The 113473-nt window shown below is 61.5% G+C and carries 100 protein-coding genes and 6 pseudogenes (2 of these 106 cut by a window edge); 49 read left to right on the top strand and 57 right to left on the bottom strand.

From position 1 onward, the window contains the following. The 6 genes and pseudogenes from lexA to JFV30_RS16270 form a co-directional block, all read left to right on the top strand. A protein-coding gene (gene lexA, locus JFV30_RS16295) for a transcriptional repressor LexA (protein ID WP_169388935.1) crosses the window boundary here: on the top strand, positions 1-249 show its final stretch. It extends 369 nt beyond the left edge of the window; the window shows 249 of its 618 coding nt (coding positions 370-618); the start codon falls outside the window, past its left edge; the stop codon is at positions 247-249. Beyond that, positions 249-860, top strand: coding sequence for a translesion DNA synthesis-associated protein ImuA (gene imuA / locus JFV30_RS16290; protein WP_017475309.1), 612 nt, complete (start codon positions 249-251; stop codon positions 858-860). Before lexA ends, imuA begins: the two co-directional genes overlap by 1 nt. Positions 861-867: 7 nt before the next feature. Continuing rightward, positions 868-2283: a Y-family DNA polymerase gene (locus JFV30_RS16285; RefSeq protein ID WP_201124616.1), complete on the top strand. Its 1416-nt coding sequence runs from the start codon at positions 868-870 to the stop codon at positions 2281-2283. After that, entirely contained in the window at positions 2259-5348 is a 3090-nt protein-coding gene (locus tag JFV30_RS16280) for an error-prone DNA polymerase (protein ID WP_201124615.1), read from the top strand. The genes JFV30_RS16285 and JFV30_RS16280 overlap by 25 nt, the downstream gene beginning before the upstream one ends. A gap of 114 nt (positions 5349-5462) precedes the next feature. Continuing rightward, a pseudogene (locus tag JFV30_RS16275) lies at positions 5463-7165 on the top strand (ATP-binding protein). Between the two features lie 87 nt (positions 7166-7252). Beyond that, positions 7253-9780 (top strand): annotated as a pseudogene (locus tag JFV30_RS16270) (excinuclease ABC subunit A). A gap of 64 nt (positions 9781-9844) precedes the next feature. Here JFV30_RS16270 and JFV30_RS16265 read toward each other — a convergent pair. The 5 genes from JFV30_RS16265 to JFV30_RS16245 form a co-directional block, all read right to left on the bottom strand. Next, positions 9845-10243 carry a hypothetical protein gene (locus tag JFV30_RS16265; RefSeq protein WP_201124614.1) on the bottom strand — a complete coding sequence of 133 codons (399 nt, stop codon included), beginning with the start codon at positions 10241-10243 and terminating at the stop codon, positions 9845-9847. Between the two features lie 169 nt (positions 10244-10412). Beyond that, positions 10413-11426 (bottom strand): AraC family transcriptional regulator, encoded by a 1014-nt coding sequence (locus JFV30_RS16260; RefSeq protein ID WP_010172174.1) that lies wholly within the window; start codon positions 11424-11426, stop codon positions 10413-10415. 29 nt (positions 11427-11455) lie between these two features. Then, positions 11456-12523: an NAD-dependent epimerase/dehydratase family protein gene (locus JFV30_RS16255; RefSeq protein WP_242487099.1), complete on the bottom strand. Its 1068-nt coding sequence runs from the start codon at positions 12521-12523 to the stop codon at positions 11456-11458. A gap of 335 nt (positions 12524-12858) precedes the next feature. After that, positions 12859-13659 carry a GNAT family N-acetyltransferase gene (locus JFV30_RS16250; RefSeq protein WP_201124612.1) on the bottom strand — a complete coding sequence of 267 codons (801 nt, stop codon included), beginning with the start codon at positions 13657-13659 and terminating at the stop codon, positions 12859-12861. 44 nt (positions 13660-13703) lie between these two features. Beyond that, the gene (locus tag JFV30_RS16245; RefSeq protein ID WP_201124611.1) at positions 13704-14915 is read right to left on the bottom strand and encodes an MFS transporter; all 1212 of its coding nucleotides are present in this window, start codon (positions 14913-14915) and stop codon (positions 13704-13706) included. A 283-nt stretch (positions 14916-15198) separates the two neighbouring features. On the opposite strand from JFV30_RS16245, the gene JFV30_RS16240 reads away from it, so the two are divergent. Beyond that, positions 15199-15462 carry a hypothetical protein gene (locus JFV30_RS16240; protein ID WP_201124610.1) on the top strand — a complete coding sequence of 88 codons (264 nt, stop codon included), beginning with the start codon at positions 15199-15201 and terminating at the stop codon, positions 15460-15462. Positions 15463-15504: 42 nt separating this feature from the next. Beyond that, positions 15505-15978 carry a hypothetical protein gene (locus JFV30_RS16235; protein WP_201124609.1) on the top strand — a complete coding sequence of 158 codons (474 nt, stop codon included), beginning with the start codon at positions 15505-15507 and terminating at the stop codon, positions 15976-15978. An 18-nt stretch (positions 15979-15996) separates the two neighbouring features. On the opposite strand, the gene JFV30_RS16230 is transcribed toward JFV30_RS16235, so the two are convergent. Next, positions 15997-16743: a BPL-N domain-containing protein gene (locus tag JFV30_RS16230; RefSeq protein ID WP_201124608.1), complete on the bottom strand. Its 747-nt coding sequence runs from the start codon at positions 16741-16743 to the stop codon at positions 15997-15999. A 134-nt stretch (positions 16744-16877) separates the two neighbouring features. Beyond that, positions 16878-18374 carry a methyl-accepting chemotaxis protein gene (locus tag JFV30_RS16225; protein WP_201124607.1) on the bottom strand — a complete coding sequence of 499 codons (1497 nt, stop codon included), beginning with the start codon at positions 18372-18374 and terminating at the stop codon, positions 16878-16880. A 361-nt stretch (positions 18375-18735) separates the two neighbouring features. On the opposite strand from JFV30_RS16225, the gene JFV30_RS16220 reads away from it, so the two are divergent. The 3 genes from JFV30_RS16220 to JFV30_RS16210 all read left to right on the top strand — a co-directional run bounded on the left by JFV30_RS16220 (position 18736) and on the right by JFV30_RS16210 (position 20449). Further along, complete coding sequence (locus JFV30_RS16220) at positions 18736-19374, top strand: EcsC family protein (RefSeq protein ID WP_201124606.1); 639 nt, start codon at positions 18736-18738, stop codon at positions 19372-19374. Continuing rightward, positions 19344-19631 carry an EcsC family protein gene (locus tag JFV30_RS16215; protein ID WP_201124605.1) on the top strand — a complete coding sequence of 96 codons (288 nt, stop codon included), beginning with the start codon at positions 19344-19346 and terminating at the stop codon, positions 19629-19631. The genes JFV30_RS16220 and JFV30_RS16215 overlap by 31 nt, the downstream gene beginning before the upstream one ends. Before the next feature lie 95 nt (positions 19632-19726). Further along, positions 19727-20449, top strand: a complete 723-nt coding sequence (locus JFV30_RS16210; protein WP_242487098.1) for a hypothetical protein — start codon at positions 19727-19729, stop codon at positions 20447-20449. Here JFV30_RS16210 and JFV30_RS16205 read toward each other — a convergent pair. Then, positions 20385-21535 (bottom strand): IS3 family transposase gene (locus tag JFV30_RS16205; RefSeq protein ID WP_201124604.1). Its coding sequence is split into 2 segments (ribosomal slippage): positions 20385-21301 and positions 21301-21535, totalling 1152 coding nucleotides; the frame shifts between segments, so codons are not numbered across the junction. The genes JFV30_RS16210 and JFV30_RS16205 overlap by 65 nt on opposite strands. Positions 21536-22071: 536 nt before the next feature. Between JFV30_RS16205 and JFV30_RS16200 the strand changes: the two genes are divergently transcribed. From JFV30_RS16200 to JFV30_RS16190, 3 genes and pseudogenes are all read left to right on the top strand, one after another. Beyond that, positions 22072-22650: a hypothetical protein gene (locus JFV30_RS16200; RefSeq protein ID WP_201124603.1), complete on the top strand. Its 579-nt coding sequence runs from the start codon at positions 22072-22074 to the stop codon at positions 22648-22650. A 277-nt stretch (positions 22651-22927) separates the two neighbouring features. Further along, a complete protein-coding gene (locus tag JFV30_RS16195; RefSeq protein WP_201124602.1) occupies positions 22928-23491 on the top strand; it encodes a DUF6990 domain-containing protein in 564 nt (187 codons plus the stop codon). 69 nt (positions 23492-23560) lie between these two features. After that, positions 23561-24933: pseudogene (locus JFV30_RS16190) on the top strand (transposase). A gap of 339 nt (positions 24934-25272) precedes the next feature. Here JFV30_RS16190 and JFV30_RS16185 read toward each other — a convergent pair. Both JFV30_RS16185 and JFV30_RS16180 read right to left on the bottom strand, forming a co-directional pair. Continuing rightward, a complete protein-coding gene (locus JFV30_RS16185) occupies positions 25273-25602 on the bottom strand; it encodes a DUF6124 family protein (RefSeq protein ID WP_201124601.1) in 330 nt (109 codons plus the stop codon). Positions 25603-25960: 358 nt separating this feature from the next. Continuing rightward, positions 25961-27187, bottom strand: coding sequence for an MFS transporter (locus JFV30_RS16180; protein WP_201124600.1), 1227 nt, complete (start codon positions 27185-27187; stop codon positions 25961-25963). A 319-nt stretch (positions 27188-27506) separates the two neighbouring features. Here JFV30_RS16180 and JFV30_RS16175 point away from each other — a divergent pair, with 319 nt between their 5' ends. Both JFV30_RS16175 and JFV30_RS16170 read left to right on the top strand, forming a co-directional pair. Then, the gene (locus JFV30_RS16175; protein ID WP_201124599.1) at positions 27507-28766 is read left to right on the top strand and encodes a serine hydrolase domain-containing protein; all 1260 of its coding nucleotides are present in this window, start codon (positions 27507-27509) and stop codon (positions 28764-28766) included. A 219-nt stretch (positions 28767-28985) separates the two neighbouring features. Then, positions 28986-29276 (top strand): hypothetical protein, encoded by a 291-nt coding sequence (locus tag JFV30_RS16170; RefSeq protein WP_169388925.1) that lies wholly within the window; start codon positions 28986-28988, stop codon positions 29274-29276. Positions 29277-29307: 31 nt separating this feature from the next. Here JFV30_RS16170 and JFV30_RS16165 read toward each other — a convergent pair whose 3' ends face one another. The 3 genes from JFV30_RS16165 to JFV30_RS16155 all read right to left on the bottom strand — a co-directional run bounded on the left by JFV30_RS16165 (position 29308) and on the right by JFV30_RS16155 (position 31627). Continuing rightward, positions 29308-30117, bottom strand: coding sequence for a helix-turn-helix transcriptional regulator (locus JFV30_RS16165; protein ID WP_201124598.1), 810 nt, complete (start codon positions 30115-30117; stop codon positions 29308-29310). Positions 30118-30122: 5 nt separating this feature from the next. After that, entirely contained in the window at positions 30123-30662 is a 540-nt protein-coding gene (locus tag JFV30_RS16160) for a kinase inhibitor (protein WP_201124597.1), read from the bottom strand. Between the two features lie 101 nt (positions 30663-30763). Continuing rightward, positions 30764-31627 (bottom strand): LysR family transcriptional regulator, encoded by an 864-nt coding sequence (locus tag JFV30_RS16155; protein ID WP_201124596.1) that lies wholly within the window; start codon positions 31625-31627, stop codon positions 30764-30766. Between the two features lie 113 nt (positions 31628-31740). On the opposite strand from JFV30_RS16155, the gene JFV30_RS16150 reads away from it, so the two are divergent. Both JFV30_RS16150 and JFV30_RS16145 read left to right on the top strand, forming a co-directional pair. Beyond that, entirely contained in the window at positions 31741-32349 is a 609-nt protein-coding gene (locus JFV30_RS16150) for a LysE family translocator (RefSeq protein WP_201124595.1), read from the top strand. 79 nt (positions 32350-32428) lie between these two features. Next, the gene (locus tag JFV30_RS16145) at positions 32429-33292 is read left to right on the top strand and encodes a sensor domain-containing diguanylate cyclase (protein ID WP_201124594.1); all 864 of its coding nucleotides are present in this window, start codon (positions 32429-32431) and stop codon (positions 33290-33292) included. A 75-nt stretch (positions 33293-33367) separates the two neighbouring features. Here JFV30_RS16145 and JFV30_RS16140 read toward each other — a convergent pair whose 3' ends face one another. Then, positions 33368-35545 (bottom strand): TonB-dependent siderophore receptor, encoded by a 2178-nt coding sequence (locus JFV30_RS16140; protein WP_201124593.1) that lies wholly within the window; start codon positions 35543-35545, stop codon positions 33368-33370. Between the two features lie 188 nt (positions 35546-35733). Here JFV30_RS16140 and JFV30_RS16135 point away from each other — a divergent pair, with 188 nt between their 5' ends. Further along, complete coding sequence (locus tag JFV30_RS16135) at positions 35734-36177, top strand: GNAT family N-acetyltransferase (RefSeq protein ID WP_201124592.1); 444 nt, start codon at positions 35734-35736, stop codon at positions 36175-36177. A gap of 30 nt (positions 36178-36207) precedes the next feature. On the opposite strand, the gene JFV30_RS16130 is transcribed toward JFV30_RS16135, so the two are convergent. The 3 genes from JFV30_RS16130 to JFV30_RS16120 all read right to left on the bottom strand — a co-directional run bounded on the left by JFV30_RS16130 (position 36208) and on the right by JFV30_RS16120 (position 38044). Continuing rightward, the gene (locus tag JFV30_RS16130; RefSeq protein ID WP_201124591.1) at positions 36208-36834 is read right to left on the bottom strand and encodes a LysE family translocator; all 627 of its coding nucleotides are present in this window, start codon (positions 36832-36834) and stop codon (positions 36208-36210) included. A gap of 62 nt (positions 36835-36896) precedes the next feature. Further along, complete coding sequence (locus JFV30_RS16125; protein WP_201124590.1) at positions 36897-37412, bottom strand: SUKH-4 family immunity protein; 516 nt, start codon at positions 37410-37412, stop codon at positions 36897-36899. A 5-nt stretch (positions 37413-37417) separates the two neighbouring features. Next, a complete protein-coding gene (locus JFV30_RS16120) occupies positions 37418-38044 on the bottom strand; it encodes a glutathione S-transferase family protein (RefSeq protein ID WP_201124589.1) in 627 nt (208 codons plus the stop codon). 145 nt (positions 38045-38189) lie between these two features. Between JFV30_RS16120 and JFV30_RS16115 the strand changes: the two genes are divergently transcribed. Then, entirely contained in the window at positions 38190-38351 is a 162-nt protein-coding gene (locus JFV30_RS16115; protein ID WP_010172128.1) for a DUF2986 domain-containing protein, read from the top strand. Between the two features lie 46 nt (positions 38352-38397). Next, entirely contained in the window at positions 38398-38931 is a 534-nt protein-coding gene (locus JFV30_RS16110) for a hypothetical protein (RefSeq protein ID WP_201124588.1), read from the top strand. Here the strand turns inward: JFV30_RS16110 and JFV30_RS16105 are convergent. Then, positions 38926-39366, bottom strand: coding sequence for a winged helix-turn-helix transcriptional regulator (locus tag JFV30_RS16105; protein ID WP_003215603.1), 441 nt, complete (start codon positions 39364-39366; stop codon positions 38926-38928). The genes JFV30_RS16110 and JFV30_RS16105 overlap by 6 nt on opposite strands. A 109-nt stretch (positions 39367-39475) precedes the next feature. Here JFV30_RS16105 and JFV30_RS16100 point away from each other — a divergent pair, with 109 nt between their 5' ends. Beyond that, the gene (locus JFV30_RS16100) at positions 39476-40255 is read left to right on the top strand and encodes an SDR family oxidoreductase (RefSeq protein WP_201124587.1); all 780 of its coding nucleotides are present in this window, start codon (positions 39476-39478) and stop codon (positions 40253-40255) included. A gap of 9 nt (positions 40256-40264) precedes the next feature. Here the strand turns inward: JFV30_RS16100 and JFV30_RS16095 are convergent, their stop codons facing one another. The 5 genes from JFV30_RS16095 to JFV30_RS16075 form a co-directional block, all read right to left on the bottom strand. After that, positions 40265-41830 carry a DHA2 family efflux MFS transporter permease subunit gene (locus JFV30_RS16095; RefSeq protein WP_201124586.1) on the bottom strand — a complete coding sequence of 522 codons (1566 nt, stop codon included), beginning with the start codon at positions 41828-41830 and terminating at the stop codon, positions 40265-40267. Next, positions 41827-42936 carry an HlyD family secretion protein gene (locus tag JFV30_RS16090; RefSeq protein ID WP_201124585.1) on the bottom strand — a complete coding sequence of 370 codons (1110 nt, stop codon included), beginning with the start codon at positions 42934-42936 and terminating at the stop codon, positions 41827-41829. Before JFV30_RS16090 ends, JFV30_RS16095 begins: the two co-directional genes overlap by 4 nt. Before the next feature lie 22 nt (positions 42937-42958). Next, entirely contained in the window at positions 42959-43480 is a 522-nt protein-coding gene (locus JFV30_RS16085) for a winged helix-turn-helix transcriptional regulator (RefSeq protein ID WP_201124584.1), read from the bottom strand. 151 nt (positions 43481-43631) lie between these two features. Further along, on the bottom strand, positions 43632-45062 hold the full coding sequence (locus JFV30_RS16080; protein WP_201124583.1) for an MFS transporter: 1431 nt from the start codon (positions 45060-45062) through the stop codon (positions 43632-43634). A 150-nt stretch (positions 45063-45212) separates the two neighbouring features. Continuing rightward, positions 45213-46397: an MFS transporter gene (locus JFV30_RS16075; protein ID WP_169388911.1), complete on the bottom strand. Its 1185-nt coding sequence runs from the start codon at positions 46395-46397 to the stop codon at positions 45213-45215. Positions 46398-46491: 94 nt separating this feature from the next. On the opposite strand from JFV30_RS16075, the gene JFV30_RS16070 reads away from it, so the two are divergent. Next, positions 46492-47385 carry a LysR substrate-binding domain-containing protein gene (locus JFV30_RS16070; RefSeq protein ID WP_201124582.1) on the top strand — a complete coding sequence of 298 codons (894 nt, stop codon included), beginning with the start codon at positions 46492-46494 and terminating at the stop codon, positions 47383-47385. Between the two features lie 9 nt (positions 47386-47394). Here JFV30_RS16070 and JFV30_RS16065 read toward each other — a convergent pair whose 3' ends face one another. From JFV30_RS16065 to JFV30_RS16040, 6 genes are all read right to left on the bottom strand, one after another. Next, positions 47395-47865, bottom strand: coding sequence for an Lrp/AsnC family transcriptional regulator (locus JFV30_RS16065; protein ID WP_010172103.1), 471 nt, complete (start codon positions 47863-47865; stop codon positions 47395-47397). A 26-nt stretch (positions 47866-47891) separates the two neighbouring features. Next, positions 47892-49199, bottom strand: coding sequence for an NAD(P)/FAD-dependent oxidoreductase (locus JFV30_RS16060; protein ID WP_201124581.1), 1308 nt, complete (start codon positions 49197-49199; stop codon positions 47892-47894). Positions 49200-49279: 80 nt separating this feature from the next. Continuing rightward, the gene (locus JFV30_RS16055) at positions 49280-50119 is read right to left on the bottom strand and encodes a transporter substrate-binding domain-containing protein (RefSeq protein ID WP_201124580.1); all 840 of its coding nucleotides are present in this window, start codon (positions 50117-50119) and stop codon (positions 49280-49282) included. A gap of 65 nt (positions 50120-50184) precedes the next feature. After that, positions 50185-50949, bottom strand: coding sequence for an amino acid ABC transporter ATP-binding protein (locus JFV30_RS16050; protein WP_201124579.1), 765 nt, complete (start codon positions 50947-50949; stop codon positions 50185-50187). A gap of 15 nt (positions 50950-50964) precedes the next feature. After that, on the bottom strand, positions 50965-51930 hold the full coding sequence (locus JFV30_RS16045) for an amino acid ABC transporter permease (protein WP_201124578.1): 966 nt from the start codon (positions 51928-51930) through the stop codon (positions 50965-50967). Positions 51931-52184: 254 nt separating this feature from the next. Beyond that, positions 52185-52805: a hypothetical protein gene (locus JFV30_RS16040; RefSeq protein ID WP_010172092.1), complete on the bottom strand. Its 621-nt coding sequence runs from the start codon at positions 52803-52805 to the stop codon at positions 52185-52187. 475 nt (positions 52806-53280) lie between these two features. On the opposite strand from JFV30_RS16040, the gene JFV30_RS16035 reads away from it, so the two are divergent. Beyond that, entirely contained in the window at positions 53281-53937 is a 657-nt protein-coding gene (locus tag JFV30_RS16035) for a peroxiredoxin-like family protein (protein ID WP_201124577.1), read from the top strand. Here JFV30_RS16035 and JFV30_RS16030 read toward each other — a convergent pair. From JFV30_RS16030 to JFV30_RS16015, 4 genes are all read right to left on the bottom strand, one after another. Continuing rightward, positions 53934-54821, bottom strand: a complete 888-nt coding sequence (locus tag JFV30_RS16030) for a LysR family transcriptional regulator (protein ID WP_201124576.1) — start codon at positions 54819-54821, stop codon at positions 53934-53936. The genes JFV30_RS16035 and JFV30_RS16030 overlap by 4 nt on opposite strands. A gap of 71 nt (positions 54822-54892) precedes the next feature. After that, positions 54893-56143, bottom strand: a complete 1251-nt coding sequence (locus tag JFV30_RS16025) for a flavin-containing monooxygenase (RefSeq protein ID WP_169388904.1) — start codon at positions 56141-56143, stop codon at positions 54893-54895. Positions 56144-56251: 108 nt separating this feature from the next. Continuing rightward, on the bottom strand, positions 56252-56695 hold the full coding sequence (locus JFV30_RS16020; protein WP_201124575.1) for a type II 3-dehydroquinate dehydratase: 444 nt from the start codon (positions 56693-56695) through the stop codon (positions 56252-56254). A 16-nt stretch (positions 56696-56711) separates the two neighbouring features. Continuing rightward, positions 56712-57146, bottom strand: a complete 435-nt coding sequence (locus JFV30_RS16015; RefSeq protein ID WP_010172082.1) for a RidA family protein — start codon at positions 57144-57146, stop codon at positions 56712-56714. 217 nt (positions 57147-57363) lie between these two features. Here JFV30_RS16015 and JFV30_RS16010 point away from each other — a divergent pair, with 217 nt between their 5' ends. The 12 genes from JFV30_RS16010 (at position 57364) to JFV30_RS15955 (ending at position 70287) form a co-directional block, all read left to right on the top strand. After that, a complete protein-coding gene (locus JFV30_RS16010) occupies positions 57364-58338 on the top strand; it encodes a LysR family transcriptional regulator (protein WP_010172080.1) in 975 nt (324 codons plus the stop codon). 381 nt (positions 58339-58719) lie between these two features. Beyond that, entirely contained in the window at positions 58720-60237 is a 1518-nt protein-coding gene (locus tag JFV30_RS16005; RefSeq protein ID WP_201124574.1) for an amino acid ABC transporter permease/ATP-binding protein, read from the top strand. Between the two features lie 35 nt (positions 60238-60272). Further along, positions 60273-61145, top strand: a complete 873-nt coding sequence (locus JFV30_RS16000) for a phytanoyl-CoA dioxygenase family protein (RefSeq protein WP_201126208.1) — start codon at positions 60273-60275, stop codon at positions 61143-61145. Positions 61146-61173: 28 nt separating this feature from the next. Next, positions 61174-62007, top strand: coding sequence for an ABC transporter substrate-binding protein (locus tag JFV30_RS15995; RefSeq protein ID WP_201124573.1), 834 nt, complete (start codon positions 61174-61176; stop codon positions 62005-62007). Between the two features lie 117 nt (positions 62008-62124). Then, positions 62125-62856, top strand: coding sequence for a class II aldolase and adducin N-terminal domain-containing protein (locus tag JFV30_RS15990; RefSeq protein ID WP_201124572.1), 732 nt, complete (start codon positions 62125-62127; stop codon positions 62854-62856). A gap of 27 nt (positions 62857-62883) precedes the next feature. Further along, positions 62884-63561 carry a DUF1028 domain-containing protein gene (locus tag JFV30_RS15985; protein WP_201124571.1) on the top strand — a complete coding sequence of 226 codons (678 nt, stop codon included), beginning with the start codon at positions 62884-62886 and terminating at the stop codon, positions 63559-63561. After that, a complete protein-coding gene (gene argE / locus JFV30_RS15980; RefSeq protein ID WP_201124570.1) occupies positions 63558-64709 on the top strand; it encodes an acetylornithine deacetylase in 1152 nt (383 codons plus the stop codon). Before JFV30_RS15985 ends, argE begins: the two co-directional genes overlap by 4 nt. 385 nt (positions 64710-65094) lie before the next feature. After that, positions 65095-67152 (top strand): methyl-accepting chemotaxis protein, encoded by a 2058-nt coding sequence (locus JFV30_RS15975; RefSeq protein WP_201124569.1) that lies wholly within the window; start codon positions 65095-65097, stop codon positions 67150-67152. 66 nt (positions 67153-67218) lie between these two features. After that, complete coding sequence (locus JFV30_RS15970; RefSeq protein ID WP_201124568.1) at positions 67219-67587, top strand: SMI1/KNR4 family protein; 369 nt, start codon at positions 67219-67221, stop codon at positions 67585-67587. A gap of 87 nt (positions 67588-67674) precedes the next feature. Further along, positions 67675-68580, top strand: coding sequence for a transcriptional regulator GcvA (gcvA, locus tag JFV30_RS15965; protein WP_010172063.1), 906 nt, complete (start codon positions 67675-67677; stop codon positions 68578-68580). A 75-nt stretch (positions 68581-68655) separates the two neighbouring features. Further along, positions 68656-69483: a DMT family transporter gene (locus JFV30_RS15960; protein ID WP_010172061.1), complete on the top strand. Its 828-nt coding sequence runs from the start codon at positions 68656-68658 to the stop codon at positions 69481-69483. Between the two features lie 42 nt (positions 69484-69525). Further along, complete coding sequence (locus tag JFV30_RS15955) at positions 69526-70287, top strand: SDR family oxidoreductase (protein ID WP_169388895.1); 762 nt, start codon at positions 69526-69528, stop codon at positions 70285-70287. On the opposite strand, the gene JFV30_RS15950 is transcribed toward JFV30_RS15955, so the two are convergent. The 3 genes from JFV30_RS15950 to tkt all read right to left on the bottom strand — a co-directional run bounded on the left by JFV30_RS15950 (position 70288) and on the right by tkt (position 73701). Then, positions 70288-71268: a hypothetical protein gene (locus tag JFV30_RS15950; protein ID WP_242487097.1), complete on the bottom strand. Its 981-nt coding sequence runs from the start codon at positions 71266-71268 to the stop codon at positions 70288-70290. Continuing rightward, a complete protein-coding gene (locus tag JFV30_RS33245) occupies positions 71265-71528 on the bottom strand; it encodes a hypothetical protein (RefSeq protein WP_242487096.1) in 264 nt (87 codons plus the stop codon). The genes JFV30_RS15950 and JFV30_RS33245 overlap by 4 nt, the downstream gene beginning before the upstream one ends. 106 nt (positions 71529-71634) lie before the next feature. Beyond that, positions 71635-73701 (bottom strand): transketolase, encoded by a 2067-nt coding sequence (gene tkt / locus JFV30_RS15945; protein WP_201124567.1) that lies wholly within the window; start codon positions 73699-73701, stop codon positions 71635-71637. Between the two features lie 189 nt (positions 73702-73890). Between tkt and JFV30_RS15940 the strand changes: the two genes are divergently transcribed. Then, positions 73891-74130: a DUF465 domain-containing protein gene (locus JFV30_RS15940; RefSeq protein ID WP_201124566.1), complete on the top strand. Its 240-nt coding sequence runs from the start codon at positions 73891-73893 to the stop codon at positions 74128-74130. A gap of 125 nt (positions 74131-74255) precedes the next feature. On the opposite strand, the gene hglS is transcribed toward JFV30_RS15940, so the two are convergent. Beyond that, a complete protein-coding gene (gene hglS / locus JFV30_RS15935) occupies positions 74256-75623 on the bottom strand; it encodes a 2-oxoadipate dioxygenase/decarboxylase HglS (protein WP_201124565.1) in 1368 nt (455 codons plus the stop codon). A gap of 195 nt (positions 75624-75818) precedes the next feature. On the opposite strand from hglS, the pseudogene JFV30_RS15930 reads away from it, so the two are divergent. Next, positions 75819-78455, top strand: a pseudogene (locus tag JFV30_RS15930) (MGH1-like glycoside hydrolase domain-containing protein). A gap of 149 nt (positions 78456-78604) precedes the next feature. On the opposite strand, the gene JFV30_RS15925 reads toward JFV30_RS15930, so the two are convergent. From JFV30_RS15925 to JFV30_RS15910, 4 genes are all read right to left on the bottom strand, one after another. Further along, entirely contained in the window at positions 78605-78919 is a 315-nt protein-coding gene (locus JFV30_RS15925; protein WP_010210990.1) for an SCP2 sterol-binding domain-containing protein, read from the bottom strand. 56 nt (positions 78920-78975) lie between these two features. Then, positions 78976-79686 carry a histidine phosphatase family protein gene (locus JFV30_RS15920; protein ID WP_201124564.1) on the bottom strand — a complete coding sequence of 237 codons (711 nt, stop codon included), beginning with the start codon at positions 79684-79686 and terminating at the stop codon, positions 78976-78978. 139 nt (positions 79687-79825) lie between these two features. Beyond that, entirely contained in the window at positions 79826-84559 is a 4734-nt protein-coding gene (locus JFV30_RS15915) for a hemagglutinin repeat-containing protein (protein WP_201124563.1), read from the bottom strand. 111 nt (positions 84560-84670) lie between these two features. Beyond that, positions 84671-86362: a ShlB/FhaC/HecB family hemolysin secretion/activation protein gene (locus JFV30_RS15910; RefSeq protein WP_242487095.1), complete on the bottom strand. Its 1692-nt coding sequence runs from the start codon at positions 86360-86362 to the stop codon at positions 84671-84673. Positions 86363-86572: 210 nt separating this feature from the next. On the opposite strand from JFV30_RS15910, the gene sohB reads away from it, so the two are divergent. Beyond that, positions 86573-87598 (top strand): protease SohB, encoded by a 1026-nt coding sequence (gene sohB, locus JFV30_RS15905; RefSeq protein WP_201124562.1) that lies wholly within the window; start codon positions 86573-86575, stop codon positions 87596-87598. Between the two features lie 71 nt (positions 87599-87669). Here sohB and JFV30_RS15900 read toward each other — a convergent pair whose 3' ends face one another. Next, positions 87670-89199 (bottom strand): MFS transporter, encoded by a 1530-nt coding sequence (locus JFV30_RS15900; RefSeq protein WP_201124561.1) that lies wholly within the window; start codon positions 89197-89199, stop codon positions 87670-87672. Continuing rightward, positions 89196-89681: a GlcG/HbpS family heme-binding protein gene (locus JFV30_RS15895; RefSeq protein WP_201124560.1), complete on the bottom strand. Its 486-nt coding sequence runs from the start codon at positions 89679-89681 to the stop codon at positions 89196-89198. The genes JFV30_RS15900 and JFV30_RS15895 overlap by 4 nt, the downstream gene beginning before the upstream one ends. A gap of 103 nt (positions 89682-89784) precedes the next feature. Here JFV30_RS15895 and JFV30_RS15890 point away from each other — a divergent pair, with 103 nt between their 5' ends. Next, positions 89785-90675, top strand: a complete 891-nt coding sequence (locus tag JFV30_RS15890; protein WP_010172034.1) for a LysR family transcriptional regulator — start codon at positions 89785-89787, stop codon at positions 90673-90675. A 112-nt stretch (positions 90676-90787) separates the two neighbouring features. Here the strand turns inward: JFV30_RS15890 and dhaL are convergent, their stop codons facing one another. From dhaL to JFV30_RS15855, 7 genes and pseudogenes are all read right to left on the bottom strand, one after another. Next, positions 90788-91432: a dihydroxyacetone kinase subunit DhaL gene (gene dhaL, locus JFV30_RS15885; protein WP_169388885.1), complete on the bottom strand. Its 645-nt coding sequence runs from the start codon at positions 91430-91432 to the stop codon at positions 90788-90790. Positions 91433-91435: 3 nt separating this feature from the next. Next, positions 91436-92437 (bottom strand): dihydroxyacetone kinase subunit DhaK, encoded by a 1002-nt coding sequence (locus tag JFV30_RS15880; protein ID WP_201124559.1) that lies wholly within the window; start codon positions 92435-92437, stop codon positions 91436-91438. Between the two features lie 174 nt (positions 92438-92611). Continuing rightward, positions 92612-93727, bottom strand: coding sequence for an MDR/zinc-dependent alcohol dehydrogenase-like family protein (locus JFV30_RS15875; protein ID WP_169388883.1), 1116 nt, complete (start codon positions 93725-93727; stop codon positions 92612-92614). A gap of 28 nt (positions 93728-93755) precedes the next feature. Then, positions 93756-94511 (bottom strand): SDR family oxidoreductase, encoded by a 756-nt coding sequence (locus JFV30_RS15870; protein ID WP_201124558.1) that lies wholly within the window; start codon positions 94509-94511, stop codon positions 93756-93758. 152 nt (positions 94512-94663) lie between these two features. Beyond that, positions 94664-95671, bottom strand: a complete 1008-nt coding sequence (locus JFV30_RS15865) for a substrate-binding domain-containing protein (RefSeq protein ID WP_010172023.1) — start codon at positions 95669-95671, stop codon at positions 94664-94666. A 57-nt stretch (positions 95672-95728) separates the two neighbouring features. Beyond that, entirely contained in the window at positions 95729-96718 is a 990-nt protein-coding gene (locus JFV30_RS15860; protein ID WP_010172022.1) for an ABC transporter permease, read from the bottom strand. Beyond that, a pseudogene (locus JFV30_RS15855) lies at positions 96715-98201 on the bottom strand (sugar ABC transporter ATP-binding protein). The gene JFV30_RS15860 and the pseudogene JFV30_RS15855 overlap by 4 nt, the downstream one beginning before the upstream one ends. 284 nt (positions 98202-98485) lie before the next feature. Between JFV30_RS15855 and rpiB the strand changes: the two are divergent. Beyond that, the gene (rpiB, locus tag JFV30_RS15850; protein ID WP_010172018.1) at positions 98486-98947 is read left to right on the top strand and encodes a ribose 5-phosphate isomerase B; all 462 of its coding nucleotides are present in this window, start codon (positions 98486-98488) and stop codon (positions 98945-98947) included. A gap of 63 nt (positions 98948-99010) precedes the next feature. Beyond that, positions 99011-99991 carry a sugar-binding transcriptional regulator gene (locus JFV30_RS15845; RefSeq protein ID WP_003215718.1) on the top strand — a complete coding sequence of 327 codons (981 nt, stop codon included), beginning with the start codon at positions 99011-99013 and terminating at the stop codon, positions 99989-99991. Positions 99992-100887: 896 nt separating this feature from the next. Here the strand turns inward: JFV30_RS15845 and JFV30_RS15840 are convergent. Beyond that, complete coding sequence (locus JFV30_RS15840; protein ID WP_201124557.1) at positions 100888-101841, bottom strand: aliphatic sulfonate ABC transporter substrate-binding protein; 954 nt, start codon at positions 101839-101841, stop codon at positions 100888-100890. A gap of 138 nt (positions 101842-101979) precedes the next feature. Between JFV30_RS15840 and JFV30_RS15835 the strand changes: the two genes are divergently transcribed. Further along, positions 101980-102585 (top strand): histidine phosphatase family protein, encoded by a 606-nt coding sequence (locus JFV30_RS15835; protein WP_201124556.1) that lies wholly within the window; start codon positions 101980-101982, stop codon positions 102583-102585. Between the two features lie 33 nt (positions 102586-102618). On the opposite strand, the gene JFV30_RS15830 is transcribed toward JFV30_RS15835, so the two are convergent. Continuing rightward, entirely contained in the window at positions 102619-103116 is a 498-nt protein-coding gene (locus JFV30_RS15830) for a GFA family protein (protein ID WP_201124555.1), read from the bottom strand. A gap of 117 nt (positions 103117-103233) precedes the next feature. Between JFV30_RS15830 and JFV30_RS15825 the strand changes: the two genes are divergently transcribed. Beyond that, positions 103234-104127 carry a LysR family transcriptional regulator gene (locus JFV30_RS15825; protein ID WP_201124554.1) on the top strand — a complete coding sequence of 298 codons (894 nt, stop codon included), beginning with the start codon at positions 103234-103236 and terminating at the stop codon, positions 104125-104127. On the opposite strand, the gene JFV30_RS15820 is transcribed toward JFV30_RS15825, so the two are convergent. Beyond that, positions 104115-105008, bottom strand: a complete 894-nt coding sequence (locus JFV30_RS15820) for a LysR family transcriptional regulator (RefSeq protein WP_169388876.1) — start codon at positions 105006-105008, stop codon at positions 104115-104117. The genes JFV30_RS15825 and JFV30_RS15820 overlap by 13 nt on opposite strands. A 99-nt stretch (positions 105009-105107) precedes the next feature. On the opposite strand from JFV30_RS15820, the gene JFV30_RS15815 reads away from it, so the two are divergent. Both JFV30_RS15815 and JFV30_RS15810 read left to right on the top strand, forming a co-directional pair. Beyond that, positions 105108-106103 carry an aldo/keto reductase gene (locus JFV30_RS15815; RefSeq protein ID WP_201124553.1) on the top strand — a complete coding sequence of 332 codons (996 nt, stop codon included), beginning with the start codon at positions 105108-105110 and terminating at the stop codon, positions 106101-106103. Positions 106104-106174: 71 nt separating this feature from the next. Then, positions 106175-106576 (top strand): (R)-mandelonitrile lyase, encoded by a 402-nt coding sequence (locus JFV30_RS15810; protein WP_242487094.1) that lies wholly within the window; start codon positions 106175-106177, stop codon positions 106574-106576. Positions 106577-106582: 6 nt separating this feature from the next. Here JFV30_RS15810 and JFV30_RS15805 read toward each other — a convergent pair whose 3' ends face one another. Next, complete coding sequence (locus JFV30_RS15805) at positions 106583-107446, bottom strand: LysR family transcriptional regulator (RefSeq protein WP_169388873.1); 864 nt, start codon at positions 107444-107446, stop codon at positions 106583-106585. Between the two features lie 102 nt (positions 107447-107548). On the opposite strand from JFV30_RS15805, the gene JFV30_RS15800 reads away from it, so the two are divergent. Beyond that, a complete protein-coding gene (locus JFV30_RS15800) occupies positions 107549-108547 on the top strand; it encodes a quinone oxidoreductase family protein (protein WP_201124551.1) in 999 nt (332 codons plus the stop codon). A 272-nt stretch (positions 108548-108819) separates the two neighbouring features. Here the strand turns inward: JFV30_RS15800 and JFV30_RS15795 are convergent, their stop codons facing one another. Together JFV30_RS15795 and JFV30_RS15790 are read right to left on the bottom strand one after the other, a co-directional pair. Then, positions 108820-109206, bottom strand: coding sequence for a phage infection protein (locus JFV30_RS15795; RefSeq protein WP_201124550.1), 387 nt, complete (start codon positions 109204-109206; stop codon positions 108820-108822). A gap of 136 nt (positions 109207-109342) precedes the next feature. Further along, positions 109343-110065: a pirin family protein gene (locus tag JFV30_RS15790; protein WP_010171992.1), complete on the bottom strand. Its 723-nt coding sequence runs from the start codon at positions 110063-110065 to the stop codon at positions 109343-109345. A 181-nt stretch (positions 110066-110246) separates the two neighbouring features. Here JFV30_RS15790 and JFV30_RS15785 point away from each other — a divergent pair, with 181 nt between their 5' ends. Continuing rightward, a complete protein-coding gene (locus JFV30_RS15785; protein WP_201124549.1) occupies positions 110247-111197 on the top strand; it encodes a GlxA family transcriptional regulator in 951 nt (316 codons plus the stop codon). Positions 111198-111285: 88 nt separating this feature from the next. Beyond that, a complete protein-coding gene (locus JFV30_RS15780; RefSeq protein ID WP_201124548.1) occupies positions 111286-112833 on the top strand; it encodes an ATP-binding protein in 1548 nt (515 codons plus the stop codon). Here JFV30_RS15780 and JFV30_RS15775 read toward each other — a convergent pair. Then, positions 112780-113473 (bottom strand): annotated as a pseudogene (locus JFV30_RS15775) (ATP-binding protein) (it continues 2096 nt past the right edge of the window). The gene JFV30_RS15780 and the pseudogene JFV30_RS15775 overlap by 54 nt on opposite strands.

The raw sequence follows: 113473 nt of genomic DNA, 5'->3' as shown, positions 1-113473 counted from the left end.
GGCGATTCGATGATCGAAGACGGCATCCTCGATGGCGACCTGGTGGGCGTGCGCCGCAGTGCCGAGGCCTTGAACGGGCAGATCGTGGTGGCGCGCCTGGACGGTGAAGTCACCATCAAGCGTTTCGAACACGTGGGCGAGCGTGTGCGCCTGCTGCCGCGCAACCCCGCCTATCAACCCATCGTGGTGCGTCCCGATCAGGACCTGGCCATCGAAGGGGTGTTTTGCGGTTTGGTGAGGCAAGGCTGATGGGCGCCGTCGTTGCACTGGACTCGCTGTTCAATGGCGGCCGGGTCTGGAAAGGCCGGCCCGCGGCGCCGCCTGCCAGCGTGCATCCCACCGGGCTTGCGGCCCTGGACGCGGTGCTGCCCAGCGGTGGCTGGCCGGAAGCGGCGTTGAGCGAAATCCTGATGGCGAAGGAGGGCGTGGGTGAGTTGCAACTGGTGTGGCCGACCCTGGCGCGCTTGTCGGCGGCCGGCGAGCGCATCGTGCTGGTGGCGCCGCCTTACACGCCGTACCCCCACGCCTGGCAAAACGCCGGGGTGGATGTGCGCCAGCTTTCGGTGATCCAGGCCGATGAGCGCGACGCCCTGTGGGCGGTGGAGCAATGCCTGCGCTCCGGCAGTTGTGGCGCGGTGCTGTGCTGGCCGCGCAAGGCCGATGACCGGGCCTTGCGCCGCTTGCAGGTGGCGGCGGAAACCGGCCAGACCCTGGCCTTTGCCTGGCGCTCCTTGAACGAGGCCATCAACCCGTCACCGGCCGCCTTGCGCCTGGCGGTGGAGGCCAGCCCGGCGCAGGTGCGGGTGCTCAAGTGCCGGGGCGGCCTGGCCCATCCCGCGCCCATTGCGCTTGGGCACTGAGGTTGGCATGCGCTGGGTGTGTATTGTCTTCCCGCAATTGGCGCTGGACGGGGTGCTGCGTTCGCGCCCCGAGCCGGATCAGCCGTTGGCCCTGCTGGCCGGCACGCCGCAGCGGCGGGTGCTGCAAACCGTCAATGACGCCGCACGCAAACTCGGCCTGCGCCCCGGCCAATCCCTGACGGCAGCCCATGCCTTGACCAAGGCGTTTGCCTGCGCCGAATACGACCCGGCGCAGATCGAATACTGGCAGCAGTTTCTGGCCGCCTGGGCCTACCGTTTCAGTTCCCAGGTCAGCGTGTATTACCCACGGGCGTTGCTGTTCGAGATCGAATCGAGCCTGGGCCTGTTCGGTCCGTGGCCGCAGCTTGAGGCACGCTTGCGCAAGGAACTGGCCGAGCTGGGGTTTCGTCACCGCATCGTCGCCGCACCGAACCCGGCGGCGGCGCGGATATTGGCGAATGCCTACGACGGCCTGGCCGTGGCCGATGACCCATGCCTGCAACGCGCCCTGGCACCCATCCCCATCGACCGCGCCGGCCTCGACCCGCACGCCGCCACCGCGTTGTCGCGCATGGGCTTGCGCACCCTGGCCCAGGTGCAGGCGTTGCCCCGGCACACCCTGGCCCGGCGCTTTGATGCGGCGCTGCTCAAGCACCTCGATGCACTGAGCGGGCAACGGCCCCTGGCCCTGGCGTTCTACCAACCGCCGGACCGCTTCGATGTGCGCATCGAGCTGAATTTTGATGTGTCGTCCCACCAGGCCTTGCTGTTTCCGTTGCGCCGTTTGACCGGCGACCTGTCGGCTTTTTTGTGTGGCCGCGACAGTGGCGTGCAGCGCTTTGACCTGCACCTGGAACACGCCGCAGACCCCGACACCCTCATCAAGGTTGGCCTGCTCAGCGCCGAGCGCGACGCAGCGATGCTGTTCGAACTGGCCCGTGGCCGCCTGGAGCAGGTGCAAGTCACCTCGCCGGTGCGTGGCTTTCGCCTGGTGGCCCAGGACCTGCCGGTGTTTGTGCCCCAGCGCCAGGACCTGTTCGACGAGCGCCCGCAACAAACCCTGCCGTGGGAACAACTGCGCGAACGCCTGCGGGCGCGGCTGGGGGACGAGGCGGTGCAAGGCCTGCGCTTTCACGCCGACCACCGCCCCGAATGCGCCTGGCAACCCGGTGCTGACCTTCGCCCGTGCGTGCCCTCAAACACTGTGCAGCGCCCCGGCTGGTTGCTGCCTGAGCCGACGCCCCTGGCCGAGCAGGGCCTGCAAATTTTAATGGGTCCGGAGCGCATCGAATCCGGCTGGTGGGATGGCGCCGATGTGCGCCGCGATTACTACCTGGTGCGCACCCGCGCCGGCCAGCAGGGCTGGGCTTATCGCACTGTGGGCGAAAGCGGCGCGCTGTGGCTGCAAGGCTGGTTTGCATGAAGTACGCGGAGCTGCATTGCCTGTCCAACTTCAGTTTCCAGCGTGGCGCCTCCAGCGCCCGGGAACTGTTTGAGCGGGCCAAACAGCAAGGCTACGAGGCCCTGGCGATCACCGATGAATGCACCTTGTCGGGCATCGTCCGCGCCTGGCAGGCGGCCAAGGCGGTCGAGTTGCCGCTGATTATCGGCAGCGAGATGCGCCTCGAAAACGGCCCAAAGCTGGTGCTGCTGGTGGAGAACCTGGAGGGCTACCAGCACCTGTGCCGGCTGATCACCATCGCCCGCCGCCGTGCGGAAAAAGGTCACTACCGACTACTGCCGGAAGACTTCACCTGCGTGCAAGGCCTGTTGGCGTTATGGATGGCCGAAGACACCGACACCCAGGCCCATATCCAATGGCTGCGCAGCACCTTCACCGACCGCCTGTGGCTGGCGGTGGAGTTGCACTGCGGCCAGAACGATGCCCGCCACCTTGAACAACGCCTGAACCTGGCCGCCAGCCTGCACTTGCCGGCGGTGGCCTGCGGCGATGTGCACATGCATGTGCGTGGCCGCCGTGCGCTGCAAGACACCATGACCGCGATCCGTCATTACGTCCCGGTGGCCGAGGCCGGCACGCGCCTGCACCCCAATGGCGAGCGGCACTTGCGCACACTCGACGCATTGGCCGTGCTGTACCCGGCGCACTTGCTGGAAGAGTCCCTGAACATCGCCCGGCGTTGCACCTTTGACCTGGGCCAGTTGCGCTATCAATACCCGCGAGAACTGGTGCCCGAAGGGCAAACCCCGGAAACCTGGCTGCGCACCCTGACCGAAGAGGGCATCGCCCAGCGTTGGCCGCACGGCGTCGACGCCAAGACCCTTGGGCAGATCAACGATGAGCTGAAGTTGATCAGCGAGCTGGGCTACGAAAGCTACTTCCTCACTGTGCACGACATTGTGCGCTTCGCCCGCAGCCGTTCGATCCTGTGCCAGGGCCGCGGCTCGGCGGCCAACTCGGCGGTGTGTTTTGCCCTGGGCATCACCGAGATCGACCCGAGCCTGATGAACATGTTGTTCGAGCGCTTCCTGTCCCGGGAGCGCAACGAGCCGCCCGACATCGACGTGGACTTCGAACACGAACGCCGCGAAGAAGTGCTGCAGTACGTGTTCCAGCGCTACGGCCGCACCCGCGCCGCGTTGACGGCGGTGGTCAGCAGCTACCACGGCGCCGGCGCGGTGCGCGATGTGGCCAAGGCCCTCGGGTTGCCGCCGGATCAGGTCAACGCCCTGGCCGACTGTTGCGGGCGCTGGAGCGATGAAGCGCCGCCCCTGGAGCGCCTGCGCGAAGGCGGCTTCGACCCCGACAGCCCGGTGTTGCGCCGGGTGCTCACACTCACTCAGCAACTGATCGGCTTCCCCCGGCACCTGTCCCAGCACCCCGGCGGTTTCGTGATTTCCGAACACCCGCTGGACACCCTGGTGCCGGTGGAAAATGCCGCCATGGCCGAGCGCACCATCATCCAGTGGGACAAGGACGACCTCGACGCGGTGGGCCTGCTCAAGGTGGATATTCTTGCGCTGGGCATGCTCAGCGCGATTCGCCGCTGCTTCGACCTGTTGCGCCGCCATCGCAATCAAGACCTGAGCCTGGCCTCGGTGCCCAAGGAAGACGCGGCGACCTACGCGATGATCAGCAAGGCCGACACCATCGGCGTGTTCCAGATTGAATCGCGGGCGCAGATGTCGATGTTGCCGCGTTTGCGACCGGAAAAATTCTACGACCTGGTGATCGAGGTCGCTATCGTGCGACCGGGCCCGATCCAGGGCGGCATGGTGCACCCGTACCTGCGGCGGCGGAACAAGGAAGAACCCGAAACCTACCCATCGCCGGAACTGGAAAGCGTGCTCAAGCGCACCCTGGGCATCCCGCTGTTCCAGGAACAGGTCATGCAGATCGCCATGGTCGCCGCCGACTACAGCCCCGGCGAAGCCGACCAGTTGCGCCGTTCCATGGCCGCCTGGAAACGCCACGGCGGCCTCGAACCCCACCAGCAGCGCCTGCGCACCGGCATGCTGAAAAACGGCTACACCGAAGCCTTCGCCGCGCAGATTTTCGAGCAGATCAAGGGCTTTGGCAGCTACGGGTTTCCCGAGTCCCACGCTGCCAGTTTCGCCTTGCTGACCTACGCCAGTTGCTGGCTCAAATGCCACGAACCGGCAGCGTTTGCCTGCGCGCTGATCAACAGCTGGCCCATGGGTTTCTACAGCCCCGACCAGATCCTGCAGGACGCCCGGCGCCATCATTTGCAGATACGCCCGGTGGACGTGCAGGCCAGTGACTGGGACTGCAGCCTTGAACCCATCGACGGCCAGCAACCGGCCATTCGCATGGGCTTGCGGATGATCTCCGGGTTTCGCGAAGAGGATGGCCGGCGCATCGAAACAGCGCGCCAGGCCCAAGCATTTTCCGATATTGCCGACCTCGGCGAACGCGCCCTCCTGGACACCCGTGCCCAGGAACTGCTGGCGGATGCCGGGGCCTTGCGGGGCCTGGCCGGGCATCGGCACCGGGCGCGCTGGGAGGTGGCCGGGGTGCAGAAACAACTTGGCCTGTTTGCCGGGGTGGCCAGCCCCGAAGAGGCGGTGGTGGAGCTGCCGCAACCGACGGTGGGCGAGGATTTGTATGCCGACTACGCCAGCGTCGGCACCACCCTCGGTCCACATCCCCTGGCGTTGTTGCGCGATGAACTGCGGGCGCGGCGTTGTCGCAGTTCCCAAGAGTTGCTGCGGGTCGAGCATGGACGCAATGTCAGCGTCGCCGGTTTGGTCACCGGTCGACAACGCCCGGGCACCGCCAGCGGCGTCACCTTTGTCACCCTGGAAGATGAGTTCGGCAATATCAACGTAGTGGTCTGGCGTGATTTGGCCGAACGCCAACGCCAGGCGCTGGTGGGCTCGCGGCTGCTCAAAGTGGACGGGCGCTGGGAGGCAGTGGGGGAGGTTCGGCACCTGATCGCCGGACGCTTGACCGACCTGACCCCCTTGTTGTCAGGCATCAATGTGCGCAGCCGGGATTTTCGCTGAGCCGGCCCTTGCCCGTTCATCCGCGCATCAGCACTATGCAATGAAACCAACCGCTGCTGTCAGGCTCAAAGTTTTCATTGCCGCCCACCTTTTATCTTTTTGCAGAGCCGACCGATGCAGTTTTTATCGAATACCCACGGCTGTGAAGGCTGGGCTGGGGAAATGGCCCAGAGGATTCGTGCTTTCGACTGGTCCGGCACCGACCTCGGCCCGCTGGACCACTGGCCCGGCAGCCTGGTGAGTGCCGTGCAGATGATGCTGGCCTCGCCGATGCCCATGGTGATGCTGTGGGGGCCGGCGGGTTACATGATCTACAACGACAGCTATTCGGTGTTTGCCGGTGGCCGTCACCCGTATCTGCTGGGGGTGCCGGTGGAACTGGGCTGGCCGGAAGTCGCCGACTTCAACCGCCATGTGGTCGACACCTGCCTGGCTGGCGGCACTTTGTCCTACCGCAATCTGCCCCTGGAACTGCTGCGCGACGGCCGCCCGGAAGAAGTCTGGATGGACCTGTATTACAGCCCTGTAGCCGGCGATGACCAGCGGCCGGGCGGAGTGTTGGCGATTGTGGTGGAGACCACCGAACATATGATCTCCGAGCGCCTGCGCCAGGAACTCACCCACAACCTGGAGCAGCGCGTCGCGGCGGAAGTGCAGGCCCGTTCCACCGCCGAGGAACAGCTGCGCCAGTCGCAGAAGCTGGAAGCCATCGGTGGCCTGACCGGCGGCGTGGCCCATGACTTCAACAACCTGCTGCAAGTGGTCGCCGGTAACCTGCACCTGCTGGCCCGGCATGAGCCGGACAACCCCCAGGTGCAGCGCCGGGTCAGCGCCGCGATTGCGGCGGTGGAGCGCGGGGCCAAGCTGACCTCGCAACTGCTGGCGTTTGCCCGTCGCCAGCCACTCTCGCCAGCGGTGTACAACCCGCTGCGCATCTACGAAGGCCTGGGCGAACTGCTGCAGCGGGCGCTGGGAGAAACCATCCACATTGATGTGCAACTGCCCCAGGATCCGTGGTGCATCAACGTCGACCGCAATCAACTGGAAAACGCCTTGCTCAACCTCGCGATCAACGCCCGGGACGCCATGAAAGGCGAGGGCGTGATTCGGATCACCGGCGAAAACATCATCCTCAACCCCCGGACTGCGCCGGCAAAAGCATCAGCCCTGGCGAGTACGTGCGCCTGGCCGTCTCCGACAGTGGCGCCGGCATGTCGGCGACGATCATGGCGCGCGCCTTCGAACCGTTTTTCACCACCAAGCCGGATGGCCACGGCACCGGGCTGGGGTTGAGCATGGTGTTCGGGTTCGTGCGGCAAAGTGGCGGGCACGTCGAGGTGGAGAGCGAAGTGGGCAGCGGCACCTTGGTGCAGATGTATTTCCCGCGCAGCCTCGAAGAGCCGCAACGCCAAGAAGCGCCCGTCGAGCTCACCCAACACAGCGGTGGCCAGGAGACCATCCTGGTGGTCGAGGACAACGAAGGCGTACGCACCGCCGCGGTGGAACTGCTGGAACAATCCGGCTACACCGTGCTGATCGCCGAAGACGGCGACAAGGCCATGAGGATGCTGCGCGCCGGCCTGCAACCGGACCTGATCTTTACCGACGTAGTGATGCCGGGGCGGGTCAAAAGCACCGACCTGGCTGAGTGGGCGCGTGAGCAAGTGCCGGCGATAGCGGTGCTGTTTACCTCCGGGCACACCCGCGACATTCTTTCCAGCAACCACCTGCTGAGCCAGGACATTCACCTGCTGAGCAAACCCTACAGCCCGGATGAGTTGGCCCAACGAGTGCGCTCGGTGCTGACCTCCGGATGATGTGACGAATGGAGATCCAGCCAGCAACACCAAGCCCGGCTCCCACAATTGATCTTCACTGCCTTGAGCACACCGATAAGGTTACCCATGACTTCCCAGCGCAACCTGCCCCCCGACACGTCACTCTCCAACCAACGCCCAGGCTTCGTCCGGGTGCGGGGCGCCCGGGAACACAACCTGCGCAACGTCGACGTCGACATCCCCCGCGACGCGCTGGTGGTGTTCACCGGCGTGTCAGGCTCCGGCAAGTCCTCGCTGGCATTCTCCACCGTCTACGCCGAAGCCCAGCGCCGCTACTTCGAATCCGTGGCGCCCTATGCCCGCCGCCTGATCGACCAGGTGGGCGTCCCAGACGTCGACTCCATCGAAGGCCTGCCCCCCGCGGTGGCCCTGCAACAACAGCGCGGCACGCCCAGCACGCGCTCCTCGGTGGGCAGTGTCACCACCTTGTCCAGCCTGATCCGCATGCTCTACTCCCGCGCCGGCAGCTACCCGGCGGGGCAGCCGATGCTGTACGCCGAAGACTTTTCCCCCAACCTGCCACAAGGCGCCTGCCCGCAATGCCACGGCCTTGGCCGCGTGTACGAAGTGACCGAAGCCCTGATGGTGCCCGATCCGTCCCTCACCATACGCCAGCGCGCCGTGGCGTCCTGGCCGCTGGCGTGGCAAGGCCAGAACCAGCGCGACATCCTCGTCACCCTCGGCTACGACGTCGACATCCCCTGGCGCGACCTGCCGAAAAAACAGCGCGACTGGATCCTCTTCACCGAAGAAACGCCCACCGTTCCGGTGTACGCCGGCTTCACGCCAGCCCAAACCCGCGACGCTCTCAAACGCAAACTGGAACCCAGCTACCAGGGCACTTTCACTGGCGCGCGGCGCTACATCCTGCACACCTTCACCCACTCCCAAAGCGCCCTGATGAAAAAGCGCGTCTCGCAATTCATGCAGGGCAGCCCATGCCCGTTGTGCGAAGGCAAACGCCTGAACAAGGCCGCGCTGTCAGTGAAATTTGCCGGCGTGGACATTGGTGAACTGTCGCAAATGTCTTTGCTGCAACTCGCCGAACTCCTGCGCCCGGTGGCCGAAGGGCAGGGCGACAAAAAACTCTCCGTGGAAAAACGCCTGGCCGCCCAACGCATTGCCCAGGACCTGCTGGAGCGCGTCAGCACCCTGACCGACCTTGGCCTGGGCTACCTGGCCCTGGAACGCAGCACACCGACCCTGTCCTCCGGCGAACTGCAACGCCTGCGCCTGGCCACCCAGCTGGGCTCGCAACTGTTCGGCGTGATCTACGTGCTCGACGAACCCTCCGCCGGCCTGCACCCGGCCGACGGCGAAGCCCTGTTCGCCGCCCTCGACCGCCTGAAGGCTGCCGGCAACTCCCTGTTCGTGGTGGAACACGACCTGGAAACCATGCGCCGCGCCGACTGGCTGATCGACGTCGGCCCCGCTGCCGGCGAGCACGGCGGCCAGGTCCTGTACAGCGGCCCACCCGCAGGCCTCGCGCAGATCGAAGCGTCGCAAACCCGCGAATACCTGTTCGCCGAAAAACGCCCGGTCAGCCAGCCCCCGCGCCAACCCACCGGCTGGCTGAGCCTGGAAGGCGTGACGCGCAACAACCTCAACGATCTGAGCGTGGACTTCCCCTGGGCTGCTTCACCGCCGTCACCGGCATCTCCGGCTCGGGTAAATCCAGCCTTGTCAGCCAGGCACTGCTGGAACTAGTAGGCGCAGGCCTGGGCCGCGTGGTGGAAAGCGAAGACGAACCCAGCCTGGAAGACGACGCCCCGCAAACCAGCGGCGGGCGCATCAGCGGCGGCCTGGAACACATCCGCCGCCTGGTGCAAGTGGACCAGAAGCCCATTGGCCGCACACCGCGCTCCAACCTCGCGACCTACACCGGCCTGTTCGACAACGTGCGCAAACTGTTCGCCGCTACTCCGGCGGCGAAAAAGCGGAATTACGACGCCGGGCAGTTCTCCTTCAACGTCGCCAAAGGGCGCTGCCCGAACTGCGAAGGCGAGGGGTTTGTCAGCGTTGAATTACTGTTCATGCCCAGCGTGTACGCGCCATGCCCGACGTGCCACGGGGCGCGGTACAACCCCGAAACTCTGGCAATCAAGTGGCAAGGGCTGACCATCGCCCAAGTGCTGGGGCTGACTGTTGAACAGGCGGTCGAGGTATTTGCCGGGCAACCGGGCGTGCTGCGGCCACTCCAAGTACTGCGGGATATTGGCTTGGGCTATTTGCGCCTTGGCCAGCCGGCCACGGAGCTGTCGGGCGGGGAAGCGCAGCGCATCAAGCTGGCGACCGAGTTGCAACGCAATGCCCGGGGCGCAACGTTGTATGTGCTGGATGAGCCGACGACCGGGCTGCATCCGCGGGATGTGGACCGGTTGTTGAGCCAGCTGAATCATCTGGTGGAGGCGGGGCATACGGTGATCGTGGTGGAGCATGAAATGCGCGTGGTGGCGCAGAGTGATTGGGTGATTGATATCGGGCCGGGGGCAGGGGATAGAGGCGGGAAGGTGGTGGTGAGTGGCACGCCGCAGACAGTTGCGAAGAGCAAGAGCAGCCGGACTGCGCCGTTTTTGGGGCGGGAGTTGGGATGAAATTTGGAGGTGTGCGGTGGGTGGAGGGAGTCTTCACGGTTGGCTATCGGCCAAAACCGACCTCTCAAACAGGTTCATGAGGGCAATCGACGAGCGCTTGCATTACGTGGCCGAGTTGCACCAATTTCTCTATGGCGAATGGAACAGTCGTTCCACTGATCGAGAGAGGGGTAAAGGCGAGTATCCGAATGGCGAGCGCTCCCGGCTGATTACTCTCAGAGAAGCTAAGGCGGTACCACGAAAATATTGACGGTTTCCATGTAACAGTCGCCCGGTTAGAAGGCGCAGCAAAGAAAGCTGAAACCCTAGCAATGTGTTCTCGCTTAATCTTGAGAAAGTAATTGCCGGCAGTTCCTTGTTCAAAAGTCAGATAGAGATCCTCTCCCTTTGTCTGGAGGTAGAGATAAATCGAACGCCACTTACCTTCGTGGCAGGCGCTGAACACCGCTGGTGTCCCTAACATTTTGCATTCCTTCATCAAGACGGTCTGATGAGGTTTAGCTCATGCTTGGCGAGTCTGCATTTGGAGGCTATTTCTGACCGATTGCTGCCTTTCGCGAAGAGCAGCTTAGGGTCGATTTCGGTCAGTCGTGACAGGCAGAAATCGGCCACTAGTGGTCAATCGAATGTGTCTACGAAACCCGATGCAAATGACTGCTCAGTCGGTATGCGCCTGGTGTTACTCCCTGCCAGTCCTTGAATGCCCGAATGAAGGAGTTGACGTCCTGGAATCCTAGCAAGAATGCGATCTCTCCCTGCGCGATAGAGGGCTTACGAAGGTAGTGCACAGCCAGTTGCTGGCGAGTGGCGATAAGGATGTCTTTGAAAGATGTCGACTCTTCGCTCAATTGCCGCTGCAAAGTGCGCTTGCTGACGGCCAAGTGCTTCGCGACATCGTTGACAGTGTATTGCCCAGAGGGAAGTCCCTCCAACAACACAGCCTTGACGCGATCACTAATGGTCGCGGTTGAATCCAGAGTCGTTAGGCGTTCACGCAAACCAACTTCGAAGAACTTCCACATGGAATCGTTGGCGGTCAAGAATTGACGGACACCATCTTCTTTCGAGAATGTGAGACGGATGGTCTTCCCCGCTTTTGGCATAACGCCGAAAAAGTCCTCATAGCTCTGGATGTGATCAGGAAGTTCCGGAAGCGTAATCTCCCTAGGCACCACGCGGTGACGCGTGGCGATCCTTACCAGTTGGGTCGCGTAAACGATCTCGGCAGCCGCCATGCTGTGCGGGATGGGACCAGCGTCCGAGTAGCATTCCAATGTCACCGAGGTTTGGTTGGCGCCCACCTCAGCCACCAGCCCCATGGGACCGATCAGCTTCTTGAAGACAGACAAACGCTGAAAGGCGACGTTGAGATTAGGGCTGCACAAGCAAGCAAAGATCGCGGGATCAAAGGCCTCAACAGAGATTGCTTGACCCAATTTGAGCGGCAAGGCCATGTCATCCCCTCCAACCTGCTCGATTGCTTGCCATAATTCGAAGAATTGCGCAGCCGTGATGGTCGCCTCTTGGCGAGAGAACAGGTCTGCCGGAAGGTTCGCATGGCGCAAAACGCGAGCAGAATCTACGCCCATATCTGCAAGCAACAACCGCCAGCCCGATTGAACCACGAAGTTCGTACCTTGTTTCATCAACGCTCCATTTCCCGCCGCTTCATGCCTCAGCGCTTTGGAATTAACCCGTTGTCGATCATTTGTTGGAACATATCCCGAATCGAGGCATCGAGGGGGCGATAAACCATGCCGAGCTCCCGAACGCTCTTGCCGTTGTCAGCACTCCACGGGAGGCCAACGTTTCGCAACACGAACTTGCGAGTGGTGCTCTTATCCGCCATCGGGGCGACCAGCCACACAAGCCACTTAGGCAGAATACGCCGCGGCACTGGGTAAGCGTCGAACTTCGGCAGAAGCGCCTTGGCGATTTCCGGCAGAGAAGTGTTGTGCCCGGAAATGATATTGCGCCCTTGGGCCTTGGGCAAATAGGCGGCTCGCAGGTGTGCTTCCGCTAAATCCCGAACATCGACTGCACCAATTCCGAAATCTGGGACGCCGTCCTTCATGCGGCCATCTCCCATCTGCCGGACTATGTGGAAACTTTCCGAGGTGGCGTGGGGATTGATGCCTGGACCGATGACGAAGCTCGGGTTGAGCACAACCAAACCCCAACGTGATTGTTTCTTGGCGATGTACCACGCCTCGCGCTCAGCGACGGTTTTGGAGTAGGAATATGGCGAGTGATTAAGGGATGAACTGCTATTCCACTCTTCCTCCGTGAAGATGCCGCGCTGTGTTTGTTCCAGGTCTGCATTGTCGCCGTATATAGCCGCGCAACTACTGGTCAGGACGACACGTGCTACTGACGCCGTCCGGTTGGCCGTTTCGAGTACGTTGCACGTGCCCAGTAGGGCCGGATCAATCAGTTCCTTTTGGGGGTCTCGGATGTTCAGCGTGAAGGGAGAGGCCGTATGAAAGACAATGCCGCAACCCGCCATTGCCTCGGTATAGGAGTCTTGATCAAGCAGGTCCGCCTTGAAATAGCGAATAGTGCCCGGCAGCTTTGCCGCCATCTCGTCAAGATGGCGGACTTTTCTTCGGTCAGCCGGATCGCGCACGGCCGCGTGAACAGTGACGCCTTCCTCCAATAGCCGTTTAACGATCCAGCCGGCAACGTAGCCAGTTGCGCCGGTGACTATCACAGGCTTGCTCTTGTCAATTTCAAATTCTTTCATGAACAATTCCTTGCTGATTTGCCGAATGCCTAACACCAATGGAATGATGGGCGGAGGGCACCACAGCCTAAATGGGTTAAGTAGTGACAAGCAGAAGACTATCTGAGTCAAAGTAGTCACGTAACTCGCAAGGAGTGCCATTAAATCTGCAAAGAGCGCCAAAGAATAATTCCACTGGATGTTGGCGAACTGTCCAATCAGAAGTTGTTACTGCACGCGCCGACTCCGCTCTTCCCTAGTTCATTCACCACAGCTCTAAACGATGTTCGTAGGGTTTGGAGGGCACCCGGTAGCATTGAGTCGGGCGCTTTTTGACGCGAACACGCCGGCCTATTTCAACCACCCGCCAAGCGATACAGCGCCTGAGCATGAGATGCCGCCAGCCCAGCACGCTGCAAATTGCGGCGACTCTGCGAACCGGGAAGCGCAGTCGCGGCGGCCACAAGGCTGCCGTGCTTCTTTGCCTGCTCTATCCGGTGAGATATCAGGGCTCCATGGTAGCCCAGGCCTCGTGCATTTTTTCGGGTGGCAGCCGTCCCCAGGTAGGCAACCCCATTGCTGGCCAGGTACATCAACGCGCCAGCAACGACCTGCCCATCAGCTTTAAGGACGTAGATTTTCAGACGATCATTTGCCATGAGCCCTGCAAACGAAGCCTGGCTCAACTGACGATGCTCTGGCTTGGTATGAAAGCCACTCGCATGAACCGCCGCGAACTCCGGAAGAGAGTCTGAAGTGGCCTCTTCGATGTCGAATGATTGGGGAGTCAACACCGCGTCCTCGATAGGGCACGCAAGCTGCAGATGCGTCCAGCCCCTCAAACGCTCCAATCGCTGTTCTCCCGCAAAAGCGTATTGCTCCAGCGCCGAGGCCTTGCCTATAAGCGGCGTTACTGTCGAGTACGCTGCTGATTCCTTGAGCAAGTTCCGCAGTGACTGGGGATTACCGGTGCTATCACCGTAAATGCGATTGAACATCGGACTGGGCGTTGCCTTCACCTGAAAGCACGGAAAAGCCCCGTTGGAAAAAACACGAGCACCAAAAGGATTTCCACTGACCCGCGACAAGCTCTCAACGCGGGAACACAAATACTCGCTTTCTGCGACCTCGATCGCATGGGCCAATTCAACATCCATGTACACAGTCCCTTTACAAGATTTTCAGGGCAGGTAGCGGTAAATCAACCCCCATCACCGCGTCCAGTGTCGTAGCGTTTCGAATAGGAAGCGCCCATCAGATAGAAACACCCGCCCGCCACGATAAACGCCGCGAGCATGTAGAACATGAAATGCGCCGGCTGCGACGCCAGGGCAAACCCGCACAACACCGGCCCCAGGGCACCGCCGAGGCTGGACAGGTTTTGCGCGCCGTAATACATGCCGCGCAAGTGGTCCGGCGCGATGCGGTCGATGAACATGTACTCGGCCGGGAACACGATGATTTCGCCCACGGTGAATATCGCCACGGCCAACGCCCAATGCAACACGGTGGTGGACAACGCAAAACCGACAACCCCCAGCAGAAACAGACTGAAGCCCGCCGTCAGCCATTGATTCAAATGCTCATTGGTAATGCGCTTGCCCACCATGTACTGGAGGCAGATCACCACCGTCGCATTAACCGCCACCACCGAGCTGATGACCTGGTAGGTAAATTCCGGGGTGCTTGTGGTCACCAGGTATTGGGAGATGTAGCCGGTGAACTGGCCGAACGCCACAGCGCTTAAAGCGCCGCCAACCGTGAAGCAGACCAGGCGATAGTCCTTGAGCAAAATGCGCCCCACTGCGACGAATGACACCGGCGCATTCGCCGGGTCGGCGGAGCTGAGGCTCCTGTCACCCCACACCATATAAGTCACGAAGAAGCCCATGCCCAGGATCGCAGAGACCAGGAACGGCAGTTTCATGTCCATGTGCGCGAGCCCGGCGCCAATGAACGGCCCCACCGCGTAACCGACGTTGATCAAGGTGTAGCGCACCGAAAACACTTTGCCGCGTTCGGCTTCTGGCAGCAGTTTGCCAAACGCGGCCTTGACCACAATATCGATAACCGAATAGGCGAAATTGAACGACACCAGAAACAGGAAAAACAGCCACAGGTGCGACGTGACGCACATACCGATGAAGCCCACGGTGAAGAGACCCGTGAAGCTCAGGATCAATCGATAGCTGGAAATCTTGTCAGTCAGGTAGCCGCCGTAAAGGCTTAGCAACGAGCCCACCAGCATCGCACCGCCCACTACCAGACCGATGTCGCTGATGCCCAGCGTGAAGTTGGATGACAGGTAAATCACCATATACGGCAGGGTAATGGCGCGCCCCAGTGTCAGGAACAACGCAGACGACAGCAGCAGATTGACCGAAAACGGGTAGTGTCTGAAGGCGGCGAGCATCCGAGTTGATTCCTGTAATAGGCAGTATCAATGGCTGAGTCACATATCGTTACACATCCGGTTTTTACTTGACAGCGGGATCTGTCAGGTGAGGAAGCAACGCTGGAATTCCCTGCAAACCTCTGTTTTTCCCCGCATCGCGAATAAATGGCCCTATGAGATGCATCGAAAGTGGATCTTTTACTGATCCATTTACCTTCTATAGTCGGCCAATGCCCCAAGCCGTTAACAGCGATCCTTAGTTTGGCTGTGGGGTCAGGGTTTCTCATTTGCGGAAGCTGATATGAATTATAAAAACAGCTCTATCAGTATCGGCGTGTCTGCACTTTTAGTGGTGTCAGTTCTGCGTTTGGCCACTAACCAACCCCCAACCCGGGAAGAATTTGTAAAGTATCCATCTCTCCGACAGAAATGGTTCACGATATGCGACGCACGCAGCAACCTTGCCGAGCTCAATGATGAAGGCTGCAAGCATTTACGCGAATGGCAGGCGGCCAGCAAATTTCCTGTACTGGATAATTTGATGAATCAAAACCTGGGTAAATAGCTAGCTGCCCTATGACTTTTTCAGTGGCCTGGAGCATCCAGTTTGAATCCGCAACTGATCATCTCCCCGCACGACGGATCCATCCGAATTCAGCGAAATGAGTCCTGCATTGTGATCGACAAGACCCTCACCGCAGAGAGGGCAGTGGCGGAGCTGTCACCGTTCTATCTGTCGGAACTGGATCATGGAAATGGCTACGTGTGGAACTCATACAGCGGCATCAACATCAACGGTACTCCCGGCTCTTTTGCGCTGTGTTTTTATGCGGGGCGTTTGATGGAAGTCCATTTAGGCTTGTCCAACCCGAACGAGGCCACCCGTAATGGGTGGCCTTCACAAGCGTCAGTTGAGCGGGACGTCGCCTTACTCCGAAACGCGTTGATGCAACAGCTATCCCGGTCTTTCGAGAGGGGCACAGAGACGTTCCCATGGGGCAGTGCGTGGGCTGTTTTTGATGCAAAGGCATTTTTGCCCAGTGCAGGCGTCAGATACCGACTGCCTGAGACATCCCTTTAAGCGAGGCTTCTGTGCCCCCTACCTGCGCCCCTCAATGCTGCGCACTAACGCCCCAAAAAGCTCACCCCGCGGCATCTCGCTCAAGGGAATATCCGCCTTCTCGAACCACTCCCGATCCGCCTCAGGGTGCGGGCCACTCAGCACCACGACCCCGTTTTCATACGTGTAACGCGCTGCCGCCACATCACCATTCTGGTAGGTCGCAATGGTAGAAGAAGGCACGGTCGCGTCAGGCTTGGGAAAGTAAGGCCCATCCTGATAAAAGACGCTATCGGGTTTCCCATCCCACACCACCTGCACCGCCGCGTCCGCAATGCCCGCGACCTCAAACCCAGGCCGGCCCGCCTCTGAATCAAGGTCGTAGGGTATCAGGCCAAAGTTGCTGTTATCGGCAAGATAAGCGCCCATACACAGCCCCAGGTAGCGCCCACCCTGGGCGACAAAGTTACGAATGGCTTGTACCCGCGCATCCCCCAAACTATCAAGCGCCGCAGGGATGTCCTGACCGCCGCCGGGTTGAACGTAGAGGTCATAATGCGCGAGGCTTTGCGGCGTGATGTCGATCGATTCATCTGCACCTACAAAGTCAATCCGGGCATCCGGGCGGACGCGCAGCAGGGCTGTTTTAACATTCTCTGAACATCCCTCGCAGCCCGCGGGGCCTCGGTAGATAGCCACATGGGTGATGGGTGTTGCGGCGTGCACCGAGTAAGGAAGCAGCGTGAAAAACGCAAACAGCGTCGCGGCGATGGCATGCAGATTCATGGTTGTAGAGTCATCTTGAAGCTGATGGGGTGCGATTCGGACTTTGCGCGTCAAAGCCTAAAGCTAATAGCCGTTTGAAGGCGTTAACATTTGTAAATCGGCTGGGGAAATCAAGCACCGGCCCATGCTCCCACTCACTGATGAAACCGGCGCCCCAGCGCATCCAGCCGCACCGCAATCGGCGGCAAGCGCTCGCTGCTCCTGGCCAGCGTCTCCACATCCTGCGCCGTATTCTGCGCGATGCTCTGCACTGACTGCAGCCGCCCCACAATCTCCACATTCGCCGTGGATTGCTCGCGGGTGGTCGACACAATCCGCCCATTCAACTGATCAATCTGCGAAATATCATTGCCCACCGCCCGCAGCATCTCCACCGCCAGCTGGCTGTCTTCCACGCAGCGCTCCACCCCTTGGCGGCTGTCGTGCATGGCTTCAACCGCGAGCCGGCTGCCGTGTTGCAACCCTTCGATAATCGTCTTGATCTCCTGGGTCGACACCGCCGTGCGCTGCGCCAGGCTGCGCACCTCATCGGCGACCACGGCAAACCCGCGCCCTTGCTCACCCGCGCGGGCGGCTTCGATGGCGGCGTTGAGGGCCAGCAGGTTGGTCTGGTTGGCGATGCTGTTGATGACCTCCAGCACCGAGCCGATCTGTTCGGCCTGCACGGCCAGCCCTTGCACCGTCTCGTTGGTGTCGTGGAGGCGGGTGGCGAGTTGGGTGATTTCCTGCTGGGCGCGGCCGACGCTTTCCTGGCCACGGATGATCTGCTGGCTGGCTTGCCCCGCGTGCTCGACGGCATGCTCAACGTGCACGGCGATATGGCCCATGGCGTCCTCCATGCGCTGCATGGAACCGGTCATCTGCGCGATTTCCGCCAGTTGGTGGCGCGCGCCTGTTTCCAGGGTGCCGCTGGCGTGGGCCAGTTCCTGGCCGAGTTGGCCAAGGCCGTGGGAGTCGCGGGCGACACCGTCGATCAGCCCAGTGATCTGCGTCAGAAAGTGGTCGAAACGGGTGGCCAGGGACACATGGACTTTTTCCGCGTTGCCCTGGGCCGCCTCACCGCTGAACTGAGTGGTGACGGCGAGCATCTTTTCGAGCATTTCCTGGCTTTCTACCGCCTCCGTCTGGCTGTGCACCGCGAGGTAGAGCAGGGCGACCGTCTCCATCACCACGTAGAACGCGTGGACAAAAATCATGCTCCAGCCGCCGTGATGCTCCATCACAAACACCGGGAAACCCTGATGCTGCAAGGCATGGAACACCACGTGATGCACCGCGATAGTGACGGCGGCCACCAGGATAGGCAGCCAGTCACGGTAGAACGTCAGCACCGCCAGCAGCGCGAAGATACCGAAGTGCGATTCGATGACACCCTCGGCCTGATTGATGTGCAACGCCGCCATCACCATCAGGCCAACGCCAAGCGCGCAGCGCATCAGGCGAGTGCCGCCGATGACGCGATAGGCCAGGGTCAGCACCACGCTGGTGCCGCCGCCTATGAAGAGCGCTTGGAGCAGCGTGTCGTGCCAGAACGCCAGGCCCAGGGAGAACAGGGCCATCAGCCAGATCAGGGCGAGCATGATGCGGTCGGCTTTGCGGTAGTGCTCGATGAAACGGGCTTGGGCAGGCATTCACTCGTACTCCATGTGGACGGGCCGGGGTGAGGCAAGCATGCGACGTGCCATACGGGCATGCGGGGAGCGAATCGGGTGTGGGGGAGTGGGGATTGATTGGTGGTACGAGGTTATCGGCATGGCTAGGTGGGGCTTTAGGCTGGGATCAACCAGAAGCGGACAATCATTGGCAAGTGGTCAGCGAACGCGTCTTCTGTGTTCCAGCGTCAGGTGCGATCCGCTGCGTTTCTAAGCGCACGGGATCTCCCTTACTCGGGTAATCGCAACATTTGGAAAATTGGCAACAGAAATTAAATTATTCGCGGCATAATGGCCTTTTGAAATCATTGATGATTGGTTCACAATTCAAGGATCCAGCATGCCGAAGCTGAGCAAATACGAGCAACACGCACTCAAAGAGATTCACAGCTGGAAGGAGCCTGATATTGGCTGGTTCGGCCAGGCACTGAAGGTGATAAATCAACCACTGGACAAAGCAGGTGACCTCTTGTTCAAGGCACCCGGTGTCGGTCCAGCGATCCAGGGCGCAATTGAGGGCTTGACCAGCGTTTGCCATGATGCGGCCCAGTGGAGCGTAAGACCAGAAGCTATTTTTGAAGAGTTTCGTGGCGACGGACACAGCACGGTTAAAGCTCATAAAGACATTCACGATCTGGATCTGGAGCAAATCGATAAGGTCGTTGGCTTCCTCGGCGCTAAATACAAGGGCATTGCTCTGGTAGAAGGCGCAGGGGCGGGAGCCGTGGGCTTACCCGGTCTGGCAGTCGATATCCCGGCGTTGATCACACTTAACCTTCGGGCGATCGGCGAGTACGCTGCCTATTACGGTTTTGATACCTCACGTCAGGAGGAGCGACTGTTCGCGTTCAACGTGCTTGGCCTTGCTTCCTCTCCCACCGACAGTTCGAAAGCACTTGCCATGGCTCAACTGATCAAGATTTCTCAGGATGTCGCAAAGAAAGCGACATGGCAGGAGCTGGAAAAAGTGTTTTCGTAAAGATCATCCAAGAAATAGCCAAAGCTCTGGGCATACGTCTTACAAAAGCAAAGCTCGCACAAGCAATTCCAGCCGTGGGCGCGGCTGTGGGCGGAGGTTTCAACGCCTACTTCACTATGAAAGTCTGCGATGCAGCCTTCTACCTTTATCGGGAACGTTTCCTCGCGCACAAGTATGGCCCAGAGGTGATTGAGGTGACCGTAAAACCCGCCAACGACTATGACCCACACTACACTGAAGCCTCACAAGCTGTGTGAGAGCTCTAGCAACGCTGGAGAATTGGGGCTTGACCCCAATTTCCCCACAATTTTCCCATGGAGCGATTCAGCCCTGTACCTGAAGGATCTAAACAATGGGGTACCTTGTCGTTGCTCACGCGATGAATGTGAAGCCGGAGCTAGAACCACTTTCCACTTTGCCGATGAGTATTGGGTGGTCATTACACCAGGATGAAAGCGCCACGTCGTTCTACTTAGACACGTTTAAGGCTGGCGAAGAACGGAAATGGCCCTTTACATCTATGCCACCTATCAAGGATGTACCGCTTGAGCTCCCTCAAGAATTGGCAGCTCTATCGCGGATATACAAATTGCTTAAGGATGCTCAGCTGGCCGACTACTTCAAGAGAGCTTTCCTGAATGTGAATTTAGCGCTAAGCAAAAGCCTTCAATTACCCGTTTGCAGCTTTTGCACAGATGACGACGGGCTGGATTTTGTGTGCGTATCGTCGAATGGTGAACTGCAAAGGCTGCGTTGCGTTTGCGGTGATCTGGATATCACCTATGAGCTTGGGACGGTCTTGATCCAGCCGCTTCTGATAGATGGCGTGGAAGGCACCGACGCAAGTGGTCTGCATGACCCGGAGAGTGGTATTCACGTCTTGAGTCGGAATATAGCGCCTTCGTCGTTACTGCATGCGTTGGCTTCAGCAGAAACTACTCGCTTTCTACAAGTAGAAAGCCCCCCTCTGGGTCTAGGTAGCTTCGATGGTATGAATCGCCCCGGATTCTCTAGACACCTTGCAAGCTCATTGCGTAACGCTTTTCAAACTCTACCGGTGACAGCTGATTGTTGAAACCATGGCGGCGTTTTACGTTGTAGAACATCTCGATGTAATCAAACACATCACTCAGAGCATCTTCCCTCGTGGTGTAGATTTTTCGCTTGATCCGTTCCCGTTTCAGAAGCTGGAAAAAGCTCTCGGCCACGGCGTTGTCATGACAGTTGCCTCGGCGACTCATGCTGGCAACCAAATTGTTTGCCTTCAAAAAGCTGCGCCAATCGGAGCTGCTGTACTGGCTGCCTTGGTCGGAATGAACCATCACCTCTTGCTTCGGTTTACGCCTCCAAACCGCCATCAACAACGCATCAATAGCCAAATCACTGGTCATCTGCGACTTCATTGACCAGCCAACGACCTGCCGAGAAAACAGATCCAGTACCACCGCCAAATACAACCAGCCTTCATACGTACGAATGTACGTGATGTCGGTTACCCAAACCTTGTTGGGTTCCACAACATCGAACTGGCGCTTCAGCAAATTGGGTGAGACGACCGCTGGCTTACCGCCGTACTTTCCAGGGCGGCGTCGATAACCTGTCTGAGAACGCAGACCTTCAAGACGCATCAGCCTCGCCACACGATGACGACCACAATCCTCACCGACCTCGCGCAGATCGTCGTGGATTTTGCGATAGCCATAAACGCCACCGCTCTCCAGCCAGGAATGCTTGATCAAACCCAGCAGTCGCTGGTCGTCTTTGGCGCGTACAGATTGCGGCTCAGACAGCCAGGCGTAATAACCGCTGGGATGGACTTTCAGCGTCAGGCAAAGCCGTCGAATCGAATAGTCGCCCGCTCGCTGCTTTATAAAGGCGTACTTCAACCGCACTCCTTGGCAAAGTACGCGGCGGCCTTTTTTAAGATGTCTCGCTCTTCGGTGACCCGCTTGAGTTCGGCTCGCAGACGACGCAGTTCAGCGTGCTGATCATCGTCTTGCTTCCGTTCTCCTTGAGGTTTGCTGTAGCGCTTTATCCAGGCATAGAGGCTATGCGACGACACGCCAAGACGCGCCGCCACATCAGCGACAGGCAGCTTCTTTTCGGTCACTTGATTGACCGCTTGGATTTTGAATTCTTCGGGGTAACGCGGGTTGCTCATGGCACCTCCTAATTGACCTCAGTTTAAGGCAAAGAGGTGTCTACGAAACCCGGGGCGATTCAGTATGGAGGTCGCTCCGATAAAGATTGCAGGCTCTAAGATCGCCTCGCTGGCGCCTAAGTTGGTTGCTCAGAAGGCGTGGTGGAGGCGGTAGTAGTTGTATCGACGACTTCGACCCAAGCCAGGAGGTTTTTTTGCGAAAAGTAGTCAAATATCAGCATCGAAAAATTGTGGTCTGAGAATCGGTTCAGGCCACATTTAAAATAATGGTGGTCTGACCCTGGTTTCTCTGATTTCTATTGCTGAATCACCGGTTAGCTGTGCTGCAAAGATTAAAGAGTTTATGACCTCTTGAGGTTTCAGGGGGGGCAGACCCAAGCTTGTCGGAGATCTCAAGGCGCTTGATGTCGATGGCTTCCTAACTTGGCATTTTGTTGATGAGGAGTGAGTTCTGTACACTGTGTCGTGGCTGAAACCGTCGCAGATAAAGCCGGCCCCTTAACCAAACGTTAGCCACTGGAATCGAGACTTCACAGATGAAAAAAGAAAGCCCTCTGGGAAAACTAATTGCCAGTCTTCAGAAGAAGATTTCTGAGGGGGGCTTGGACAAGGCTGCGGTTGAGGAAGCAACGAAAGAACTAGCGAAGCTTGGGTATCAATACGACGAAGGTGGTTTCCCCCCGCTAGTAGATACGGAAGTTTTCTCGAACAATAGTTCGGATTCTCCACAAGATCTTGCAGAGGCTCTATTGTGGAAACTAGGGAAATGGAAGGCATACAAGAAGTTCTGTGAAAACTATGCTGCAGAGCAGCCAGTGCCAACCACGACCGATGTGGTGTTCTATGCCTTTGCAATGCATCTGAAAGACAAGAGTAATCCGATTTATGACCAGCACGCAATCAGGTCGCTTTGGGCTATCCTCAAAGAATTAACTGCCGACGAGAGGCAGGAGTGTAAGTCGCTACTTTTCGATACGAAAAGCAAGTGGAAGGAATCTGGCACAGGAAAGAGTGCAATTGATTGCTACTCAATTTTCGTCAAACACGTTAATGATCTAGTTTCGGCTAGCGGGGAGCAAGCAAGTCTGAACTTGACCGCTTGCTCATGCCTTTAGGTCAGGCAATCAAGAAGTCTACGAAAACGTATATTGAATTTGACGCCCTTTGTGGTTGGCACTAGCAGTGGCTAACAATTCGATGCAGGCGCGACGGCCCTGAAGAGCCGCGGCCTTTGTGCAAACGTTAGTGTCCGCTTTTGGCCGATTCTGTTGAAAAATTAGGTCTCCTGTCGATCTGTAGCGCGCGACCAGCTAAAGCAGGTTGGCTAGAAAGCGCCCCCTTGAGAGCCCAAGAAACCAGTATCATCCGATAGGTGATATCGAGAGCAGAACTATGACAGAGAAAGAGGTATGTGCGATTTTGCAAGCACAAGGTTGGGCCTGTGGAAAGGATGAGGTAAGTGACCGCTTTTGCATCAAGTGTTTGGGCGAGATCCAAGTCCAGATCATTCCGACTATAGGGAAGCGCTCGGATCATTTTAGAGTTTCGTTCATGCCTTCCATCTCCTCGACAGCGTTTTCGGATGCTGTCGCGTTCATCTTTGGGGAGGGAAAATATTTTTCACCTGTCATCGTAAGCAACGAAACGCCCCAGAAGTTAGAGACCATTGGCGCTGACGATGTAGTCGAGCTATCTGACAGGGCGTTATCTTGGGCTCAGAATCAAGATATAGATGCGGGCCTGGCGCTCTACAGGTCTTTACCTACAGACGCCAAAGGAGCAATGCCACTCAGGCATCTAGCTGCACTAGCAATTGCGCAAGATGTCGATCAGTTAGAGGATTACAAAAAAAGCTTTAAAAAGGGCGAAAGGCTGGGGTTCGTCCCATACATCACCGTTGAAATGATTGAGCGCTCGCTGCTGATTGCGCAGGGAAACGCTCCCAAGGTTAACTGATTCCCTGAGTAGCTCCATCGACTGATCTGCGGCAAAATCACTCCATCGGCCAGCGGGAGAGTACGCAGCATGATGGGACAGTTATCGAGTGGGCAGGATCGGCTGTTTTACTCGTTCAACCTTGAAGACCACATCCCAAAAATCATCTTCTGCGCAGCATTGATCGGTGCCTCGATCTGAGCGACCTGCGCCACTACCTCGCCGATTTCTATAGCCCAATTGGGCGTCCTTCGATTGATCCTGAGCTGATGATCCGCATGCTAGTCGTGGGCTATTGCTATGGCATTCGCTCCGAACGGCGCTTGTGTGAAGAGGCTCATTTGAACTTGGCGTATCGCTGGTTCTGCCGGTTGAGCCTTGAGGATGAAGTACCTAATCACTCTACGTTTTCCAAGAATCGACACGGCCGTTTCCGGGACAGCGATCTGTTTCGCTGGTTTTTTAATGAAGTGCTGCATCGCTGCATGGACGCGGGTCTGGTCAAGGGCGAAGGCTTTGCCGTGGACGCCAGCATCATCAAGGCGGACGCGAGTCGGCAACATGGAGCGCCTAGCGATCAAGAGATCAACTGGCGCGACCCGTCTCTGAGCACTCGTGCTGTCCGTGAATACCTCGAAGCACTGGATGAGGAGGCGCTCGCTGAAGCTCTTCCCAAGCGCTTATCGCTGACTGATCCTTTAGTCCGTTGGACGGCCGCCCCGGGTGGCCCAGCGTTTTTCGCCTATTCCACGAACTACCTGATTGATGTCGAGCATGGCGTGATCATGGATGTAGAACCGACACCGGCTCATCGAACGGCTGAGGTCGAGAGTACCAAAACCATGATTGATCGAGTCGAAGGGTTGTTCGACATCAAACCGGATCGCTTAATCGGTGACACCGCATACGGCACAGCACCGATGTTGGCCTGGATGGTGGAAGAGAAAGATATCGAACCGCATGTGCCGGTGTGGGACAAAACCGAGCGCAAGAACGACAGTTTTTCGAGCACCGATTTCCACTGGAATGACGAGGCTGAGGAGTACTCCTGCCCGGCCGGCAACCCATTGCGCAGCGAATGGAGAGCCTTAAAAAATGAGCGCTCACACGTCACCAAAGCCAACACCATCATCTTCCGATCCAGACAGACCGACTGCGCGACGTGTCCGATGAAAACCAAGTGCTGCCCGAACACTGCGTTTCGTAAGATCGCCCGCAGCGTCCATGAAGCTGCTCGGGATACGGCCCGGCGCATTGCAGCAACTCCGGCGTATCAGCGCTCTCGCCACGAACGTAAAAAGGTCGAAATGTTGTTTGCCCACCTCAAGCGCATCCTGAAATTGGATCGCTTGCGACTACGTGGCATGAGTGGCGCGACGGATGAATTCACGCTGGCCGGTGCGGTGCAGAACCTACGACGGCTGGCCAAATTTTCATCTCAAGGGCCACCAGTCACGGGATAGGTGCGCCTGCACCAAGCAAAAAACCTCAAATTAACCCAATAACAGAGCAGCAACGGTCAACGAAGGGCCGAAAAACCACTCAATGTGGTGAGTAGGCTATCTAGTGGCGGTCGTGCCTAAGTTTAGGCGATCTGAAAATCCGACTTTTTCAACAGAATCGGCCGAAAGCAGCCCTTCTGGGGGGACTTTTGGCCAAAAGCCGCTGTTGAACGTGGAATGAGCGACAACTCACTCAGTTGAAGACTGCATCGGCACTCGTCGCTGAGGCGCTGTAGATGCCTTCAGCGCCTCGGCGACTAATCGATTGAGCTATTTGAACAGCGTTGATCTAGTTCGGCTTCAGCTACAAGGCACCTCCCGATCCATCAGCTTCCCCACCAACAACACCCCCAACTCACTCAACTGGTGAATTGCCAGCGCCACATCACGGTCTTTCCCGCTCAGTTCCTCCGACAGGTCAAGCAGCAACGCGCTGACCGAGGCAAAGGTTTCATAGCTATTGGTAATCAGACTTTCACTGCTGGCATCAGATGCAACACTGAACAGCGCACCCGACGGCGGGGTAGTTTTGGCGGAGGAGGGATTGAGGTAGTGATCCAAGGCGCGCTGGGCGGCCTGGTGGAGTTTGAGATCGGGAGTTCCCGGAGGATTCGGCGTTACCTTGAACATCGTTAAGTTCCTTGCTCGGGCTTCCACCCCGTTGCTACTAAACGAGGGGGTGGCAGCTGTACGCAGGTTAGTAGACCGGGGGAACCTAACAAAAACCGGCGCGCCCGAGGGCGCCCTACGCACAGCCACCATCAAGCACAGACAAGAACGTCCGACAGATGAAGCTCATGCACACGTTAGGTTGAACCTCGGGCTACTAAACCCGATCACTGAGGTTTCAGCGACCGAGCAACCTTAGAGACGCCAACCCAGGTGCACAAGCCGGCGGATTCTGACGCAACTGTAGGCAATGGAGCAAGGTGCCGTGCTCACTGCCTCAAGCCACGGGACTGAAATCAATCAGTCCCGTTTTTCATACTCAGGCAGGCTGAGCCGCCAGGCTATTACTCACCTTGCGCCCCAACACCAGCACCGTCACAAACCCAGCGCCCACCAACGCCGTCGCCAGACTCAACAGCACCGAAGTGCCCATCTTGTCGACGATCTGCCCGCCAAAGAACGAGCCCACGGCAATGATCACCTGGAACAACGCCACGAACAGCGGCATACCACGTTCAACATCCTTGGGCGCAACCACGAACATCCAGATACTCGCGCACGCTGGGAAGGCGCCGAAGGCGAAGCCCCACAGGGCGATCAGCATCACGGCGCCGGTCATGCCGGTGGCGAAGTAGGGGAACAGGGCGGTGCTGGCGCCGATCATCAGGGCGACCAGCAGCAGGGTGTGGCGCACGCTGCGGTTGGCGGCGAAGCCGGCGAAGACGTTGCCCATCACGCCGGCCACACCGTAGAGCAGCAGCAGGGAACCAATGGTCGGGCCGTCGAAGCCGGAGCTGTTTTTGAAGAAGGGCGCGACGTAGGTGTAGGCGGCAAAGTGCGCCAGGCCGATCAGCAGTACGGCGATGAGGCCGACCCGGGCTTGTGGGTTGATGAACAGGGCCGGCAGGTCGCTGACGCGGATGGCTTTTTCCGGTTCGAGGCGGGGCAGCAGGAACATCTGTGCCAGCAGTACCGGTATGCCCACCAGTGCGGTGACGAGGAAGGTCATGCGCCAGCCCATCAGGCCGCTCAGCCAGGTGCCCACGGGCACGCCGAGGACGGTGGCCAGGGTCACGCCCATCATGATGATCGAGGTGGCTTTCGCGACGCCCACGCCCTTGGGCGCCAGGCGGCCGCTGAGGGCGATGGCCGTGGCCCAGAAGCCGCCGATGCTGATGCCCAGTAGTACGCGGCCGAACAGCAGCAGGCTGAAGTCGCTGGCGTAGGCCACCACCATGTTGGCGATGATCATGATCAGTGTCAGGCCGATCAGCAGGTAGCGACGGTCCATGGCGCCAATGCCCACCGACAGCAACGGCGCGGCGAGGGCGGCCATGATGCCGGGCAGGGTGACCATCAGGCCGGCGTGGCCGGCGCTGATACCGAGGTCGGCGGCGACGTCGTTGAGTACGCCCACCGGCAGGAATTCGCTGGTGACCAGGGCGAAAGCGCCCACGGCCACTGAGAGAATTGCCAGCCACTGTTGCAGGACGGTTTGTTGATTATGTTCGGGGAGGCCGCTAGGGGCCCGGCTTGCGCTTGGCATGGTGTCGGGTTCCGGGAGGAGATTTCGCCTGCGGACAGGCGGGAGGGAGAAAGTGGAGGCGATTATAGGAAGGGGTTCTATTAAGCCAATAGGCGACCATTTCGATAGTAATCATCAGTCTCATCGATAAGACGCCCTGAGCAGAGCGCTCGCGTGTGTGTAAACCCTCCGGATTTTCCATGGCCCGACTCCGCGCGTAATCCGGCCCGATCCCGCGCGCCAGAAAAAATCCCGCGCTGCATCCTGAACCTCGGCATGTCAGTGGTGCTGATGTGCAGCAGCGTTTCAAGACCTATCAAACAATAATAAAGAGGTGCTTATGCCCTTGCTCCATCGCCCTTCATCCCTGGTTGAACGCCGCGCGCTTAATGTGTTGCTGTGCGCTTCGACGCTCGCCCTGTCGTTGACCGCCAGCGCGGCCACCCCGGATCCCGCAAAGCCTTACCCCCATGCACAGGAACCGATCGGCGACGTGCAGGCCATCTATGACGGCAGGCTCAGCGAGGACTTGGCGGTCACTACCTTCCGTAATACCGACCGATTGTTCCCGACGCGCACGATCAAGGCGGGCGGCCATCCGTTCCCGTTACCCCGCAGCAGCCAATCACTCGGGCCGGTTGCCTTTGACTATAAAGGCAAGCACTACAGCCTCGACGACTATGTGGCGATCAACAAGGTCACCGGGCTGTTGGTGCTCAAGGACGGCAAGATCGTTGATGAGCGTTATGAAAAAGGCAACACCGCCGAGACGCGGTGGATGTCGATGTCGGTGGCCAAATCCATCACCTCGACCCTGGTGGGCGCGGCCCTGCAGGACGGCGCCATCAAGAGCCTGGATGACAAGGTCACCCGCTATTTACCGGCGTTGGCGGGCAGCGGTTATGACCAGGTTACGGTGCGCCAGATCCTGTCCATGCGGTCCGGGATCAAGTGGAACGAGCAATACACCGACCCGACCTCCGACGAACGCCACTTGATCAAACTGCGTAGCGAGCAAGTGCCCGGGTCGCTGCTGAAGTTCATGGCCAGTCTGCAAACCGCCGCGCCACCTGGCACCCGCACCAACTACAGCACCGGTGAAACCCAAGTGTTGGGGCAACTGGTGAGCGCTGCAGTGGGCAAGCCGCTGACGCAATACCTGAGTGAGAAAATCTGGGCGCCCTATGGCATGCAGACCGATGCCAAGTGGTGGCTGGACGGTACCCATGGCAATGAAGTGGGCGGCAGCGGCATCAGTGCGACGCTTGAGGATTACGGACGGTTTGGGCAGTTCGTGCTCAGCGGCGGCAAGGCCGGTGGGCAGCAGGTATTGCCCAAGGACTGGTTGAATTTTGCCAGCGCGACCACGGGTTCAGATGCGGCGTATGGTGACTTTGCGTCCATGTGGTGGCCGGGCTGGACCGACGCTTCCAAGGCGGATAAAGCCTTTACCGCGGCCGGTACGTTCGGGCAGTACGTTTACATCAACCCAACCAAGAATGTGGTGATCGTGGTGTGGCAGGCACAGACCAAACCCACGGGTGGCAAGGTGATCGACGATATGTTTGCCTTTGACGCGGTAGCCAAAGCGCTTCAGTAACCGGTTTGCCCTCGCCATGAAGAGGGCGCTCAACAGGGGACGGGTCTATTTGATTGAAAATAGACCCGTCCCTTTTTTTGTGGGTGTCGGTTCGTGGACAGGGTGATGTCAAAACAGTAGCATTGTTGAGTGTGCGCTCATGGCGGCAGCGCTGAAGCAACGGTTGCTTGTGTCGAGTAACGTCGCGAATTAATCATTGGATATTGACTGGGAGGTCACATGAAGAAGTTACTCTTGAGCGGTTCTGTTGCCTTGCTGTTAACGGGATGTACCTTTACCGGGGCTTATGAAGTGACGCCTGGCGTCTATATGATCACGAGCCATGGCAGCATCTTTAATTCCAGGGAGGGGATGCTGGAGAACATAAACCAGAAAGCGGCCAAGGTGTGTGACGGTAAGCCCTATCATCTGGAAGGTGACACTGGCGCTAATATGGTTGTCAGCACGGCCACTCATATTGGCAGTACACCAACCACCATCCTGGGTCTGAAAGCGATTTGCGAGGGGTAGAGGGGATTCGATAAACCTCGTCCCGACACCCTCACATCGCCGCCCGCAACGACCGCGGCGACAGCCCGTAATGCGACTTGAACCGCACCGCAAACCGCGATGCCGACGCATACCCGCAGGCGTTGGAAATCTCCCCAATGGAATCCCTGGAGGTTTGCAGCTGTTGCAACGCCGCCCCCAGGCGCACGTTTTCCAGGATCGACCTGAAGCTCGCATCCTCATTGGCCAACTGCCGGCGCAGGGTCGACTCCCCCAGATTCAACTGCTGCGCAACGCTGGCCACGGTCCAGTCCCGAGACAGATTGCTGCCAATCAATCGCTGCACGCGCTCGCTCAGCGGGTCGTTGCGGTCCATCAGCAACGGCCCCGCCTGGCCGGCCAGGCACAGGCACAGCAACACAGCTTCGCCATAGTGGGTGCACAAGGTCGCCGGGGCGCCGGTACCCAGTGCGGTCAGCAGTTGGTCCCAGGCTTGTCGGGTCTGTTTGTCCAGGCGCACGCACAGGTCTGTGTTCGTGTTGCCCTTGAACTGTGCGCCATACCGGGCGATGAAGTTACGCAACACCGGTACCGGAAACGACACCACGTCGGCGATGTAGTCACCCTGGGCGCCGGGAAAGTTGGTTACGCCGAGCTCGCGGCCGGCCGGCAGTAAAATCAAATGCTGTGGGCCTGCGCGCATTTCGCGCTCGTCCCACTGCATCTGTTTTTGCCCTTGGCGCACGCGGCACAGGGCCGTCATGAAGATCGGCACGCGTTGCAGGGTGTGGTGTTGCCGGGCCCTGATCACGCAGCTTTCAATGATGCTTTCCCTGTGCCGCACACCTTCGTGAACATCCATCGTGACTAGCGTCCGTAAGGGGCCGTGATTGTGGCCTTGGCCAGGCTGTTGGCATTGAGCATGTAGCCGACCAGGGCGCCGCTGGACTGATTGTCGATCGGCAGCGTGTCGACTTTCAACGCCCAAACGGTGAATTGATAGCGATGGGGTTTATCACCCACGGGCGGGCACGCGCCGCCGAAGCCGGGCTGGCCGTAATCCGTGCGGCCTTGCACGGCACCGGCCGGCAGGTGGGCACCGACATTGCTCGGCAGGCGGGTGACGGTGGTGGGCAGGTTGACCACGGTCCAGTGCCACCAGCCGCTGCCGGTCGGGGCGTCGGGGTCGTAGACGGTGATGGCAAAGCTTTTGGTGCCCGCCGGGGCGTTGCTCCAGGACAGGGCAGGGGACGTGTTGCCGCCGCTGCAGCCGAAACCATTGAATTCCTGCAGGCGCGTCAGCGGGCGCTGGTCGGCGATGTCCGGGCTGCCGAGGGAGAAGCTGGCGGCGTGCCCGCTGGCGGCCATGATCAGGGTGATCGCGGGGGCAAGTGCTTTGAGTTTCATCGCGGTGATATCCAGGCGTGGGTTGAGCCTTGATGCTAAATAACACCTGGACGCGGCACTGCGCCGAAGTGCTCGATGATTGTGCCGAAACGCTCTGTGCACTAAGGCTGAACCCTCAACGTGCGGATGATAAACGCATGCAGGCTGTTGACCGCCTTGGATCCGCGAGACGCCCGGCTGCGCAGGATCGAAACCTCCATGGGCTCAATGCTGCTCAGGCCGTGCTCGTCACCCAGAACCTGCAGCGATTCCTGCACGGTGCACTGGGTGATCGCCGCAATCGCCAGCCCGCCCTCGACGGCAGCCACCAGGCCGGCAAGGCTGGAGCTGTTGTACACCACCTTGAACTCGCGCCCTTGTTGGGTGAGTGCGTTCACCGCATACCGCCGGGCCATGCTGGCGCTATCGTAGACGGCGATGGGGAGCAGGTCGCGTCGCCACAGTTCGAACTGGGGTGAGCCGACCCAGACCATGGGCTCCTTGAACAGGAGGGTGCCGCTCTGGGGCGAGTCTCTGGACACCAGCGCCAGGTCAAGGTCGCCGCTGCGCAACTGCGGGATCAGCGTGGTCGACTGTTCACAGGTCAGTTCAATTTCCACCCCGGCGTAGCGCGGCGAATAGCGCTTGAGCAGCGGCGTGAGGTACCGGGCCGCGTAGTCTTCCGCGACGCCCAGGCGGATGCGCCCGGTCAGTTCTTCACCGTGAAACGCCGCCTGGGTCTCGGCGTGCAGGGCGAGCATACGCCGGGCGTAGCTCAGCAGGGTCTGGCCGTCGGCGGTCAGTTGCAGGTGCCTGGGGCCTCGGCTCAACAACTGCCGCCCAAGGGCCGCCTCGAGTTTCTTCATCTGCATGCTGACGGCGGACTGCGAGCGGTTGACCTCGTGGGCGGCGCCCGACAGCGAGCCGGCGTCCACCACGGCCACAAAGCATTTGAGCCAATCAAGTTGCAAATCACTGGCCGGCATCGCGGTGACCTCTATTCGTTAATCGAATGGCTAAGGCCTGAATTATGCGCTTTTCATGAGGGTTTGTTCACCCGCAAGATTCTGCCCAGAACCAACACCTACTGGATCGGACCATGCCCTTTGATACCTGGCTGCTTTACGTGGTTACCTGCTTCGGCATCGCGGTGGTGCCAGGGCCCAATGCGTTATTGGCGCTGACCCATGGCGCCCTTCATGGCAGCCGCAAAACGCTGTTCACCATCACCGGCGGCGTGCTCGGTTTTGCGTTGGTGCTGGCGCTGTGTGCGTTGGGGTTGGGAGCGCTGATCCAGGCGTCGGCCAGTTTGTTCACTGCCCTGAAGGTGGCGGGCGGGCTGTATCTGATCTGGCTGGGCTTCGGGCTGTGGCGGGCGGCACCGGTCAGCCTTGAGGCGACCGGCACTACCAGCTCGCGGGGCTGGCCGCTGTTCCGCCAGGGGCTGGTGTCGGCCATTTCGAACCCCAAGGCGTTGCTGCTGTTCACCGCGTTCATTCCACCGTTCCTGGACCCGCACCGGAACATCATCGCGCAGACGCTCACCATCGCGCTGACCTACGCCGTGGTGGAGTTCATCGTTGAGTACCTGGTGGCCAGCGCCGCGCACCGGGTTCGGCCCTGGCTGGCCAGAACCGGGCGCCGGTTCAATAAGGTGTGTGGCGGGTTTTTTGTGCTGTTCGGGTTGGCCCTGCCTATCCATGCCTGAGCGTACATCGGATTCCTTTCCGCCAGCCTTCGGGATCGGGCTATGATCGGCCAATCCGAACCAGACGCCCCCAAGACCTATGCCCGTTGACCTGCAAGCCCTCTATCCCAAACTGATCCACCTGATGCTGGATACGGTGTTCGTGGTCGACAGTGAAAACCAGATCGTTTTTGTCAGTGATGCCTGCGAAGCGTTGCTCGGTTATCGCGCTGATGAGTTGACCGGCACCCCGATCACAAACTACATGCACCCTGAAGACCTGGCGCGCACCCGGGCCTCGATCGTGCGGGTCATGAATGGCAAACCCCATGTCGACTTCCGCAACCGTTACATCCGCAAGGATGGCAGCGTCGTGCACATCCTGTGGGCGGCCTTCTGGTCCGAGGAAGTGGGGGCGCGGATCGGTGTTGCGCGGGACGTAACCGCCCTGACGCAGGCGGAGGAAGAGCTGCGTTTCCTCGCCCATCACGACCCGCTGACGGCCCTCACCAACCGCTCGCTGTTCAATGACCGGCTGGACGAGGCGCTGCAAGCCGCCCGTCACCACAAAAGTCCTCTGGCCTTGCTGTTTCTGGACGTCAATGACTTCAAGGGCATCAATGATGTGCACGGGCATGCCGTGGGCGACCGCGTGCTCTGCGTGATTGCACGACGGCTGGAAGGGTGTGTGCGTGAGAGCGACCTGGTGGCCCGGATGGGCGGGGATGAATTCACCGTGCTGCTGACGGATATCCAGTCACCGGAAGCCGTGTCGGCGAAAGTGCAGCAGATACTTGCGGTGATGGCCCAGCCCCTGAGCGCTGAGTTTGGCGCGGTTAAGATGCCGTCCTGCAGTATCGGTGTAGCGTTTTACCCAGCGGATGGGGCAGATGCCGACAGCCTGCTCAGCCACGCGGACGGCGAGATGTACCGGGTTAAGCGGCAGCGGTTTGCAGTGGAGTGATGGGCTAAACCAACGGCAAGTTCGACGCAGGGTCAGAATCACCCAGGCTAAGGCGCATCCCTGCGCCAATGCCACTTAGAAGGTGTACTTCGCCGTCACCATCATGTTGCGCGGGCTGCCGTAGGTATCGCCGCCATACTTTACAGAGTTGGATATAGACGAGTAGTACTTGCGATCAAAGATGTTGTTGGCGTTGAGCTGCAGGTCCAGATGCTGGGTAACCTTGTAGCCCGCCATCAAGTCTGTAACCGCATAGGCGCCTTGTTTAAGCCGGTAGGTGCTGCCATCCGCCAGTGCGATATCGTTATACAGCCGGCTCTGCCAGGCGACGTTGCCGCCCACCCGCAGTTTTTCCAGAGGGCCCTGGAATTGATACTGGGTAGTCAGCTTGAACAGGTGCTCTGGTGTGTCCGAGTCGAATCGCTGGTTCACGTTCTGCGGGTTGGCGGCGTCCTTGAGGATGACCACGTGGGCGTAGGTATAGCCAGCGCCGACCTGCCAGTTCTCGGTCAACGCGCCTTGCAGTTCGAAGTCGATACCCTGGCTGCGAATCTCGCCGGAAGCCGCCGAGCACGAGGCTTGCGGGCAGTTGCTCACCAATGCATCCACGGCGCGGTTTTCCTGGTCGATTCGGAACAGCGCCACGCTCGCATTCAGTGCACCGCCCAGGTATTCACCCTTGATGCCGACCTCGTAGTTCTTGCCAACGATGGGCTTGAGCGGGGTGCCGGAGACATCCTTTTCGCTCTGCGGCGTGAAGATGTCGCTGTAGCTGACGTAGACCGAGTGATGGTCGTCCAGCTCGTAGATCAGACCTGCATAGCGGGTGAGGTTGCGGGTGACTTTATAGTCGCCGTCGCCACTGCGGTTGTCGTAGTCGTACCAGTCCAGGCGGCCGCCGAGGATCAGCTTCAGCGGGTCGGCCAGGCTCAGGCGAGTGGTGACGTAGAAACCGTCCTGAGTGGTGACTTCGTGATCGTTGCCGGTGTGGACAAAGTCCGGCTTGCCTGCATTGAGCGGCCAATTCAAGTCGTACGGCGAGTAGTTGTGGGTGGTCAGGTCGTAGATGCGCTTGCTGGCGCCCACCACCAGTTCATGGGTACGCCCGAAAGCCTCGAAGGGGCCGCTGGCAAAGGCGTCCACGCCGGCCTGGTTTTCATCATAGGAGGCCTGATAGACCGTACGGGCCAGTGTGTTGTTGACCCAGCGCGACTGGTAGGAGCCGGAGAACAGTGCGTTCTGCTCGGCATAGTTGGCGTTGACCTGAAGCTTCCAGTCGTTGGCCAACTGATGACGTACTTCGGCGAAGATCGTGTTGATCTCCTGGTCCTTGTCCTCCCAATCGGTGCCGGGGTTGTAGGAGCGCGACAGGTTCAAGTGATGGCCATCAAGGCCGACCATTGAAGAGCCCCAGAAGTAGTTGGTTTTGTCCTTCTGGTGCGAGAAGCCGAGGGTCAGGGTGGTGTCTTCGCTCAGGTCGGCTTCGGTGACGGCGTAGAACAGGCCGTGATCTTCCTCGGCCCGGTCCACGAAGCTGTTGGCGTCGCGGTACGACGTGATGACCCGGCCACGCAGGGTACCGCTGTCGTTCAACGGGCTGGAGGCGTCGAGCTCGCCACGGTAATCGTCCCAACTGCCGGCGCCGCCGGTGAGGGTGACTTTCTGCTCGTCCAGGGGCCGCTTGCGGATCATATTAATGGCTGCCGAAGGGTTGCCTGCACCGGTCACCAGGCCGGTGGCACCGCGTACTATCTCCACCCTGTCGAACATCGCCAGGTTCGGCTGGGCGCCGATCGACACACCGTTGTAGCCGCTCGGGATGCCGTCGTACATGAGGTTGTCGATGTTGAACCCGCGCGCAGAGTAAGTCTGCCGGCCGGGGCCGCTGGAGAAGTCGAGGAACAGTCCGGGGGTGGCCTTTACCACATCGTTGATGCTGGTCATGGCCTGGTCATCCATGCGCTGGCGCGTAATCACGGTGACCGCCTGGGGCGTTTCGCGCATGGTCAGCGGGAGCTTGGTCGCCGTCGACATGGCGCCCGTGGTGTAGGAGTTGGAGCCTTCGGTAATGCTGCCCAGTTGGGTGCTGGTGATTTCTGTGGCGCCCAGCTCCAGGGTCGATGATGCAGTGTTCTGCGGCGAACTGCTGCTGTCATCGGCGAAGGCGGGTGCGAGGGTGGCCATGCAAATGGCCATGGCCAAAAGGTCACGAGAAGGGTTGAGATAACGCGGCGGGGTGGCACACGACGACATTGCAGACTCCTGTATTGATAATAATTATGAGAATCATTATCAATAAGTATCTCAGGATTTGTCGTAGCGAAAAAGCGTGTTACGCAAAAAGTTAGCGGGCGAAGGAGAATCACGGTGGTTGACCCAGGCCGATTCCTTCGCCTTATCATGTGACGCATCGCCCTGTTCATTACCCAAAAGGCACCAGGATGGCTCTCAGATTAAGGCCTGCATGCGTTACCGATCTTCCTTCGATCTACAGGGGAGAGCAGGACTATATCCGGCGCTGGGAGCCCGGCCACGAAGAGGCGTGGCGGCTGCAGTTGGAGCGGCATCTGACTTGCTGGGTAGAGAACTTTGACCGCCTGACCGTGGCGATCATTGAAGAGCAGTTCGCCGGCTATTGCTTGTGGACACCGGAGCAGGACTGCGCGGAGCTGTGCACGATCAACGTCAGTGAAGCGTACCGGCGAAGGGGGATTGGCCAGGCTTTGGTCGACGCTTATGCCGTCGCGGCAAGGCAGCACGGCTTCACGTGTTTGAGGTTGAGCGTGAGGCCTGATAACCCGGCCCGGCTGCTGTACGAGCGAGCCGGTTTTGTGTGCGTGGGGAGTGGAGCCAATGATTATCTGCGATACGAGTCGCAAGGGTGATCGTGCCTGGCGCCAAGCACAACGACGGTCCTACCGCTGCTGAAACGCTATTTTCAGCCCCAACCCCATGAACAACGTACCAATGATCTTCCCCTCCCAACGGCGCAGCCTTGAAAGCCCCACCATCCATTGGCTCAACGGACGGATCGCCACCGAAATCAGGGTGGTGTACACCGCACTGAGCCCTGAGAAGATCAACCCCAGCACCGCGAATTGAGCCAGGGAAGAACCCGATTCCGGGTGAATGAACTGCGGCAGGAACGCCAGGAAGAAAATTGCGGTTTTCGGGTTCAGCACTTCCGCGCCCACCGCCTGGAAATACGCCTGGGTCGATGTCACCGTGGGCAGGTCTTTGCGCGTGGTCGCACCCGGCTTGGCCATGAAGGCGCGTACGCCCAGGTAGATCAGGTAACAGGCGCCGACGACTTTCACCACGTTAAACGCCACGGCCGAGGTCATCAGGATCGCGGACAGGCCCAGTGCTGCGCACAGCGTGTGGATCAGGTCGCCCGAGGCAACGCCGAGTCCGGTGGCGATCCCGACCTTGCGCCCGCCCTGGAGGGTGCGGGTGATCACCAGCAATACAGCCGGGCCGGGGATCAGGAACAGACCGATGACCACGGCGATATACGTCAGGATGGGGGCGAGGTCGAACATGCTGGGTTATCTCAAAGTTGTATGCGCCCTACAGTTATCCCTATCCAGGGCGTTAAATCAATTCAACAAAGCTCTTCGCTGACCGCGTCGGTCCACATCGCACCCGGCACTGCCGCTGCGGGGTCAACCCGCTCGATTTCAGCCAGGCATCGATCAATCCTGCCGTCACGCAGATGCTCCTGGAAGAGGCACAGGCACTGCGCAAATTGCATCAAGGTCGCATTGATGAAAACACGCTCGTTATCGAAGTCATGGTTGAAGCAAACGACCTCGCGGCTTCGACGATCGATTGCCAAAACGTCCCCCGATCCGTTGTGCCCAAGTGGGAAATAGTCCTCGCTAAGCCCGTACACCGTCAGCCGGTGGGCGATTTGCGATGCGCTGTAGGCTTCAAAACTCAGGAAGGGGGCGGCGTCGCGCGGAAGTCCCTGTTTGAGCAGGAACTGCGAGTCTTGTGGCGCCAGGGCACTCACCTGGCCAGCCTCGTAGACGACAAATTCGCCAAGGCACAGGTCCAGTTCCGGCGGCACGAACGGCAGCGCCGCTATAAATCGTGCCTTGAAGTCAAACCCGGTCATGTTCTTTATTTCGCAAACGCATATTCCCCGCCCTGTTCCAGTGCCTTGCGATACGCAGGCCGTTCCTGGAACCGTTGCACCCACGCCGCCACATTCGGGTACGCCTGCAACTTGCCCTGGGCCCGGGCGATTTCGCCGATGAAGCTCATCTGGATATCCGCGCCGGTCAATTCCTCACCCACCAGGTACGGCGATCGCCCCAACGCGTTGTCCAGGTAACCCAGGTGATTGGCCACCTCGGACTCGATACGCGGATGCAGCGGCGCGCCGGCATCACCCAGGCGTCCGACATACAGGTTGAGCATCAGCGGCAGCATGGCCGAGCCTTCGGCGAAGTGCAGCCATTGCACGTATTTGTCGTACGTGGCGGTGGCAGGGTCGGGTTGCAGGTGACCGTGGCCGTGGCGGCGAATCAGGTAGTCGATGATGGCGCCGGACTCGATGACCACCTGGGCTCCGTCTTCAATCACCGGTGATTTGCCCAGGGCATTGATGGCCTTGAGTTCAGGTGGCGCGAGGTTGGTTTTCGGGTCGCGCTGGTAGCGCTTGATCTCGTAGGGCAGGCCGAGTTCTTCGAGCAGCCACAGGATGCGTTGCGAACGGGAGTTGTTGAGGTGGTGGACGGTGATCATGGTGGCTCCGCTGGGCGAGAATAGGGGCGTATAGGCACAGACCGCTGTGGCGCTGTGGAGTGCCGTGAATTAAATGTGCTTCGATGACGGCATGAAAGATGGATAATCACCACGGCAAGCACTGATTACACACCGGATAGAAACCATGAATCGTCAAAAAAAACTACAGCAGCTGTTCAAGGCCAAGGCCAAAAAGGCCAGTGCCAAACTGGCGCCGGCCCGCAAGGACAAGTACATCAGTAAAGCAGACCGCCTGAAACTGGCGGCTGAATCTGCTGATGAGACGGTTGTTTCTTCTGAGAGCTGATCCAGAAGGCCTAAGCATCATCCGATAGGGAATCGACGGAAAAACCATGAACTCTGCTCAACGCGCGATTCAGCACTACATACTCGCCAAGGACGGCAACCGCCCGCATTTGCTCAGCCGGGCGTTCGTTCCGGACGCGATCCTGGACATGGTGGTGCGCACCGGGTCCATCTCGTTTCCGCCCCACGTCGAAGGGGTGGACGGCATCGGCGATGTGCTGGTGAGGCGGTTCGGGCAGACCTTTGAAAACGTCTATACGTTTTGCCTGGGGGCGCCACCGGAGGCGGGGGCCAAAACCTATCAGTGCCAATGGCTGGTGGGCATGTCCGACAAGAGTTCCGGCGAAGCCCGGGTAGGGTGTGGTGTGTATGAATGGCAGTTCAATGCCGAAGCGGGGCTGGTCGAAAGGCTGACGATCACCATCGAGCATATGAAGACACTGCCGGCGTCAGACCTGGGGAGCGTGATGAGCTGGGTGTCCCGCCTGAGTTACCCATGGTGCAGCCCGCAAGCCGCCGTGAGCGAGGCCCCCGATATTGACGGGATTGGAGAGGTGCTCCAGTACTTTGCGGCCTTATGACTCGGTGTTGCACCGTAGGTCGAAATCCGCCCGTGCCTGTTCAATCTCCTCCAGATTGTTAGCCGCCCAGACCCACACGCCACAAAAGGCGGCACCCAGCGTAAAGCCGAGGGTTGTCAGGCTGTATTCAACCTTCGGCGGCACGACGGGGTAGACCTTGCGCACCACCAGGCCGTCCCTCTCCATTCCTCGCAAGGTCTGCGTCAGCATCTTCTGGCTGATGCCGCCGACTCGCTCACTCAAGCGCGTGAAGCGCAGCGGCGTCGTCTCGATCAAGGCTTCAAGAATCAGCATGGTCCATTTGTCCGCAACGCGGCCTATCAGGTCGGTCACCAGGGGCGCGATCCGTGGGTCCAGGTCCTTCGGGGGCGTTTGCCGGGCATAAAACTGGGCGGCGGCAATCTGCTCATCGGTAAAGCCAGGGTGTTTGTTCATCCGTTGGACACTCTCTTTCAGGTGCGTATAGATCTTTTGGGTGCCTACTTACTTAAGGCCAGTATATCCCTCAAGCTCGTTGCGTGTGACCCACCATTGGAGAGCGTCGATGAAGATGACCGGACGAACAGTGCTAGTGACGGGAGGTTCGAGTGGTATCGGGCTTGAACTTGCCCGCCAGCTTGTGGCACGAGGCAATACCGTGATCGTGACGGGCCGCGATCAGCACAGGCTGGACGAGGCGCGGAAACTACTGCCGAGTCTGCACACGTTTCAAAGCGACGTGCGCGACCCCGCCAGCATCCAAACGCTGTTTGCGGCAGTCACCGGTCAGTTCCCTGGGCTCGATACGCTGGTGAATAACGCGGGCGTGATGCGCAACATCAAGCTGGCCGGGGAGCGGGTGCTGGAGGACGTGACTGAAGAGATCGAGATCAACCTGAATGGCCCGATCCGGATGATCCAGCAGTTTCTTCCCTGGCTGCTCAAACACCCGCGCGGTTTGATTATTAACGTCTCGTCCGGGCTGGCGTTTGTGCCGTTTCCGGCGGCGCCCGTCTACAGTGCGTCCAAGTCGGCATTGCACGCTTACACCCAATGCCTGCGAGCACAGCTTCAGCACAGCGCCGTCACCGTGGTGGAGCTTGCCCCGCCCGGCACCGAAACACCGCTGCTCAGGGCCGAGTTCGCGGAAGAAATGAAGAACGAAAAAGGCATGGACCCGGTGCTGATGGTGCAGCAATGCATTCGGCAAATCGAAGCCGGCCAACTGGAAATAAGCCCGGGCCTGAGCAAGGTGCTGAAGGTGGCCAGCCGGGTTGCGCCTTGCCTGATATTCAAACAGATGACCAAGCTCAGCCGGCTGGCGCCGCTGCGGCCTTCAACATGATCGGACGACTCAATGCGCATCCGCAGACGGCTGCTTCGGCGGCTGCACCTTGCGCATCAACGGCACCAGCAACACGGCGACGATGAAGCACACCATGATCATCAGGAACGCGTCCGCATAGGTCAGCGTTTGCGCCTCGCGCCAGGTCAGCGCCCACAGCTGACTCAGCGCGAACTGGCTGGCGTCCAGGCTGTTTTGCCCAAGCAACTGGGCGTTACCTGAAAGCTGCTCAAGCCAGACGTTCATCGATTCGTTCCGGATGTTCAGGTGCTCAGCCAGGCGCAAGAAGTGCAGGTTGGTGCGGTCGTTGAGCACCGTGGCGCAGGCGGCGATGCCGATGGCGCCGCCGAGGTTGCGCATCAGGTTGAACAGGCCCGAGGCGAGTTTCAGCCGGTCGGGGGCCAGTGCGCCGAGGGTCAGGGTGACCACGGGCGGCACTGCCATTTGTTGGGCAAAACCGCGTATGGCCTGGGGCAGCAGCAGCTCCTTGGCACCCCAGTCGTGGGTGATGGGGGAGAAGTCCCACATCGACAGGGCGAACAGCGATAACCCAAACATCAGGATCCAGCGCAGGTCGAAGCGATTGGCCAGTAGCGCGTACACCGGGATCGCCAGCAACTGGAACACCCCCGTGGAAAACACCGCCAGGCCGATATCCAGCGAGCCGTACCCGCGCACCCGGCCGAGAAACAGCGGCGTGAGGTAGATGGTGGCGAAAATGCCGATGCCGGTGATGAATGAAAACAGGCAGCCCAGGGCGAAGTTTCTGTCCCGCAAGGCGCGTAAATCGACAATCGGCTCCTTGATTTCCAGGCAGCGCCAGATAAACAGCCCGCCGCTGACGGCGGCGATCCAGGCGGTGGTGGAGATGGTGCTGTCACTGAACCAGTTCCAGCGCGGGCCTTCTTCGAGGGTGTACTCCAGGCAGCCGAGAAACACCGCCATCAACGCCATGCCGATATAGTCGGCGCCCTTGAGCAATGACGGGTTGGGGCGGTCGACCTTGACCAGCATCGTCACCGCAAAGGTCACAAACAGGCCGGGCACCAGGTTGATGTAGAACAGCCAGTGCCAGGAGGAAATATCGGTAATCCAGCCGCCCACGGCGGGGCCCAGCGTGGGGGCCAGGGACGCGATGGCGCCGATGGTAGACGCGGCGATCACCCGCTGTTTGCCGTTGAAATACATGAACGCGGTGGTGAACACCAGCGGGATCATCGAGCCCCCCAGAAACCCCTGCAAGGCGCGAAACGCGATCATGCTCTGGATGTTCCAGGCCATCGCGCACAGCAGGCTGGTCAAGGTAAACCCGGCCGCCGAGGCGGCGAACAGCCAGCGCGTGCTCATCACCCGCGAGAGCCAGCCCGACATGGGGATCACGATGATTTCCGCGATCAGGTAGGCGGTCTGTACCCACGCCGTGTCGTCCGCGCCGGCAGACAGCCCGCCGCCGATGTCTTTGAGCGAGGCGGACACGATCTGGATATCGATCAACGCGATGAACATGCCCACGCACATGGTGGCGAAGGCTGCGACCTTTTGCGCCGTGCTGAGGGCGGGCAACGGGCTGTTCATAGCTGGGCCTTGAGTGCGCCGGCCTGGTCGTCGAACGCTTCCTGGGTGTTGACCTTGGCCATGACCGACAAGCCCGGGCGCAGGGCGCCAAAGTCGGCGTCGCGGCTGTCCAGGCGCACGCGTACCGGCACGCGCTGCACGATCTTGGTGAAGTTGCCGGTGGCGTTTTCCGGTGGCAACACACTGAACTGCGCGCCGGTGGCAGGAGCCAGGCTCTCGATGTGCCCGTGGAATTCGCGACCGGGGAGGATATCGGCGCGGATGCTTACGCTTTGCCCAACCTGCAGGCGACCCAATTGGTCTTCCTTGAAGTTGGCGTCCACCCACAGCCCCTTCGCCGGCACCACCGAGATCAGTTGGCTGCCGGCCGCGGCGTAGGCACCGACCCTGGCGCGGCGGTTGCCCACATAGCCGTCCACCGGGGCCCGCAGGTCGGTGTAGCTGAGGTTCAACTGCGCCTGGTCGCGTTCGGCCTGCGCCTGTTGCAGTGCGGCGCGAGCCTGGCCGCGCTGGGTTTCAATCACGTCGATTTGCCGGCGTGCCGCCATTAACCCGGCTTGCGCCCGGGAGTGATCGGCGCGGGCGGTCTTCCACACGGCGTTGACCCGTTGCGCGCTTTCGACCGACACGGCCTGGCTGCGCACCAGGTTCTGGTAACGCGTCTGATCGTCGCCGGCCCGTTGCGCCTCGGCGTCGGTGGCGTCGATCTGCGCCCTGGCCTGGTTGATCACCGCCAGTTGCAGCTGTTCGGTGGCGTCCAGGTTGGCGAGCGCGGCCTGTTGCGCGGCCACGGCGCCGTCGGCTTTGGCCAGGGCGGTGCGGTAGTCGCGCACATCGATGCGGGCCAGCACGTCGCCGGCGTGCACGAACTGGTTGTCCTGCACGGCCACTTCGCTGATATAGCCGGGCACTTTGGCGCTGATGACGGTCACATCCGCCCCCACGTAGGCGTCGTCGGTGTCTTCAACAAACCGGCTGACCAGCCACCAGTGGCTGGCGTACCAGACGCCGCCCGCCACGGCCAGGGTCAGCAGCCCCAGGCGCAGCACCTGTTTGTGCCGGGATGTTTTGGTGGGTTCGGGCACAGCGCTGACTTGAGCGTCCATGGCGAAATGACCTCATTGAGTATTAGTGGGGGAAGGGGCTGACCAGTTGGTCTTTTTCGGCGTAGGCCCGGCCGGTTCGCGCGCGCCACAGGGTCAGGGGTTCGGCGTCGGCGGCGACATGCACCCGGTGGCCCTCGCGGGTGATGGGCTTGCCGGTGTTGGCATCCATCAACGCGAGTTTCACGGGGCGCCCGGTGGCTTCATCGGCGAGAAACACCTTGGTCGAGCCTTCGGCATGCCGTGCACCCCAGGCCATCAGCGTGAGAATGACCTGGCGCAGCTCCCGACCGGCTTCGGTGAGGTGGTACTCGTGGCGCGGCGGGTTGTCCTGGTACGGGCGCCGCTCCAGCAAACCGTGGGTCACCAGGGCGTTCAGGCGGCGGGTCAGGGTGTTCGAGGCGATCCCGAGGCTCTGGAGGAACTCATCGAAACGGCGCAGCCCGTAGAACGCATCCCGCAGGATCAACAGGCTCCAGCCATCACCAATGTGCTCCAGGGCACGGGCGACCGGGCAGGGCATGGGTTGGAAACTGGCTTTTTTCACGATGATCTCCGGGATCTGTTGCTAAATATTACGAGAGTAATATTGCACAGTGGATTTCATAATGAAAGTCACTCGGAGAAAAATTATTGCACGCACAAAAAAGCCCTGACGGGCAGGGCTTTTCAAAGGAGGTGCCAGCGGATTTTCAGGTTCAAGACACCGTTAATGCTTCCCCGGCGCTGGCCTTGGTCCGCGTTGCGCGCAGCGCCATCACCAGGGCCAACACCGGTGCCAGGGTAAACAGGGCGAACAGCCAACGCGCCGCATTGGCGACGCCGGCAGTGCTTGCCACGTCATTGATGCCCGCCATGTTCGAGATCACTCCCGCCAAGGCCGCGCCCATGGCCATGGCGAACAGTTGCAGGGTGGTGATCGACGACGCCGCCGTGTCCTTATCCTGCTCCGACGCCACTTGCAGAATGCGCGTCAGCAGGTGCGGCCAGCCCAGGCCGATACCGAAACCCACCAGGAACAGCCCCAGGCAAATAGGTGCCAGCAGCATCCAGTCCCCATGACCGGCGATGGGTGTGGTGATCGCCAGAATCACCAGGCCCACCACGATAAACAGCGGCCCGGCGAGGATGGCGCGGTGTGGACCACGGCCGGTCCAGCCGGAGCTGAGGATTTCCGCGACAGTCCAGCCGGCCGCCATCAGCGCCGCCATGTAGCCGGCAATCAACGGTGACTGGCCATGCAGGTGCTGCAGAAAGTACGGCATGAAAATCTCGCTGCTCATGCCGATCACCAGCAAACAGGTGGTCGCATACAGCGCGCAGAGCGGGGTGCTGAACTTCAATGCATCCCTGGGCAACAGGCGGACTGTGGCGTTGGACTCCTTGCGGATCAGCAGCCACACCAGCACGGCACAGATCGCGATGCCCAGCAGGTTCCAGCTCGGCAGCGACGAGACGCTGCCCGCACACACCGCCAACACCGCGCCGGCCAACAGCACCAGTTGCGGTACCGGCAAGCGGGCGGTAGCCGTCGCTGCAGTATCGCGTGGGGGCAGGGCGCGACTGGTGAGCACCATGTACGCCAGGCTCACCGGCACCATCGCGCCGAAGGCCAGGCGCCAGGCGTCCATCTCGGCAAACACGCCGCCCACCGCCGGCCCGACCAGCGTCGCCACGCCCCACATGCCCGACACCAGCGCCATTGCCCGCGGCCACAAACGCTCTTCGAATACCCACTGGATCATCGAATAACACAAGGCCAACAAGACCCCGCCGCCCAAGCCCTGGATGAAACGCCCCGCGAGCATCACCGGCATGCTCGGCGCCAGCGCGCAGATCAACACGCCCACCATGAACACCAGCGTCGCCACGGCATACGCCAGCCTTGGGCCGGTGCGTTGCAGCAATTTGGAGGTGAGTGCGGAACCGAGGATCGAGGCCACCACGTACAGCGTGGTACTCCAGGCGTACAGCTCCAGGCCGCCGATTTCGGCGACCACTGACGGCAGGATGGTGGTGGCGATGTAGGTGTTGGTGGCATAGAGCGCTATGCCACCTGAGAGGGCGATGGAACGGGTGGCGTTCTTGCCGCGGAGCAACTCGCCCCAACTGCTGTCTTGGGTGTGCATCAACGATTCCTTGTAATGCATTCGCGGCGCAAGCCGGCGAAAGGCATAAGCATCAGGCTTGGTTTAATTAACCAAGTTTATGCTTGGAATATTGAAGCGAGGCTGATTATTTTGCAAGCGATGACTTGGCGTTTCGTGGAAACCCATCCTTCACGCCTGCGCCACCTCACGACCCGTACGTGAACCCGCACGTCGCGAGCGCCAGCCGAGAACCAGCACCATCAGCAAGCCCAGGCCCGCCATGATTGCGCCAGCCAGGGAAATCGCGGGGTAGCCCAATCCCGCGTTGAGCACCGCCCCACCCAGCGCCGCGCCGATGGCATTGCCGAAGTTGAACGCGCCGATGTTCATGGCGGATGCCAGGTTCGGTGCATCCTTGGCCGCTTCCATCACGCGCATCTGCAACGGTGGCACCAGCGCAAAGCTGGCTGCGCCCCACAACAGGATCGACAAGGCGGCGGGCAATGGCCATTGCATGAGTACCGAGAACGCCAGCAGCACGGCAATCAGCACCACGAGGGATGTGATCAAGGTGCGGTCCACCGAACGGTCCGCCGATTTGCCGCCCCAGACGTTGCCAAGGGTCAGGCCGATGCCGAACAGCACGAGCATCCCGGTGACGAAGTTGGTCGAGGCATGGGTGACATCCCGCAGAATCGGCGCGATGTAGGTGAACACCGTGAACATCGCACTGGAGCCCACAACGGTCAGAGCCAGCGCGGCAAGCACCGGACCACGGCCCAGCACGCGGATCTCGGCCATCAGGCTGCCGCCTTTGGGGGCCGGCGCATTCGGCAGCGCCCACCACAGGGCGGCCATGACCATCGCGCCGAGCCCGCTGATGCCCCAGAACGCGGTACGCCAGCCGAAGTTCTCACCGAACCAGGTGGCCAGGGGCACGCCGCCAATGGTTGCCAGGGTCAGCCCCAGGAACATCGCCGCGACGGCCCCCGCGCGTTTGTCTGGCGCCACCACGCTCGCGGCCACGATCGAACCGATGCCGAAGAATGCACCGTGGTTCAACGAGGTCACCAGTCGCGCCATCATCAGGGTCTGATAGTCGGGCGCCAACGCCGACAGCAGGTTACCCAGGGTGAAGATCGCCATCAGGCCGATCAGCAGGTAACGGCGTGGAACCCTGGCGGTCGCGAGGGTCATGATCGGCGCGCCGATCAGCACGCCCATGGCGTAGGCGCTCACCAGCAACCCGGCGGCGGGAATGGACACATCAAGATCGCTGGCGATCCCGGGCAACATGCCCATGGGGGCAAACTCCGTGACACCGATGCCGAAGGCGCCGATGGACAGTGCTAAAAGCGGTGGGTTGATACGCATGGGTGACTCCTCATCTGTGTGCCAAATGCTACAATCCTGCCTTTTCCAGCAGTAGCCCCAGATGGGCCACGACAGCTTTGCGTGGAGCGCACAAATGGACATAGGCGGGCGGTCAGGGGAGATGGCGGTATTTGCCAGGGTGGCGGAGCAGGGCAGCCTGTCGGGCGCGGCGCGTGCCTTGAGCCTCACGCCGTCGTCGGTCAGTCGGATCATCGCGCGCATCGAGCGGCGAATCGGTACCCGGCTGCTGCTGCGTACCACCCGGGCGATCACGCTCACCGCCGAGGGCGAGGCCTACCTGCGCGGCGCACGGCGCATCCTGGCAGACATGGCGGAAATCGAAGACGCAATCACCGACCAGGGCGTGCCCCGGGGGCGTTTAAGAGTCAGCGCGGCGCTGGCCCACGGGCGGCTGTCGATCGTGCCGCTGATTGCCGCATTCAGCGCGCGCTACCCGGCCATCGTGGTGGATCTGCTGCTGGGGGATGAAGTCGTGGACATCCTGGGTGGGCAAGCGGACGTGGCGATTCGCTTTGGCCTGTTGGCCGACAGCCCGTTGACCGCGCGCCTGATCGGGTCTACCGGGCAGCTCATCGTGGCCTCACCGGACTATCTGCTGCGCAACGGCACACCGTTGGTGCCCCAAGACTTACTCGACCACAACTGCCTGCGTTTCAACTTTCGCCGGGCAGCGCCCGATTGGCCGTTTCGCCAGGACGGGCGCAATTTTTCGCTGAAAGTCGCCGGTACGATCGAGGGCAACAGTGGGGAAGCGTTGTCCCAGTTGGCGAGGCTGGGCGCAGGCATCGCGCGCATTGGCGCGTTCAGCGTGGCCGACGATGTGAAAAGCGGCCATCTGGTGTCGCTGCTTGAAGCCTATAACCCGGGAGACCGGGAGCCGATTCACGCGGTGTTCGTCGGCGGCGCGGCGATGCCGGCGCGGGTGCGGGCGTTTGTCGATTTTTTGGTGGAGCATCATCAGGCGTGACCGGGCACTTCACACCGTCAGTTTTCGACTGAACTTGGTTTCCATCACGATGTGGGAAGCCGTGTGCGCCACCCCCTTGATCATGTTGATGCGGGTGAGCTCGGCGTTGAGTTCACTCAGGGTCGTAGTGGCCAGGTGAATGATGAAGTCGGATTCACCCGAGACCGCATACACGGCCTGCACCGCTTCCATCTTGCGCAGCGAGGTCATGACATCGGTGTAGCTCTTGTTGGTGCAGGAGGTCATGGTGAAGCAATTGATTGTCTGCTGAAGCCGGTCCTGGTCGATGCGCACGCTGTAGCCGGTGATCACCCCGGCCTTTTCCAGGCGGGTGATCCGCTCCTGCACTGAAGAGCGCGACACCCCGAGCTTGCGGGCCAATGACGCGGTGGGTTCGCGTGCGTTGGCCTGCAGCAGGCCAAGCAACTGCCGGTCCTTGTCGGTGAGGTTAAACAGTGGACCGGGATTCTGCGTTTCCATGGACACGTCCTTGACCTCGCTCGGGTTCAGTTCTTGTGAGTTGCCCTGTGTTGCGAACGCCTTTCCTGAAACATGTCCATCATCTTCAGGCCCGCGTACACCGTTTGTGCGGCCGCCGGACCGAGGGGGCCGCCGTTCCATTCCAGGCCGTAGGCATCAAACAGACGGTAGCGATCGGTTTCGCCACAAATCGCCTCGGCGATGACGCGTGCGCCGATCGGCGCGGTGTTCATACCATGGCCACCAAATGATGTACATGTCCACAAGCCTTTCCCGAGCGGGCCAATGTGCGGCATTTTATGCCGCGCATAGCCCATCAGCCCGGACCAGGCTTTTTCGATCTGGAGGCCGCGCAACTGTGGGTAAACGTCGAGGATGTCTTGCGTCAGCAACTGCCCCAGGCGTTTTTCATCTTGCAGGTTGCGGGTGGTGATGCGACCGCCCCACAGCAGGCGATCACCCTCGACGATTCGGTAATAGTCCGAGGCCCGGCGGTTATCGCCCACTGCATCGCTGGTACACACGGCCTCCGCCAGGCGATCGCCCAGATGCTCGGTCAGCACCGCGTAGGTTGCGATGGGCAGGAAGGCGCGGCGCAGTTTGCCGAACTCCGGCCCGCCGTAGCCGCCGCAGCAGTACACCACCTGGGCACAATCGACGCTGCCCTGATCGGTGACGACCCGGTGTCGTCCGTTGCGGCTTTCGACGCGGGTCATGGGCGAGCGTTCATGGATTTTTCCGCCGCTGGCTTCGATAAGCCGGGCCAGGCCGAGGCAGTAATTCAAAGGGTGGAAGTGAAAGCCATGGTTGTCTCGCAGTGCCTGGAAATACCGCTCGGTCTTGAGCTTTTCGCGCACCGCCTGGCGGTCCAGGTAGTCGAGGTGAAAGTCGAAATCCGCGGCCATTTTGTCGCGCATGCGCTGCAGGTTCTCGCCATCCTCGTAGCGAACCACGCTCAGTTTTCCGGGCGTGGGTGTACAGCCCGGGAATTGATGAGCGGCGAGCATGCCCCGAACAATATCGACGCCTTCGAGCGACAGTTTGAACAGCGCGGCGGCTGTCGGTTTGCCGCAGCGCCGTTCGATGGACGACAACCCTTCGGACCAGCCTTGAAGCACAAAACCGCCATTGCGCCCCGACGCTCCCCAGGCCACACGGCCCGCGTCGAGCAGCACCACGGACTGCCCGCGCGAAACCAGCTCCCACGCGGCGCTCAACCCCGCCAGCCCGGCGCCGATGACGCACACATCGGCCTGGACATTGCCTGACAGCGCCGCACGCTCAGTCGTCTCGCGCATCGTGGCGGTGTAGTAATTGTTGTTGTAGGTGTACATGAAGTCCGTCGTCCTTTTTCGCGGCGCAGGCGTACAGCGCGCCGCGTCGAGGACGGGCGCCTGTATGACCTGTGGGGTTTTTATTGCACTTGGGTGAGGTCGGCGCCGTACCATTTTTCAGACAGCTGCTTGAGCGTGCCGTCGGCTTTCATGTCGGCGACGATCTTGGTCAGCGCGCTATTGAACGCGTCATCGCCCTTGTCCACGGCGATGGCCAGGGGTTCGTAGTAGGCCGGTTTGCCTTCGACCCTGACGATGGGATAGCCATTCTTGATGGCCGCGACGATGGTTGGAAGCGCGGACAGGGTAGCGTCCAGGCGGACCCCGTTACCCATGCGCAGGTCATCCAGCGGGCCCATGCTGTCGCCGTACGTGCGAACCTCGCCGGGTGTGACGTCATAGGTAAACGGCGGCACATCGGCGGCGTCGATCTTGAGACGACGATTGATGTAGTCCTCCGAAGTCGTACCGGCCTCGACGCCGATAATCTTGCCGTTCAGGTCCGCCGGTTTGACCCCAGCAGCGTCCTTGTGCACGGCAAATACATACGGCGTGTAGTAGTAGATCGCGGGGAAGTCGAGCACCCGGGTGCGCTCGGTGGTGGGGGTCATGGAGCCCACCGACAAGTCCCAGCGGTTCGACCAGCGGCCTGCGGTGATGATCCCGTACTCGGGCGTCACGAAGTCGACTTTGCTGCCCAGGCGTTTGCCGATCTCGCTGGCGACGTCGATATCAAACCCTTGCAGTTTATTGTCCGGCCCCAGGAACGATTGCGGTGGCCAGTTGGCGGAGGTGGCCACTTTGATCACCTTGGTTTCATGGATACGGTCAAGGGTCGAGCCCGCCCAGGCGGTGCCTGTGAGGCCGGCGAGGGCGGTGGCGACAGTGGCTGCGGCGACGAAGCGGGTGAGCGAGATCATGGGTAAGCCTCCAGATATCGTGAGTGCGGATTTTTGTTGTTTTGGTCGATGTCCGACGATGCTTCTCAGTGGCTGAGAATCTGCGACAGGAATTCCCGGGCACGCTCGTGCTGCGGGTTGTCAAAAAACTCGGTGGGCTTGGCCTGCTCGATGATGCAGCCCTGGTCCATGAAGATGATTCGGTCGGCAACCCGTCGCGCGAACCCCATCTCGTGGGTGACGCAGACCATGGTGATGCCGTCCTGGGCCAGTTCGCCCATCACGTCCAGCACTTCCTTGACCATCTCCGGGTCAAGGGCGGAAGTGGGTTCATCGAACAGCATGATGCGCGGGCGCATGCACAGGGCGCGGGCAATGGCCACGCGTTGCTGCTGGCCGCCCGAGAGCTGGCTGGGGTATTTGTCGGCCTGGTTCCCGATGCGCACTCGGTCAAGGTATTCATACGCCAGTTCCCGCGCCTGCAACTCGCTGAGTTTGCTCACCAGGCGCGGCCCCACCATGAGGTTTTCCAGCACTGTCATGTGCGGGAACAGGTTGAACTGCTGGAACACCATGCCCACCTGGCGCCGTATGCCCGCCACGCAGGCGGCATCACGGGTCAACTCGGTGCCTTCGATAAACACGTGGCCTTTCTGGAAGTCTTCCAGCAGGTTCAGGCAGCGAATCAAGGTGGACTTGCCGGAACCCGACGGCCCGCACACCACCACGATTTCACCGCTGGCAATGTGCAGGTCGATGCCCTTGAGCACATAAAAATCGCCATACCATTTGTGCATGTCTTGAATCGAGATGGCGGGATACGGAGCAGGGGCTACTGAAGGCTGATTCATCGTCATGCTCCTGGTTCAGCGATGGGCGCGGTTGAAGTGTTTTTCCAGGCGGGCCTGAACGGTTTCCAGCACGATCGACAGCAGCCAATACAGCACGGCGGCAGTGATGAGCATCTCCAGGTGGCGGAACTCGGCGCGTCCCTGGGTTCGCGCGAGGAACATGAGCTCCCAGACCCCGATCACCGACACCAGCGAACTGTCCTTGAGCATCGAGATGAACTGGTTGCCTGTTGGCGGAATGATCAGGCGCATGGACTGCGGAAGAATCACCCGGGTCATGGTCTGGAAAGGATTCAGGCCAATCGCCCGCGACGCCTCCCACTGGCCCCGCGAGATACTGCTGATACCGGCACGGAAGATCTCCGTCATGTAGGCGCCATAACACAGCGAGAGTGCCAGGATGCCTGCCGGAACCGCCCCGACGACATAACCGAGTTGAGGAATGCCGAGGTAAATCAGATAGATCTGGATGAGCAGCGGAACGCCGCGGAAAAACGAGGTGTAGAAGCTGGCAATCGCAATTGCGAAGCCGTTGGAAGACAAGCGTGCGGTGGCGCCCAACAAGGCCAGGACGAACGCAATCGCAATCGAAATCGCCGACACATAGACGGTGGTGAACACCCCTTGGGTGATCATGAAACCGATTTTGGTCGCGATAAAACTGTAGGAAAGGTTGAAGGTATCGAAGAACAACAGGAACAGCACCAGCAACTCGCACCACACCGTGATGATCTGCGCGCGCAAGGGAAAGCGGCCGAGGATGAACAGGTTCAGCACCACCGTCAGGGTGAACGTGCCGCCCACCGCAATGTCACGCGCCAGCGGTGCCTTGAGGTCGAGAACGATGGGCCCCATCAAGTGGGAAAGGCGGCCGTCACCCACACCGCAGACCAGTGTGATGATGAAAATCACGACGGCGACTGCACCCATGAAGGCGGCGCTGTCGGTCATGCGGGTCTTGACGATATGGTCTTTGTACATGGCTTACGCGCCCCGGGGTGAGCCCCTGTATTGTTGTCAGTCCATTATGGGTTGGCGAAATGCCGGGCGGCACCCTGCGGATTGTTGGGATTGGCGGTTTTTATGGGCGTATGTGGGGAGGGGAGCCATACATCTGATGGCTGGAGTCATCAGGTTTTGCCGGCATTCATTTTGCGCCAGACTCATGCGCATTCATCGCGGGGAGAAAATAGGGGGTCAGACCACCTTCAGGTGATGGTGGTCTGCCCCCATTCTCACTTGATGAGGTCAGGCCGAGTGGACTTGAGCATCGCTGCACTGACCGTGCCTTGAACCGAGCAGGTGACCATACCTTTGCTGGTCTTGGTCACGTCTTGCGGCGCAGGTTCTACCATCAATATCCGTTCTGCCGTATCGGTGACCAGCTTGCCTGCATTGTCATCGCCGTTTTCCGGTACCCAGGCTGACTGCTTGTGCGACCAGATTTGCGCGCGGGCGTAAATCCCGTTGGCGCTCTCCAGGTTGCTGCCGGGTACTTTATTCAACTGGGCGTAAAGCTCATCGGGTGCCTGCTGGGTGTAGAAGCCCCAGCCAATGATGCGTGAGCCCATCAGGTCCTGGTCTTCCACAAAAAAGCCGGTCAACGCGACACCACTCAGGGTGACCGGCGTATCGAACACCCACCGCTGCCCCATGTCTGTCTTGGTTCCGCCACTGAACGTCATCTTGCCGTTGGCCAGTGCACTGGGAATGCGTTCCTTGAGACCCGGCTGATTGACCACGGCCAGAGAGTTTTCGTCACAGGCGAGAAACGTTTGCAGTGGGGGCGTGGCGGCGAAGCTGCTGGCGCAAGTCACCAGCGCGGCGAAAGGGAAGAGCAGTTGATGCCATTTCATTGAGTGACTCCTGGGGTAGAAATGAAGATTTTCTATGCGACACCTCAGGAACACGCGAGCCCTGGTGAGTGGGTGGGACTGCGTGTAGCCGAGGATGGGTGGGAGCGTTTGTTCTCTGTTAAACGTCCAGTACTTGCAGGCATAGGCCGTTGAGAGTTCCCGTCATAGCCAGTGTGTCGGCAAGGGAGGTGAAGACATGAGTCAGGGTTGGTCAAACCGACTGCGCCAGTAGATTCGTAAAATTGGGTCGCGAAGCGGGCCCGGAAAATGGGACTGCTGCGCAGTCCAGCGCGAGCAAGCTCGCTCACCACAACAAGCTCGCTCACCACAACCAGCGCGCTACCCACAGGGATCGCATTCCGCCGAAGAATAGTTCCTATGCTCTCGGCCTCTCTACTACCGCACCCTGCAAACAGCAATGCTGGTCTGGCGATCAAAACCGGGCGGTCAACCGCCCCCATGCCAGGAACCGAACATGACTCTTCAAGCAAAACTCGATGCCTTCAACGCGGACTTCGTCGCCGGCAAACCACCCTACAATGCGCCGCCCCAGGTGCACGTGGTGATGAAACGCGCCACCGACGAACTGATCGCCACCGGCCAGGCCGAACGCGCGCTGAAGGTCGGCGACAAGGCCCCGGCCTTCAAGCTCAACGACCCCGACGGCAATCCTGTTTCCTCGGTGGATTTGTTGGCCAAGGGCCCGCTGGTGATTACCTTCTACCGTGGTGTGTGGTGCCCGTACTGCAACATGGAGCTGCAAGCGCTGGAGGAGGCTTTGCCGGCATTCCGAGAGCTGGGTGCAAGCCTGGTGGCGATCTCTCCGCAGAACAACGTAAACAGCCGCAAGTCGGTGCGCGAGAACAAACTGAGCTTCCCGATTCTGTCCGACACCCTGAGCGACGTGGCCGATGCCTTCGGCCTGCGCTTCAAGTTGCCCGACTATCTGGTGGACTTGTACAAGTCGTTCGGCAATGACCTGCCGGCCTTCAACAACAACCCGGATTGGGTGTTGCCCATGCCGGCGCGCTTCGTGATCGGCCAGGACGGCGTGATCACCTACGCTGAAGTCAACCCGGACTACACCCGTCGCCCGGACCCTTCCGAGTTGCTGCCCGCGTTGCAGGGTTAACGGTTTTCCATCAACTGTTCGACAAAGTCGACAAACGCCCGGGCCTTGGCGCTTGCCATGCGCCCGGTGGGGAAGATCGCCCACAGGTCCAGCTCCGGCAGCGCCCAGTCTCCAAGCACCGCCACCACCTCGCCACTCGCCAGCTCAGGGGTGAACATCCATTCTGACGAGATGGTGAGGCTGTAGCCCGACAACACCGCCGTGCGCACACCCTCGGCCGCGCTCACCCGTATACGGCCGGAGAGCGTGGCGGGCTGTTCGGTTCCATCTTTCTTGAAGTGCCATGCGGTGCCACCGCCGCCCAGCGTATAGATCACGGCCTCGTGATCGGCCAGTTCGGCGGGGGATTGGGGCACGCCGCAGCGTTGGAAATACGCCGGCGTCGCCATCACCAACCGCCGGCACTGGGCGATTTTTCTCGCGGTCAGATTCGAATCGCTGAGGTTGCCCATGCGCAACGCAACGTCGATCCCTTCTTCAATCAGGTTCATCGAGCGGTCGTCCAGGCGCACGTCGACATCCAGCTGCGGGTGCTGCTCCAGGAACGCGCCAAGGTGGGGAAGAATGTGCAACCGGGCGAAGGTGGTCGCCGCTGAAATCCGCAAGGTGCCGGTCAGCCCGGCCGCCGACCCGCGAGCGGCGAGTTCGGCTTCATCTGCGCCTTCGATCACCTTTTTGGCGTGCTCGAAAAACAGCGTGCCGGCCTCGGTCGGCGTCAATCCGCGCGTCGAGCGGATCAGCAGGCGTACGCCCAGGTGTTCTTCAAGCTGTGCGATGGTTTTTGAAATGGCGGGTTGCCCGACCTCCAGGCGCCTGGCCGCCGCAGAAAACGAACCGGTCTCTACCACGCAGACATAGGTTTCCATTGCCGCCAGCCGATCCATCCTGTTGTTCCCCGCAATGACTCATCTCTTTGCAGGCAGTCTGCCGGGATTGCCTGGGGCACGCCAGTGCCTCACGGCTTGCGATAGGCCTTGTAGTCGTTCTGCAAGACGATATGGTCGGCCACGTACTTCGCATCGTGCCAAACCCCGTAGATGAACGAAGACGCGCGGTTCACCAGGTTCGGTAAACCCAGGAAGTAAATCCCGCTCTCCGCCGAGATCCCGCGCTTATGGAAAGGCTCGCCTTTCTCGTCAAACGCATTCACCTTCAGCCAGCTGAAATCGAAACTGAAACCGGTGGCCCACAGGATCGTGGTCACACCAGCCTCTGCCAGGTCCAGGCTGAGGATCGGGTTCACCAGGCATTGCGGGTCAGCCAGCAGTTCCCACGCTTCAGGCTCCGGCGCAAACTCCAGGCCGTTCTGCTCGATATAGGCGTCGGCGTCCCGCAACACATCAAAGTAGGCACGGTCACCTTCGGCCACGTTGGCCGCGAGCCCCGGCTCAAACTCCATCACGCCTTCATTCCACGCCCGGGTTACGCCCACCAGCGTAATGCCCATGTGCGCCAGGCGGCGGAAGTCGACCGTCTTGCCGCCTTCATAACCACTGACGGCGAAGGCCACATGTTTTTTCTTCGGCTGGATTTTGACCTCGTCCCACAAGCCCAGCGCGCCCAGCCACCAGCAGTAATCGCGGCCACGGTAAGCACGGGGAGGGCGGTAGTGTTCGCCCACCGAGAGGTACACCGTCTTGCCGGCCTTTTGCAGTTCTTCGGCAATCTGCGAGCCCGATGCTCCAGCGCCGACCACCAACACGGCACCTTCAGCCAGTTGGCCGGGATTCTTGTAGGCGGAGGAATGAAGCTGCTGCACCCTGGCGTGTTCCGGCACCAGTTTCGGGATGGACGGCCGTTGGAAAGGCCCCGTCGCGGCGACCACGTTGGTGGCCTCGATCACACCCGCCGAGGTGGTCACCTTGAACCCGGGCCGCCCCACATGACGTTCCACTTGCTGCACTTCAACTCCGGTACGTACCGGCGCCTTCAGCATCTGCACGTACTCTTCAAAGTATGCCGCCATGCGCTCTTTCGGCGGGAAGCTCTCCGGGGAGATACCCTCGAATTTCAGGCCGGGAAACCGGTCGTGCCAGGCTGGGCCGTTGGCGACCAGCGAGTCCCAGCGCTCCGACCGCCAGCGCTCGGCGATGCGGTTGCGCTCCAGCACAATGTGCGGCACGCCCATCAGTGAGAGGTGCTCACTCATGGCGACCCCCGCCTGGCCCGCGCCCACCACCAGGGTGTTGATTGTTTCAACTGACATGTGAGCTTCCTAAAGTGAGCAACCATCGACGGCTGCCAGTGTGATCAAGCGCCAGCCAGCCGCAAATGATGCTTTTCGAACGTAGAGGTTAGGCAAAACCAAAGCGCTTCAATCGGTCTCCAGAAGCTCGGCCACCGCTGTCAGGGCCAGGCGATAGCCGAGCGCGCCGAGGCCTGCGATCACGCCGGTGGCCGCTTTGGACACGTAAGAGTGATGACGGAAAGCCTCGCGCTTCCAGATGTTGCTCATGTGGGCTTCGATGATCGGGCCGTCAAACGCCAGCAGCGCATCCAGGATCGGCACCGAGCTGTAGGTCAGGCCGGCGGCGTTGATGATGATCGCGCGGGCGTTGAGGCGAGCCTCCTGAATCCAGTCCACCAGCACACCCTCATGGTTGCTCTGGCGAAACGCCAGGGTCAGGCCCAGCTCCGTGGCGTGGCGCTGGCAGCGTGCTTCGATGTTGGCGAAGCTTTCGCTGCCGTAGGTGCCGTTTTTGTCCAGCCCGTACAGGTTGGCGTTGGGGCCGTTGAGGAAATACACAGTGCGGGGCATGGGACACTCCAGGTCGTCAGGTTGGCTGGCCCGGGTTCCAGTCATCCGGCACCACGGCGATCACGTCGATTTCCATCAGCCACTCCGGCTGGCCCAACCCCGAAATCACCAGGCCGGTGGAGATCGGGAACACGCCCTTGAGCCATTTGCCGACCTCCCGGTACACCGGCTCGCGGTAGCGCGGGTCGATCAGGTAGGTGGTGGTCTTCACGATGTGCGACAGGTCGGAACCGGCTTCTTCCAGCAGTTGCTTGACGTTTTTCATCGCCTGTTCAGCTTGCGCCCGCGGGTCGCCGAGGCCGACCAGGTTGCCCTCGAAATCGGTGCCGATCTGGCCGCGCACATAAATGGTGTTGCCGGCGCGCACGGCCTGGCACAGGTCGTTGTCCAGCGCCTGGTTGGGGTAGGTCTGCTGGGTGTTGAACATGCGAATACGGGTATGGGTGGGCATTGCTGGCAACTCGTCGGGTACGGAATAAATCCAGCTTCACATTGGCCCCGCTCGCGCGAAACCAGCATTTGCGCGAGGTAATGCTTAGGCAAAACCGAAGCGCTGCACCTGAGCTTCGGCGTAGGGCGAAAGCCGCACCCGGCATGAACCATGCACAGCTGTGGTTCAAGCCGTCGGCGCCAGCCGGGTGTCGGCCTGTTGATGGAGTGGAGGCGTGATGCTCAGTCGTATTACCCAGCGCCAACTGGAATATTTCGTGGCTTCCGGTGAGGCAGGCAGCATCAGTGCCGCGTCTGAACGCATTCATGTGTCGTCGCCGTCGATCTCGGCGGCGATCACCCATATGGAGGCCGAGCTGGGCATCCAGCTGTTTGTTCGGCACCACGCCCAGGGCATTTCCCTCACCGCGGTGGGGCGCCAGGTGATGCAAGAGGCCAAGCTGATCCTGGAGCAGATGACCAACCTCTACACCATCGCTTCCGAGTCGCTGAATACCGTGCGCGGCCCGCTGCGGGTGGGGTGCCTGGAATGGCTGGCGCCGATGATCACCCCCGAGCTGGTGTTCGGTTTTGGCCGGGCGTTTCCGGGCGTGCGCCTCACACAGGTCGAGGGCAACCACGAGGAAATGCTGGAAAAACTACGCAGCGCCGAGATCGATATCGCCCTGACCTACGACCTGGTGACCAGTGAGGACATCGACTTCCAGCCGCTGGCGCAACTGCCGCCGTATGTGATGGTGGGCGAGTACCACCCGCTGGCGAGCCTGTCGGCGGTGAGCATGCTCGACCTTGAGGACTACCCGGTGGTGCTGCTGGACACGCCCTGGAGTCGGGAATATTTCCTCAGCTTCTTTATGCAGGCGGGCACCACCCCGAACATCATCATGCGCTCCAGCAACCTTGAAACCGTGCGTTCCATGGTCGCCAATGGCATCGGTTATTCCTTCGCGAACGCCCGGCCCAAAGCCAACCTTTCCCAGGACGGCAAGCGCTTGATCCGCCTGCGGTTGTCCGGCCCGCACCGGCCGATGCAGCTGGGGTATGCCACGGCGAGCAATACCCAATTGTCCCGGGTGGTGTCGGCGTTTGCCGAGCGTTGCCGCATGTTCGTTTCAGACCAGTACATCCCGGGCATGGCAGCCCCCAGCTTTTTCGATGCCCATGCGGTGCGCAGCCTTAACACGGTGAGCTGAACGGCCTGCTTTCTTGCTTTTCTGTGGGAGCTGGCTTGCCTGCGATGCGGGCACCTCGGCCTTGCAGGTACAGCGCGGCGATGCCATCGCAGGCAAGCCAGCTCCCACAAGGGATTGTGTTTGCAGCGCACCAAAAGGTGGCGCCGGCATGCAGTGCAGGCGCGGTCCTGCACCAATACGAGACAGGCTGTTTCAGCAGCCCCGTCGTCACCCAGGGAACGGTGACGCTGCGTAGGTTCTCCCTACCCAATAGGCCGGCTTTTACGAATTGACCCAAAGTGCCTCCTCCCACGACTCTCAATCCATCGGTGCAGATCAGGGTTCGACCTTCACGTTGAGCATTCGGTGGGCATTTTCATTTTTTTGTCGAGCGCAGTGACGATGACTTTCAACTGGAATTACATGTTTGGTTTGCTGGCCGATGCCGAGTTCTGGCGGGCGACATGGACGGTCATCCAACTCAGTTCGTTGACATGGGTGTTGAGCATCGCGCTGGGCTTCCTGCTGGCTTTGGCCAAGCAATCCAGACATGCACTGATCAGCCTGCCGGCGCGGGGCTACATCTGGTTGTTCCGCAGCCTGCCGCTGCTGGTGCTGCTGATTTTCATCTACAACCTGCCGCAAGCGATTCCTGCCACTTCAGTGGTGCTGGCGGACCCGTTCTGGGCCGGCCTGCTGGCCCTGGTGATCTGCGAAACCGCCTATGTGGCGGAGATTCACCGGGGCGGCCTGCTGTCGATTCCCAAAGGGCAGGGCGAGGCTGCGCGGGCACTGGGGCTGAAGTTTTTCGGGATCCAGTGGCGGGTGGTGATTCCGCAGGCATTGCGGGTGGCGCTGCCGTCGCTGGCCAACGAATACATCTCCATCGTCAAGCTCACGTCATTGGTGTCGGTGATCTCGCTGACCGAAATTCTGATGGTCGGCCAGCGCCTGTATTCGCAGAACTTCCTGGTGATCGAGACGATGGCGGCGGTGGCGTTTTTCTACGTATTCATCGTCACGGTGTTCGACTTCCTGCTCAAGCGCCTGGAGCGTTTTCTCGACGTCAACCAGCGCAACGTTTCCCGGGTGCCCGATGCAGAAGTGCTGGCACTGGCGACCCAACAGCGTGTCGCCCTGCAGCGCCCGGTCAGCACCGAAGGCCCGGCACTCCAGGCTTCCCGGCTGCACAAAGCCTACAACGATGTGGAGGTGTTGGGCTCGGTCAACCTGCAGATTCAGCCCGGTGAAGTGGTGTCGGTGATCGGGCCTTCGGGCTCCGGCAAAACCACCCTGATTCGCCTGCTCAATGGGCTTGAGCAACTGGATAACGGCGAGATCAGAATCAACGGACAGCCGTTCATTCACCTGGACAAGGTCGGCGCCCAAAAGCCGCAGTACGTGGAGCACGCCGAGCATCGCCTGAACATCGGCATGGTGTTCCAGAGCTTCAACCTGTTCCCGCATTTGAGCGTGCTCGACAACCTGCTGATGGCGCCGAAGTACCACCGGCTCGGGCGCGTCGAAGAGCTGAAGCAGCAGGCCTACGCGCTGCTGCACAAGGTCGGCATGCTCGACCACGCCTGGAAATATCCGCACCAGTTGTCCGGTGGCCAACAGCAGCGCGTGGCCATTGCCCGCGCCCTGATGATGCGCCCGCAAATCATGCTGTTTGACGAGCCCACCTCGGCCCTCGACCCGGAAAAAGTCAACGAAGTCCTGCAAGTCATCGAAGCCCTGGCCCAGGAGGGCATCACCATGGTGATCGTCACCCATGAGATGAATTTCGCGTTCAAGGTCTCCGACCGGATCGTGTTCATGGAGAAGGGCCGGGTGGTCTGCGATGACACGCCGCACGCGTTGCGCAGCGGCGAGAACCCACGTGTGGAGGCGTTCCTCAAGGACGTCTCGCTGGCGTGACCCCCTTAACGTTCGAGCGACAAGAGAGCGACACCATGATCGAGCAAGTGCAAATTGAACAGTTCCACCGGGACGGCTTTCTGGTGGTGCAAGACGTGTTGTCGGCTGAAGAAGTCGCTGGATTGCAACACGACTTCGACCAGTGGGTAGAAGACAGTCGCAGCCACGACCAGGGCTGGGGTGAAACGGTGGATGGCCGTGCGCGTTTCGACCTCGAGGGCGACCATCGCCCGGATCATCCCTCGTTGCGGCGGGTGAGTTCGCCCACCGAGATTTCGCCGGCGTACCAGCGCGTGGCATTGCAATCGCGGATGGCAGCGATTTCCGCGCAATTGATCGGGGGCGGCGGCACGCGTTTTCATCACAGCAAGATCAACTCGAAACTCCCCCACACCGCCACCCAGGTGAAGTGGCACCAGGACTTCCTGTTCACGCCTCACAGCAACGACGACATCGTCACGGCCTTGCTGATGGTCAGCGAAGTCACGCCGCAAAATGGCCCGTTGAATGTGATCCCCGGCAGCCACAAAGGCCCGCTGTGGTCCCACTGGCACAACCAGCGTTTCACCGGTTCGGTGGACGACACCGTAGTCGACGACCTGTGCCAGAGCCCGGTGGCCTGTTACGGCCCGGCCGGTTCCGTGTGCTTCATGCACACCCGTCTTTTGCATGCTTCAAGCCCTAACGAGACCGAACTGCCGCGCACCCTGTTCATCAGCGTCTACGCCGCTGAAGACGCGCTGCCATTCGGCGAAAACCCGCTGCCCAGCGCGCACGCCGGCCTGATGGTGGCCGGTGCAGAAAGTGGCCTGGTGCGTTCCACGGAAAACCACCTGCGCTTGCCGCAGAAGCCCCGTGGCGCCTCTTTCTTTGTGCAACAGGCCGGCCAGGACTCAGTCACTGCCTAACCTCCTTCTCACCTTGCAGGGTATTACCATGACAGCGTTTCAGATGATTGCTCGCCCAATTGCCGTGTGCCTGCTGGGCGCTGCGGTTGCAATGACGTCGTTGGCGGCGTCGGCTTTCCAGAAAGACGGGAAAATTGTCGCCGGTTCCGACGTGACCTTCTTTCCCTATGAATACATGGACAACAACAAGCCCGCAGGCTTTGACATTGAGTTCATGGACGGCCTGGCCAAGACCATGGGCCGCACCGTCGAGACCCTCGACACGCGCTTCCCCAACCTGATTACGGGCTTGCAGGCAGGGCGGTTCGACGTGACCAACTCGTCGATGTACATCACCGCCGAGCGGGTGAAAGTCATCGACATGATTCCCTACCTCAAGAGCGGTGAATCGATCCTGACCCTCAAGGGCAGCGACTTCCAGCCCAAGACCCCGGAAGAGTTCTGCGGCCACAAGATCGGCTCCATGGGCGCCACGTCGTGGCTGGCGCAGATGCACAAACTGTCGGATGAGTACTGTGTGAAGAAAGGCCTGAAGCCGATCGCGATCAGTGAGTACAGCACCGACCCGCAAACCACCCAGGCGCTGCTGGCCCATGCGGTTGAGGCACAGATTACCGACGCCGCCGTGGCCCGTGGCGCGGTGGAAAAACTCGGTGGCCGCGTGGTGATTTCTTCCGACACCTTGATCTACCCGGTGCTGAACGGCTTCGGCGTGAAGAAGGGCAATGACGAGGTCAAGAACGCGTTGATCGAAGGCCTCAAGAAGTTCAGCACCACCCCTGAATACGCTGCCTTGCTCAAGAAATACAACTTCCAGGCACCTACCGAGGCCGACATCGCCGAGCTGATGCCGAAGTCCTGATCACAAGCGTGCTCACTTAACGGTACGCACCGAACCTGTGGCGACCGAGCTTGTTGTGGCGAGGGAGCTCGCCACAATAAACCCCTCGCCATCCAATTGCCCTGCGGAGAAAGCTACATGGCGTTATCACTTGAAGAGCAAACCCGCATCGACCTGGCGGCGACCTTTCGCATCGTTGCGCACCTGGGCATGCATGAGGCGGTGGCCAACCATTTCAGCGCGGCGGTATCCGCCGACGGCAAGCAGTTTTTGCTCAACCCGAAGTGGAAGCACTTCTCGCGTATCCGCGCCAGTGACCTGTTGCTGCTGAACGCCGACGACGCCTCGGGCGCCGACCATCCCGACGTGGACGCCACCGCCTGGTCGATCCACGGGCAGATTCACCGGTTGTTACCACACACCCGCGCCGTGCTGCACCTGCACCCGGTATACACCACGGCGGTTGCCTGCCTGGCCAAGCCGCATATCCCAGCGATTGATCAGAACACCGCACGCTATTTCAATCGCGTGGCGGTGGACGAACTGTATGGCGGCATGGCCGACACCGAGGCCGAAGGCGAGCGCCTCGCCGGGTTGCTGGGTGGCAAGAGTCGCTTGTTGATGGGCAACCATGGGGTGATGGTCACGGCCACGTCCATCGGTGAGGCCTTCGACGATATCTGGACCCTGGAGCGCGCTTGCCAGATCCTCGTCACGGCATGGTCCACCGGCCAGCCACTGCGGGTACTGTCTGACGAAGTGGCCGAAAAAACCGCGCGCGGCTGGGAAGGCATCACGGATTTCTCGCAACGGCATTTTGAAGAAATGAAGCAGCTGATGATCGACGCTGACCCGTCGCTGCTCGACTGATTTGATCCTTTAGAGACAGGAATTGCCATGACCTTTTCGGTTGTCGCCCGCTGTGCCGAAACCGGGCAGCTGGGTATCGCTATCAGCTCGTCGAGTATTGCCGTGGGTGCCCGTTGCCCGTGGCTACGCCCGGGTGTGGGTGCGGTGGCGTCGCAGAACATCACGTTGCCGGCACTCGGCCCGCACACCCTGGACCTGCTGGCCGAGGGCATGGCACCGAATGACGCGCTGGCGGCCGTGCTCACCCCGCAAAGCCACAGCGAATATCGCCAGGTGACGGCCATTGATAGCACGGGCAGAACCGCGCACTTCAGCGGCGCGCAGACCCTGGGCATTCATCACGCGGTCAGCGGTGAACAATGCGTGGCGGCCGGGAACATGCTGGCCAATACCGGGGTGATCGAAGCCATGGTGCGCGCCTTCGAAGACACTCCTGGGCACCTCGCCGACCGACTGCTCGCTGCGATGCAGGCGGGTGTGACGGGAGGAGGGGAGGCGGGGCCGGTGCACTCTGCCGCGATGGTGGTGGTCGGTGATCACCTGTGGCCCATCGTCAACCTGCGGGTGGACTGGGCCGACGCAGACCCCATCGGCGAACTTGAGCAACTCTGGCAGGCCTATCGCGGGCAAATGCAGGACTACATCGACCGCGCCATCAACCCGCAGTTTGCCCCGGGTTATGCGGTGCCGGGAGATGACCGATGAACCAGAGCCGCGACCTGCTGGCGCAACTGGTCAGCTTCGACACCACCAGCCGTGAATCGAATCTGGCGCTGATCGACTTCGTACGCATTTACTTGCAGCACCATGGCGTGAGCTGCGAGCTGTTGTTCAACGAGCACAAGAGCAAGGCCAACCTGCTGGCGACCATCGGCCCGGCGGACGTGCCGGGCATCGTGCTGTCCGGCCACACCGACGTGGTGCCCGTGGATGGCCAGCGCTGGGGCGTTGCGCCGTTCGAGCTGACCGAAAAGGACGGCAAGTTGTACGGTCGTGGCACTGCCGACATGAAAGGCTATATCGCCTGTGTACTGGCCAGCGTCCCGGCGTTGGTACAGGCACCGCTGCGCATGCCGGTGCATATCGCGCTGTCTTACGATGAAGAGGTGGGCTGCCTGGGTGTGCGCTCGCTGATCGAAGCGTTCCACGCCAAACCGGTCAAGCCGTTGCTGTGCGTGATCGGCGAACCCACCGAACTCAAGCCGGTGCTGGGCCACAAGGGCAAGCTGGCGATGCGTTGCGAAGTGCATGGCGCGGCGTGCCATTCGGCGTATGCCCCGTCGGGGGTGAACGCCATCGAATATGCCGCGCGGTTGATCATCGAGCTGGGCCGGCTGGGTGAAGAACTCAAGGCGCCGCATCACCATAACGTGAGTTTTGATCCACCTTTCTCCACCGTGCAAACCGGCATGATCGCCGGCGGCAAGGCACTCAATATTGTCCCGCAAAACAGCAGCTTCGACTTTGAAGTGCGCTCGCTGCCGGCGCAGGATCCCTGGCACGTCGCGGACCAATTGCGCGGTTACGCCGAGCACACGTTAATGCCGGCGATGCAGGCAGTCAGTGAGCAGTGCGCGATCCACTTCAGCGAGCTGTCGAGCTACCCGGGGTTGTCGACGTCGGTGGAGAGCCAGGCGGCTGAATGGGTTGCCGACTTCTGCGGCTCGAAGGCGTTCGGCACCGTGGCGTTCGGCAGCGAAGGCGGGCTGTTTGACCAGGCAGGCATTCCCACCGTGGTGTGCGGGCCCGGCAGCATGGACCAGGGGCACAAGCCCGATGAGTTCATCAGCGTCGCGCAACTTGAGGCCTGTGACCGGATGCTGGAGCGGGTGTTGGCGTTTGTCAGCCAGTAATCTGACTCCCCCACCTATTCAGCAACACTAACCCTGTGGCGAGGGAGCTTGCTCCCGCTGGGCTGCGCAGCAGCCCCAAAAAAAACAGGCACAGGTATTCTCTCAAGGAAATACCGTTTGCAGGATTCAGGGCTGCTTCGTACCCCAGCGGGAGCAAGCTCCCTCGCCACAGAGGGTTACCGTTCTGCCACCGGTGCTGAGTGCTTTTGCCCCATTTTCGCGCACGCCCCGCAGGTAGTTCAACGACGCCCCGCCTAATCTGCGGTCTTCCTGTGGCGGTCCGTTTCTTGCTTGAGCCAGCTTAATCAATGACATGGCATTTTGCCGTCAGTCATTTCAAAGCTTGATTCGCCGCTGAGGCGAGTGGTTCTAGGAGTAGTCGGACATGCAAAGCCTTTTGTCGCCGGGAATCCGCCTGCTCGGACGTTTCGGATTTGCGCGCAAGTTCCAGATCCTGTTTTTCCTGTTCATGCTGCCCCTGGCGGGCAGCTTGTGGATGATCGCCCAGGAGTACCGCACCCAACTGACGGTGATTTCCAATGAGCAATCCGGCGTGCGAGAACTGCTGGCCCTGGATACCCTGGACGCCCAGCTGACCGCCCAGCGCAACCTGGCGGCGCGCTGGAAAGCCGCCGACATCCTCCACGACCAGACACCCGCCGCCAAAGCCGCAATGACCGCGGTCGACACCAACTTCCCGCTGATCCAGCAGAGCGTGCAGGCCCTGGGCGAGGCCCTGAAAGCCCAGAGCGCCAGCGCCGACACCCTCGCGCGCTTCGACGCGTTGCAGGCCTCGGTCACGGGCATGGACTCCCAGGCCCTGCGTACCGTCGGCTGGTGGCCGGATGGCTACGACCGCTTCACGTCGGCGCTGAGCGCCATGCAAGCCTTGCGCGAGCAGATCACCATGGACGCGGGCCTGATCCTCGATCCGTGGCTTGAAACCTACTTGCTGATGCAGATTTCCACCCAGCAGACGCCCGACCTGATCGAGCGCATCGGGCGCATGGCGAGCGTCGGCCAGTCGTCCATCGCCTCGGGGCAGTTCACCCTGCAAAGCCGTTTGCAGATGCGCGACCTGCGCGGGCGCATCGGTGATGCCCGGGACCAGTTGGTCAAGGCCGCCGCCTCCCTCAAGGCCAAGCAATACCCGGGGCTGCAACCCTGGATCGCGCAATACGACGACAGCTTGCAACAGCTGGACAACGAGCTCAAAGCCCTGGACGAAGGCGTGTTTGGCGGCACCATCAAGCTCGACACCACCGCCTTCGAACGCAGTGTGGATGGCATGCTCGGCACCCTGGGCGCGCTGCGCAAGCAGTCGTTGACCTCGCTGGATGCGCGCCTGGGTTACTACCGCGACCGCTCCCTCAAGCAGTTCATCCCGGTGGCGGTGACGTTCAGCGTGCTGGCGTTGGCGGCGTTGTACCTGTTCGTGTGCTTGCAGGCCTCGATCCGCCGCAGCGCCAGTGGCATCACCACCCTGGCCGAGTCCCTGCGCGACGGTAATCTGTGCGTCGAGGTAGCGGTGGAAGGCCGCGACGAACTGGCCGCGATCAGTACCGCGCTCAACGTGGCGGTGGTGCAGTTGCGCACCAGCTTGCTGGGGGTGAACCACGAGACGCAGCAACTCGGCTCGGCGGTGCTGACACTCAACTCGCAATCGGGCAGCACGCTGACCGAAGTGGAAGACCAGCAACAGCAAATCAGCCAGATCGCCGCGGCCGCCACGCAGTTGGCGGCCACCTCCATGGGCGTCGCCAAAAGCTGCGAGCAGGCGTCCGGCAGCGCGCAGAGAACCCGGCAGATCGCCGAGGACAGCAGTCGCGATAGCCAGCGCACCACCGCCAGCATTCAACAGCTCAACCAGCGGTTGACCGACACCTCCGACGCACTGGAGCGCGTCAGCCAGCAGGGGCAGCAGATTCAGTCGGTGGTCGACACCATTCGCGGCATCGCCGAGCAGACCAACCTGCTGGCGCTGAACGCCGCCATTGAAGCGGCGCGGGCCGGCGAACAGGGCCGGGGTTTTGCAGTGGTGGCGGATGAAGTGCGCAGCCTGTCACAGCGCACCCAGGCGTCCACGGCGCAGATCGCCGGGACAGTAGACAGCTTGCGCTCGACGGTGAGCCAGGCGGTCACGCTGATGGGCGCGGCCTGTGAACAGGCGGTGACCGATGCCGAGTCGGTCACCGGCCTTGGCCATCGGCTGGGCGAGATCGCCAGCGCCGTGCAGAGCGTCACCGACACCCTGGCGCAGATCGCCACGGCGGTGGAGGAGCAGGCAGCGACGGCGGATGAAGTCAGCGGCAATATCCAGCAGGTCGACCAGGCCGCCGGGCGCTTGCTCGACGGCGCGCGAGCGGTGAATCAGGCGGCGGACATGTTGAGCAAGGGCAGCCGGGCGCTGAGCGACAACACGGCGCGGTTTCAGCTGCGTTGAGGGTGTGTTGCCAGGGCAACTGTGGTATTCAGCACGCTCCCATTCGTCGAGCCAGGGACTTTATCGATGATTTCCGACCCGTTCCGTATTCCAACCGATGCTGAAATCGAGAAGGCCGCCAGCAACCTGAACTTCCCGTTTCCGGCCGCCTACATCGAGTTCCTCAAGGGCGGCAGCGATGTTGCCAATGCGACGTTTGAACCGGCGGTGATCCTGCCGGGCACGAGCCATCTCGACTTGTTCGAAATCGCCCAGACCGCCTGGAACCAAATGGGCGTTCCAAAGGACTGGCTGCCGTTCATTGAAGACAATGGCGACTACTTCTGCGTGTCACACCTGGGGCAGGTTCGGTACTGGTCGCACAATGGCCCGACGAATGAGCGCTGGCCGAACTTTTCGGCGTGGTTTCAGCAGGTGTGCGTGGCGTGTGAATAAGCGGGCCGCTTTCGAGGCGCGGCCGGAATGCCTTATCATGAGTTTCCATTCATAAAGGGCGGGTGACTGCCCCCGAGAAGCGCTGCCATGAGAGACCTGCCACCCACCTCGACATTGCGCGCCTTCGAGGTTGCGACACGGCACGCCACCTTCACCTCGGCCTCGGAAGAGCTGCATGTCACCCAAAGTGCCGTCAGCCATCAACTCAAGCACCTCGAAGAACTCTGGGGGTTGCAGCTGTTCCAGCGGGGCAAGTCACTCAGCCTGACACCTGCCGGGGCGGCCCTTGCGCCGATCGTGCGTGAGTTCTTCATGAACCTCGAGGCCACACTGGCGGACCTGCGTGAGCAAAAGGGCCGGGTGCGGCTCAAGGTCAGCACCACCTATTCCTTCGCGCTGAAATGGCTGCTGCCACGGTTGCCGAGCCTGGCCCAGCGGCATCCGGAAATCCTGGTCACGCTGGACTCCAGTGACAAAGCCATCAACTTCTCAAGTACAGAGGCAGACGTGGCGATCCGCTTCGGCAACGGCAATTACCCGGCGCTGTACTCGGAGTTCCTGTTCCGGGAGCAGATCTTTCCGGTGGCGAGCCCTGACCTGTTGAGCCGTTTTGGCAGGCCGCGCACGCCTGCCGAATTGCTGCGCTATCCCTTGCTGACGCGAGACGGCGCCGACCTGGTGCCGAAATGGGAAGTCTGGTTCCAGCACGTCGGGCTGGGTATTTCGCCGCTCAAGGAGAGCGTCCGGTTTGCTGATACCAACATGACGATCGAGGCCGCCTTGCTCGGCCAGGGCATTGCGTTGGCGCGCAGCGGGCATGTGGAATCCGAGCTGAGCGATGGGCGCCTGGTCAAGCTGTTCGATGTGCCGTTCCCGTCCCCGGTTGCCTATTATTTTGTGTGCCCCAAAGGCCTTGAATCCCGGCCGCACATCGTCAGTTTCCGAGAATGGCTGATGCAGGAGGCCACGAGCGCCGGGCTCGCTTACGAATGAAGCATGAGGATTTGCTCATTCTTCAATGAGAAGACTTCGTTTCAGTTAACGCGCCCGATTGCTTAGGATGGGCGCATGCCTTATCACATCATTCTCCTGGTTCTCTTCGCCGCCTTACTGCATGCCAGTTGGAACGCGCTGCTGCGTGGCGGCGCCGACCGGCTCTGGTCGATGACGGTCATGTGCCTGGCGGTGGCTATCGCCAGTGTCGCCGTCGCGGTGTTCCTGCAGCCACCGGCACCCGCCAGCTGGTTTTATGTGGTGCTGTCAGCGGTGCTGCATGTTGGCTACAACCTGTTCCTGGTGCGCAGCTACAAGGTGGGCGACCTGGGGCAGACCTACCCGATTTCCCGCGGCTCCTCGCCGGTGCTGATCACCCTTGGCGCGGCGGTGTTTGCCGGGGAGAGCGTGTCGGCCGGTGCGCTGCTGGGCATTGCCCTGGTGTCGGGCGGGATCATTTCCCTCGCGTTCAGGGGGCGCCGGCTGGCTGTCCCGAGCCTGCCATACGCCCTGGGCACCGGCTGTTTCATTGCCGCCTACAGCGTGACCGACGGCATCGGTGCGCGCCTGTCCGGCGCCCCGATGGCCTATACGGTGTGGATGTGCGCCTTGTGGGGCGTGCTGATGCCGGCGGTGTATATCGGCCTGCGCGGGCCGAAGAGTCTGTTCAGCCTGCGGCCTGGCTTCTTCACCGCGTTTGCCGGCGGGCTGGTGTCGCTCCTGGCCTACGGGATCATCATCTACGCCATGGCCGGTGCACCCATGGGCGCAGTGTCGGCACTGCGCGAGACCAGCGTGTTGTTCGCGGCGCTGATCGGCTACTTCTTCCTGGGCGAGACATTGACGGTTCGAAAGGTCCTGGCGTGCGTGGTGATTGCCACCGGCACCCTCCTGATCGGCTGACACCCGGTAAAGCATTTCCCACCACCACATGAGGTTCGCTCAATGGATACCGTCCCGCAGGCACCGCTGATTCTGATTACGGGTGGAAGTCGTGGCGTTGGCGCCGCCACCGCGCGGCTGGCTGCCGCACAAGGATATGACGTGGCGATCAGCTTCGTTTCCGACGAGCCTGCCGCCCTCGCGGTGGTGGCTGATGTCGAAGCGGTCGGGCGCCGGGGGTTGGCGGTGCGCGCCGACAGCGCTGACCCGGAGCAGGTCATTCAACTGTTTGCCGCGATCGACCGGGAATTTGGTCGCATCGATGTGCTGGTCAACAACGCCGGGATCAACGCCTTGCAGTCCCGGGTAGAGGACCTGGCGTTCGAACGGATGCAGCGGATTTTTGCGGTCAACGCGATCGGTCCGATGCTGTGTGCCCAGCAAGCGGTGAAGCGCATGTCGTTTCGTCACAACGGCCGGGGCGGGTCGGTGATCAATCTCTCATCGGCCTCGGCCAGGCTCGGCAGCCCCAATGAATACGTCGACTACGCGGCGTCGAAGGGTGCGCTTGAGACCTTTACCATCGGGTTTGCCAAGGAAGTCGCCCGGGAGGGAATACGCGTCAACTGTATTCGTCCCGGGCATATCTACACCGATATTCACGCCAGCGGCGGGGAGCCGGGGCGGGTTGACCGCGTGAAGGATTCGATCCCCATGGGCCGGGGCGGTCAGCCCGAAGAAGTGGCGCGGGCGATCCTGTGGCTGGCCGGCGCCGAGGCGTCCTTCATCACGGGAACGTTCCTGGATGTGACTGGCGGCAAGTGATCAGCGCACCACCTCCAGGGCGGTGATTTCGTACACGTCATGATCGGCGCCGGAGGTTGACTCCAGTGTCATGGCGAAGCCCAGGTCTTCGATAAAGACACTGGAGGTGCGGTTATCCCCCTGGACACACGCCAGCTTGATGGCGTCACCCGGCAGCGAGGCAAATACCTGGCGGGCAGGCATGCGTTCGCCCACGGTGCATTCCAGGCGAGTCTTGAAGGGCTCGTCGTTGGCCTTGGCCGGCACATGCTTCATGAGCATTCGTGCACTGAGGGTCTGGCCCGGGTTCCAGTTTTGGGGCGCCTTGAATTCCAGTTCGCTGGTTTGCAGCACGCTGTCATCGCCGAGGCCGACCATCTTCGCCTTCAACTGGATAAGGTCGGCCTTGGTTAGGCGCTCGACGTGGAAGCTGCCGTATTGCTCGGTTTTGCTCATCAGCCCGCTTTCGGTCTTGAGCACAATCGAAACCGGGCTCGACTTGCGGGTTCCGCCCGGTTTGTTCACGTAGGTGTAGCTCAAGGTTTTGAATTTCGGCGCCAGCAGCGCCGAGTCAAGTTTCTTCAGAATGTCCTGGGGCACGGGAACATCGCCGATCGCCGTTTCCAGGCGCGTTTGCGGGTATTCGGCCGGCGGGATGTCCGGGCGCAATTGCACCAGCAGCGCGGCGTCGACGGCACCTTGCACCGAGCAGCTCAGGCGGGTTTGTGCGCCTTCCGGTTCCAGCAGCAGTACGCGCTCCACACGCGACTTGCCGGGAGCGACGCCGGGCATCGGCTCGATGCTCAGCCAGTTGTCGCGAAACCGCAGTTCGCTGCGCACGTAAGCGGTGTCGATTTTCTTCAGGAGGGCGGGTTTTTCCAGCAGCGGGCTGAGGCGTTTGGCAACGTCATCCGGGCTGCCATCCACCATGAAGCCCCAGTAGAAGTAGTAGCCTGCGTTGCCCAGGTTGGTGCTCTCGTCGAAATAGGACAGCAGCTTCATTCCGGCGACGGGGGCAGGTCGCGCAAGGCCACCGTATTGCCGGAGCGGCTGCTGCGGTTGGCCACCGGAATCCACGCGGCATCCTTATCCTGCTTCAGCGGTGCGTAGGCTTTCCAGGCATCGCTGTGGGCCTTGAGGCTGGAAAAGAAGCTGGCGTCACACCGGCTGAAGGCCTTGAGGGTGTCGTCCAGGGCGGCATCGCCTGCATGGGCAATGGACGGAAGCAGCAAGGCAGAGGCGAGAAGGGGCAGCAATTTCATCGAGCAAGATTTCCGTATCGTTGGCTGGGCGTGTGATCACGCGGGGGCCATTATCCAGAACTTGCGCGCTTCCCTCTACTTATCCTTCATCGCCTCGTGCCTGAGCCTAGCCAGTGGCGTTGAGCTTGACTTGCTCTTTCGCCAGTTTCACCACGTTCTCCAGGGTAAAGCCGAACTTGGCCTGCAACTTGGACAGCGGAGCCGAGGCGCCAAAGCTGTTCATCACCACTTTCGCCCCGGTCTGCCCCACGTAGCGATCCCAGCCCAGTGGGCCTGCCTGTTCCACCACCAACCGGGCTTTCACCGTGGGCGGCAATACGCTGTCGCGGTAGGCCTGGTCCTGTTCTTCGAACAACTCCCAGCTCGGCATCGACACCACTTGTGCCGCCACGCCCTCGGATTTCAGCTGCTCATAGGCGTCTACGGCCAGGCTGACCTCACTGCCGGTGGCGATCAGGATCACCTGGGGCTTCTCGGCGCCGGCCAACACATAGGCACCACGGGACGTGCCCGAGGCGGCGGCGTATTGCGTGCGGTCCAGGGTCGGCAGATTTTGCCGCGACAGCACCACGCACGTCGGCCGATGGGTCTGGGCCAGGGCGATTTTCCAGGCTTCCAGGGTTTCATTTGCGTCACCCGGGCGCAGGGTCAGCAGGCCCGGTGTGGCGCGCAGTTGGGTCAGGTGTTCGATGGGCTGGTGCGTAGGGCCGTCTTCGCCGACGCCAATCGAGTCGTGGGTAAACACGAACACCACCGGCAGCTCCATGATTGCTGCGAGGCGAATCGGCGGTTTCATGTAGTCGCTGAACACCAGGAAGGTCGAGGTGTAGGGCCGCAGGTACGACAGCGCCATGCCGTTGGCAATCGCGCCCATGGCATGCTCGCGAATACCGAAGTGCAGGTTGCGCCCGCCGTAGTTCTCGGCGCTGAAACGCCCGGCGCTATCGAAGGTCAGGTTGGTCTTGGTGGAGGGCGACAGGTCTGCCGAGCCCCCCAGCAGCCACGGGATCTGCTGGGCAAACGCATTCAACACCTCACCACCGGCGGCGCGGCTGGCAACGCCCTTGGCATCTGCGGCAAAGCTCGGCAGTTGGTCCTGCCAATGCTCGGGCATTTCGCCGGCGCGCATGCGCCGCAGTTCATCAGCCAGTTCCGGCTCGTACTGTTCCAGGTGGGACAGGGTGTGTATCCATTGCTCATACAGCGGCTTGCTGCGCGCAAGCAGCGCATCCCGCAGGACCGTGCGCGCTTCGTCCGGCACCAGGAAGCTTGAGTCTTCGGGCCAGCCGTAGGCGGCTTTGGTCAGGCGGATTTCTTCTTCGCCCAAGGGTTCGCCGTGGGCCGAAGCGGTGTTGTGTTTGTGGGGCGAGCCGTAGCCGATCACGCTGTCGACCACGATCAGGGTCGGGGCGCCGGTGTTTTTCTGGAAGGTACTCAGGGCCTCGCTCAGGGCCGTCAGGTCATTGGCGTCGGTAACGTGCAACGTGTGCCAGCCATAGGCCTGGAAGCGCTTGATCACGTCCTCGCTGAAGGCCAGTTCGGTGTGGCCTTCGATGCTGATGGTGTTGTTGTCGTAGATCCAGCACAGGTTATCCAGCTTCAAGTGCCCGGCCATGGACGCGGCCTCGCTGCTGATGCCTTCCATCATGTCGCCGTCGCCGCACAGGGTGTACACGTTGTAGTCGAACAGCACCTGGTCGTCACGGTTGAAACGCTTGGCCAGCCAACGCTCGGCCATGGCCATGCCGACGCTGTTGGCGCAGCCCTGGCCGAGTGGCCCGGTGGTGGTTTCCACGCCGGTGGTCATGCGGTACTCGGGGTGGCCCGGGGTTTTCGAACTCATCTGCCGGAACTGCTTGATGTCATCCAGGCTGATCGCCGGCTCGCCGGAGCGCTTGCCGTGGGCGTCAATCTCCACCACGCCCGCCAGGTGCAACAGCGAATACAACAGCATCGAGGCATGGCCCACCGACAACACGAAACGGTCGCGGTTGGGCCAGTCGGGGTGCTCGGGGTGATACCGCAGGAAGCGGCTCCACAGGGTGTAGCCGACGGGCGCCAGGCCCATAGGCGTGCCGGGGTGGCCGGAATTGGCCTTCTGCACGGCGTCCATGGCCAGGGTACGGATAGTGTTGATGCACTGGGTGTCGACAGCGTTGGCAGCGTGATTCATGGAACCTGTTCTCCATCGGGTGACGATCTACAGTGGAGGGCAGGGTGGGCCAAAGGTTTTATGAAATCGTCTGCCCAGCGACGAACGGGGATTCAAACGCGACAGGTTGATCTCAAACATGACAAGAGCCCGTCGGATGGGCTAGCTTCAAAGGGCATTCAGTCAATGATCAACTTGCGGAGGTACTCCATGCCAGTGAAACACGACCTGTATCAGGACCTGACTTTCACCAAGGAAGACATTCAAAAGCGCAGGGCGGGCGACAACTACCTGGATTCGCTGCTGCACCAATACGACAGCGCCGACAAGGAGGTGCTGGAGCTTGAGTCTTCAAGCGGCGGCGATGAGGAGTTGGAAAAACTGAAGAAGAAACGCCTGTTGATCAAAGACAAGATCGTCGAGCAACTGGAGAAAGCGGCGGCCAGGTAGAAGATTTGTTCAGAATTGCCTGAAAGACAGCGACGCCGTCGCTGCCTATCATGCCAATCGTTCGCCCGGCACTGGGGCTCTTAGACGGCGCATGGAATGCGCTGTGGCCGGGCGAACTCTCTTTTTCAAGCCAGCAGCGCGCGGGTGCATTCGTCAATCGAGCGCTGCTGGGTTTCCCCGTACAACGTCAACTCGTCGATGGTCTGGCGGCCCAGGGCCTTTTCAAATTCGGCCTGGTTCGCGTTGGCCGCGTAGTGACTTTGCGCCGCATCCCCCAGGTTCGACTGGAAAATCCCCGCCGCACTCACCGGCAGAAAATCTTCATACACCAGGGGCTCTACGTCCACGTGGCCGGCGGCGATCCATGCGTCCAGGGTGGCGGCCTTGTGCTGCGCGGCCAAGCCTTTTTCGGTCACGAAATAGCGGAAGTACGCCAGTTCCTGTTCGCGCATCTGCCGGTGATCGTCGGGAAACGCCTGGAAGTGTTGTTCCATCAATTCGGTGTAGCGCCCGGCGTTGGCTTCATTCGGAAACGCCCCCAGTTCATCCCGCGCCGCATTCAGCAGTTGGTCGTACAGCGCCCGGCCCTTGGGGGTGAGCGCCACGCCGCGTTGTTCGATTTCGCCGAAGCGTGCGCTGTGGCTGCCCTTGGCATCTGTAAAGGCAATCGCCTCGTCGAGGGCCTTGAAGCTGGTCTGGCGCAGCAGGATCGGGCACTGGCGGCGGGGCGGCCCTTCGATCACGGCCTTGGGGGTAATGCCTTTGCCAGGCATCGCGGCCTGTACCTGGTCGATGTCCAGGGTGCGCGGCGTCAAGTGGTTGATGTGCGGGCCCTTGAACGCCACCACGTCGGCGATCAGCCGGTGCTGGTCGCTCAGTTGCTGGTATTGGGCGGCGGTGACGGTGGCGGTGTGGTGCCAGCGGAAGGTTTCCAGGGCTTGCCGGATAAACTCCTCGGCGTGAGCGGCGTCGAGGCCGCCATCGGTTTCCGCTTGTTGAATCAGCTCCAAGGCGCGCGGGGTGAAGATCGATCGTTTGGCCAGGGCGGATTGGGCGAAGGCGCGCAGTTCAGGGTTTTCGATCAGTTCCAGGCGCAGCAGGGAGGTGAACACCCGGAACGGACTGGTTTGCAGGGCGCTTTCGTGCACGGCGCGAAAGGCCGTGGAATGTACGGGGACGCCGGCGGGCGTGAGGTCGTAATAGCCCACCGGCTGCATGCCCATCACCGCAAACAGGCGGCTGATGGTCGCCAGTTCTTCAGCGGTGCCCAGGCGGATGGCGCCGTGGCGCTCCATGTCCAGGCGCTGGATTTCCCCGGTGCGCTGCAGTTGGTGAGCCAGCCCGGTATCGGTGTTGAGCACCCGGGCATTGGTCTCGGCCACCAGTTCCATCAACGCGCCGTACAGCGGCACTTCATCGCGGTACATGTCGGACATGGCCTTGGAGAAGCCTTTGCGAATGTCGTCAGGGCTGACAGGGCGGGCGGTGGGCATAGAAAAATTCCTGGCGGCTATAGAGATAAAATGCACGGTGGGTTGATTTTGTTGGGCCTGCCACGGCCTTGCAAACGAAGAATCCTCTGGACTTCATTCTACAAATGAATGAGCGGGATGTTATTAGCTTCACGTGCATCTCACCGCCGATGGGCTCTACACTGGCCGTCACTTCGGAACGCGACGGAAGACTCGATGACGGCACAGCCTGCGACGAACATTCTGGAAACGATTGAAGGCCAGCGCCTGGCCAGGGACGACGCCGAGCGCTGGCGTGACTGGGGCCCCTACCTGAGCGAGCGGCAATGGGGCACGGTGCGCGAAGACTACAGCGCCGACGGCGACGCCTGGCGCTACTTCCCCACGAACATGCCCGCAGCCGCGCCTACCGCTGGGGCGAAGACGGCCTCGCGGGTTTCAGCGACAAGGCCCAGCGCTGGTGCCTGGGCCTGGCGCTGTGGAACGAGCACGACGCAATCATCAAGGAGCGCCTGTTCGGCCTGAACAACGCCGAGGGCAACCACGGCGAAGACGTCAAGGAGCTGTACTTTTTCGTCGATGGCGTGCCGAGCCATGCCTACATGCGCATGCTCTACAAATACCCCCACGCGGCCTTTCCCTATGAAGACCTGATCACCGAGAACGCCCGCCGTGGCCTGGGGGATGCCGAATACGAAATCCTCGACACCGGGGTATTCGAAGACAACCGCTACTGCGACGTCACCGTCGAATACGCCAAGCACCAGCCTGACGATGTGTTCATGCGCATCACCGTGCACAACCGTTCCGACCAGCCCACGCGCTTGCAGGTGTTGCCGCACCTGTGGGCGCGCAACGACTGGAGCTGGAGTGCGGATGCGCCCAAGCCCGAGTTGCGCCTGGAGGGCGAGCAGGTGGTGGCACGGCACCACGAGTTGTTTGACCGCCACCTGAGTGCCTGGGGCCAGGACGGTGTGGAATGGCTGTTCTGCGAGAACGAAACCAACTTCCCTAAGCTCGATGGGCAACCCGCGCCGGGGCCATTCAAGGACGGGATCAACGACTACGTGACCACGGGAGCGCAAACCGCGATTCGCCGGGACTCCGGCACCAAGGTCGCCGCGCGTTTCATCCTGGAACTGGCGGGCCTGGAAAGCAAAACCCTGTACCTGCGCTTCGCCCCGGCGGATGCGCCCTGGATCAATGCACGCAAGCTGTTCGAACAGCGCCGCCAGGAGACCGACGAGTTCTACGCGGCGCTGCAACAGGGCATCGCCGATGAAGATGCGCGCAACGTGCAGCGCCAGGCCCTGGCCGGGTTGCTGTGGTCCAAGCAGTTGTATTACTTCGACGTGAACCAGTGGCTCGACGGCGACCCGGCCCAGCCCGCACCGCCGCCCGAGCGCCTGCATATCCGCAATACCCATTGGCGGCACCTGTCGAATTTCGACATCCTCTCGATGCCCGACACCTGGGAATACCCGTGGTACGCCTCGTGGGACCAGGGTTTCCAGGCGGTGGCCTTTGCCCTGATCGATCCGGGTTACGCCAAGCAGCAGCTGTTGCTGTTGGTGAAGGACCGCTTCATGCACCCCAACGGCCAGTTGCCGGCCTACGAGTGGCGTTTCGACGATGCCAACCCGCCGGTGCACGCCTGGGCCAGCTGGCGGGTGTACCAGCAGGACAAGGCGCTGAAGGGCGTGGGCGACATGGATTTCCTCGAGCGGATTTTCCACAAGCTGCTGCTGAATTTTTCCTGGTGGGTCAACCGCAAGGACGCCGAGGGCCGCAACCTGTTCCAGGGTGGTTTCCTCGGGCTGGACAACATTGCGCTGTTCGACCGCTCGGCTGATTTGCCGCCGGGTTATCAGCTGGACCAGGCGGACGGCACGGCGTGGGTGGCCGCCTATGCGTTGGACCTGATGCGCATCGGCCTGGAGTTGGCCAAGCGCAACGTCGTGTACGTGGACATCGCGGTGAAGTTTTTCGAGCACTTCCTGTACATCGCCGGCGCGATCAACCGCGTGGACAACGGTGAGGAAGGCCTGTGGGATGAACAGGACCAGTTTTTCTACGACGTGCTGCACCGTCCCGGCGGTGAAAGTGAACCGGTGCGGCTGCGTTCCATCGTCGGGCTGATGCCGCTGTTTGCGGTGCTGGTGCTGGAGCAGCGCGAGCATGAAGGCCTGGAAGGGCTGCGTGAGCGTCTGCTGGGCTTTATGAAACACCGACCGGACCTGGCCAAGTTGGTGTCGCGCTGGAACGAGCCGGGGCAGGGTAATCGCCTGTTGCTGGCGCTGTTGCGGGGCGAGCGTACCAAGGATTTGCTGCGGCGCATGCTGGATGAGTCCGAGTTTCTTTCCACGTTTGGGGTGCGCTCGCTATCCAAAGCCTTTGCCGAGGAACCGCTGGCGCTGAAGATGAATGGCAACACCCTGTGTGCCCGCTATGAACCGGCGGAGTCGGATTCGCGGTTGTACGGCGGCAACTCCAATTGGCGTGGGCCGTTGTGGATGCCGGTCAATTACATGCTGATTGAGTCGCTGCGGGAATTTCATCGCTACTACGCCGACAATTTCTCGGTGGAGTACCCGGCGGGGAGTGGGTACCTGGCTTCGTTGGAGGAGGTGGCAGACGGTCTGAGTCAACGGCTGACGCGCTTGTTTCTGCGAGATGAAAACGGTTCAAGGCCGTCGATGGTGGGGTATGCGCAGTTGGAGGCGGACCCGGCGAGTCGCGACCTTGGTGTTGTTCCATGAGTACTTTCATGGCGAGACCGGGCGGGGGTTGGGGGCGTCGCACCAGACGGGGTGGAGTGCGTTGGTGGCGCTGTTGTTGCAGCCAAAAACCTGAAAACAATACGATCAAAATGTGGGGCTTATGTGGGAGCTGGCTTGCCTGCGATGCAGACGCCTCGGTGAATCAGTTGCACTGAGGTGATGCTATCGCGGGCAAGCCCGGCTCCCACACAAACTCACTTGGTCTGGCCAGGGTTACCCTGATCAGGCCGGGAACAGCTCGCTCAATTTCATGGCCAGCATCATGTCGCCTTCAGTGCGCAGTTTGCCGCCCATGAACGCTTGCATGCCGTCGGTTTCGCCGCTGACGATGCCTTTCATGGTTTCGGCGTCCATCACCAGGGTGACCTGGGCGTCCGGGTTTTCACCTTCCAGCAGTTCGCAGGTGTTGTTTTTCACAACCAGCGAGAAGTTCTGGGTGTCGTCGATACGGAAACCGAACACCAGGTCCAGGCCGTCGGCAGCGGCTGGGTTGAATTTGGCTTTCATTGCTTCTACGGCTTTAGCTACGTCAGTCATGGTTTCGATCCTTTTATGGTGAGTCCAGTGACCTTGGGGTCACGGTTGGCCGCAATTCATCGGAAGGTGATGAGCTGCGGCGCCTTCAACAGTTGCAAGTGGGTATGACTGTTGAAGGAAGCCAGTGCCACCTCGCGACCACGGAATTTCAGGTGGTTGAGCGAGGTGTTAACAATTTGCCAGTTCAGTTCGAAGGCCTGTGCGGCAGGCATTCGGGTAATCAGGTGGAGCAGGGCGGTGATGGTGCCGCCGGAGGTGAACACGGCGATCTTGTCACTGCTGTCGGCGGCTTCGAGCAGGCGTTGCAGGCCACCCTGCACCCGTTCGACAAACCCCAGCCAGCTTTCCAGGCCCGGCGGGTCGTAGGTGCCTTCCAACCAGCGTTCGACAATCAGGGAAAAGATGCGCTGGAACTCGCCGCGGTTTTGCGCGGCGTTGCGCAGGATGTGCAGGGCTTCGGGTTCGCTGTGCAGCAAGTCCGGGAGCAGGGCGCGAATGATTGCCTCGGCATCGAATTCGTTGAACGCGCTGTCGATTTCCAGCGGCGGTACCGGCAGGCCAAGGGCGCTGTACTGTTCGAAGGCGGCGGTGGCCGTGTGCTGCTGGCGACGCAGGTCACCTGACACGCAACGGTCGAAGCTCAGGCCCAGTTCCGCCAGGTGGCTGCCGAGCACTTGCGCCTGTTGCACGCCGATGGGCGACAGCACGTCATAGTCGTCTGCACCGAAGGAGGCCTGGCCATGTCGAATCAGGTAGATGCTGCCCACGTCCGTTTTCCCGGTACGTTGAAAGTCTGGCGAGGTTATGAGGATGCCGGGAAGCTGTCAATGAAAAAACATACGCTTGTTTTAAAAGCTCGTTAGAGGGCAGCCCCGGTACCGCGGCTGCACCGCTTGCGTGCCGCTGTCAGCGGCCTTTCTGATCAACCCCGCTGGTCAGTAACTGGCGCTGGTCGTACCCGCCGGTACGCAGCAGGCCGGTATTGAACTGCTCGTCGGCCAGGCTTTGCGGGTCACGTTCTTTGGTGAACTCCTGGTTCAGCGCCAGGCCCAGCAGCAAGGGGGAGGCTGAGGCGTTGATGCCCAGGTCGGTGCGCTGGTCGCGGCCACTCAAGTCCTTGCCGGTGACTGACGCGCCACCCAGGTCCACTGTGCCACCGCTGGAGCCTATCCGCGCGCCCAGCAGGTCGACGCCGCCCGCCACCTGCAAATCCACACCGTCACGGCCCCGGATCCCGGAAGCCTCGGCCACGGTGTCATTGCGCGTGCGGCTGAAGTCCGCCAGCAGGGTCGGGGTGACATCGCGGTTTTTCGGGTTCTGGAACAGCAGGTCCTTGAAGCGATCGCGGGAGGCGCCAGGGCTGCCACTACTTCTGGCCAGCAACTTGTCCTTGAGCGCCTGGGTCTTGTCGGCGGCTTTTTCGTAGAGTTTTTTGCCGGTGTTTTTCACGGTGTCACCGAACGGGCCGGCGGCAACGCTTGCCTTATCAATCCCGCCGGACGGGTTTTTCTCGGTGGTCAGTTGCGCATCCAGGTTCAGTGTCAATGCCTGTACCTGATCTTGCCGGCTCTCGACCACCAGGTCAGCGCCGATCCAGCCGCTGACCTCGCCGGCCGTGACGGTGGCGCCCAGCAGTCGGGTATCGCCCCGGCTGTCGAGCTGCACCCGGTCAGCCACCAGGCGCGTGTTGTCGTGGGTCTGGCTGTCGAGCTGGTCGATGCCGCCTTTCGCCCGGGCGAACAGGCCCGAGCCGTTGTCGGACGACTCTGAGCTGCGGGTGAGGCTGGCGCCCAGCCCGGCGGTCAGGGATTTGTTGTCGCGCTGCTCATTGGAGACGGCGGACTCCAGGATCAGCTCGCCGCCGATGGCAGCCAGCTCGAACGCCTCAGCCTTGCCTTGCACCCCTTGCAGGCGCACATTCCGGCCCTCGATTTGCACCGTGCCGCGACTGTCGAGGCTGCCACCCCGTTGCAGGGTGCCGCGCTCATCAATGCTGCCCACGCCGCCCTGGAGGCCGAACCCGCCGCTCGTTCCGCTGGCGGTGTCGCTTTGGGTGGCCTTGACGCTCGCCCGCGCACCGCCGCCGAGGTTGCCACCGGCGGCCGAATAGGTGTCGATACCGGCCAGCAACTCCACATTACCGCCGGCCTTGAGTCGCCCATCGCCGCTGTTGCGTTCAGCGCTGCCGATTTGCGCGCCATGCAATGTAAGGTCCTGCCCCGCGATAATCTCGGTCAGGCCTTCGGCTAACAGGCTGGCGCCACGGCCCTGGGTGTCTTCCACCACCAGCCACGCTTTGTCGAGCTGGCCGCCTGCGTTGGCTTTTTTCAGGGTGTCGGGGCTGGTGCCGGCCTCCACCCAGCCAAACCCGCCCAGGGTTGTTTCATCGCTGGTTTGCCAGTCGCGGGCCTCGGTAAAGCTCAGGGACCCCGGCGTGCGGATTTTGAGGTCACCCTGGCCTGCATCAAACCGGGTGCCCTCATACCGGCCATCCGTACCCAACTGCACCTGGATCCCGTATTTGCCCTCCAGGCTGCCGGGTACCGCGGTGCCGGTGGCCTGGCGCAAGTCGAAACTGCCGCCCGAGCCGAGGACCCGCGCGTTGATGTCGCTGCCGGTGGTGGTATAGACCCGCAAGGCGGTGTCGACGTCGGTGCCCTTGTCCCGGCTGAACATGGTGTTTTCAGCGGCTGCAAACGCATGGCTTCCGGCGGTGATCGACAGCGTGCCGTCGGTGGCCACATAGCGCGTGCCGGTGTCGGTCAGCGCGCCGTCGACCTGAACGTTGACCGAGGCGCCTTCGAACTCACTGACCACCGCCGTGGTGGAACCCGACTCGGCGCGGCTGTCCAGCACGTTGACGGCCAGGTCGATACCGGCGTTGGGTGGGTCCAGCGCATCCAGCACCGAAGGTTGGTAGACCTTGGTCTGGTCGATCCCGTCGACGACTTTCTTGATCGGCCGGGTCACGTCCTTGTATTCGATGTTGGCGCCGACACTGACACTCCAGTGGTCGACCTCCCGGGTCTCGACAACGCTGTCGTATACCGCACGATTTTCCAGGGTGCCCGCGCTGACATTCAGCTCGCCGCCCGCCTTGACCTTGGCGGCCTCGGTGATGAGTTGGCCCTGGCCCTCACCGGCGATCACATTGATATTTCCCGCAGCGCTCAACTGGCTTGATTGAACCGTGGAGGTGTCCGTGGTCGTCACGTCCTTGTCCTTGTCGACCTGCCAGCCGCCGCCTGCGCGGTCCATGCCGCCGGTGTAGAACTGGCCAAGGCTGAGGCTGTTTTCCTCGACGACCCGCAGGCTTTTATCCGCCTCGCTGAGCAGTTCTATGGAGGGGGCCGAGAGGTTCAAATCGCCGTCGGTGGCCGTTACGTCGGAGCCCTTGACCCGCAGATTATTGCCGGCGTTGATGTCCGCGCTGGCGCCGGTGAGTTGACTGCCCTCGTGGGTGAGGGTGTCCTCGGTGGTGGTGGTTTGTTTCTGGTTGTAGTTGATCCCGGCCTGGTATTGCTCCGACCCCTTGATCCCGGGCGCGGCTTCTTTGGTTTCACCGGCGGAGGCGGAGAACCCGTGCTGGTCGGTCTCAGTGAGGGTTTGGGCGGTGTTTTTGCCTGCCAGCAGGTTGATGTCGGCCTCGGCTTGCAGTTCGAGCCGGCCTTGTGCCGACACGTCGGAGCCCACCACGTTCAAGTCGCTGGCGCTTTGCAGGCGCAGATTGCTGTGCGACTGCACCTGGCTGCGGACCTGAGTGGCGGTGTTCTTGCGCTCGCGGGTCTGGTCCTTGAGCAGGCCAAACAGTTTGCTGTCGGTGACGGACTTGTCCGACGTCACGCGGTTTTGCGCGCCGTCGATGCTCAGGGCGCCGCTTGTGCTGACCAGCAACGCATCTTTCTCTCCCACGACCTGGCTGCCGCTGATGGCGACGTTTTCCGAGCGCAGCCGCAAGGTGCCGTTGGCCTCCACCAGGCTGCCGACCACCAGGTCTTCGTTGCGTTCGTCCTTCAGGTTCTCGCCGAAAAAACTGCCGGAGAGCAAGTCGCCTTCGTAGTCTTTTTGCCAGCTCTCCTGGACGACCCGGGTGGTGCCGATGTCCACCTTGCCCCCGGCGTCGATCGTCAGGTCGCCCTGGCTCACGACCTCGCTGCCGAGTACTTGCAGGTCCTGCTGGCTGCTCAACTGCATCGCGCCGCCGCTGGTGAGGCTGCTGCTGCGGACGGTTTCTATTTTTTCGGTTTTATCGTAGTCGCCGCGCCAGAGGTTTTTGCGGTGGTTGAGGGTTTCGCGGGTTTCCTTCGAGTCGTTCAGTGCACTCAGGCGCAGGTCCTTGCCGGCCTCGGCCTGAAGGGTTCCGCCGGCGCTGGCGGTGGAGGCCTTGAACTCGATATTTTTGCCGGCCTTGAGGCTTACGTCGGCAGTGGCCGTGAGGTTGCTGCCGTGCTGCCGGGTCTGGCTGTCGGTGGTTTTCTGGTCGTAGGTCTCGGTGGTAATGAACAGGAATTTACTCTCCCAGTTTTCCCGCTGCTCGGTTTTACGCGAACTGGTCAGGGCGTCGAGCCGCAGGTCACCCCCGGCGCTGGCGTCGATGGTGCGTGCGCTGACGTCGGTGGCGGTGAGCACCAGGTCGTCCTTGGCCTGCAACTGCACATCGCCGGTGTCGCTGTTCAACAGGGTGCGGTTGGCGTTTAGGGAGTCTGGCCGGGTGCTGCCGGTTATTTCCAGGTTGCCGGCCGAGGCCACCGTAAGGTCTGCCATGGCCAGCAGCGGCGCGGCAACCTTGACCCCGGCGCCGTCGACGGTGCTGATGATATTGATCCGCCCGGCCTGCATCGCGCCGAACAGCTGCGCGTCGACGGGCGGCCTGGCCGGCTGGCGTACCTGTTCGATCCTTCGATCTTCATACGCCACCTGGTTGAAACCCATGATGACATTCAGGTCGCTCCGTGCATCGATGCTGCCGTTGACGTCGATACGCGGTGCAATCAGGTCTATGGCGCCTGCCATGTTGCTCAGTCCGCGGTCACCTACAATCAGCTCGTTGGGCGCGTCAAAGGTTGTGAGGCGCGCAAGGCGCCCGTCCTCGAACTCCGGGCTGCCCACCACGAAGGCGGCTCGCGGCGTATTGATAAAGCTGGCGCCATTGACGTTGATGCCGTTGGGGTTGGCCAGCACATAGTCGGCCGCCCGGCCGAAGATCTCCTGGGGGCCGTTGATGCGGGAGGCGTTGCGACTGATCACTTCGTTGAGAATCAGGCTCGCGTCACGGCCATTGAACTGCGGGTTGGCACCCAGTTGCCCGGCCAATTGCGACTGGCCTGCCGCCGTTGAATTGTTCAGCACCAGCCCCTGGCGCTCGACGTCGTAGTTCAGGAACTGATTGTGGGAAAGCCCCGTGGCGTTGGGGGCAACAATATTGATCACCGGCACCCCTTGTTGGGTGGAGACTGTGGCGCCGCCGGGAGCCGGGACCGGGCTCTGCGGGGTGGACGCGGCCATGGTCACCGTCACTGTTGCCCCGCTGGCGGCCATGGCGGGTTGTATGTAGTGGACAAATACCAGGCCGCAGACCATCCAGCGCAAGGTCTGGCAGGGTTTGAGGGCGGCCGGTGGCGCGTGCGCAATTGTTTTCATTACGAAACCTTTTTGATTGTTGTTATGGGGTTGTGTGCACTGTCCTGATGCTCCTTGCGAGCACGGGTGAAGCCTCTTCGGGTATTCCTCCAGAAAACCCGCCTTGCGAACTCAGATTTGCAGGCTCAACTCCAGCCGCCAGAAGCCCGGCTCGTGGCTCGAAGGGGGCGGGCCGTAGAGCCTGCGCTGGTAATCCAGGTCCAGTTGCCAGTCGCGGGTGCTCAAGCCGACGCCGATATTGGCCCCGGCCAGCCGCTGGCTTTCGGCACCCGTCACTTGCTTGCTCCAACCCACGTCCAGCCCCACACGCGGGCTGAGGGTCCATTGCGTGCCGAGGCGGCGGGGCAGGCTGAGGGTGTTGCGCCACACCGCGCCATTGGCCGCCTGTACCAGGTCCTGACGAAAGCCGCGTACCGCGTAGTCATCAGTCAGCAGCATCTGTTCCAGGCTGGGCAGTGGGTCGGGGCTGTATTGCAGCGCCAGTTGGCTGTTCCAGCTCCATTGGCCATCGCGGCTCTGGCGCCAGTAGCTCACGTCGGCGCGGTACTTGCGAAACTGCGCGCGGGGCAGCGCGGGTGACAGCCGTTCCTCGTCGCGGTCGGCTCCCAGCCAGTCCAGGCCCTGGGCGTAGCTGAGAGTGGCATTCCACAGGCCGTCGGTGATTTTCAGCAGGCTCAGGCTGGCTTCAGCGACCGTCAGGCTCGGGCTTTGGATGGCCAGGTATTGATCGGCAAAGTAGCTCTGCGAACGCTTTGAACTCAGGCGCAGCATGCCGTTGAGCAGCGTGCCCTGGTCGCGCCAGAGCAGGCGGTTGAGGCTGAGGCTGTATTGGCGGGTCTGGCCGTTGGCGCGGACGGTCTGGCTCGGCAGCTCGACCGGGTAGCAGTATTGGGAGTGGCTGGCGCTCAGGGCCAGGGTCCAGAAGCCGTAGGGAATGTTGTAGTACAGGCTTTGGCTGCGGCTGTAGGCGGACGTCTGGTCCAGGGTGGTGCTGGTGCTCAGGGCGACAAAATCGTTCAACCCCGAGGGGCTGTCGTAGGTCAGGGTCAGCGCGCCGTTGTTGCGTCCGATGTATTCGGTGCCACGGTTGTTGTAGCTCACCACGGCGCCGATCGGCGCGGCGCTGGTGCGTGGGCGAATCAGCAGCCGTGAGCCGCCGGGCAAGCTGCCGGGGGCCACGTCGGCGGTGAGGTCCAGGGAGCGCAGGCGGTTGAGTTGGTCGAGGCCCTGTTCCAGCTCCCGCAGTTGCAGCGGTTTGCCGAGCATCCCGGGGAACGCGCCGCGCAGCGAGATGGGCAGGTCGGGGGCCGCAAGCTCGATGCTTTCGACAAAACCTTCCTCGATGATGATGTCCAGACTCTGGCCGTCCTGTGGCCGTTGCGCCAGGTAAGGCCGGCTGGCGATGAAGCCGGCGTCGGCATACAGCGCGGTCAGGGCCCCCAGCAATTGGTTGATGCGGGTGACGCTCATGCAGTCGCTCATCAGCGGCTGAAGGCGTGCATTGACCTGCGCCAGGCTGATCAAGGTGTTGCCTTGCAGCCTGAGCCCCCGGACCTGCCAGCAGGGCTCGACGGGGAGCGGTGGCGGTGGCCCCGGCGCAGCCTGGGGTGGCAAGGGGCCGGAGCGCTCCAGCAGGCGCAAGCGCTGCTCCAGTTCCAGCTGTTCCCGGGTTCGCCGCTCAAGCTCCTGGGCACGAGGGTCGGCAGCCAGGGTGGGCGCGGGGGCAATCAGTACGATCGCCAGGGCCGTGAGCATCCACGACGCACGGATCTGGCACGGAATGTTGCAATGCCTGCTATACATGAGCGTTGCTTCTACAGGGTCTGATAAACGCGGAGTTTAAGGCGGTTTTCCCCTGTAAATGCTGGACGTGGCGTCTGAAAATGTTGTGGGAATCGAACTACGCAAGTAGGAAAAATTGGTTATTTTTGTAGGAATTTGTTGCGTTCACAGTGTTAGACATCACGACGACAATCCCCGTAGACTGCGCCTTTCAAGCCTCACAGGTGTCTTATGGAGTTTCTTGCCGAGTACGCAAGTTTTCTAGCTAAAACCGTCACCCTGGTGGTCGCCATTCTGGTGGTCCTGGCCAGTTTTGCTGCCCTGCGCAGCAAGGGGCGTCGCAAGTCCGCCGGCCAGTTGCAGGTCAGCAAACTCAATGACTTCTACAAGGGCCTGCGTGAGCGCCTGGAGCAGACCTTGCTCGACAAGGACCAGCTCAAGGCCCTGCGCAAGTCTGAAAGCAAGGCTGAAAAGAAGAACAGCAAGAAGAAACCCGAGGCCAGGCCACGGGTGTTCGTGCTGGATTTCGACGGCGATATCAAAGCCTCGGCCACCGAAAGCCTGCGTCATGAAATCACCGCACTGTTGAGCCTGGCCACGCCCAAGGACGAAGTGGTGCTGCGCCTCGAAAGCGGCGGCGGCATGGTCCACAGCTACGGCCTGGCGTCGTCGCAACTGGCCCGTATCCGCGAGGCGGGCGTACCGTTGACCGTGTGCATCGACAAGGTCGCGGCCAGCGGCGGCTACATGATGGCGTGCATCGGCGAGAAGATCATCAGCGCGCCGTTTGCCATCCTGGGCTCGATCGGCGTGGTGGCGCAGTTGCCCAACGTCAACCGACTGCTGAAGAAGCACGACATCGACTTCGAAGTGCTGACCGCCGGTGAATACAAGCGCACCCTGACCGTGTTTGGCGAAAACACCGAGAAGGGCCGGGAGAAGTTCCAGGAAGACCTGGACATCACCCATCAACTGTTCAAGAACTTCGTGTCGCGCTACCGCCCGCAGCTGGCCATTGATGAAGTGGCTACCGGTGAAGTCTGGCTGGGCGTTGCCGCGTTGGACAAGCAACTGGTGGACGCGCTGCAAACCAGCGACGAATACCTGGCAACCAAGGCCAAGACTGCCGAGGTATTCCACCTGCATTATGCCGAGCGTAAAAGCCTGCAGGAGCGAGTGGGCCTGGCAGCCAGCGGTTCGGTAGATCGCGTGCTGCTGACCTGGTGGAGTCGCCTGACCCAGCAGCGGTTCTGGTAACAGGTCAGCTGCCTGGCGAAGATCAAAATGTGGGAGCGGGCTTGCTCCCACATGGGTTTGTGGTGGTCAACTCACCGAGTTGGTAGTGAAGCCTGCGGCACCGCCGGTATGGGATGGCGCATCAGCGATCCCACCACCAGCGCCCCCAGCAATCCCAACAGTCCCGCCACCCACAACACCACGCTGAACCCGCCGACAAAGGCCTGCCGCGCCAGTGGCTGCACCATCCCTCGTGCCGACTCAGGCAGCAGCGCCATTGCCGCCGGCATATCGCCCGCCACCACCCGTGAAGCAATCCCCGACACCTGTTCCTGCCACTGTGCGCCCAGGCGGGTGTGCAGCAGCTGTTCGCTGTGGCTGCTCAACAAGGCCCCGTACACCCCGATCGCCAACATGATCGCGCTGAAGCGCATGGTCGTACTCATGCCCGATGCCATCCCGGCGCGGTCTCGTGGCACGCAGGCCATGATGTTTTTCTGGGTGTCGCCATTGAGCAATCCGGCGCCGGCCCCCGTCACCGCTATGGCCAGGGCGAACGGCAGGTAGCCGCCAACATTCACCGCCCAGGCACTGAGCAGGTTGCCGCAACCCACCAGCGTGAGCCCCGTCGCCATCATCGTTGCCGGTGCAAAGCGACCCGCCAGGCGTGCGCCAATCCTGGGGCAAACCAGCATGGTCAAGGCAAACGGCAGCATGCCGAGCCCAGACGCAATCGCGGAGAAACCCAGGCCGTTTTGCAGGTAGAACGGCAGCAGCGTCATCATCACCTGGGCGCAGCCGGCGTAGGCGAACATCCCAAGCAGCGCACCGATAAAGCGTGGGTGCTTGAACAGTTGGAGGTCTACCATCGGCCGCTGTTGCAGGCGTTCGGCGAGCACAAACAAGCCCAGCAAAGCGATGCCGCCCAGCAATCGGGCGTAGGTCAGCGGGTTGTCCCAGCCGATGCGGTTGGCCTCGATCAGACCCCAGATCAGGCACAGCAAGCTCGCGCTGAAAGCCAGGCTGCCCCAAGGGTCCAGCCGCGCCGATTGGCTATCCCGCGAATGCGGGATGGCATGCACCGACAGCGCCATCAACCCCAGGCCGATGGGCAAGTTGAGATAGAAAATCCAGCGCCAGCCCAGGTACTCGGTGATCAAGCCGCCCAGGGTCGGCGCGGCGGTCATCGCCACACCCATGCACGCGCCCCAGAACGCCCAGGCCTTGGCACGCTCCGCTTCGTCATGAAAGGTGTGACCGATGGAGGCCAGCGCAGAAGTCAGCAGCAAGGCCGCACCGACGCCTTTGATGGCTCGGGCGATGTCCAGGAACAACGCATTCGGTGCTGCGCCGCAGCCGAGGGAGGCGAGGATGAAAATGCTCAGGCCCCAGATCAGGCTTTTCTTGCGCCCGAAGCGGTCGGCAATGCTCCCGGCCGGCAGCAACAGCGCGGCGAAGGCCAGCATATAAGCGCTGACCACCCACTCGATATCGGCAAAATTCGCCCCCAGGTCCCGGGCGATGCTTGGCAGGGTGACGGCGACGATATTGGTGTCGAGCACAATCAGCGAGCAGACCCCGGAGGCAGTCAGCAGCGTGAGGCGCGAGCTGGCGTTGCTCATGGTTGCACCGCGCTCACCGCCGCCAGGGCGATCTCGTCGTCGTGGGCCGGGGTGTCGGCGCTGATGCCGATGGCGCCCACGACCTGGCCTTCAAGAATGATGGGCTGGGCGCCTTTCATCATCAGCAGGCCGGCGGTGATGGCTGCCTGGCGCCCACCGTTGATGGCGTTTTCCAGGTCTGCGGAGGGCCGCTTGAAAAGTGCTGACGTGCGCGCCTTGCCTTGGGCCAATTCGATGCCCGCCACCACAGGGGCCCCGTCCATGCGCAGGGTCAGGATCGGCCAGCCACCGTCATCGACGATTGCCAGGGCGCAGGGCCAGCCTTTGTCGGCGGCCAATTTTCGAGCGTGTGCAGCGACCTGCTGGGCAGTTGCCAGGCTAAGTATTGCCTTGTGGGCAATGCCCGGTGACGGCTCTGCCGCGAACGCCGCTGGCAGGGTGCAAAGACCGACAGCGGCCAGGATCAATGATTTGACGAACATGGGAAAGCCTCTCTACTGTAAGCGTACCGCGAGCTTATCCTCGGTAAGGCGCGCCGTTGTTAGGCGCCATACAGCACTTCATTACCTTTGAGCTAATCCTGTGATGGAAATACGGCATTTCCGCTACTTCCTGGCCGTTGCCCGGCAACGCAATTTCACCCGTGCCGCCGAGCAACTGGGCATTGCACCGCCGACCCTGAGCCGACAGATCCAGGACATGGAGACCACCCTGGGCACCCGCCTGTTTATCCGCAGCCAGCGCGAAGTCAGCCTGACCGAGGCGGGTGCGGCGTTGCTGATCGAGGCCGAGGCTACCGTGCGCCAGTTCGAGTTTGCCCAGCGCAATGCCCAGCGTGCCGGGCGTGGCGAGATCGGTCATATCGAATTGGGGTATGTGGCGTCGGCGGTGTATTCGGGGCTGCTGCAGCGCCAGGTGCAGTCGTTCTGCGCGGATTGCCCGGACGTGAGCCTCAATGTGCGCGAGAGCCCCATGGCGGCGTTGCCGGGACTGGTGGCCGAGGGGCGCTACGACATTGGCTATATTCGCTCGCCGATGACCTTGCCTGACGGCGTCGATGCGGTGCGGTTGAGCAGTGAGGGGTTTGTGCTGGCGTTGCCTCAGGATTCGTGGCTGCTGGGGTTGAAGGCGATCAGCTGTGAGCACCTGCAGAACGAGACCTTCATCTTGCCCGAGCAGATCAGCGGCACGTTGCACGTGGCGGCGCAGGGCGGCTATGCACCCCGGTTAGGGCCGCAGCCGGGTGGTTTGGTGGCGGTGATTGCCTTGGTGTCGCTGGGGCAGGGCGTGGCGGTGGTGCCGGAGTCAGTGGTGGGGCATGTGGGATTGCCGAACGTGGTGTATCGCAGGATTGAAGGCAGCGAGGCGTCGTCGTGGCTGTCGCTGATCCACCGGCGTTTTGAAAAGGCGCCGGCGGTGGCGCGGTACATAGAGCAGGTGAAGCAGAGTGCAGCTGTTTTTGGTGATAAACGTTAAACCGCGCCGCGGCCATCGCAGGCAAGCCAGCTCCCACAGTTGACAGCGTACGCCCAGGCACACTCGATCAACTGTGGGAGCTGGCTTGCCTGCGATGAGGCCTGGCCAGGCGCTACACCAACCGCGGTTGAACCGAATCCGCCAGCCTTGTCAGTATCAAACAGCACGACACCGCGCCCGCATCCAGTACGCCGAGCGAACGCTCACCCAGCCGACTCGCCCGGCCAATCTTCGCCACCAGATCCCTGGTGGAATCCCGTCCCTGTGACGCCGCACTTTTCATCGCCTCCAGCGCTTCACTGAACGACGCGCCCGACGCGTGGGCCTGTTCAAACGCCTCCACCGCCGGAATCAATGTGTCCATCAAACACTTGTCCCCCACGCCGGCTTCGGTGATGTCCTGCAATGACGTCAGTCCGCCCCGCAGCAAGTGCGCAAAGGTCGCCGCGTCAATCTCTTCGCTGGCCCGTACCTCATCCGCCATACCGATAAACAGGCTGCCATACAGCGGGCCCATGGAGCCTCCGATGCCTTCCATCAGGCTCAGCGTCAACTCATCCAGCGCTTCGGCCAGGGTCAACTGGCGGCCTTCGATCGTGCGCCCGCAATGGGCAAAGCCCTTGGCCATGTTGATGCCGTGGTCGCCATCGCCAATGGCGCCGTCAACTTCGCTGAGGTACTCGCGGTTGGCAACGATCACGCTCACCAGGTCGGCGACGATGGCGCTGCCGTCGTGGGTGGAGAAATGCTGGCTCATGGTTTATTCCGCCTGGGTCATGCCGATGGAACGGCAGGGTTGGTCGATCAGGGTTTTCAGCTCGGCGTCCAGGCCCAGCAAGGTTAGGGTCACGCCCATCATTTCCAGGGAGGTGAAGTAGTTGCCCACGTAGCAGCGGTGAATCTTCAAACCCTTGGCCTTGAGCTGACGTTCAACCTCGGCGTAGAAAATGTAAAGCTCCATCACCGGCGTGGCGCCCAGGCCCGAGACCAGCACCACCACGCTGTCGTCCTGGCTGAAGTCGCGGTCGGCGAGGATCGGCGCGAGCATGCGCGCCGCCATGGCTTCGGCGGACTCGATGGGAATCACTTCGATGCCCGGCTCGCCGTGGTGGCCGATGCCCAATTCCATCTGCCCGTCGGGGATCTGGAAGTTCGGCTTGCCCACCGCGGCGATGGTGCAGGGCGTAAGGCCGATGCCGATGGAGCGGCAGTTGTCGACCGCCTTCTGGGCGACACGAATTACCCCGTCCAGGTCGTAATGCTGTGCGGCAGCTGCACCGCCGACCTTCCACATGAAGATCTCGCCCGCCACCCCGCGACGCTTGGCGATGTCGGCCTTGGGCGCCGAGGCCACGTCGTCGTTGGCGACCACGGTGCGGATGCGCATGTCCTTGCTGGCAGCCATCTTCATCGCCAGCTTCACGTTCATGTTGTCGCCGGCGTAGTTGCCGTACAGGCACGCCACGCCGGCGCCGTGGTCGGCGGCGCGGAAGGCGTCGAAGAAACTTTTGGCGGTGGGCGAGGAGAAAATCTCGCCGACGGCCACGGCGTCTACCAGGCCCGGGCCGACATAGCCGAGGAACGCCGGTTCATGCCCGGAGCCGCCGCCGGTCACGATGCCCACACGGCCTTGCGGTGACGGCTTGGCCTTGCCGATCACCCGGGGATTGGTTTCGTACTGGCGCAGCTCGGGGTGCGCGACCAGAATGCCCCGCAGCATGTCCTCGACCACCTGATCCGGATCGTTTATCACTCGATTCATAACGCGGTTTCCTGTGTTCTTGTTCTGGGTGTTGGGGCGGGGGCTTTTGTGGGAGCTGGCTTGCCTGCGATGCAAGCGCCTCGGTCTTTCAGTGACACCGGGTCGATGCTATCGCAGGCAAGCCAGCTCCCACAAAGAGCCCGGCGCCCGCAGGGTTTTGTGTTATTGAGCCAATCAGGGTTCCAGGACGACTTTAAGCGACTTGTCTCCGCGTTCCATCACCGCAAACGCTTCCTTGAAGTCCGCCAGGGCAAATTTGTGGGTCACCACGTCGCGCATGTCGATCTTGCGGTTGCCGATAAAGTCGATGGCCCGTGGGTACATGTACGGGCCCAGGTGCGAGCCCAGCACGTCCAGTTCCTTGCGGTCGCCGATGATCGACCAGTCCACCGTGGCCTCGTCGTTGAACACGCTGAACTCAACAAAACGCCCCAGCTTGCGCAGCATCGCCAGGCCCTGGTTCACCGCCTTGTGATGCCCGGTGGCTTCGATGTAAATGTCGCAACCATAGCCATCGGTGATCTCGCGAATCTTCGCCATCACGTCGACCTCGGCGGGGTTCCACACTTCATCCGCGCCCATGCGCAGGGCGAGGGCGGCGCGTTCGGGCTTCATGTCGAGCACGATGAGTTTTTTCGGGTTGCGCATGCGCACCGCGCCGATGATCCCCAGGCCCAGGGTGCCGGCACCGGCCACCACCACGATGTCATCGAAATCCACATTCGCCCGTTCCGCTGCGTGCAGCGAGCAGGCCAGGGGTTCGATCAGGATCGCTTCATCCGGGGCAATCGAGTCCGGCACTTTGTGGATGATGCCTTCCTTGGTGAAGATCATGTACTGGGCCATGGCGCCCTGGACGTTGTTCTGGAAGCCATACAGGTCGTGCTTCTGGCACATCCAGTACTGGCCGTGGTTGCAGAAACGACAGCCCCAGCACGGTACGATCTGTTCGGAAATCACCCGGTCGCCGACCTTCACCCCACGCTTTTCCGCGCCCGGGCCGAGGGCAACCACGCGGCACACGAATTCATGCCCGGGAATCATCGGCGGCTTGACGTAGCGCGGTTGCTCGGCATCGCCCCAGAACGACGGTGCGCCGCGATAGGTCTTGATGTCGCCCATGCAGATGCCACACAGCTCGACCTTGGTCAGGATCTCGTCGGGACCGGGTGTGGGCACGTCGACGGTCTCCAGGCGGTAATCTTCGGGGCCATGGCAGACCACGGCCTGCATGGTTTTCGGAATGACGGGGGCCAGTTGCTCAGGGGTGCGTTCGGTGACAGTGGACATGACGATAAACCTCACGACAAAAGATGAATTACTGAATGCTGTAGCCGCCGTCGATCACCACGTTTTCCCCGGTGATCATCTGTGCGGCGTCGCTGAGCAGGTACAACGCGAGCCCGGCGATTTCTTCCGGCTGGGCAAAGCGGCCCGCCGGGATCTGCAACTTCGCCCGTTCCCCCAGCTCGCCCGCCCAGGCCTTTTTGCCCAGGGCGGTTTCGACGATGGTCGGGGAGATGGCGTTGACGTTGATGTGGGGCGCCCATTCCATGGCGAGCACCTTGGTCATGCCGACCACGGCGGCCTTGCTCGCGCAGTACGCGACGTGACGGTCGAGGCCGATCACCGCCGCTTGAGAGGCGAGGTTGACGATGCGCCCGCTGCCCTGGGCAAGCATGTGCCTGGCGCAGGCCTGGGCCACGAAGAAGCTGGCCTTGAGGTTGATGTCGAGGGTGGTGTCCCAGGCGTTTTCGCTGACGTCCAGGGCCTTGTCCAACAGGGCGACGCCGGCGCTGTTGACCAGGTAATCCAGGCGCTTGAAGTGATCGAATACGTAGTCGACGGTGCTCTGCACCTGGTCGAGCTGGCGCAGGTCCACGGCGATGCCGATGTTCCCGGCGCCGAGGCTGGCGGCGACTTCGACCACGGCCGGGTCGCGGTCCAGCAGGGCCACCCGCGCGCCGCGTTCCACCAACAGGCTGGCACAAGCCAGACCGATCCCGGCGGCCCCGCCGGTGATCACGGCGCAGCGGCCGGTGAGGTCGAAGGCTTGATTCCAGAATCCAGACATGAACATGACTCCTCTTACTGACAATCGAGATCTAAGGGTGGAGCCCGGTCAAATGTGGGAGCTGGCTTGCCTGCGATGCAGGCGACTCGGTGTATCAGCAGCACCGAGGTGATGCCATCGCAGGCAAGCCAGCTCCCACATTGATCGTGTTGCTATTTGCTGCCGCTGACCTGCTGATACAGCGCATCCGCATTCGCATTGGTCACCGGTACCCACGGCAGGATGTAGTTCTTGGCAGTCCCGTCACCCCATTTCACGTCCTTGCCATAGCGTTCCCAGATCACCGACTGCGGCTTGTAATCCTTGCCGGCCAATGCCCGCAGCGCCACATCCAGCGCGCCCTGGGACTGTGCCTGGGCGTCTTGCAGGAAGGTGGTCACTTCATCTTTCTTCGCGGCCTGGATCGCATCCGGCATGCCGTCGATGGAGGTCACCGGCACGTCCTTGGAGGTGAGCCCGTGGGACTTCAGTGCCTGCACTGCGCCGAGGGCCATGTCGTCGTTCTGCGCGATCACGCCGTTGATGCCTTTGGGGTGGGCGTTCAGCCAGTCTTCCGTCAGGGCCAGGGCCTGGGCGCGGTCCCAGTTGGCGGTTTTCTTCTCGATGATCTTGATGTCCGGGTGTTTGCCCAGTACTTCCATCTCGCCTTTTTCACGGTCGATCTGGGCTGACTGGCCAATCGGGCCCTGGATGATCACCACGTTGCCTTTACCGTTGAGCTTGTCGACCATGGCCTGGGCCTGGAGGCGACCGCCTTCCACGTCGTCGTTGCCCACATACGGCACGTTGGCGTCGGCCACCTTGGTGTTGGAGGCGATCACCACCACGTCGTTGCTCATGGCGGCCTTTACGGTGCCGACGCCGGCCTTGGTGTCGATCGGCACAAACAGGATCGCGTCGTAGTGCTGGGTCACCATGTTTTCAATCTGGTTGTTCTGGGTCAGCGCGTCGTAGTTGCCGTCGAATACGGTCAACTGCACGGTGCCGTCTTTGACCGCCGGGTGTTCTTTCAGCTCGCGCACCCAGTTCTGCATGAACTGGCCCTTGAGCCCGTACACCGCGGCGCCGATCTTGTAGGTCTTGCCATCGGCAGCCAGGGCAATGCTGCTGGCGAGCAGGGAGAGTGCCGCGACGGCGGCCAGGGAAATACCAACTTTCATGATGAGAACTCCGCTTATTGTTGTAGGTCGTTCAGTTCGGTTTTCGAGGAAAAGCGACTAGCGTTTTTTCTTGCGCCACACATCAATCAGTACTGCGAACACGATGATCAGGCCCTTGGCGACCTGCTGGTAATAGGAGGACACGCCGAGCAGGTTCAGGCCGTTGTTGATCACGCCGATCAGCAGCGCGCCAAACAGCGTGCCGACAATCGTGCCGGTGCCGCCGGACAGGCTGGTGCCGCCGATCACCACCGCCGCAATCGCGTCCAGCTCATACGAAGTGCCGGCCTGGGGCAGGGCGGAAGTGGTGCGTGCCGAGAGCACCACACCGGCCAATCCGGCGAGCAGCCCCGACACCACGTACACCGAAAACATCACCTTGCGCACGCCGATCCCGGAGGTGCGTGCACTCTTCTCGTTGCCGCCCACCGCGTACACATAACGGCCGTAGGTGGTGTAGCGCAGCACCATCCAGAAGATCAGCGCGACCACGGCGAAGATCACAATCGGCACGCCAATCGGGCCGATCTTGCCGATGCCCAGCGCCAGGTAGGCGTCCGGCAAATCGGTGATCGGGCTGCCGTCGTTGAGGATGAAGGTCATGCCCCGGGCAATGCTCAACATGCCGAGGGTCGCCACAAACGGCGGGATTGACAGGTTGGCGACCATAAAGCCGTTCACCACACCGAGCATCGCCCCGGCGAACATCCCGGCGCTGACTGCCGCCAGCACGCCGTAGCCCTGGGTCGCGACCATGGCGCTGCACAGGCCGGCAAACGCCAGGATCGAGCCCACCGACAAGTCGATGCCCTTGGTCAGGATCACGTAGGTCATGCCCACGGCGAGGATTCCGTTGATCGAGGTCTGGCGCAGGATGTCCATCCAGTTGCGCCAGGTCATGAAGTATTCGCTGGCGAAGGCCATCACCAGGCACAGCAGGATAAACACCAGCGGCAGGCCGAAGCGGTCGAGGGACAAGCGCAGGCGGCTGCGCGGTGCGGTGGTGATGGGGGCGGCTGCAGGTGTAGAGAGTGATTTGGCATTCATGAGGCAAGACTCAACAAGGCTTCCTGGGAAAGGGCGGTATCGCTGCTGATGGTGACCAGCCTTCCGCCTTTGAACACGGCAATACGGTCACTCAGGTGGAGCAATTCCGGGGCTTCGGACGACACCACAATCGCGGCGCCACCGGCGCGCACGAACTGGTCCAGCAGGTGATAGATCTCCTGCTTGGCGCCTTCGTCGATGCCCCGGGTCGGCTCATCGCACAGCAGGCAGATCGGCTGGGTCGACAGGCATTTGGCGAGCACCACCTTCTGCTGATTGCCGCCGCTCATGGACTCCACCGGCAGGTCCAGGGAGGTGGTCTTGATCTGCAGGCGCTTGACCATGTCCTGAGCCAACTGGTTTTCCTTGCGCGCATTGATCAGCGACCAGCTCGACAGCTGCTTGTACGCCGACAGCGCGATGTTCGAGAGGATGCTGCCGCTGAGCACCAGGCCGCTGTCCTTGCGGTCTTCGGTGACCAGCGACATGCCGGCCTGGATCGTCGCCTTGGGCAGGCCGATGGGCATCGGCTTGCCTTGCAGGGTTACGCTGCCGGAATCCGGGGTGGTGAGGCCGTAGATGCAATTGAGGAATTCACTGCGGCCCGAGCCCATCAGCCCATAGATGCCCAGAATCTCGCCCTGGCGCAGCTGCAGGCTGATGTCCGGAACTCGCCGGCACGGCTCAGGCTGTCGACGTCCAGGCAGCATTCGGCGGCGCATTCGCGGCCGACTTTGTGATCGATGCGGGTCAGTTCCTGGCCGACGATGCCGCGCACCAGATGGGCGCGGTCGATATCGGCCATGCGCCCGGTTTCAACAAAGGCGCCGTCGCGAAAGATGCTGTAGTCGTCGGCGATTTGCGCCAGTTCACTGAGGCGGTGCGACACATAGACGATGCCGGCGCCGCGGGCGGTGAGGCGGCGAATCGCCTTGAACAGGGTTTCGGCCTCGCGCTCGCCGATGGCCGAGGTGGGCTCGTCCATGATCATTACCTGGCAGTCGTGGCTGAACGCCTTGGCGATCTCCACCAACTGGATCTGCGCCACGCTCAGGCGATGCATGGGGCTGGTGGCATCGACGTCGAATTCCAGGCTTTCCAGCAATTGGCGAGTGCGCCGGTTCAATTCCTTGCTGTCGACGATGCACCCGGCGCGGCGCGGTTCGCGGCCCAGCCAGATGTTTTCGGCGACGGTCATGTAGGGAATGGGTTCCAGCTCCTGGGTGATCATCGCGATCCCCGCCGCCAGTGCTTCGCTGGGGCGGTTGAACTGAACGGGTGAGCCGTTGAGCAGGATGGTCCCGGCGTCACGCTGGGTGATGCCCATCAGGATGCTCAGGAAAGTCGATTTGCCTGCGCCATTGCCGCCGCACAGAGCGTGGACGCTGCCGGCCCGCAGAGAGAGGCGCCCCTCACGCAGGGCAGGAATCCCGGCGTAAGCCTTGGCGACGTGTTCAGCCTGGAGCAGTAATGGCGTGGCCATCGGCGTGTCCTCGTGCTGTGAATTCTTATTAGGTCGCACAGTCATGTTTCGCTGTGAGCATATGTGTATCAAATGAAATTCTGATCAGTCAATCTCTTTCACCGAAAAGTTGTAAATGGGTGGATTTGCGCAAAGTGTGCCGGTTTAGAGGGCTTTGACTGTGAGGTCAGCTAAATCCTGCTTGACAGGGCGCTTGGAATATCCGAGAAATGACTGAGCGAAATTTCATTGAGTGATCATATGATCATTCTCCAGCACCCAAAACGGCAGCGGAGCCAAACGCCATGAACACACCTTTCCCGGTGGCTATCGGATGCGATGAAGCGGGTTATGAGCTCAAAGAACTGTTGAAGCGCCACATCGAGGCGCTGGGTTACCCGGTGACCGACTTCGGCACCCACTCCACGGCGCCGGTGCTGTACCCGGACATTGCCCTGGCGGTGGCCACGGCGATCAACGCCGGCCAGCAACGGCTGGGCGTGCTGGTGTGCGGCACCGGTATCGGCATGGCCATCTCGGCCAACAAAGTCCTGGGGATTCGTGCGGCCCAGGCCCACGACACCTACTCGGCGGAGCGAGCGCGCAAGAGCAACGATGCGCAGATCCTGTCCATTGGTGCACGGGTGATCGGCGCGGAGCTGGCCAAAAGCATCGTCAAGTCGTTCCTGGAGTCGGAGTTCGAAGCCGCGCGTTCCGGGGCCAAGGTCGACCGCATCAACGCGATCGAGCGTGACGGGCATCAGTAGTGGACGGAACGGGGCAAGAGTCGGGAGAATGCGCCTTTGACACCGAAACGGAAGCCCGTGCCCATGAGTGACAGTACCCAGCGCATCGCCAGCGACATCGACCTGATGACCGAAGTGGCGATGCTCTATTACCTTGAGAACGTCACTCAGGAAGCCATCGCCAAGCGCTTCGACCTGTCCCGGGCAAAAGTCAGCCGCCTGCTCAAACGCGCGCGGGATGAAGGGATTGTCGAGGTGCGCGTGCTGCAGCACCCGGCGATGAACAACGAGCTGGAACAGGCGTTGGTGGAGCGCTTCCAGCTGGACCGGGCCTTGATCGCGGTCGACCACAGCGACCCCGACACCCAGCGCTCGGCCGTTGCCAGCCTGGTGGCCAACTACCTGAACAAAACCCTCAGCGACGGGATGATCGTCGCGGTCGGCATGGGGCGTAATGTGGGCGCGGTGGCGGATAACGTGTTCCTGCCGGTGACCCGCAACTGCACGTTTGTGTGCGCTATCGGTGGTTCGCTCAAGGCCGGCGAATACATGAACCCTGACCATATCTGCCGGCGCCTGGCCCTGCGGTTTGGTGGCGAGAGTGAAAGCCTGTATGCGCCGGCACTGGTGGCTAATCCGGAGCTGCGCGGGGTGTTGATCAGCAATGACACCGTGCGTTCCACCCTTGACCGTGCCCGTCGTGCCGACATGGCGTTGATCGGTATTGGCGACATGAGTGAAAACAGCAACATGGTGCGCATGGGGTGGTTTTCGCCCCAGGAGATCGCCCAGGCGCGGTTGTCCGGCACGGTGGGGGACATGATGGGGTATGACTTTATCGACATTCACGGGCAGCCGGCGGTCAACGCCATCCAGGGACGGGTGATCGGGTTGACGGTTCAGGAGCTGTTCCGGATTCCGGATGTGGTGGCGATTGCGAGTGAAAACACCAAGGCAGCGGCGACGCTGGGGGCATTGCGGTCGGGGGTGATCAATACCCTGGCGACCACGGTGACCAATGCTCATACCATTTTGGCGTTGGATGATGCGACGCGTAAAAGCTGACATACACGGTAGGTCAGCTTTTTGTGTTGGGTTGGGGGCATATCCGTTATTTAGGTAACGGCTTCTATGGGTTCCGCTCTTACAGCGGCTCACTTTTGAAAAGCGCAAAAGTAAGCAAAACGCTCTTGCCCCACCACTCGGCACCTCGCTAATGCTCGGTGTGCCCTCACTCCGGCTTTGGAGCGTGGGCCGCCGCGATGGGCCATCCTTGGCCCAGCGCGGCTAACCCGGCGTCCTGCCGGGTTACCCACGCTCCAAAGCCTGCGTTCGGCCAGCGTGGTTTAACGGGGCGCCTAAGATCAAGATCAAAAGCAGATCAAGAGCACAGCGGCCTACAGGCCGGCTTGAGTGGTGTGAAGCAAAGGCAAAATCAAAATCTAAAGCCAGAGCGGGCACGGTCAAATGTGGGAGCTGGCTTGCCTGCGATGGCATCAACTGGATGTACCTGAAAAACCGAGGTGTCTGCATCGCAGGCAAGCCAGCTCCCACAGAAAAGCAGAGCTGCAGCAGTTTCAGATTTGGTTTTCGCTTTGGCTTTGGCTTTTGCTCTGGCTTCTACCACTCAAGCCGGCCTGTAGGCCGCTGTGCTCTTGCTTTTGATCTTGATCTGGCTCTGACTGCCCCAATAAGCCCGAGGCCGAACGCAGGGATTGAGGAGCGGGTAAACCGGCAGGACGCCGGTTTAGCCGCGACGGGCCAGGGACGGGCCGTCGCGGCGGCCCGCGGAGCAATGCCGGAGTGAGGGAACACCGAGCCTAGGCGAGGTGCCGACAGGCGGGGCAGAGCCTTTGCTTACTTTGGGGCTTTTCCAAAGTGAGTCGCTGTAAGAGCGAAACCATAAGCCGCCGTTACCGCAGAAATGGATATGCACCCCGCCCCGGATGCCGGGCAAACCGTCAGGGCTTCCACACCTGCACATCCTGCGCATCTACCGCCTTGGGCAGCAACCCCGCCTTGAAAAACGCATCGGCAATCTTCTGCTGCTCCCCCAACTGATCCAGCGTCACCGGCTGCACTTCATAACTGCGATGAGCATTGGCCGCCTCGACAGTTTCCACATCCAGGTTGCCCCACAAAGGCCCCAGCACTTTCGCGGCATCACGCGGATGGCTCTTCACCCACTCACCCGCCTGGTGCAACTGCTCGTAAACCACTTTCAACACTTCTGGATGCGCCTTGGCATAAGCCGTACCCGTCAGGTAATAACGCTTGTAACTGGCCAGCCCAGTGCCATCCGCGAGGGTACGGGTAGGCAGTTGGCGCTGCACGCTGGTAAGGAAGGGTTCCCAGGTGACCCAGGCGTCGACCTTGTTGTTTTCAAACGCAGCGCGACCGTCGGCGGGCGTCAGGTACGCCGGCTCGATATCGGAGAAGGCCAGCCCTGCTTTGTTCAGGGCCGCGATCAACAAGTAGTGAGTGCCAGCAGCCTTGGTCACGGCGATTTTCTTACCCTTCAAATCCGCCAGTTGCTGGATCGGCGAGTCCTTGCGCACCACGATGGCCTGCGCCTGCGGCGAGGGCGCTTCCTGGGCGAAGTAGGTGAGTTTGGCCTGGGCGGCCTGGGCGAAGATCGGCACAGTGTCGGCCACGTCGGCGCTGATGTCGACGTTGCCGACGTTCAAGGCTTCCAGCAGCGGCAGGCCACTGGGGAACTCATGCCAGGTGACGTCGATGCCGTCGGCCTTGAGGGCTTTTTCCAGGGTGCCCTGGGTTTTCAGCAGGGTGATCAGGGTCGAGGATTTCTGGTAACCGATGCGTACGGTTTCCTGGGCTTGAGTGTTCAGGGTGGTGCAGAGGCCCAGTGTGGCCAGGCCGGCGATGAAAAGGCGGTGGAGCGAAAACTGGGGCATGGCGTGCTCGACTCTTAATGGATTAAGGTCAGCTTATGGTTCTAAAAATCTTTCGATAAATAATCTTTCGATCTTAGCTTAGGACTTTATCGGGGAGGCCGTTCGCGGCTTTTCAACGTCAGGATGAAGGAGGGCGGTATGCAGTTGTATGTTGTTCGCCATGGCGAAACGCAGGCCAATGCCGAAGGGCGTTACCAGGGCTCGCTGGACGTTGAGCTCAACGAGCGGGGCGTGCTTCAGGCGCAGGAGTTGCGGGTAAAGTTACCGGTGCAGATCGACACCGTCGTGGTCTCGCCGCTGCGCAGGGCTCAGCAAACGGCGGCGATTGTTTTTGCGGATGACGGGCTGGCATTGTCCACGCTGGATGCGTTTCGTGAACGCGGTGTGGGTGTGTTTGAAGGACTGACCCAGGAGGAAGCGGCGCAGCGGTATCCCGAGCTGTGGGCGCAAAATATTACCCGGCAGTGGGAACTGGCGCCGACTGATGGGGAGTCAATCTCACAGTTTGTCGAGCGTATTCGGGGTGGATTGAATGAGCTGCTGCTGAACCATGGGCAACAGGTGGTGGTACTGGTTGCCCATGGGGTGGTGGCCAAGGCGATCCGCGCATTGGTTCGCGATGACTTTTCGGACTTCTTCGATTGGCAACTGCGCAATGGAGAAGTGCTGACTCTTAAGATCGACTCGACTTCTGTGGTGAGGGGGCTTGTCCCCCGCTGGGCTGCGCAGCGGCCCCAAAACTAACAGCAGAGTTCTATCTGACAGAGCACGGGGACCTTATTGGGGCTGCTTCGCAGCCCAACGGGGGACAAGCCCCCTCGCCACATACATTTGTGTTTTGTGTTCACTCAACGCCTGCGCAAACGCCTGGGGCGTCGGGCTTTGCGGCCACGTCGGAACGCCCTCCGCCAGCGTCACCCACGGCTGCTTGTGCCGCACCCAGATATGCGCCACCGGCTGCACGGCCGGGCTCTCATCCAGTGTCCCGACCCGCAGCACAACCAGCCCCGGCGCAGCCGTCGTGGTGTTGTAGATTCGCGTATGGCACACCCCGCACAGGTGATGCTCCGAACGCTGCCCCTCTAGGTCATAACCATATTCCGTCAACACCCCGTCGACCTTCAACGCGTCCGCCGGCAACAGCGCATGCAAGGCAAACGCGCTGCCGCTCCAGGTCTGGCAGTGCTGGCAATGGCAGGCATACACCGCCAGCGGTGCGTCGGTATTGAGGGTGTAGGTCACGTTGGCGCAGCGGCATTGGCCGGTGAGTGTCATCAAAAACGATCCTGTGCAAAGTGAGGGCGAAAGCCCCATCGGTTATGCTCGCCAGCATGCCGCAGCCCCCGAACAAAGAACATCCGCCAAAACTGCCCAGCGGCTCACAGGAAATGTATGAACGCCCCTCAACTCCAATGGGAAACCCAGCGCGCCTTCCTCGCCGTGCTGCGCACCGGCAGCCTGTCGGGCGCGGCCCGTTTGCTGGGGATCGCCCAGGCCACCGCGCGGCGACGGATCGAGGCGCTGGAGCAAAGCGTCGGGGTCAGCCTGTTTATCCGCTCACCTTCTGGGCTGTTGCCCACCGACACCGCCAAGGACCTGATCAGCCACGTGGAAGCAATGGCCGTTGCCGCCAACGCCTTCAACCGCGCAGCCTCCGCCGATGCGGCGTTGGCCAGTGGCACGGTGCGGCTTACCAGCGGCAAGCTGCTGGGGGTTGAGGTGCTGCCGCCGATGCTGCGCAGCCTGCGCCGTGATCATCCGCAATTGGCCATTGAGTTGAGCGTGTCCAACCGCCTGCAAGCCCTGGCCCGGCAGGAGGCTGACGTCGCCGTGCGCATCCGCCGCCCTACGGAAGCGACGGTGGTCGCGCGCAAGGTCGGCGACCTGCAAGTGGGGTTGTACGCCGCACCGGAGTTGCTGGCGGAGCAGGGCACGCCGGACACCGTCGCGCAATTGCACGGCTACCCGCTGATCGGCCCGGACCGCAATTTGCTGGAGATCGAGTTCCTGCGTGAGCGCGGTTTTGACTGTTCGGCGGCCAATACATTTATCCGCACCGACGATCACCTCGCCCAGTTGGCGGCGCTGCGTGCCGGGCTGGGAATTGGCGTGTGCTCAAGCCAGGTGGCGCAGCGTCACGGGCTGGTGCGCGTGCTGCCCGGGCAGGTGGATTTCAGCGTCGACGTGTGGATTGCGATGCATCAGGACATGCGCCGGGTGCAGCGCATCGCCTTGGTATTTGAGGCCCTGGGCGGCGCGCTGGCGGACTTCCTTCAACCGCGATAACGCAGCGCTTCCACCAGCAGCGCAAAGGCGGGTGAGGCCTGGCGACGGCTGGGGTAATACAGGTGGAAACCGGCAAACGGCGCGCACCAGTCATCCAGCACCTGCACCAGGCGCCCGTCTGCCAGATAAGGCGCCACCAGATCGGCAGGCACGTAGCTCAAGCCGAAGCCGTCGAGCGCCGCCTTGAGCAAGGGGTACACGCCATTGAACGTCACCTGGCCAGACACCCGCACATTCAGGCTTTCCTCGCCTTTTTTGAACTCCCACACGTACAGGCCGCCATTGGTGGGCAGGCGCAAATTGTTGCAGGCGTGATCGGTCAGGTCGCGAGGTGTGCGGGGTATGGCGCGCTGGGCAAAGTAGGCCGGTGAACCCACCACCAGCATGCGCATATCGGGACTGATGCGCGTGGCAATCATGCCTTGGGCCACGTCTTCCCCGAGGCGTACGCCGGCGTCGAAGCCGTGGGCGGCGATGTCGACAAAGCCGTAGTCGCAACACACTTCCACTGCGATATCCGGGTACTGCGCCAGGAACGGTTTCAGCACCGGCCACAGGATGAACTCCAGCGCGTGGTCCATGGCATTGATACGGATGGTGCCGGACGGCCTGTCCCGCAAGTGGCTCAACCCCTCAAGGCCGACCTGGATTTCATCGAAGTGCGGCCCGATCGTATCGATCAAGTGCTGCCCGGCTTCGGTGGGCGACACGCTGCGGGTGGTGCGGGTCAGAAGACGCAGCCCCAACCGCGCCTCCAGGCCGCGCAGGGTATGGCTCAGCGCCGACTGGGAAACCCCGAGCTTGGCCGCCGCCTTGGTAAAGCTGCGCTCGCGGGCTACCGCCAGAAACGCGAGCAGGTCATTGGCGTTTTCCCTGAGCATTGGTGAGTCATCCTCATAAGTATTTTCAGATTCTAGCGGCTAATTATCACAATTCTTAACTGTTAGATTGGAATCAGCCCCCTTACCCGGAGAACGATCATGCTCAAACGCACACTCGGCAACAGCCCACTCGAAGTCTCCGCCCTTGGCCTTGGCTGCATGGGCATGAGCTTTGGCTACGGCCCGGCGGCCGACAAACAGCAGATGATTGCCTTGTTGCGCAACGCGGTTGAACAAGGCGTGACCTTCTTCGATACCGCCGAAGTCTATGGCCCGTTCATCAATGAAGAACTGCTGGGTGAAGCGCTGTCGCCGCTGCGTGAGCAGGTGGTGATCGCCACCAAGTTCGGCTTTGCCCTGGACCCGTCCGGCAACGGCAAATGGTCGGGTCTCAACAGCCGGCCGGAGCATATTCGCGAGGTGGCCGAAGCCTCGCTCAAGCGCCTGAAGACCGATGTGATCGACCTGTTTTACCAGCATCGGGTGGACCCGAATGTGCCGATCGAAGAGGTGGCCGGCGCGGTGAAGGATTTGATTCAGGAGGGTAAGGTCAAGCATTTCGGTTTGTCTGAAGCCGGCGCCTCGACCATCCGCCGCGCCCATGCCGTGCAACCGGTGACCGCGTTGCAAAGCGAGTACTCACTGTGGTGGCGCAAGCCCGAGGCCGAGGTGTTGCCACTGCTGGAGGAACTGGGCATTGGCCTGGTGCCCTACAGCCCGTTGGGCAAAGGCTTTCTGACGGGCAAGTTCGACAGTCACAGCACCTTTGACAGCTCGGACTTTCGCAGCACGTTGCCAAGGTTCACGCCCGAAGCCTTACAGGCCAACCAGGCCCTGGTGGAGTTGCTGCACCAGGTCGCCCGGCGCAAACACGCCACGCCATCGCAGATCGCATTGGCCTGGTTGCTGGCCCAGAAGCCCTGGATCGTACCGATTCCGGGCACCACCAAAACCTCGCGCCTGACGGAAAACCTGGGGGCGGTCGAGGTGCAGCTCAGCGCTGCAGAACTCAGTGAGCTGAACGTCGCCGCTGCAAACATCGCGGTGCACGGCGACCGCTATCCCGAAGCCCTGGAACGGATGACCGGCCTATGAACACTCGTCTCGCCGTCACCGCACTTTCATTGTCCTTGCTGGCACTCGAATCATCGGCACAGGAGACCCCCATGCTGACCATCACACCCAACGGTTCCCAACCCTCGGCCAAAGGGCCGGCGGACTATTTCACCGGCACAGTGCGCGTCGACTCACCTTTCAAGGGCACCGATGCCGCGCGTGTCACTGGCGCCGTTGTCACCTTTGAACCGGGGGCGCGTACCGCGTGGCACACCCATCCCCTGGGGCAGACATTGATCGTGACCGCAGGTCTGGGCCAGGTTCAGGAATGGGGCCAGCCCGTGCGGGCAATTCGCCCCGGCGACACCGTGTGGATTGCCCCCGGCGTCAAGCATTGGCACGGCGCCACGGCCATCACCGCCATGACCCATATCGCGATCAACGAGATGCTCGACGGCAAGGTGGTGGACTGGATGGAACAGGTCAGCGACGAGCAGTACGCGGCGCAGTAATCGGCTTCAGCGCCGCAACTGCGGCGCGCTTTCAATGCAACTCACCAAAAACTCCATCACCACCTTCACCGAAGGCGAGCGGCGCATGTCGGGGTACACCGTCAGCCAGATATCGCGAACCGGGCCTTCGGTATTCGTTGCCAGCCGCACCAATGCTGCGTCGTGATCACCCACCAACGTGGGCAACACCACCGCGCCCACCTGGGACCGGGCGGCCATTTGCTGGGTGATCAGGTCGCTGGCGGCAAAGGCAATCGCGCGGCTGCCGCGTACCTGGTGCATCCATGCCTGTTGGGGCAGATGGTCACGGGTGGCGTCATAGGCGATGAACGCCCACTGTTCGGCGGGTAACCGTTTGAACTCGGGTGTGGCATAGAGCCCGAAGCGCACCGCGCCGACCTTCCTGCGCACCAGTGCCTCTTCATCGGGCCGCACCGTGCGCAGGGCAATGTCGGCTTCACCTTTGTCCAGAGCGGCAAGCGTGGTCGAGGACATCAGCACGATATTCAGTTTGGGATACTGCGCCCGGAAGCGCGCGACGTGGGGCGCGATGCAGTGGATGGCAATCGACGGCGGGCAACTGACCCGCACGGTGCCGGCCACTTCGATCGAGGCCACGCGGGACAGGCGCATGACGTCGGTGGCCATCTCGCCCATGCCTGCCGCCAACCTGGCCAACGCCAGGCCTTCCTCCGTGAGTGGCCGGCTGCGGGGCAGGCGATCCACCAGTTTGACGCCGAGGGCTTTTTCCAGGGCATCGACGCGCCGGCCCACGGTGGCGTGTTCCACCTGCAGCTCGCGGGCGGCCGCCGACAGCGACTGGGTGCGCGCCAGTACGGTGAAGTAATACAGATCCTGCCAGTCGAACATCGGGTTATTTCCGCACGGAGGGTGGGAGGTGTTGGGGAATTCTCGTACAGAGTGGTGCCTTTTACCATGGCGCATTCCTACCGCAAACGGAGTTGTCCCGCGATGAAAGCCCTCACCCTTGAAACCTACGGCGGCCCGGAGGTCGTTCAACTGCGCCTTGATGTGCCCAAACCCCAAGTGATGCCCGGCCACGTGCTGATCAAGGTGGCCTGCGCCGGGATCAACTTCATGGATGTGCATACCCGTCAGGGCAAGTACGCGCAGTCGGTGACGTACCCGGTGCGAGTGCCTTGCACCCTGGGCATGGAAGGCGCGGGTGTGGTGGTGGAAGCGGGCGAGGGCGTTAGCCATCTGGCGCCAGGTGATCGGGTGGCGTGGTGCATTGCCTGGGGTGCGTTTGCTGAATACGCCAGCGTGCCCGCCGCGCGGGTCGCGCAGATTCCGAATGCGATCGGCTTCGATCAGGCGGCTGCGGCGATGTTCCAGGGCTGTACGGCTCACTACCTGATTGAAGATGTCGCACGGTTGCAGGCAGGCAACAGCTGCCTGATCCATGCCGCGTCCGGCAGCATCGGCCAGTTACTGGTGCAAATGGCCCGTCGACTCGGCGCCACGGTATTCACCACCGGCAGCAGCACTGAAAAATGTGCGATTGCCCTTCAGCGGGGTGCTGATCACGCCTGGCCATACGACGGGTTTGCCGAGCGAGTCTTGCAGGCAACGCAGGGGCAGGGTGTGGACGTGGTGTTCGATTCGGTGGGCAAGGCCACCTTGCGTGAAAGCTTCAAGGCCTGTCGTACGCGGGGGCTGATCGTCAATTACGGCAACGTCTCCGGTTCGATCACTGATCTGGACCCGATGGAGTTGGGGGAAGCCGGCTCGCTGTTCCTGACCCGTCCTCGGCTCAACGACCACATGGCCGATGGGCCGACGGTGCAGAGGCGTGCCAATGCGGTGTTCGCGGCGATGCTTGAGGGTTCGCTGACGGTGGATATCGAAGGGCATTACACGCTGGAAGAGGTGCAGCAGGTGCACGCGCGGATTGAAGCCAGGCAGCAGATTGGCAAGGCGGTGGTGTGGCTGGATCGTGAGCTGTGTTAACAGCGAGTGGCGACATACGCTGGCGAGAGCGCTTGTGTGGCGAGGCTTGTGTGGCGAGGGAGCTTGCTCCCGTTGGGCTGCGAAGCGGCCCCAAAACCTGCCAACGGGTCTCCCCTGAAGAAACGCGGTGTATTCATTGGGGCTGCTGCGCAGCCCAGCGGGAGCAAGCTCCCTCGCCACAGGGTTTTGTGGCGCTGTTGGCGGTGAGTAAACAGCAGGCGAAAAAAGCCGGCTGATCAGGCCGGCTGGGGGTGAACCGCGAGCAACCAGGGTTATGCGCGGTTTTCCATCAGGCGGTCGGCACCACCTTCAGCTACACGGTTGCCTTGAAGACGCTCAGCACCACCTTCAGCTACACGGTTGCCTTGAAGACGCTCAGCGCCACCTTCAGCTACACGGTTGCCTTGAAGACGCTCAGCGCCACCTTCGGCTACACGGTTTTCTTGAAGACGGTCAGCGCCACCTTCAGCTACACGACGTTCCAGCAACCGATCAGAACCGCCTTCCGCCACACGACGTTCCAGCAAACGGTCAGAACCACCCTCAGCCACGCGGCTGTCCATCAGGCGATCCGCGCCGCCTTCAGCGAGGGCAGGTTGAGTAAAGGCGCTTACAGCAAGTACCGAGAAAGCGAGGCTAAGCAAGAGTTGGCGTTTCATGAGGGTGTGCTCCGGGATGTCATTGGTTGGTATGGATGTGATGGTACGCGGTGGATTTTTTTAGAGAACTTCATTGCGCTGATGGTGACTATCGACGTCAGCGATGGCCCGTTTTTCCGAGCCATCGTGCCGACCTTTACGGCATTTCAGGCAGTTCACGAGGGCGCAGGTCGAACACCAGCACCTCGGCATTCTCGCCATGGCTCAGGTGAATCTCCCGCTCATCGCGCACTCGGGCACCGTCGCCTTCGTGCAAGCGCTGGCCGTTGACTTCAATGCTGCCCCGCGCCACATGGATGTAGGCGTAGCGCTCCGGGGCGAGGGCCAGGCTTGCGGTTTCAAAGCCGTTGAACAGCCCGGCATACACCCGCGCATCCTGGCGCACGCCAAGGGAGCCGTCGGTGCCTTCCGGCGAGATGATCAGCTGCAACCGGCCACGCTTTTGCGCTTCGGTGAAGTGCTCCTGCTGATAGCGCGGCTCGGCGCCGGCCACGTCCGGCACGATCCAGATTTGCAGGAAGTGCACGCCCTGGGTGTGGCTGTGGTTGAACTCGCTGTGGGCCACGCCGCTGCCGGCGCTCATCAGTTGCACATCGCCTGGGCGAATCACCGAACCGGTGCCCAGGGTGTCCTTGTGTTCCAGGGCGCCTTCGAGCACATAGGAGAAAATCTCCATGTCGCGGTGCGGGTGTTGGCCGAAGCCCTTGCCGGCGGCAACCCGGTCATCGTTGATCACCAGCAGGTCGGAAAAACCCTGTTCCCTGGGATTCCAGTAGTTGGCGAACGAGAAGGTGTGGAACGACTTCAACCAACCGTGATTGGCGGCGCCGCGTTCCGAGGCTTTGCGAAGGGTCAGCATGGGGTGTTCTCCTCAAGGGAAGCTGGCTGCGAGATGCAGGGCTTCGGTGTGAGGAGAAGGTTACTGGTTAGTTATAGGTTGATTAAGAAGCTGAAATCGGAATGACTGTCCTGTATGAGTTGACAGTTGATGGCATGCCATAATGCAAGGATTCCTCTCCCCGAACGGACAGTTGCTAATAATGAAAACCGTGGCCATGGCGCTGTTTCCCGACTTTCTGCTGCTCGACATGGCCGGGCCGCTGGAAGTGTTCTCCATTGCCAATCGCTACCTTGCGCCGTCAGCTCACTATCAGATCCTGACGATCGGTACCGAGCAGGGGCCCCTGCAGGCCTCCAATGGCGTGGTGGTGCATCCCGATCTGCACCTGGACCAGGCCCTTGAGGCATATGACTTGCTGTTGGTCCCCGGCGGCCCCGGCGCCTACAACGAATGCCATCCCGCTCTGTTGCCCTGGCTCAAGGCGGCTGCGCCTCGTGCCCGGCGATTCGGCTCGATCTGCACCGGTGCCTTCGTGCTGGGATACGCCGGCTTGCTGGACGGCCAACGCGTGACCACTCACTGGCATTACACCGAGCGGCTGATCAAGGCCTTTCCCAAGGCCACGGTGGAGACCGACCGCATCTACCTGCAGGACGGCCGGCTCATCACCTCTGGCGGCGTGACGGCGGGCATCGACCTGGCGCTGTCCGTTGTAGCCCAGGACCACGGCAAGCAGGTGGCTGTCGACGTGGCCAAGGTGTTGCTGGTGGTCATGAAGCGCCAGGGTGGCCAAGCCCAGTTCAGCCCGATGACCGCAGCGGTGGCCCCCCAGGAAACCGCGATTACCCGGGTGCAGACCCATGTGCTGGAGCGGCTGGACCAGGCCTTTACCATCGAGTCCATGGCGCAACTCGCAGGCATGAGCGCGCGGCACTTTGCGCGGGTGTTTGCCAAGGAAGTGCAGATGACCCCGATGGCTTTCCTGCAGGGCGCGCGCATTGATCGCGCGCGGCACTTGCTGGAGACCAGCGACCTGCCACTCAAGACCGTAGCCTTTCATGCGGGCTTTGGCAGCGTGCGGCATATGCGTTTTCTGTTCAGTGAAAAACTCGGCTTGAACCCGACCCAATACCGCCAGCAATTCAGCTGATGGCCGTCTGGCGCACCTGAATGTCCGTGTGGATCCCTGTGCCAGCATTGTCCTGTCACGGGTAGCTGGCAAGATAGCCGTCAGTCCCATGGAAAAGGATGCGCAGGCGCCCAAGACCGGGTGTTTCAGCGCTTTGACGAGCATGCATAGCCTTCATACGATTGAGCCTGAATGTGAAGTGCGCTTCGGCCCCTTCACCTTTTACCCCCAGCAGCGCCTGGTGTGCGAAGAGGGCCGGCCGCTGCCGCTGGGCGGGCGTGCCCTGGACATTCTCGCGGTGCTGGTGGAGCAGGCCGGGCAGTTTGTCAGCAAGGCAGACCTGATTACACGGGTGTGGCCCAGCAGCGTGGTGGAGGAGAACAACCTGCGGGTGCACATCGCGGCCTTGCGCCGTGCCTTGGCCGATGGCCAGGGCGGGCGGCGTTATATCGTCAACCTGCCGCTGCGCGGGTACTGTTTTGTCGCGACGCAACCAATGCAGGCAGCACCGGCACAGCCCTTGCCTCACCATAACCTGCCGGCACGCCTGGTACCGGTGTTCGGCCTGGACCCGCTGGCGCATGCCCTTGCACGGCGCTTGCCGGGCCAAACGCTGATGACGCTTACCGGGTGTGCCGGCATCGGCAAAACCACCCTGGCCCTGTACCTGGCTGCACAGGTGCTGCCGCGTTATCGCGACGGCGTGTGGCGGGTGGAGTTGGCCGGTGTCAGCCAGCTATCGGGCGTGGTCCGCCAGTTGTCCGAGGCGCTCGGGATTGACGTTGAGCCGGGTGGCACCTTGCAAGGCTTTTGCCGACAACTGGCGTCGCGGCATTTGTTGTTGGTCCTGGATGGGTGTGAACAGGCGGTGGCCGCGTGTCGCAACCTGGTGTTCGCGCTGCGGGAGATGGCGCCCCGGGTGACGCTGTTGTTGAGCAGCCGCGAAGCCTTGCACATTCCTGGGGAGTGGGTTCAGCGCGTGCCGGCGCTGGTCGTGCCGCCGCTGTCGGCATTGGCCGATGTCGAACAAGCGCTGGCTTATCCTGCGGTGCAGCTATTTGTCAGTCGCGCCCGGGCCAGCCAGCAAGGCTTTGGTTTGCGCAGGCAAGACCTGGCGCCCCTGCGGGATATCTGCCGACGCCTCGACGGCATCCCGCTGGCCCTGGAACTGGCGGCGGCCCAGGTCGATGCCTTGGGCGTCAAGGGCTTGCAAACACAGGTTGCGAACGGCTTGCTGGTGCTCACTGGCGGGCGGCGAACGGCCGTAGGGCGGCACCAATCCATGAACGCGGCACTGGACTGGACCTACGATCGCTTGAGCCTGCCGGAGCGTTGGCTGTTCCTCCAATTGGGGTTGTTCAAGATGGCGGTGAGCCTGCCGACGCTGGGTGCGCTGATTGCCGGCACTGAGCTGGAGCATGCCGACTTGCCTTATCTGCTGGCACGGTTGGTGGACACCTCGCTGCTGACCGTCGAACCCGGCCCCGGACCTCGGCGTTATCGCCTGCTCAATTGCGTACGCGCCTACGCGTTGGCCCGTTTGGGTGACCCTGCCCAGGTGGGGTTGTTGCAGCAAGGCTACGGGCACTATCTGGGGGCGTTCTCAAGCCGGCAGTTTGTGGTGCAGTTCGTCGAGCAGGCGGCGCACGCTCACTAGGTCCGGCGTGGAAAACCCTTCGGTAAAGCGCCCATGAACGGCTTGCAACAGGTCGCGCGCGGCGGCGTGCCGACCCTCGCGATGCCATAGCCGGGCCAGTGACAGGGCGCTTCGCAGTTCCCAGGCCAAGGCTCCCTGCTGATGCGCCAGCCCCAGCGCTTCCAGCAACAGGCTTTCAGCCGCCTGCACCGGGGGCGAGTCAGCCCGGTGCAGCAGGGATTCGGCCCGCACCCGCAGAATCTCCGCGGTGCACCAACCCGCATCGCCTTGCCTGGCTCGTTCGAAGCAGGCCTCATCCACGTCCCGAGTGTGCAGGGTCACGACGATGTCCTTGATCAGGCCCAGGCCTTCGACGTGCTCCTCGTGCGCCACGCCGTCCAGTGCGTGGGTGTAATGCCTGGCCCAGGTGTCGAACAGCAGCACCGAGTGCTTGCGCGCCTGCTGTGACAGCAGTTCCAGCATTGATCGGGCGGCCCCGTCGTCGCCGTTGTAGTGGGCGATGACGACACCCGCGAGGGCCAGTGTGTAGCAGATCGAGGTGCCGTGATTGATTTGCAGCGCCAGCTCCAGCGCCTGGCGGGCAGTGCGCCAGGCGCGCTCCGGGAACCCCTGGAGCCAGAGGATGCGTGCCAGTACCGTC

The organism is Pseudomonas sp. TH32, from assembly GCF_016650855.1.
Lineage (GTDB): Bacteria > Pseudomonadota > Gammaproteobacteria > Pseudomonadales > Pseudomonadaceae > Aquipseudomonas.
This window is presented reverse-complemented; position numbering and strand designations above follow the sequence as displayed.

Bases quoted from the DNA above. Each gene is read 5' to 3' on its own strand.
- JFV30_RS15800 (WP_201124551.1), top strand. From the start codon at position 107,549: ATGAAAGCCCTCACCCTTGAAACCTACGGCGGCCCGGAGGTCGTTCAA.
- JFV30_RS16215 (WP_201124605.1), top strand. From the start codon at position 19,344: ATGGCAGGAGCTGGAAAAAGTGTTTTCGTAAAGATCATCCAAGAAATA.
- JFV30_RS16155 (WP_201124596.1), bottom strand. From the start codon at position 31,627: ATGCCGGCCAGTGATTTGCAACTTGATTGGCTCAAATGCTTTGTGGCC.
- JFV30_RS15880 (WP_201124559.1), bottom strand. From the start codon at position 92,437: ATGAATCGAGTGATAAACGATCCGGATCAGGTGGTCGAGGACATGCTG.
- JFV30_RS16105 (WP_003215603.1), bottom strand. From the start codon at position 39,366: ATGAACAAACACCCTGGCTTTACCGATGAGCAGATTGCCGCCGCCCAG.
- JFV30_RS15845 (WP_003215718.1), top strand. From the start codon at position 99,011: ATGAGTGACAGTACCCAGCGCATCGCCAGCGACATCGACCTGATGACC.
- JFV30_RS15790 (WP_010171992.1), bottom strand. From the start codon at position 110,065: ATGCTGACCCTTCGCAAAGCCTCGGAACGCGGCGCCGCCAATCACGGT.
- JFV30_RS16035 (WP_201124577.1), top strand. From the start codon at position 53,281: ATGACTCTTCAAGCAAAACTCGATGCCTTCAACGCGGACTTCGTCGCC.
- JFV30_RS15890 (WP_010172034.1), top strand. From the start codon at position 89,785: ATGGAAATACGGCATTTCCGCTACTTCCTGGCCGTTGCCCGGCAACGC.
- JFV30_RS15910 (WP_242487095.1), bottom strand. From the start codon at position 86,362: ATGTATAGCAGGCATTGCAACATTCCGTGCCAGATCCGTGCGTCGTGG.
- JFV30_RS16055 (WP_201124580.1), bottom strand. From the start codon at position 50,119: ATGATCTCGCTCACCCGCTTCGTCGCCGCAGCCACTGTCGCCACCGCC.
- JFV30_RS16200 (WP_201124603.1), top strand. From the start codon at position 22,072: ATGAAAAAAGAAAGCCCTCTGGGAAAACTAATTGCCAGTCTTCAGAAG.
- JFV30_RS16175 (WP_201124599.1), top strand. From the start codon at position 27,507: ATGCCCTTGCTCCATCGCCCTTCATCCCTGGTTGAACGCCGCGCGCTT.
- JFV30_RS16285 (WP_201124616.1), top strand. From the start codon at position 868: ATGCGCTGGGTGTGTATTGTCTTCCCGCAATTGGCGCTGGACGGGGTG.
- JFV30_RS16170 (WP_169388925.1), top strand. From the start codon at position 28,986: ATGAAGAAGTTACTCTTGAGCGGTTCTGTTGCCTTGCTGTTAACGGGA.
- imuA (WP_017475309.1), top strand. From the start codon at position 249: ATGGGCGCCGTCGTTGCACTGGACTCGCTGTTCAATGGCGGCCGGGTC.
- JFV30_RS16245 (WP_201124611.1), bottom strand. From the start codon at position 14,915: ATGCTCGCCGCCTTCAGACACTACCCGTTTTCGGTCAATCTGCTGCTG.
- gcvA (WP_010172063.1), top strand. From the start codon at position 67,675: ATGAGAGACCTGCCACCCACCTCGACATTGCGCGCCTTCGAGGTTGCG.
- JFV30_RS16140 (WP_201124593.1), bottom strand. From the start codon at position 35,545: ATGTCGTCGTGTGCCACCCCGCCGCGTTATCTCAACCCTTCTCGTGAC.
- JFV30_RS15900 (WP_201124561.1), bottom strand. From the start codon at position 89,199: ATGAGCAACGCCAGCTCGCGCCTCACGCTGCTGACTGCCTCCGGGGTC.
- JFV30_RS16225 (WP_201124607.1), bottom strand. From the start codon at position 18,374: ATGCCTGCCCAAGCCCGTTTCATCGAGCACTACCGCAAAGCCGACCGC.
- JFV30_RS16075 (WP_169388911.1), bottom strand. From the start codon at position 46,397: ATGCGTATCAACCCACCGCTTTTAGCACTGTCCATCGGCGCCTTCGGC.
- JFV30_RS15995 (WP_201124573.1), top strand. From the start codon at position 61,174: ATGACAGCGTTTCAGATGATTGCTCGCCCAATTGCCGTGTGCCTGCTG.
- JFV30_RS15805 (WP_169388873.1), bottom strand. From the start codon at position 107,446: ATGTTCGACTGGCAGGATCTGTATTACTTCACCGTACTGGCGCGCACC.
- JFV30_RS16210 (WP_242487098.1), top strand. From the start codon at position 19,727: ATGGGGTACCTTGTCGTTGCTCACGCGATGAATGTGAAGCCGGAGCTA.
- JFV30_RS16160 (WP_201124597.1), bottom strand. From the start codon at position 30,662: ATGAAACTCAAAGCACTTGCCCCCGCGATCACCCTGATCATGGCCGCC.
- JFV30_RS16185 (WP_201124601.1), bottom strand. From the start codon at position 25,602: ATGTTCAAGGTAACGCCGAATCCTCCGGGAACTCCCGATCTCAAACTC.
- JFV30_RS16060 (WP_201124581.1), bottom strand. From the start codon at position 49,199: ATGTACACCTACAACAACAATTACTACACCGCCACGATGCGCGAGACG.
- JFV30_RS16100 (WP_201124587.1), top strand. From the start codon at position 39,476: ATGAAGATGACCGGACGAACAGTGCTAGTGACGGGAGGTTCGAGTGGT.
- JFV30_RS16260 (WP_010172174.1), bottom strand. From the start codon at position 11,426: ATGAAACAAGGTACGAACTTCGTGGTTCAATCGGGCTGGCGGTTGTTG.
- dhaL (WP_169388885.1), bottom strand. From the start codon at position 91,432: ATGAGCCAGCATTTCTCCACCCACGACGGCAGCGCCATCGTCGCCGAC.
- JFV30_RS15985 (WP_201124571.1), top strand. From the start codon at position 62,884: ATGACCTTTTCGGTTGTCGCCCGCTGTGCCGAAACCGGGCAGCTGGGT.
- JFV30_RS16045 (WP_201124578.1), bottom strand. From the start codon at position 51,930: ATGTACAAAGACCATATCGTCAAGACCCGCATGACCGACAGCGCCGCC.
- argE (WP_201124570.1), top strand. From the start codon at position 63,558: ATGAACCAGAGCCGCGACCTGCTGGCGCAACTGGTCAGCTTCGACACC.
- JFV30_RS15955 (WP_169388895.1), top strand. From the start codon at position 69,526: ATGGATACCGTCCCGCAGGCACCGCTGATTCTGATTACGGGTGGAAGT.
- JFV30_RS16025 (WP_169388904.1), bottom strand. From the start codon at position 56,143: ATGTCAGTTGAAACAATCAACACCCTGGTGGTGGGCGCGGGCCAGGCG.
- JFV30_RS15870 (WP_201124558.1), bottom strand. From the start codon at position 94,511: ATGTCTGGATTCTGGAATCAAGCCTTCGACCTCACCGGCCGCTGCGCC.
- JFV30_RS15925 (WP_010210990.1), bottom strand. From the start codon at position 78,919: ATGACTGACGTAGCTAAAGCCGTAGAAGCAATGAAAGCCAAATTCAAC.
- JFV30_RS15975 (WP_201124569.1), top strand. From the start codon at position 65,095: ATGCAAAGCCTTTTGTCGCCGGGAATCCGCCTGCTCGGACGTTTCGGA.
- JFV30_RS15875 (WP_169388883.1), bottom strand. From the start codon at position 93,727: ATGTCCACTGTCACCGAACGCACCCCTGAGCAACTGGCCCCCGTCATT.
- JFV30_RS16005 (WP_201124574.1), top strand. From the start codon at position 58,720: ATGACTTTCAACTGGAATTACATGTTTGGTTTGCTGGCCGATGCCGAG.
- JFV30_RS15815 (WP_201124553.1), top strand. From the start codon at position 105,108: ATGCTCAAACGCACACTCGGCAACAGCCCACTCGAAGTCTCCGCCCTT.
- JFV30_RS15840 (WP_201124557.1), bottom strand. From the start codon at position 101,841: ATGCCCCAGTTTTCGCTCCACCGCCTTTTCATCGCCGGCCTGGCCACA.
- sohB (WP_201124562.1), top strand. From the start codon at position 86,573: ATGGAGTTTCTTGCCGAGTACGCAAGTTTTCTAGCTAAAACCGTCACC.
- JFV30_RS15990 (WP_201124572.1), top strand. From the start codon at position 62,125: ATGGCGTTATCACTTGAAGAGCAAACCCGCATCGACCTGGCGGCGACC.
- JFV30_RS16080 (WP_201124583.1), bottom strand. From the start codon at position 45,062: ATGCACACCCAAGACAGCAGTTGGGGCGAGTTGCTCCGCGGCAAGAAC.
- JFV30_RS15970 (WP_201124568.1), top strand. From the start codon at position 67,219: ATGATTTCCGACCCGTTCCGTATTCCAACCGATGCTGAAATCGAGAAG.
- JFV30_RS16195 (WP_201124602.1), top strand. From the start codon at position 22,928: ATGACAGAGAAAGAGGTATGTGCGATTTTGCAAGCACAAGGTTGGGCC.
- JFV30_RS16130 (WP_201124591.1), bottom strand. From the start codon at position 36,834: ATGTTCGACCTCGCCCCCATCCTGACGTATATCGCCGTGGTCATCGGT.
- JFV30_RS15830 (WP_201124555.1), bottom strand. From the start codon at position 103,116: ATGACACTCACCGGCCAATGCCGCTGCGCCAACGTGACCTACACCCTC.
- JFV30_RS16265 (WP_201124614.1), bottom strand. From the start codon at position 10,243: ATGTTAGGGACACCAGCGGTGTTCAGCGCCTGCCACGAAGGTAAGTGG.
- JFV30_RS33245 (WP_242487096.1), bottom strand. From the start codon at position 71,528: ATGAAATTGCTGCCCCTTCTCGCCTCTGCCTTGCTGCTTCCGTCCATT.
- JFV30_RS16070 (WP_201124582.1), top strand. From the start codon at position 46,492: ATGGACATAGGCGGGCGGTCAGGGGAGATGGCGGTATTTGCCAGGGTG.
- JFV30_RS15825 (WP_201124554.1), top strand. From the start codon at position 103,234: ATGAACGCCCCTCAACTCCAATGGGAAACCCAGCGCGCCTTCCTCGCC.
- JFV30_RS16145 (WP_201124594.1), top strand. From the start codon at position 32,429: ATGCCCGTTGACCTGCAAGCCCTCTATCCCAAACTGATCCACCTGATG.
- JFV30_RS15865 (WP_010172023.1), bottom strand. From the start codon at position 95,671: ATGAAAGTTGGTATTTCCCTGGCCGCCGTCGCGGCACTCTCCCTGCTC.
- JFV30_RS15785 (WP_201124549.1), top strand. From the start codon at position 110,247: ATGAAAACCGTGGCCATGGCGCTGTTTCCCGACTTTCTGCTGCTCGAC.
- JFV30_RS16165 (WP_201124598.1), bottom strand. From the start codon at position 30,117: ATGGATGTTCACGAAGGTGTGCGGCACAGGGAAAGCATCATTGAAAGC.
- JFV30_RS16220 (WP_201124606.1), top strand. From the start codon at position 18,736: ATGCCGAAGCTGAGCAAATACGAGCAACACGCACTCAAAGAGATTCAC.
- hglS (WP_201124565.1), bottom strand. From the start codon at position 75,623: ATGCCCACCGCCCGCCCTGTCAGCCCTGACGACATTCGCAAAGGCTTC.
- JFV30_RS16015 (WP_010172082.1), bottom strand. From the start codon at position 57,146: ATGCCCACCCATACCCGTATTCGCATGTTCAACACCCAGCAGACCTAC.
- JFV30_RS16255 (WP_242487099.1), bottom strand. From the start codon at position 12,523: ATGAAAGAATTTGAAATTGACAAGAGCAAGCCTGTGATAGTCACCGGC.
- JFV30_RS16090 (WP_201124585.1), bottom strand. From the start codon at position 42,936: ATGGACGCTCAAGTCAGCGCTGTGCCCGAACCCACCAAAACATCCCGG.
- JFV30_RS16110 (WP_201124588.1), top strand. From the start codon at position 38,398: ATGAACTCTGCTCAACGCGCGATTCAGCACTACATACTCGCCAAGGAC.
- JFV30_RS15820 (WP_169388876.1), bottom strand. From the start codon at position 105,008: ATGCTCAGGGAAAACGCCAATGACCTGCTCGCGTTTCTGGCGGTAGCC.
- JFV30_RS16115 (WP_010172128.1), top strand. From the start codon at position 38,190: ATGAATCGTCAAAAAAAACTACAGCAGCTGTTCAAGGCCAAGGCCAAA.
- JFV30_RS16240 (WP_201124610.1), top strand. From the start codon at position 15,199: ATGAATTATAAAAACAGCTCTATCAGTATCGGCGTGTCTGCACTTTTA.
- tkt (WP_201124567.1), bottom strand. From the start codon at position 73,701: ATGAATCACGCTGCCAACGCTGTCGACACCCAGTGCATCAACACTATC.
- rpiB (WP_010172018.1), top strand. From the start codon at position 98,486: ATGAACACACCTTTCCCGGTGGCTATCGGATGCGATGAAGCGGGTTAT.
- JFV30_RS16020 (WP_201124575.1), bottom strand. From the start codon at position 56,695: ATGCCCCGCACTGTGTATTTCCTCAACGGCCCCAACGCCAACCTGTAC.
- JFV30_RS15835 (WP_201124556.1), top strand. From the start codon at position 101,980: ATGCAGTTGTATGTTGTTCGCCATGGCGAAACGCAGGCCAATGCCGAA.
- JFV30_RS15915 (WP_201124563.1), bottom strand. From the start codon at position 84,559: ATGAAAACAATTGCGCACGCGCCACCGGCCGCCCTCAAACCCTGCCAG.
- JFV30_RS16010 (WP_010172080.1), top strand. From the start codon at position 57,364: ATGCTCAGTCGTATTACCCAGCGCCAACTGGAATATTTCGTGGCTTCC.
- JFV30_RS16065 (WP_010172103.1), bottom strand. From the start codon at position 47,865: ATGGAAACGCAGAATCCCGGTCCACTGTTTAACCTCACCGACAAGGAC.
- JFV30_RS15950 (WP_242487097.1), bottom strand. From the start codon at position 71,268: ATGAAGCTGCTGTCCTATTTCGACGAGAGCACCAACCTGGGCAACGCA.
- JFV30_RS16250 (WP_201124612.1), bottom strand. From the start codon at position 13,659: ATGGATGTTGAATTGGCCCATGCGATCGAGGTCGCAGAAAGCGAGTAT.
- JFV30_RS15780 (WP_201124548.1), top strand. From the start codon at position 111,286: ATGGAAAAGGATGCGCAGGCGCCCAAGACCGGGTGTTTCAGCGCTTTG.
- JFV30_RS16180 (WP_201124600.1), bottom strand. From the start codon at position 27,187: ATGCCAAGCGCAAGCCGGGCCCCTAGCGGCCTCCCCGAACATAATCAA.
- JFV30_RS15810 (WP_242487094.1), top strand. From the start codon at position 106,175: ATGCTGACCATCACACCCAACGGTTCCCAACCCTCGGCCAAAGGGCCG.
- JFV30_RS15795 (WP_201124550.1), bottom strand. From the start codon at position 109,206: ATGAAACGCCAACTCTTGCTTAGCCTCGCTTTCTCGGTACTTGCTGTA.
- JFV30_RS15960 (WP_010172061.1), top strand. From the start codon at position 68,656: ATGCCTTATCACATCATTCTCCTGGTTCTCTTCGCCGCCTTACTGCAT.
- JFV30_RS16150 (WP_201124595.1), top strand. From the start codon at position 31,741: ATGCCCTTTGATACCTGGCTGCTTTACGTGGTTACCTGCTTCGGCATC.
- JFV30_RS16135 (WP_201124592.1), top strand. From the start codon at position 35,734: ATGGCTCTCAGATTAAGGCCTGCATGCGTTACCGATCTTCCTTCGATC.
- JFV30_RS16050 (WP_201124579.1), bottom strand. From the start codon at position 50,949: ATGAATCAGCCTTCAGTAGCCCCTGCTCCGTATCCCGCCATCTCGATT.
- JFV30_RS16030 (WP_201124576.1), bottom strand. From the start codon at position 54,821: ATGGATCGGCTGGCGGCAATGGAAACCTATGTCTGCGTGGTAGAGACC.
- JFV30_RS16040 (WP_010172092.1), bottom strand. From the start codon at position 52,805: ATGAAATGGCATCAACTGCTCTTCCCTTTCGCCGCGCTGGTGACTTGC.
- JFV30_RS15940 (WP_201124566.1), top strand. From the start codon at position 73,891: ATGCCAGTGAAACACGACCTGTATCAGGACCTGACTTTCACCAAGGAA.
- JFV30_RS15860 (WP_010172022.1), bottom strand. From the start codon at position 96,718: ATGAATGCCAAATCACTCTCTACACCTGCAGCCGCCCCCATCACCACC.
- JFV30_RS15895 (WP_201124560.1), bottom strand. From the start codon at position 89,681: ATGTTCGTCAAATCATTGATCCTGGCCGCTGTCGGTCTTTGCACCCTG.
- JFV30_RS16095 (WP_201124586.1), bottom strand. From the start codon at position 41,830: ATGAACAGCCCGTTGCCCGCCCTCAGCACGGCGCAAAAGGTCGCAGCC.
- JFV30_RS16120 (WP_201124589.1), bottom strand. From the start codon at position 38,044: ATGATCACCGTCCACCACCTCAACAACTCCCGTTCGCAACGCATCCTG.
- JFV30_RS16125 (WP_201124590.1), bottom strand. From the start codon at position 37,412: ATGACCGGGTTTGACTTCAAGGCACGATTTATAGCGGCGCTGCCGTTC.
- JFV30_RS16230 (WP_201124608.1), bottom strand. From the start codon at position 16,743: ATGAATCTGCATGCCATCGCCGCGACGCTGTTTGCGTTTTTCACGCTG.
- JFV30_RS16000 (WP_201126208.1), top strand. From the start codon at position 60,273: ATGATCGAGCAAGTGCAAATTGAACAGTTCCACCGGGACGGCTTTCTG.